We start from the raw sequence: 113,166 nt of genomic DNA, 5'->3' as shown, positions 1-113,166 counted from the left end.
CCGGTCATCGCAACTGGGCAAAACCATTTTTGATCACCGTTAATCTGATCCTTTTGGCAATGCTGCTGGCGGAAATCCATGACAATCGAGTAGGGATTACTGTTTTCGCGCTGTACGACGCTTTTGTTGCCATGCTGATTGGCTGAGCTTGCGCTGCGGTTTGGAGGTCTGTGAGTCTGCTATCCCATGCAACGTCGTTGCCCGCCATTGCCTTCGAGGCTGCGGACATTGCGTTCTCATAGACAGTATGGAGTTCGAATTGCGCTCGTTCAAAGAATGGTTTTCGCAAGAGCCTGAGCGAAGAACGAGCTGTCGCGATAACTGAGATAAGTGACGGGTTCTTCGCCATAGAAAGCCGTGTATCGGTCGACTGGCTTCATCTGGTACGGAAACAGCAATCACGCGTTCGGATCCCAGCGTGAGATAGGGATGTTGAGGTATTTCTGTGTTGAGGCGACACATGTCGCGCAGACGTGATCATGGCCCATGTCTTTCGACATGGGCCATTGCAATGATTAAAGGCGACGCAGGGCCTTGGTCAGGCCATCGACGATTTCCTGGCCGGCCTCATCGGCCGTCAGCTGGCCATAAGCGAATTGCTCGATGACGTCCTTGAACAGTTCCTGAACCGTCGGATGCTCGATCAGCGGAGACATGGTCGGGCCAGAGGCCGCCGCAACGATTTTCGCACCTTCGAGGCGTTCCGGCGTCAACTTGCCCGCGGCTTCGAGCGTGGACTTTGCGATAGCCGAAGCCGGGAGACCGCGGCTGTCGCCAAGGATCATGATGGCTTCCTTGTCGTTCAACAGGCAGTTGACCACTTGGGCTGCTGCTTTCGGATCCTTCGAATGCTTGGAGATCGAGAAGACCATTGACGGCTTCTTGTAGACGCCATCCGATTTCGCTCCCGCGATTTGCAGCGGAGCGGCCGGTATCAGCTTTCCAACCGTCAGCGGATCATCGTATTTCGAATAGGTCGAATCCCAGAAATAGGTGCCGCCGATCCTGCCCGTGACCCAAGCCGGATCGTCGAAGATCTCGATATTGCCGACACCTGCAGCATCCTTGGCGGAGCGCACGATACCATTATCCACCATCCACTGATAATGCTTGAGCGCACCGGCAATGTCTTCTGCGGTCCAGGCCAGCTCATTGGTGCCTGGCTTGACGAATTCATGGCCGGAAATCTGAGCGGCAAAGGCTTCGACCATCAGCATCAGGATGACGCGGGTGGTATCGAACGGATAAAGGCCCTGCGGGTTCAACTTCTTGGCGGCCGCCGCAAGATCATCCCAGCTTTTCGGCGTCTCAAGGCCGGCCTTCTTGTAGATCTCGTCATTGAAGTAGAAGGTGGCGCCGGTAACGGAAACCGGTACCCCGTTGAGCTTGCCGTTGATCATGGCAGGCGCCAGCTGGCTGTCATTCCACTGCGTCAGGTCAAGCTCGCCGGCAAATTGCTTGAGATCGGCAAAACCATCGCCGTTCTTGGAGAACTGGAAGAGCCAAGGCCAGTCGACCTGGATGATATCGGCCTCGGTGCTGCCGGCCATCTGCGTCGTCAGCTTTTCGAGATAACCTTCGAAGCCGGCAAACTCGGCCTTGACCTTGTGCCCGGTCTTCGTCGTGCAATATTCCAGCGCCTTCTGCGTGGCGACATGGCGGCCATCGCCACCCCACCAGGACATGCGCAGATCGGCCGCCGAGGCGAAGCTGGTGGCAACAACGGATGCTGCCAAAGTAACAGATAGAACCTTCAGTATCGATTTTTTACTCATGATGCGTTTCCTCCTGAAACCCTGCATCGGTGACAAATCGCCGGCTGCGCCCTCAGGCTAAGCTGACGTTCAGACCGCTCGCGCGATCGAAGATGAAGACCCGTTCCTCTTCCGGGCGAATACGAATGGCGCCGTCCGCGGCTGCCTTGCGGAATTCCTCGACGGGCAGAACCACGGTAAAGCGCTGGCCTCCGATGGCGATATGCACGTCGACCTCGTGGCCGAGGAAATCCGCCTTGATGACCTTTGCCAGCAACGAAGCCTCACCCGGTTGGGCCAGGCGGAAATGCTGTGGCCGCACACCGAAGGTGACATCGCCGTCGACACCCGATTGCAGGCGCGCTGCGAGTTCCTTGCCGAACTGGATCGACTGGTCTCCGAAGGTCACGACCGGCCCGCTCTCGCCTCGGCTCAGGCTGGCATTGACAAGGTTCATTTCCGGCATGCCGATAAAGCCTGCGACAAACGCGTTTGCCGGGCGGGCGTAAAGCGTTTCGGGATTGTCCACCTGCATGATGTGGCCATCCTTCATGACGCAGATACGGTCGCCCATGGTCATGGCCTCGACCTGGTCGTGAGTGACGTAGACCACGGTCGACGACTGCCCTTGTTCCTTCAGCCTGCGATGCAGATCGGTGATGCGTACGCGCATCGAGGCACGCAGCTTTGCATCGAGGTTGGAAAGCGGCTCGTCGAACAGGAAAACTTCCGGTTTTTTGATCAGCGCACGACCCAGCGCCACGCGCTGCGCCTGGCCGCCGGAGAGCTGCTTGGGCAGGCGGTCGAGCAGCGGCTCGATTTCCAGCACTTCGGCAACTTCCGCCACGCGCTTTGCAATCTCTTCCTTGCTTTCACCAGCCAGCTTGAGCCCGAAGGAAAGGTTCTTGCGCACCTTCATATGCGGATAGAGCGCGTAGTTCTGGAACACCATAGCGATGCCACGGTCGCCCGGAGGCAGGTTGTTGACGACCTTTTCGCCGATCGCGATGTGGCCGCCGGAAACCGTTTCCAGGCCTGCGATCATGCGCAGCGTCGTCGACTTGGCACAGCCGGAAGGACCGACCAGAACCATGAACTCCCCGTCCTTGACTTCGAGATTGATGCCGTGGAGCGCCTTGATGGTGCCGCTATAAACTTTTTCGAGATTGCGGATAGTAAGCTGAGCCATTGAATTAACCCTTCACGCCACCGGCAGAGATGCCTTCGACGAAGTATTTCTGGGACAGGAAGAACACCACCAGCGACGGCAGAAGCGTCAGCACCGACATGGCGAGAATGCGGTTCCACTCGAACGATTCAGCGGTATCGATCGACAGTTTGAGAGCGAGTGAAACAGGAAATTTTTCAACCGATGAGATGTAGATCAACGGACCGAGAAAATCGTCCATGCTCCACATGAACTGGAACAGCCCCACCGAAATCATGGCTGGCACCAGCATCGGCACGACCACATAGATCAGCGTCTGGAAGCTGTTGGCGCCATCGACACGCGCCGCTTCTTCCATGTCACGCGGAATGGAGCGCAGGAACTGCAGCAGCAGGAAGACGAAGAAGGCATCTCCGGCGAAAGCCGACGGCACCCAGAGCGGCAGGTAGCTGTCGAGCCAGCCGAGTTCGTTGAAAAGCATATATTGCGGGATGCGCGTAACAACGTTGGGCAGAAGCAGCGTGCCGATCACGGCGGCGAACAGGATCTTCTTGCCGGGGAAGTCGAACCGGGCAAAACCGTAGGCGACCACGGTGCAGGAAATCACCGTGCAGATCGTCTTCGGCGCGATGATCAGGAATGTGTTCCAGAAGAAGCGGCCGAACGTGTAGGGCGTAGAGGTCTGCCAACCTTCGATATAACCGTCCATTACCGGGTTGGCCGGCATGAAGCCGACGCCGCCAAAAATCTCCTCATTGGTCATGAAACTCGCGCCAATCAGCCAGAACAGCGGATAAAGCATGATGAGGCCGACGACCGTCAGGATGGTATAGCGGATAACGAGCGTAATATTCTGCCGGCGCTTTTGCGCAGCGAGATACTGTTCGGCCTCTTCCAGAATCTTTTCGTCGGAGTGAATGATACTGTCACTCATGGTCAGCTCCTCTTGTCGCCGGCGTAATAGACCCAGTATTTCGACGACCAGAATGCGATCAGCGTCAGCACCATGATGACTGCGAACAGCACCCAGGCGATGGCGGAGGCATAGCCCATGTCGAATTTCTTGAAGGCCATTTCATAGATGTACAGCGGCAGCAGATAGGTGGATTTCAGCGGCCCACCGCCGGTGATGACATAAGGTCCGTTGAACTCCTGGAAGGCCTGAACCATCTGCATGATCAGATTGAAGAAGATCACGGGCGTCAGAAGCGGCAGGGTGACTGCGAAGAAAGCTCTCCACGGTTTTGCGCCATCGATGGCCGCAGCCTCGTAAAGCGACTTGTCGATCGACTGAAGCGCAGCCAGGAAGATCACCATGGCCGAACCGAACTGCCACAAGCGCAGGATCGTGATGGTGAACAGCGCCGTGCCGGGATTGCCAAACCAGTTGATGGCGTTGAAACCCAACCCGGTCAGAAGCATGTTGATCATGCCGACATCGGCAAACATGTAGCGCCACAGAACCGCGACAGCAATCGAGCCACCAAGAATGGACGGCACGTAATAGGCGGTGCGGAAAAGTCCGATGCCCTTGAGCTTGGAGTTGAGGATACTGGCGATAAAAAGCGCGAAGGCCAGTTTCAGCGGCACGGTAAGAGCCACAAACAGCATCGTCACGTTGAACGAGCGGGTAAATGTACGGTCGCTCGTCAGGATGTCGATGTAGTTCTGCAGGCCGACAAAATCTATATCATGCATCAGCCGGTAATCGGTAAACGACAGATAGAGAGAGCCGAGAAACGGTATGGCCGTGAAGACCAGAAGGCCGATCAGGTACGGAAGAACATACCAGAAGCCGAGAAGACGACTATCGCCACTCATGCAGAGAGCCTCCTGAGACTTTCCGGCAGGCGCGCGGCAGTGGCGGCAACCATGGCTCGGAACAGTTTTGCGGCGCGATCCTGACCCAAAGGCGTGATCAGCGGATCGGAAAGGAACAGTCCTTCGAGCGTCGCGGTATCGCCGGCAAGCACGGCCTTGAGTACGGCATTCTGGCGATCCGCATGCGGCTTTACCAAAGCCTCGACTGCTGCAGGAAGACGGCCGGCATGGATTGGCCGCACCCCATGGCCGGAAAACAGCACATTGGTCTCGACCACCGTGCCCGGTGCAAGCCCTTCCACCTGTCCGGTATTGGGCATGTTGGCATTGACGACCAGCGTCTCGCCGCGGGTCAGCGCTCGGATCTGCCCGACCAGGGCCTCTTCCGATACGGCTCGCAGCGGCGGCACCTCGTTGGCGATTTCCGCAGCGCGAGCCTCTTCCCGGCGTTTCACCTGGTCGCGGCGACGCCAGTCGATAGGCGTCAGGCCAAAGCCCCATTCGGATGCGCGGCCAAGATACCAGCTTGCCGGCAGGAATTCGGCAAGATGCCGGTCGCCCGCCGCAGCAGCGATGCCGAAGCGTGCGGCCAGATCGAACTTGACCTTGTTGACGTCCTCGAAATAGCGCTGGAATTCGTCACTCGGATCGAGCGGCTTGGCGCGCCAGCCCTTCTCGCGATTTTCCGCGGCGAAACTCAGGTAGTCCGGCAACCAATCCCGGCCGCCGACGAAGGCGCGATCGACCCAGGTGAAGTGGTTGATGCCCAGAACATTGACCTGCACATCGCGGAAACCGTAGCGGATCGTACCTTCCGCCCGGTTGGCAAGCCAAGCGATGATGTGGCGCAGCTTGGTGACTTCGTGGCATTCGCCCCATGCCCTGATATCGGGGAAAGCGGCGTAAAGCGCGCCCGTCAGGACCGACATCGGGTTGGTCAGGTTGCACACATAGGCCTTGGGCGCATATTTTCGGATCGCTTCGGCGATTTCGGCCATGGCCGGGATCGCACGCATGGCACGCACCAATCCGCCAGGCCCGACAGTATCACCAACCGCCTGAATAATGCCCTCGGCTTCCGGCAACTCGAGATCCTTTGCCATGTCGTCGAACGACCCCGGCAGGATCGATACGACGACAAAATCGACACCGGTCAAAGCCGACGCGATTGTCTCGCTTGCGGTATAACGAATGGAAAGCCCGTGGGCTTCCGAGAGACGATTGCCGATCGCTGCGTTACGCTGCGCGGCTTCCAGGTTGAGGTCGAACAGACGAATCTCGCCGGCCACTGTGCGGTCGTGAACGAGATCGGCCATTAGGACCTGAGCCCAATTCAGTGAGCCGCCGCCGATATAGGCTAACGTAATTTCGGAAACTGATTGCGACTGCATGCTTTCCTCCTCCTAAAAAGGACAGCGTTCATCGGCCCGGCGACAAGCGCCGGGCGTATCACAAGGTCATGAAATGCCCGGAAACCCCGGGTTGGTTGTTAGATATAGGAACGCAAATATTCCGACAGGCATAGGATCGCCATTGCCTGCCCATACGGCATCGCCGTCAGTTTGATCTGGCGGTAGTAATCGAGATCCGATCCCATTGCCGTGCCGAAGGACGTGTTCTGCAATTCGCCAGCCGCATCGATATGGCCGATCACACCCTTCACCGCACGCTCCGCCACGGGCAGATATTCCGGGCCGAGGTAGCGCTTGCGCACGGCCTTCATCAGTCCGTAACCGAAGCCGGCCGCAGCCGAGGATTCCACATAGCTTTGCGGATCGTTGATCAATGTGTGCCAGAGACCGGACGGCGACTGATGTTCCGCCAGCGCTTCAGCCTGACGCTTCAGCGTCGAGATCAGGTGACGCCGGAACGCGTCGCCTTCCGGCAGGTCGAGTAGATCGAGAAATTCCGGGATGGCGATAGTGATCCACGAGTTACCGCGCGCCCACAGTGCCTCGGCAAAGTTGTGCTTGTCCTCGAAGGTCCAGCCGTGGAACCACAGGCCGGTCTTGCGATCGGCCAAATACTGGGTGTGAATGAGGAACTGGTATTTAGCCTCTTCGACATATTCCGGCTTGTTCAGCAGCAGGCCGATCTTGGCGAGCGGCATAACGCTCATCATCAGCGTGTCGTCCCACATCTGCTGATGATTGACGTTGTTATAAACGATGTGCTGGATGCCGCCTTCGCTTGTGCGCGGCATTTCATGCATCACCCACTCCGCCCAAGTTTCCAGGTAGGGTCTCCAGGCCGGGTTCGGATTGAGTTCGTAGAGGCATGCAAGCGTCAGGAACGGGCAGACGGTATTGACGTTCTTCGTCGGGGTGCCTTCGGCCAGACGCGCATCGAACCATGAGGTGATGATATCGAGCGCCTTCTGGTCGCCGGTCTGCTGCCAGTAATTGAACAGACCATAAAGCCCGATGCCGTGGGTCCATTCCCAACCAGCCCAGCCCTTTGTGTCGATCACCCGACCATCTTCAAGACGCAGCAGAAATTCGCCCGTCTTGTCTTCTATGGCGACGAGATTATCCGCGAGGCGCTGGATCAAGCCCACGACCTCTTGTCTCGGCGCCACAAAATTCTTCTGCTGCAGAAGCGCATGCATAGTCAACGATACTTCCCTCCAGTGCCGCCGGACCTCCGTGCCCGGACACGAAATCGGAACGCGATTTCATTCTGAAATTGAAGGAAGCATACAAAAAAATGAAATGCAATGGGCGCTCAGGATTTATCGATATAAACCTCTCAAACCGCAAGAACTAAGGTTTTTAAGGGGTTTTTCGCCGATGCGGTAGAGGTTGACAATGCGATACAATATTTTCAAAATGTAATTCTATTTTTTTGGAGTGATCGATGTCTGACGCCTCGCGCAACAAATCTGACAATGTAGCTGCGGTTTTGAAGGTATTTTCGGTGCTTGAAACGTTGGCTGAAGAAGGGCGCTCCAGCCTAGGTGATATCGCTCAAAGAGCCATGACCTCCAAGGCCACCACACACCGATTGCTGCAGACAATTGTTGATCTCGGGTATGCCGAACAGGAGGAGGAGACCGAAAAATACCGGCTGACGTTGAAATTGTTTGGACTGGGCGCGCGCACACTACGTGGCCAGACACACCTGCTGCAGGCAGCAGATCGTGCTATGGGCATGCTCTCTCGTGAGACTGGCGAGTCCATAAATCTTGGCGTGATGGACGAGCGAGAACAGCGCGTCGCTTATATCCACAAATACGACAGTGCCTATAGCCTGTCGATGAACTCTCCGCTCGGTAAGCGTAATCCTTTACACAGCACCTCTCTCGGAAAGGCGTTGCTTGCCTATCGCGATGAAACGGAAATCACCGAGCGTTTGTCTAAAATGACATTCGAGAAACTGGCGCCAAAAACGATTACTGATGTCCAGACACTACGGGAACAACTGATCCGTATCCGCGAAGACGGTTATTCGGAGGAACTGGAGGAGAGTGAGGTAGGAGTACGATGCATGGCTGTACCCATTCGCGATCATCTGGGGAAGTCAATCGCAGCAATCAGCATCTCATTTCCGCTATTCCGCTTCGACCCGGCGCGCAAATCCACATATGTTCGGATATTATTGGAGGCCGGACAGATGGCTTCGAAAAGCCTTGGCTTTAGCGGCTGAATAGCTTCAGGTCGCCATGGGCAAATATCCTCGAATCCACCCGCTGGCGAAGCTAATCCAAGTGCATCATGCATGTTATGTAGGGCAGGGGACTCGGCCTCCTCCTGCAAATGGGCCATGAACGCTTCAGCCGGCGTCCTGTAGCCTAGGCATTTTCTGCGTTGAGAATGCGTGCGCACTGGTTCAGCATTGCGTGAGACATCTGGCTGAGATCTGTGTCCGACGGCAAGAAGCGGCGGATGCGCTTGCGTTTCTTACCGCGCCATGATGATCTCCGCGCATAGACGAATGAGACTCAAGCCTTCCGATAAAAGCCGGCCGGCAATCTGCTCGGAGACCACCGAGCTTCCAGTTGATTGGTGACTTCGCACGAAGATCTGGATGGCGTCGAAGCTTGCGCATTAGTGCATCGGTGATCGTACCAAAGTAGCCGGTGTACTCAGGAAGTTCGTTGTCATGGAAAGTGTTGCGAGGGATTTCGCAATAGATAGTTGAACAATGTCCCAGCGGTGAGGCCATCTTGTTGACCGAGGCTTTCTGCTCAACAAACCAGGGAAGAAAACGAAGCCATTGCAATTACCGGCATGTCGCACTTGGAAATAGAATGTACTGATCCATACAGAAAGATCGCATAATATGAATTATGGAACTGTATTGGCGTAATGCTCCCTTGGAACGTTTGAAACTGGTTGCGAAAAACTCTTCAGACAAATCAGTGCAGGATCTGGCTGAGGAAGAGTTTGGTGCGCTCGTGCTGCGGATTGTCGAAGAACTCGGCCGGCGAGTTCTGCTCGACGATCTGGCCCTGGTCCATGAAGATCACGCGGTTTGCGACCTGGCGGGCAAAGCCCATTTCATGGGTCACGCACAGCATGGTCATGCCTTCTTCGGCAAGCGAGACCATGGTGTCGAGCACTTCCTTGACCATTTCAGGATCGAGCGCCGAGGTCGGCTCGTCGAACAGCATGATCTTCGGCTTCATGCAGAGCGAGCGGGCGATCGCCACGCGCTGCTGCTGCCCGCCGGAGAGCTGGCCCGGGTATTTGTTGGCCTGTTCCGGAATCTTGACGCGCTTCAGATAGTGCATCGCGATCTCTTCGGCTTCCTTCTTCGGCATCTTGCGAACCCAGATCGGTGCCAGCGTGCAGTTTTCAAGGATGGTCAGGTGCGGAAAGAGGTTGAAGTGCTGGAATACCATGCCGACTTCGCGGCGCACCTCGTCGATTTTCTTCAGATCGTTGGTAAGCTCGATATTATCGACGAGGATATTGCCCGACTGATGTTCTTCCAAACGGTTGATGCAACGGATCATCGTCGACTTGCCGGAGCCGGAAGGTCCTGCGATGACGATGCGCTCGCCCTTCATCACCTTCAGATTGATGTCGCGCAGCACGTGGAAATCACCATACCACTTGTTCATGCCGATGATTTCGACGGCAACCTCGGTCGAGGAAACGGTCAGTTTTTTCAGTGCTGCGCTCATGTCATATCCAAATGATGTTGTGTCCTGGCTGGAGCTCAGGCTTCGACCACGAGACCCTTTGCCTTCAGGACCGGCTCGAGATTGCTGACTTCGACCACCGACTTGCCTGCCTTGTAGGCTGCAATGTAACCGGCCTCTGCATCTTCACGCGCTTGGGAAAGCTTTGCTGCTTCGGCGACTTCGCTGCGGCGAACAACGACCAGACCATCGGCATCACCGACGATCACATCGCCCGGATTGATGATTTCGCTGCCGACGATGATGCTGTCATTGGTCGTGCCGATTGTCTCCTTGACGGTACCCTTGATGCAGGTGCTGAGCGAAAAGACCGGGAAACCGAGTTCGCGAAGCTGCAAAGTGTCGCGCACACCGGTATCGGTCACGAGGCCGCCGATACCCTTGGCAAGGCAGGCGTTGGCGAGAACGTCGCCGAACGAACCGGCTTCTTCGTATTCACCTGCCGACACGACGATGATGTCGCCGGGTTTGGCATAGTTGATCGCCAGCTGCAGCATGATGTTGTCGCGCGGCGAGGACTTTACCGTGAAGGCCGGACCACAAAGCTTCATGCGGTAGTCGACCGGCTTCAGCCGCGACGACAAGGCACCCCGACGGCCCTGTGCTTCGTGAATGGTGGCGGGCGAAAATTTCGCCAGTGCATCAATGTCCGACTTGCTCGGGCGGGCGGGAATATCCTTGATATGTACCATGTTTTCCTCCTGTGATTTCAATGGTTTTTACGAACAGCCGAAAGGAAGTTGCGAACATCCTGATGGGCGTCGTTCGAGAAGAATTCGGTGGGTTCGGCGTCGAAGGTCAGCGTGCCGTTGCGCAGGAACCAGATGCGATCCGCCACTTCGCGGGCGAAACCCATTTCGTGGGTGACGCACATCATGGTGATGCCATCGGCCGACAGTTCCCTCAGCAATTTCAGCACCTCGCCGACCATTTCCGGGTCGAGCGCGCTGGTCGGCTCGTCGAGAACAAGCACCTCCGGCTTCAGGATCAGCGAGCGCGCAATCGCGACACGTTGGGATTGGCCACCGGAAATATCGGCGGGAAGAGAGTTCGCCTTTTCTGCAAGTCCTACCCGCTCAAGCATCTGCATAGCGGCCGGCCGTGCCTGGGCACGCGACTGTTTGCGGATGCGCAGGAGCGGCAGCATGACGTTTTCCACGACCGAGAGATGCGGAAAAAGATTGAACTGCTGGAAGACGAAACCGATGCCGCTACGCAGCACGTTGACATCGATATCCTTGGCATAGATGTCGCGCCCTGAAAGGGTGATCTGCCCCTTCTGGATCGGCTCAAGCCGGTTGACAGTGCGTATCAGTGTCGACTTGCCGGAGCCGGAAGGGCCGCAGAGAACGGTCATGGTTCCTTTGGCCACCGTCGCATTGACATCGCGCAGCACCTGCAAGGCACCGAACCACTTGGAAACGTTTTGGAACTCGATCATGCTACGGCCTCCACAACGACCTGCCCGGTTCTGCGGGACGAAATGCGGCGTTCCAGCCAGTTGGTCGCCTGGCTGAGAGCGAAGCAAAGGACGAAATAGACCGCAGCAAGAATGCCGAAGATCTGCAGCGGCTTGGTCACCTCGTTGGAATTGACCTGCAGCATGACATATGAGAGTTCCGAGACAGCGATGATCGAGCCGAGCGACGATTCCTTGATGATCGTCGTCAGCTGATTGACGATGCCCGGAATGACATTGAAGATCGCCTGAGGCAGGATGATCCTGAACATGGTCGGGATATAGCCGAGGCCGAGCGCTGCTGCTGCTTCCCGCTGTCCCTTCGGCAGCCCCGTGATACCAGCCGCGATGATCTCACCCAGATAGGCCGTCTGATAGATGACGATAGCGACGATTAGCGTGAAGGCAGCATCGATCGGAAAGCCGATGATCATCGGCACGGCGAAATAGGCCCAGAAGATCAGCATCAGCAGCGGAATGGCGCGAACGTTGTGAACGAAACCGTAGGCAATCGATTGGATGATGCCTGGTTTTCCGGTCCTGGCGAGCGCGATCAGAACGGCGCAGGGAAAGGTTACGATGAGGCTGACGAAGGAGATGATCAGCGTCATCGCCAGCCCGCCGAGCTTGCCGTGCGGATACTCGCCGATCAGCAGCAGAAGCCAGTATTCCTGAATAATTTCCAGCATTACTTCACCCTCAGCTCATATCGCTTGGAGAGGATCGACGAGAGCCACATGATCGCAAACGAGATGAGCATGTAGATCGCCGTGGCGATGCCGTAGGCCTCGAAGATGCGGAAAGACTGTTCCTCGATATAACGGGCCTGGTAGCTGAGTTCGGCAACACCGATTGCGGCTGCAAGGCTTGTGCCCTTGAAGAGAATGAGCGTTTGGCCGAGCAGAGCAGGCAGAGCCAGTCGCCACGCCTGCGGCAGGATCACCCAGCACATCGCGCCGAGATAGGTCAGGCCGATCGAGCGCGCTGCCTCCATCTGCGCCGGATGGATCGACCGCAGGCCGCTGCGGAAATCCTCCGACATATAGGCCGCCTTGTTCAGGGCCAGCGCCACGATGGCATAACCTATCTCCGCCCCGAGATCGTTCAGGTAATCGTTGACCGCATCCGGCAGGACGACGGCAAAACCGAAATACCAGACGAACAGCTGGATCAGCATCGGCACGTTACGATGATATTCAACGAAAGCCGCGACAAGGAACTGTGTCGGCTTGAACTCGACCGCGCGAATGACGGTGAGAACAACTGCCAGCACGAGACCGATGATCCAAGAGAAAACGAAAACCACCATCGTGGCCTGGAGACCCTCCAGGATGAGTTCGAGATACTCACCCTGCAGGACCTTACCAAAGTCGAATTGGTAACCCATGAAAGTTGACCTGTATGCAGTATGCGGAGGAGATCAGTTGGTGAACCAGGTTTCCTGGGGTTTACCGAACTCGAACTTGCGCGTGGCCTTCAGATCGGAATCCTTGCCCAGCCACTTGTCATAAAGCTTCTGGCCTTCGCCATTGGTCTCCAGCTCGGCAAGGAATGCGTTCGCCTGCTTTACGAGCTCCGGAGATCCCTTGCGGAAGCCGAAACCGGACGGCATGGAGAGAAGCGGTTCGTCAAGGAAGCGCAGCCCCTTGATCTCGGAGCCGGCATTTCGCTGCACGGCTTTGCCTTCGGAATAACGGTAGACGGTCGCCTTCACCTTGCCCTGCTGCAGGGCCAGGAAGGATGCTGCACTCGTCTCGAATGAGAGGATGCGAGCATCTGGAAGACGTTTTTCCGTCAGCGGGATCAGGACAGAGCCCTTCACCAGTCCGATACGCTGGCCGGAGAGGTCGGCAACGGTCTTGATATCAGATTGATCGAGCACGACGAAATTGAAGTCCTCGGCAATATAGGCGCCGCTGAAATCCACCTGCTCGGCGCGTTCCTTGCTGTAGCTCAGAAGCGAGGACAGGATGTCGACGCGGCCCTGGGTCAGTTCAGCCATGCGGGTCTGTGGTGAGACGGCGGTCATCTTGGCGCTGACGCCGAGATATTTGGCGAACATGCCGCAAATCTCGATCTCGTAACCGTTAGGTTCACGGGTCTTGGGGTCCTGGAAACCGAGCGGCGGCGAGTTTGTCAAAACACCGCAGTTCAGAACTCCAGCCTTCTTGATGTCATCCAGCTGCTCGGCGGCGGCGACATTCGAAAACAACGCAGCGCCGATCGCGGCCAGCGTCATAAGACGAGCAAATTTCATAGTGTCCTCCGTTAACAGCGCTTCCTCTCGCTGCATGGAAAACCTAGGCCAAGCTCGATATTCGAACAAATATATATTGCAGATACGTGCTATATCTTTACGGTATAGAAAGTGGAGGATACATGGTTCTCGATCTTTTGAAGATGCGCTATTTTGCCAAGATCGCGGAAGTGGGTTCCTTCACCAGGGCATCACGGGAACTGGGTGTCGCTCAACCACCGCTGAGTCTGCACATGCGCTCGCTGGAGGACTATCTGGGCGTCCAGCTTCTCAACCGTACATCCCGCGGAGTGATACTTACCGATGCGGGACAGACGCTGTTCTCTCATGCCCAGTCGATCCTGCGCGCCGTCGAACAGGCTGAGGCGGAAACCAGGCAACAGGATCTGACGCCGAGGGGAGATGTCTCGCTTGGCATGCTGAGCTCGCTCTCGCCGATTCTCTCCGTTCCCGTGTTGGAGATCTGCGAGAAGATGTTTCCCCAGATCCGCCTGACGATCAGCGAGGGCGACAGCCAGACGTTGAGAGCTACGATCGACACGCATCTGCATGATCTTGCCATCAATCTCGTTGATGTCGCCAAGGCAAGTTCCCTGCCCCTTTTCGACGAACGGCTTTATGCGGTGGGAAGGATCGGCAGCTTTGATGACATAACCGGGCAGATGTCGGTCGAGGACGCACTTTCTCTGCCACTGATAATGCCGACCCGCCGTCACGGCATTCGTGTCCTGCTTGAACGGCAGGCTCTGATGCTCGGCCGAGACCTCAACATTGTGCGCGAGATCGAGGGCCTGGCTAGTACCAGGGCTGCCATTCGCGCGGGCCTGGGCTTTGCCATCCTCGGAAGGGGGGCCGTGTATACGGATATGCAGCAGGGAAACCTTGCCGCAATTCCCCTCTCCGCCCCCGTGCTCTCGCGCCGCCTCATACTCGACATGCCGGTCAACCACCCCCCGACCCGCGCGATGATCGAGGTACGGAACATTCTGACATCCGTGATAAAGACGCTGGGCCAGGAAGGACATTGGACATGCTTGCCTTGACGCGTGCCCGGAAGCACCCTTTCAGCCGGATCATCCCGTAACAGGAGAAAAGATGTCGATCGAGCAGGAACCCCGGCCAACCGAAGCCGGCAATGGTCCACCGACAATGGCGGATGTCGGGCGAGTTGCCGGCGTATCCGCGATGACGGTATCGCGTGCCCTCAAGGGCAATTCCTATATCGCCAGGGGAACGTTCGAGCGCATCATGGCAGCAGTTGACCAGCTTGGCTACGTTTTAGACCAGTCGGCCGGTACCCTGTCTTCACGCCGCAGCGGCTTCATCGCCGCCATCGTCCCTTCGATCGACAATTCGAACTTCGCCGACACCGCACGCGGAATTACTGATGCGCTTGCGCAGACGAGCATGCAGCTGCTCCTCGGCTACACGAATTATTCGGTCGAGCGCGAGGAAGAGCTGATCGAATCCATGCTGCGGCGTCGGCCGGAAGGTATCATCCTGACGGGCGGAGAGCATACGTCGCGTGCACGGTCGATGCTTGCAAATGCCGGCATTCCGGTGATCGAGACCTGGGATGTGCCGGAAAACCCGATTAATGCCGTCGTCGGTTTCTCCAACGCCGATGCGATGGAAGCACTTGTCGACACTCTCGTACCCCAAGGCTATTCGCGTTTCGGCTTCATCATTGGGACGGAAGCTTCCGATGCACGCGGGCGGCAGCGTCATATAGGGTTTGACCGCGCCCTGCTGCGGCATGGCATGAGCAGCCACCGGGTGGTGTCGGTGGAGTCCACGCCAATGCGCATGGCGCATGGCGCAGAAGCTATCCGCCAATTGCTTCGGAATTTTCCGGACACCGATATTGCTATCTGCGTCGGCGATCTTCCCGCTTTCGGCGCAATGATGGAATGTCGCAGAATGGGGCTTTCTGTGCCGGGAGACATCGCCATTGCCGGCTTTGGGGACTACGAGATCGCTTCAGTATCTGAACCCGGAATAACTACCGTCAATGTCGACAGCTACGGGATAGGCGCGCGGGCAGCCGGGCAGATGATCGCCATGCTTGAAAAGCGCAGCACTGCCGCGACTATCAAGACGAGCTATCACGTGCTGCTTCGCGGCAGCACGTGATAGGTTTCATTCGGCTCAGAAGCTGAGCTGGACCTTCATCGAACGGCTGCGATCACCCGCGACCTCGAATGCCTTAACCGCGTCAGCGACCGGGTAGATCTCTGACAGGAGTGGTGAGAAATCTACGCGCTTCTGGTTGATGAGATCGACCGCCTGGCCGAATTCCTCGTGAAAGCGGAACGTGCCCTTCACTTCGATTTCTTTGGCGACGATTGTGTTCTGCGGCATCGAGATATCGCCACCGAGGCCGAGCTGGACGAGGATACCGCGCGGTTTCAGCACTTCTAGGCCCGAGCGGATGGCGCGTTCATTGCCGGAGGCTTCAAAATGCACATCGAAATAACCCTTGTTGGCCGTGTAGGCGTTGAGGGCATCGGGTTGCGACGCGGTGTTGATGGTACGGTCGGCGCCAACGACCTTTGCCTTTTCCAGCACGGCATCCATGATGTCGGTCGCCACCACTTCGCGTGCGCCATGCAGGCGAGCGGCGATGATCGACAAGACGCCGATCGGGCCGCAACCGGTGACCAGAACCCGCTTGCCCTGAAGCGAGCCGGCGCGAGAAACCGCATGCAGCGTCACGGCAAAGGGCTCTGCGAAGGCGGCCTCGTTGATGGAAATGCCTTCGTTCACCTTGTGGCACTGCCAGGCTTCGGCCACTAGACGCTGACGGAACGCCCCTTGGATATGCGGCATGGGCATCGCGCTGCCGTAAAAGCGCATGTTGAGGCAATGGTTCTGCTGACCCTTGAGGCAGTAGTCGCAAGCATTGCACGGACGGCTTGGCGAGACGGCGACACGATCCCCGACTGCAAGATGGGAAACGCCGCTTCCGAGTGCAACAACGCGTCCGGCGACCTCGTGACCAAGGATCATCGGCTCACGGACACGCACCGTGCCGAAACCACCATGGTGGTAATAATGCAGGTCGGAGCCGCAGATACCACCGGCTTCGATGGCGATATCCACCTGTCCAGCACCGGCGGCCTCGACTTCACGATCCTCGACCCGGAGGTCCTTGGCGGAATGGATGACGACAGCTTTCATGACACGACCTCAGATGACCGGAGTGGGAAGAGGCTGGCCGGCAAAATGAGCCGCCAGATTGTCTCGCACAAGCTTGCCCATTGCCTTGCGCGTCTCGATCGTGCCTGACGCATGATGCGGCTGCAGCAGCACATTTTCGAGCTTGAGGAAGCGCGGGTCGAGATTGGGTTCGCCATCGAATACATCGAGCGCCGCAGAACCGAGCCTGCCATTTTCAAGTGCGTCCAGAAGCGCCGCCTCGTCGATATTGGATGCGCGAGAGATATTGATCAGCATGCCTTCCGGGCCAAGAGCCTCAATCACCGGCTTCGACACGATATGCCGCGTGGCTGCGGAAGCCGCCAGCGTCACGAACAGGAAATCCGAATGTTCGGCAAGTGCTACCGGGTCGGCAATGAACGTCATGCCTTCGGCATAGGACTTTTGGGAGACGTCGCTATAGGCAATATCCATGTCGAAACCGCGAAGGCGCTTGGCGACCTCGAAACCGATGCGGCCAAGGCCGAGAACACCGGCCTTGCGGCCCCATACCTTGCGCTTGAGCGGGTAAAGCCCCTTGGCGGCCCAGCTTCCGTCCCTCACCCATTGTTCGGCGCCGATCATGCCGCGCGACTGGCAGAGCATCATTGCAACGCCGAGATCGGCAACATCGTTGGTTAGCACATCGGGCGTGTTGGTGACGCGGATGCCGCGTTCGCGGCAGGCGTCCAGATTGACCGCGTCATATCCCACCCCATAGACCGAAACGATCTTCAGGTTGGGCAACCTGCCGATCAGCTCCGCCGAGGCGCCAAGTTCACCGCGTGTGGCAATTGCCGTTACCTGGCTGGCTTCGTTTGCGATGAACGCGTCGCGGTCGCTGGCTTCGTAGAGTTTCTTCACATCGTAGCTCTTTTCGAGCTCAACCATATCCCATTCCGGATAGGGGCCGATGACGAGGATTTGCGGCTTCATTTCTCACTCCCGAGTTTGGTTTTCAATTGCATATGTTATCGATAACATCTATGTCAACGTCAAAGAAGCTTATGAACCGGGAGGAATTTCTGATGTCGTTTCCGCTGTTCGATCTGACGGGTAAAACCGCGCTGATCACCGGCTCCAGCCAGGGTATCGGCCTGGCTCTCGCGCGCGGCCTTGCAGAGCACGGCGCTACAGTCATTCTCAACGGCCGCGATGAGGCGAAACTGGCTGACGCACAAAAACAGCTGAGCGCGGACGGCTTTGCCGTCCACGCCGTTGCCTTCGATGCGACGGACCAAGCCTCGGTTGCGGCAGGCATCGACAGGATCGAAGCAGAGATCGGTGCGATCGACATCCTCATCAACAATGCCGGCATGCAGTATCGTTCGCCGCTGGAAGACTTTCCGGCCGACAAATGGCAGCAGCTTCTGACCACCAATATTTCCAGCGTGTTTTATGTCGGTCAGGCCGTTGCTCGTCACATGATCACACGCGGTCACGGCAAGATCATCAACATCGCCTCGGTGCAGAGCGAACTCGCCCGTCCGGGCATTGCGCCCTACACGGCAACCAAGGGCGCGGTTAAAAACCTCACCAAGGGCATGTCCACCGACTGGGCCAGGCACGGCTTGCAGGTCAACGCCATTGCACCCGGCTATTTCAAGACGCCGCTCAACCAGGCGCTGGTCGACAATCCGGAATTTTCCGCATGGCTGGAAAAGCGCACGCCGGCTGCCCGCTGGGGCAATGTCGACGAACTGGTCGGCGCGGCCGTTTTTCTGTCCGGCAAGGGCTCCTCTTTCGTGAATGGACACACGCTTTATGTCGACGGCGGCATCACCATCAGCCTTTGAGGCACAGGCTCTCCAGCGCCCCATCATCGTGATGGGTGTTGCCGGCTGCGGCAAGAGTTCGCTCGGCACCCGCCTGGCGGAAGCGCTCTCCCTCCCCTATCGGGAAGGTGACGATCTTCACCCCCAGGCGAACATCGTCAAGATGTCGGCGGGTACGCCGCTCAACGATGATGATCGCTGGCCCTGGCTCGATCGCATCGGTGAGATCCTCACCGATCACGCGACAAGCGGCATCGTTCTGACGTGCTCGTCACTGAAGAAAGCCTATCGCGACCGTTTGCGCACGGCGGCAGGCGGAAAGCTTGCCTTCGTGTTTCTGGATGGTAGCAGAGCCCTGCTGACCCGGCGCATGGGCAGCCGCGAAGGCCACTTCATGCCAACCAGCCTTCTGGAAAGCCAGCTCGCAACGCTGGAAAGGCCTGATGAGGAAGCTGGTGTCGTCGTTGTCAATATCGACAACACGCCGGAGAGGATCACCGATCTGGCGATCGAGGGGCTCAAGGGACTTGCCTAGCAAATAGAAAAAAGGGCGATCACGAGGCCGCCCTTTTGAGTTTCTGCAGTCACTGCGGATCTTGATCGTATGGAAGGGAAGCTGTCGCAAGCGACGCTTCCCTTCTGTTTTTCAGATGTCGACAATCAGGCCTTTGGCCTTCAGAACCGGCTCGAGCTTGCTGACTTCGATCACGGAGGCGCCGGCCTTGTAGGCTTCGATGAAGCCGGCTTCGGCATCTTCGCGCGCTTGGGATAGTTTTGCTGCTTCGGCAACCTCGCTGCGGCGAACGACAACCAGACCATCGGCATCACCGACAATCACGTCGCCCGGATTGATGATCTCGCCGCCGACGATGATGCTGTCATTGGTCGTGCCGATCGTCTCTTTGACGGTACCCTTGATGCAGGTGCTGAGCGAAAAGACCGGAAAACCGAGTTCGCGAAGCTGCAGCGTGTCACGAACTCCGGTATCGGTCACGAGACCGCCGATACCCTTGGCAAGGCAGGCATTGGCGAGAACGTCGCCGAACGAACCAGCTTCTTCGTATTCACCCGCCGAAACGACGATGATGTCGCCGGGTTTGGCGTAGTTGATCGCCAGCTGCAGCATGATGTTGTCGCGCGGAGAGGACTTTACCGTGAAGGCCGGGCCGCAAAGCTTCATGCGGTAGTCGACCGGCTTCAGCCGCGACGACAAGGCACCCCGACGGCCCTGTGCTTCGTGAATGGTGGCGGGCGAAAATTTCGCGATCGCAGCCAAATCCTCCTTGGAGGGACGCTCGGGAATGTCTTTGATATGTACCATTGCAGGCCCTCCTCGTGGCCATAGATAAACCGTACGGCGGCAAGGCTGCCGCCGTCGGCAATTGTCGGATTTTGGTTTTGGATCAGAAGGCGCTATGCGCCCTTCAGATTACGGGATCGGGTCGAACTTCAGCTCGGAAAGCGGAACAACCTTGTCGGTGCGGGTCATCTTGTATTCGGTGCCCTGACCGAGCCACTTGTCCCAGATCTTGTTGATCTCGCCATCGGCATCCAGCTTGCGCAGGATTTCGTTGACCTTGGCGGTAAGCGTCGGCTGGTCCTTCTGCATGCCGATACCGATCGGCTGGTACAGCATCGGCTCCTCAATCATGCGCATTTCCTTGCCGCGGGTCTTCGACTCGTTGACGAACTTGGTCGTCGTCATCGTGTTGGCGACCATGCCACGGGCCTTACCCTGCTGCACCGCGAGATAGGCCGATGCGGTATCCTGGAAGGTCAGCGGCTCGGACTTGTTGAGCTTGATCGACATTTCCGAGGTCGAACCCTTGGCCGAGGCGATACGCTGGCCGACATAATCAGCCTTGGCCTTGCCTTCGTCCGTCGTCGGCACGATCAGCATTTCCTTGGCGAGATAGTAGGGATCGCTGAACTGAATCTGTTCGGCGCGGCTCTGCGTGTATGCGAGGTTTGCGACAGTGATGTCGACGCGGCCGAGCTTGACTTCCGGCACGCGGGCTTCGACCGAAACCGGCTTCACTTCCGCTGTTACACCAAGTTCCTTTGCGATAGCGTTGCAGAGATCGACGTCGAAACCGGCCATCTCACGGGTCTTGGGGTCCGGCGCCGAGAATGGCGGCACGTCGGCAAACGTCGCGCAGCGCAGCTTCTTGGCCGACAGGATGTCGGCAAGCTGATCCGCCTTGGCCGGCGCGACCGCAGCCGTGCTGGTGGCAAGTGCTGCAAGAATTGCGAATTTCCAGTTCATTTGCTGTTCTCCATTTTTATTTTATGTGGAAGGCAGTCAGTGCCGCAGATCAGCGAGGAAGCGCTGGGCACGCGGATGTCGTGGATTCTTGAAAAAATCTTCGGGAGGAGCGGTTTCGAGGATTTCGCCGGCGTCGATGAACCAGATGCGGTCAGCGACATCGCGAGCAAAACCCATTTCATGGGTCACGCAGAGCATGGTCATGCCTTCGGCGGCCAAGCTTTTCATGACGCTCAGCACTTCTCCGACCATTTCCGGGTCGAGCGCGCTGGTCGGTTCGTCGAACAGCATGACCGGCGGTTCCATGGCAAGCGCACGGGCAATCGCCACGCGCTGCTGCTGGCCACCGGAAAGCTGACCGGGATAGGAGTTGGCCTTGTCGGCGAGACCAACGCGGTCAAGCAGTTTGAGAGCCTTGTCATGGGCAGCGGCAGGCGACACGCCTTTCACCCGGATCGGCGACATCGACACGTTTTCGACGACCGAAAGGTGCGGAAAGAGGTTAAAACTCTGGAAGACGAAGCCGATACGGCTGCGCAGCTTGTTGAGTTCGCTGGCCCCCATCGGCGCGTGGATATCCTGCCCCTCGAAGCTGATGCCGCCGCTGTTGATTTCTTCCAGCCGGTTGACGGTGCGGATCAGCGTCGACTTGCCGGAGCCGGACGGGCCGCAGATCACCACCACTTCGCCCCGCGCCACTTCGGCGTTGATATTTTTCAGGACCTGATAGTCGCCGTAGCTCTTGCAGACATCGGCGATACGGATCGCCTGGGCGGCTTGGGGTTCGGACACTAAGGTGCTCATAGCTGCTCCGTAATGGTTTTGAGGGGCGCGGCCTCGGCCGGAAGGCGGGCATTGCGCGGCCCGGCACGTCGGCGGGCGATCCGCCGCTCGACGCTGTTGGCGACATAGGTCAGGCTCCAGCACAGGATGTAGTAGACCAATGCGAGAATGAGGAAGACCTGGAAGGGCTGGGTGAGAAGCTGGTTGTTCACCTGGCTTGCAGCAAATGTCAGGTCCGGCACATTGATGACGTAACCGAGCGTCGTATCCTTGATCGTCGAAACGAAGGTGGAGATCATGCTCGGGATCATGTTGTAGAGCGCCTGCGGCAGGATGACGAAACGCATGGCGCCCATGTAGCCGTGGCCGAGAGCCCGTGCCGCATCCATCTGGCCCTGCCCCAGCGACACGATGCCGGCACGGACGACTTCACTCAGGAACGCGCCCTGATAGATGACCAGCGTCACCAGCATGATCAGGAAGCTCGGCACATCGGCGCCGGTCCAGAGCGGGATGACGAAATAGCACCACAGGATGAGCATCAAGAGAGGCACGCCGCGAGTGACGTAGACCAGCGCGGTCATAGGCCAGCGCAGGAACCACCATTTCGACAGGCGTGCGAGCGCCATCAGGATGCTCACCGGGAAGGCAAACGCGATGGCCAAAGCCGAGAGGATGAGCGTGTTGGCGAGACCGCCGAGCGGACCGTTCGGGTATTGGCCGATCAGAAGAAGCAGCCAGTAATCCTGAATGATGGTGATGAAATCCTGGATCATGCGCGTGCCCTCCGCGCCGGATCAGCTCGCATCGCGATATAGGCTCCAATGCCCATGATGATGAGTGAGAAGAACAGGTAGGTCACCGTGCCGATCATGTAGATTTCGAACGTGCGGAAACTGATGTTTTCGATTTCCTTGACGGCATGGGTCAGTTCAGGCGCGCCGATGACGATGGCAAGACTGCTGTTCTTGAACAGCGAGACACTGTGGTTGATCAAAGGCGGCAAGGCATTGCGGACGCCCTGTGGCATGATCACGAAGCGCATGGCCGAAGCATAACCATGACCCAAAGCCTGCGCAGCTTCCATCTGTCCCGGGCTGACCGAACGCAGGCCCGAACGAAGATCTTCGCTGAAATAGGCTGCCTGACACAGGCCGAGACCGATGACTGCAAAAATTGCTTCGGCATTGTTGTTTGCCAGCCAGTCCGACAGGCCCTGCGGCATCAGCGTGAAGATGCCGAAATACCAGAGCATCAACTGCACCAGCGTCGGCACGTTGCGATGGTAAGATACATAGGCGGCGACGATCGGTTCGCCGATGCGCAGCGGCGAGACGCGCAGCGCGAGCAGAAGGATGGCCAGCGTCATCGCCAGCACCCATGAACCGATATAGATGATGAAGGTCATCTCGATGCCATGCAGGAGCATCGAGATGTATTCCGGGTTGGTCAGGATTGCCGAAAGATCGAACCCGTTCACCGCTTGGTTCCTTCGGAACTGGCGGCAGGGGTCTGTGGCTTGGCCGTCTGCAGACCGCCCATGACCTGCAGCGTCGGGGTGATTTCCATATGACCGATATTGACCGCGACAGGTGCGGCAATCGCGAAGGCGATCGCGTCGGCGATATCGGAGGCCTGCGGCAGTTCGAAACCGTCGATGAAACGCTCGCGGATCGAAGGATCGTTGCCGTGAACATGATTGAAGATATCGGTAGCAACACGGCCGGGGCAGATTTCGGTTACCCGAACACGCTTGCCGAATGTGTCGATGCGCAACTGGTTCGACAACATTGCGACGCCGGCCTTGACGGCATGGTAGGTGGAGTTTCCGCCAAAATTGTAGTTGCCGGCAATCGAGGAGATATTGATGACGTGACCACGATCCCGCTCGGCCATGCCCGGCACGACCATGCGGCAGAGATGCAGAACCGCACGCAGGTTGACGTCGATCAGCAGATCGATATCGCCGTCTTCCGCTTCCAGAAATTTCTTCGGGCGGTCGACGCCGGCATTGTTGATAAGGACGTCGAAGGCAATACGACCAGTCAGCTCTGCCAGCGCTTCCCGATTGGTGACGTCAACCGCGTGGGCGATGCAGCCGGTACGTTCGGAAAGCGCGCGCAATGGCTCGGCGCTACGGGCGACCGCGTGCACTTCCAGTCCTTCGCGGGACAGTCTTTCGACGACGGCGGCACCAATTCCCGACGAGGCACCAGTCACCAGAGCAGTCTTGTAATCGGCAAACGGCATTGAATTCCCCTTTGTTGAGATGAGACTAGCGAAGCTTTTTTCACTTGCCTAAGACCGATTAGTTTTGGGCTAATAAGGAAGCGTTATGGAGGCCTGCGCCTGTTGCTTGAGGCGTGATTTGCGCGTTACAAATCAATCAGCTAGGTTTTCTCTTCACTTGTTAAAAAGCTGCTCGCCGATCTGTGGCAGGCTTTCGGGCAGGTGTTATCAACACAGGCAGCATCGACCAAAATGGATATCCGGCGCCTCAAATCCTTTATCGTCATCGTCGACAGTGGCAGCATCACCCGTGCCGCGGACATCCTGCATCTTGCCCAGCCGGCGCTGAGCCAGCAGCTTGCCGCGCTTGAGGACCACTTCGGCCAGAAGCTTCTGATCCGCAGCCAGCAGGGCGTAACGATGACCGATGCGGGTCAGGCGGTCTATCGCCACGCCCAGATAATTCTCCGGCAGATGGAGCAGGCGCAGTCCGATGTCGCAACCGCCGGCCGGTCACTGGCGGGGCGCGTCTCTGTCGGTCTTGTCCCTTTCAGCAGCGCAGCGACACTTTCCGTCGAGCTTCTGGCGGAAACGAGAAAGCGCCACCCTGGCATTCTCTTGCATCTCACCGAGAGCGTTGGTCAGACCTATAGCCAGATGATCATGAACGGTCGTTTGGAAATGGCGCTTATCCACGGAGTCGGACCAATCAAAGGCGTGCGTTTCGAACCGTTGCTGAAAGAAGAGTTCTTTCTCGTCGCACATCAGGATTTCGCTATCGAAGCGAGTGACACGCCGGTTCCCGTGACTGCGCTTGACGGCCTGCCATTCCTGATGCCACCGGCCTATAACTTCGTGCGCCGGGCAGTCGACACCGCGTTTTCGCGCAGCAAGGTCGAGTTCAAAGTGGTCGCGGAGGTCGAGATTGTTCGAACACTCAGCCGATCTGTCGACCGTGGGCTCGGGGCAACAATCATGCCAAAGGCGATTGCCGACCGCTTGATTGCCGAATCCAATGAAAAGCTGATTTGTCGCCTCGTGTCGCCACGCATCGAGGAGACATTGTCGCTCTGCGTGTCGGACCAGACACCGCTCTCGGAGCCGGCGGTGGCGGTCAAGGACATTCTGATCGAACTGACGGCCAGGCTGAAGACCTGACCGTCAAAGTCAGGCCGATTACTTCATGTTTTTGCAATACTCGGCAATGCGGTTGCAGCCCTCTTCCAGCATCTCCATGCTCGTCGCGTAGGAAATGCGGAAATATGGACTCATGCCGTAGGCTGCACCCTGCACGGTCGCGACATGGTGCTCCTCGACAAGACCCATGACAAAGTCGACATCGGTCTCGATCTTGCGGCCGCCCTTGGTGGTCTTGCCGATCAGCTCGGACATGTTCGGGAAGATATAGAATGCACCTTCGGGCTTATGGGCACGCAGACCCTCGATTTCGGCCAGACGGCCGAGCACGTAATCCCGACGTGTCTTGTAGATCGACGAGCGTTCCTTCAGCAGATCCTGCGGACCGTCGAGTGCTGCAACGGCCGCTGCCTGTGTCAGCGTCGAGGTGCCACCGCTGTTCTGGCCGTTGACATTGCTGATCGCGGCAATGAGATCCTTCGGGCCGCCACAGTACCCCAGACGCCAGCCGGTCATGGCATAAGCCTTGGACACGCCGTTCATGGTCAGCACGCGATCATAGAGACGCGGCTCGACTTCGGCGATCGTGCAGAACTCGAAATCGTCGTAGACGAGATGTTCGTAGATATCGTCGGTCAGTATCCAGACATGCGGGTGGCGCAGCATGACCTCGGCGATTGCCGCCATCTCGGCGCGCGAGCAGGCAGCACCAGTCGGGTTGTTCGGGAAGTTCAGGAAAAGCCACTTGGTGCGCGGTGTGATCGCCGCTTCCAGATCCTCGGCACGCAGCTTGAAACCAGCATTTTCCGGGCACGGCACCGAGACGGGGACACCACCGGCAAATTTCACGATATCTGCATAGCTGACCCAGGATGGCGCCGGGATAACGACTTCATCGCCTGGATTGCAGGTGGCCAATACGGCGTTGAAGATAACCTGCTTGCCGCCGCCCGACACGACGATCTGGTTCGGCTCATAGGTCAGGTTGTTCTCGCGCTTGAACTTGCGGATGATCGCCGCCTTCATGGCCGGCGTGCCGTCCATGGTCGGATATTTCGTATCGCCCGCGAGTGCTGCGGCGTAAGCGGCTTCAATGGCATGCGGTGGGGTCGGAAAATCCGGTTCGCCGGAAGATAGGCTGACGACCTTGATCCCCTGGGCGGCAAGTTCACGCGCGCGCTGCGTCATGGCAGCAGAGGCGGAGATGGAAACATTCTTCAAACGGTCGGCTGTGGCGGGCATGGTCTGGTCTTCCAGTTTTGAATTCTAGGTGAAAAGAGAAAACAGGCGGCGGCTTTCAGCCGGCAACTTCTGATGCTGGAGCAAGTGTGCCGCCGGCGGCCTCGATTTCGCTGCGGACGATCCGCGCCAATTCGAGCGAACCCGGCGTATCGCTATGAACGAGAATGGATCTCGCTGGCATGTCGAGGGTCGTGCCGTCGATTGTGGTGACCGTGCGGTCGACGAGGAACTGACGCACGCGAGCGCGCACGGCCAGCTCATCCTTAACCAGAGCCCCGGGCAGTCCGCGTGCAACAAGGCGGCCCTGCGCGTCATAGGCACGGTCGGCCAGAAACAGCAGCAGGGTTTTGAGCGAAGCTCGGTTGGCGGCGGCCTCGATTTCACTGCCCGGCATGGCAAGGATAATCAGCCCGGGATCGACGGCGCGGATCGCATCCATCATCAGATCGGCCAGCTTCGGGTCACGGTTGACCATGTTGCCCATGGCGGCGTGAAAGCTGAAATGCGCAACGCGCTGGCTTTCGCTGGCTGCAATAGCCTTAAGCGCCCCCAGTTGGTAGAGCATCTGCTGGCGCAGTTCATCGGCTGAATAGGGGATTTCGCGGCGTCCGAAACCGGCGCGATCCGGCAGGCCGGGATGCGCGCCGATGCCGACGCCATTGACCTTGGCGAGGCGTACCATGCGGGCCATTGTATTGGGATCGCCGCCATGAAAACCGCAGGCAATGTTGGCCGATGACACGACCTTCATCATCGCCTCGTCGTCGCACAGGCTGTAGGGACCAAAGCCCTCGCCCATATCGGAATTCAGATCGATCTTCATCTCTTCCTCCCTCACTTCATGGCCTGCAATGCATCGCAAACCATGCGCGACGTGCTGCGGACATCATCGATGAAAGCCGCCACTGCCTTTTCGACGGACGCCGCCTGAGCGTGTGTTGCACGGACAAAACGCAGACGGCTGCCGATACGCGCCTGCCCGAGCCGCCAGAGATCGGCCTCGATTACGCCGGCGATCTTGGGATAACCGCCAGCCGTATTGGCATCGGCCATCTGGATGATCGGTTCACCGCTTGGTGGAACCTGAACGACACCGGACACGACGCCGTGCGAGCGCATTTCAACCGGCGTCGTCGGCTTGATCGGCTCACCCATCAAGCGATATCCGGTACGGTCGCTTTGTGTGGAAATCTTCCACGTCTGCATCCAGAAACGCTCGGCATCCGCGCCAAACAGAGCATGTTCTCCGGCCGGGATGGCGCGCACAAGAAGGACCCCATCCTCATTGGCAGGATAGACATAGGCAAGCGCATAGGCGGGGTCGATAACCGCAAGGCCAGTTGCGGGAAAGTTTAGCGCCGTGGAAACCTCACCCAGTTTAAGAACATCGCCAGTGCTCAGAAAACGTCCGTCACTGCCGCCGAAAGCGCCACGCAGCGATGTGCTGCGCGATCCCATGACCGCAGCGACATCAATCCCGCCGGCAATGCAGATATAGGCGCGTGTTCCAACCCGTGGCTGCCCGAGCTCCAGTACCTGCCCGGCTTCGATCGGCAGAGCGCACCACGGCTGAACCATGCGACCGTCAAGCGATGCGCCACAATCGGCGCCCGTTACGACAAAAGACGTCTGCTTCGCAAAACGCAGTTTGAACGGATAGGTCTGAATTTCGAGAACTGCCGCGCCTGTTTCGTTGCCGAGCAGGCTGTTGCCAACCTTGAGAGCCAGCGGATCCATGGCGCCGCTGGTAGTCACGCCGATATTGCGGAAGCCGGTACGGCCAAGGTCTTGTACCGTGTTGAACGGTCCGGTCTGGATGATCTCTATCATAGCTCAATGCTCGCTGGCACGAAACGTACCGTATCACCCGGCGCCATCACGGCAGGTGTGGCCGACATCGGGTCGAACATCTGCAATTCGGCAAACCCGATCGAATTCCAGCCATTGGGGCCGGTCAGGACGGCGACACCCGTTTGCATGCCGCCAATGGTGACGCAGCCCCGCGCCATATTGAGCGATGGCACGGTCTTGCGCGGCATGTAGATGCGCGGATCAAGCCCGTGAAGGTAACCAAAACCGGGCGCACTACCGAGTGCAAACACCCTGTAGGTGCCTTCGTAGTGAATGCGAATAACCTCGCGGTCGGAAAGGCCCGACCTGTCGCAGAGAGCGGCAAGATCTGTCGCGTGCTCGCCGCCGTATGTTACGGTGATCTCGATTGTCCTTCCCGCCAGATCGATGCTTTCGGCCTGTTCCCAGGCGTCCAACAGGCGCAACGCCAGAAGTTCCGGATCTTCGGGCGTCATCTTCAGAACGACGAGAAGGTTCGTCATGCCAGGTACGATCTCGAGCGTCTCGCTCCACAGTTCGACGGCGCGGGACAGGGCCCAGATCCGCCGCTGCGAGGCAAGGTCGAATTCACCGGTCGCTTCGAGAAGAAATGCGCGAGAACCGATCGGGGAAACGCGGACGCCATTGCGACCGAGCGCAAGCGCTTCGACAGGCTGGGTGATCTTGACGACTGAGGCGCTCATGCTTCTGTCTCGACTTCTGCAATCGGATCGCCAAAACCGACGATCGTTCCGGGTTCAACTAAGTGGCGACCCAAGCGTCTCGACGGTCCAGCGGAGACCGGCAGCAGGATAGGGCCAACCCGCAGGAAGCCGATCGCGTCGCGCGCGGTCGATGCCGCCGGCGTGCCGGTACGTGACAGGTCCGACAACCAGAACTCACCGGCCATAGGCGCCTTCACGATAGCGACAGCATCTACTGCATCGGTTTTGCCGGAACGCACCTGGCGCGCAGGCCCCTTGGCCGAACTCGAAAGGCGGATCAGCAGGCTCTGGCCCGGTCGGGTGATTTCAATTCCATCGACGCCAGCGGCTTCAAGGGCTGCGGTCAACCGTTCGATGATTGCGGGGTCGCTGAAATCCGGCTTTGTCATGCTGCCCCCCGCGTCTTCAACCATTTTTCCAGATAATGGATATCCGTTTCACCCTTGGCGAAGGCTGCATCTTCAAACAGTTCGCGCAACAGCGGCAGATTGGTGGCGATGCCCTCCAGCTTGAAGGATGCCAGTGCGGACCGCGTGCGCTGCATGGCATCGGCCCGGTCTTGGCCATGCACGATCAGCTTGGCGATCAGCGAGTCGTAATAGGGCGAGACCTTGTAACCGGCCTCGACATGGGTATCGACACGAACGCCCTCGCCCTGTGGCAGTTCAAGAGCCGTGATAACACCTGCTGAGGGCATGAAAGTCTTCGGGTCTTCGGCATTTATGCGGCATTCGATAGCGTGACCGGCGCAGGTCACGTCAACCTGCGTCATCGACAATGTCTCACCCTGCGCCACACGCAATTGCTGCTGGACGATATCGACGCCGCTGGTTTCCTCGGTCACCGGATGTTCGACCTGCAGGCGGGTATTCATCTCGATGAAATAGAAAGCGCCGTCCTCATAGAGGAATTCGAACGTTCCGACACCGCGATAGCCGATTTGCTGACAAGCCTGGACACAGGCTTCGCCGACAGTGCCGATCAGTGTTTCGGAAATACCCGGAGCCGGCGCCTCCTCGACCACCTTCTGGTGACGGCGCTGCATGGAGCAATCACGATGGCCAAGCCAGACCGCATTTCCATGCGTATCGCACAGGACCTGAATTTCGATATGGCGCGGATGCTGGAGGAATTTCTCCATGTAGAGCGCCGGCGTTCCAAAGGCCTTACGTGCTTCTTCGCGGGTCAGGGCTACTGCTTCCTGCAGTTCTGCCTCGTTGAGCACAACGCGCATGCCGCGTCCGCCACCGCCGCCGGCAGCCTTGACGATCACGGGATAACCAATCCCGGCCGCAATTGCCCGGATCGCTTCAGGTTCCGATGGAAGTTCTGTATCTGGACCCGGCACACAAGGCACGCCAGCCGCCATCATGGCGCTCTTGGCGGCAATCTTGTCTCCCATCGTGGCAATGGCGCTGGCATCCGGGCCGATGAAGGTCATTCCCGCCTTCTCTACTGCCGCTGAGAAGCTGGTGTTTTCCGAAAGAAATCCATAACCTGGATGAACGGCGCCGGCACCGGTGAGGCGCGCCGCCAGCAGGATGGCGCTCTGGTTCAGGTAGCTTTTGGACGCGCTCGATGGGCCGATGCAGATCGATTGATCCGCGCTTTTCACATAGGCGGAATCCCGATCCGCTTCCGAGTAGACTACGACGGTCTTCAGGCCCATTTCGCGGCAGGCGCGAACCACGCGCAAGGCAACTTCACCACGATTGGCAATCAGAACCTTGTCGAAACGCTGTTGTGACGGCATCACGCGATCTCCGCCAGCATATCACCGACCTCGACCTCCGAGCCATTCACATCCGTCAGGCGCGTGATCTTGCCGGCGTGCGGTGCAGTTATCTTGTTGAACACTTTCATTGCTTCGATGATGAAAAGTGTCTGCCCCTCGATAACATCATCCCCGACGGACACGAACGGAGGATCTCCTGGTGCCGGGGAGACATGCAGCACGCCGAAGACCGGTGCGGTGACCATGCCTGCCTTTTCGTTGACTTCAACCGCAGCGCCTTCGAGCTCTCCTGTATCGGCGGTCCCGCTTGAGCTCTCGGCTTCCGTGACCGGCCTATCTCGGCCTCCATCTCGGAATATCCGGACTGTCGTGCCTTTTTCCGTGACCTCCAGTTCGGTGACGTTGGACCGCCCCACAAACGCGATGAGTTTTTCTATCTTTGAAAGGTCCATTCCCCGGTCCACAATTGGGCTGCATCGATGCCGCCGCAAAGATCGAGACACAGCGGATCACAGCCGATGTCGTAACATAGGCAAAGGTCTAATGGGGTCAGACGAACTTTCAATGGAGCAACGATGATACGGGAATGGCTCCTGCTCTTGATGTGGACCAGACCGTTGCCGCTAGTTTTCAACGAATAGTTTCTCGTCTCCAATGACCAAGAAGAAAAGCAGAGCGATCGTCATCATGCGCACCGCTTAGGTCGTCGTCGACTTGAAGATGTGAATCTCGCCATGTGCTCGGCTCACACTTCGCCATAACGTCCGTGTCCAGCAAATTCTTTTCTTGAACGCTGAGGCTATCAATAGTCGATACGGGCACGTTCCGATGAACGCCAATCTTTCGGTGCCTTGCCCGTGCATCGAGCGAAAAAGCGAGAAAAATAAGCGGCATCTTGGAAACCCAGCCGATACGATATTTGCTGTATAGAGGTCATAGAGAAGATGAGCTGCCTCTTCGCTTCCTCGATAATCTTGCGCTCGATCAGTTCATGTGCCGAACATCCATGCCAGGCATGAACGAGGCGATTGAGATGTGTCGGCGAAACCCCGATTTTCCCGGCATAGAACGACAACGCCCGATGGGTGCGGAAATGCTGGTCGATCAGGTTCATCAGGGCATCCACTCGGGTGTCTCCGGACCAGCCCGCCCAGGTTTGTTGATCGGAGCCGATGCGGAACAACAGGTGCAACAGCACGGAGACATAGGCTCTCAGGATTTCATTGCGTCCGCGATTTCGACCTTCAAACTCGACCGTTATCCGCCCCAAGATACGCAGGGCCTCTTCCGCATCCGGCAGCTGAGGTTCAGGAGCAATTCTTTGGGGGTGAGCCAGCCACTGGCCAAACACGCTTCGCTCACCGGGTCCATGGTCGAGATGTGACGAAAGGATCGTGATAACCGAGCCGACGACGGTTTTTGAAAATCGGAACCCATGACTGGTTCCCGGCGGAATGGTTATGACCGTTCCGGGCTTCAAACTAAGGGTCTCTTCGTTGAAGAGGACGTCACCGCCTCCGGCGGCGATATGCAAGATCTGAAAGTAAGCGGTGTGCCGGTGAGGCTGGATTTCCCAGTCGTGCTGGCTGCTTCTGGCATGGATCGTTTCATGATGCAGCCAGAAGCCCGGATCTCCGGTGTCCGTTTCACCATAAAGGGCATAGGTGGGAACCCGTGGCATCGCGACCGCTCCTTCCGATGTTCGAAAAGTACAATTAAAAGAACAGAGCGTCTCTTTCGCCGCAACTCCCAATCATGGAATTTGCATTTATCAATTTCGTTGGGAGGCGTGATTGAGGCATCAACTCGTCATTATAGGCGCAGGTCCGTCAGGCCTGTTGCTAGGCCAGCTTCTGACCGAAGCAGGGATCGACAACCTCATCCTCGACCGGGTGAGCAAGGACTATATTCTCGGGCGCGTTCGAGCCGGGGTCCTTGAGGAAGGCACTGTTCATCTTCTGAATCAGGCAGGCGCCGGCGAACGCATGGCCGCCGAAGGGCTGCCGCATGATGGTTTCGATCTTGCTTTCGACGGCCGCGATCACCGGATAGATCTCAACGGACTAACCGGCGGAAAGCGGGTGATGGTTTACGGCCAGACAGAAGTCACGCGCGACCTGATGGATGCGCGTGAACGAAGTGGTGCACATGCCGTCTATGAAGCTGACGACGTGCAGCCGCATGATTTTTCCGGAACCGACCCTTATGTAACTTATCGAAAAGACGGCATAACACATCGTATCGATTGCGATTTCATCGCTGGCTGCGACGGCTTCCATGGCGCGAGCCGCAAGTCGGTTCCCGCGACCGCATTAAACCTCTTCGAGAAAGTCTATCCGTTCGGATGGCTCGGCATCCTCGCGGATGTCGCACCGGTCAGCCACGAGCTTATATATGCAAATCACCCGCGCGGCTTCGCATTGTGTTCGATGCGCTCAGCAAGCCGCAGCCGCTATTACATACAATGCCCTCTCGATCAGAAAGCGGAAGATTGGAGCGACGACCGGTTTTGGGATGAACTGCGGCGCAGGTTACCGCCGTCCCATGCGGAAGCTCTTGTAACCGCTCCGTCGTTTGAAAAATCGATCGCTCCGCTGCGCTCCTTCGTGGCCGAACCCATGCGTTTTGGCCGTCTGTTCCTGGTCGGCGATGCCGCTCACATCGTTCCGCCCACAGGCGCCAAGGGCTTGAACCTTGCCGCAAGCGACGTGCACTACCTCTTTAATGCCTTGCGCGAATATTATCTGGAAGGGTCCGAGGTAGGACTGAATTCCTATTCGAAAAAAGCTCTTGCACGGGTATGGAAAGCTGTACGCTTTTCGTGGTGGATGACGACCATGCTCCACCGCTTTCCGGAGACAAGTGAATTTGATCAGAAGATTCAGGAAGCGGAGCTCGACTATCTGACGCATTCCCGGGCCGCGTCCACCGCTCTGGCGGAAAACTACGTGGGATTACCGTTTTAGCGTGGACGACAGCAACGGGTAGCATTGCAAATCAAGGGGCACGATGTTGGAGGCGGGCCCTCTTTAACTGGGAGGAATGAACATGAAAAAGGCTGCAATTGCCGCATTCGCGGTCATGGCTTTGTGCGGAACTGCTTCTGCCGACGTCATCAAGGTTGGCGTCGTTGGCCCCTTCTCCGGCCCCTTTGCTCTTCAGGGCAAAAACTTCAAGGCGGGAATAGACGCCTATATCGCGCTTCACGGTAGCAAGATTGGCGATGATACGGTCGAGATTGTCTATCGCGACATTCCGACAGCGGACCCCGCCCAATCCAAGGCCCTTGGCCAGGAGCTGATCGTAAAGGAAAAGGTCCAGTATCTTGCGGGCTTCTACTTTACCCCGGATGCGATGGCGGTGACGCCTATTCTCAAGCAGGGCAACGTGCCCATGGTCATCATGAACGCCGCGACATCGGCCATCATGAAAACCAGCCCTCTGGTCGTCAGAACCTCGTTCACGACCTGGCAGACCTCCACACCGATCGCAAAGGTTGCTTCCGATGCCGGCGTGAAGAAGATCATTTCGGTCGTCAGTGACTATGGACCGGGTGTCGACGCCGAAAATGCGTTCAAAAAGGCATTCGAAGCAGCCGGTGGCCAGATTGTGGAAGCAATACGAATGCCGCTTTCTACAAACGATTTCAGCCCGATCATGCAGCGTATCAAGGATTCGGGCGCCGAAGGTGTGTTCGCCTTCCTGCCTTCCGGCCCGACCACGCTCGGCTTCGTCAAGGCATTCAACGACAACGGCCTGAAAGCGGGCGGCACCAAGTTCTATGCGCCGGGCGACCTGACCCAGGAATCGGATTTGCCGGCGCTGGGCGATGCCGCATTGGGAATACAGACGACGTTCCATTACGCCGTTTCTCACGATTCCCCCGAAAACAAGGCTTTCGTCGAGGCTGCCACCAAGGCGATCGGCAACGCAGCGGAACTTTCCTTTCCTTCCGTCGGCGCCTTTGATGGCATGCATGTCATCTACAAGATGATCGAGGCGACGGGCGGCGAGCAGGATGCCCAGAAGGCCGTCGATGCCGTCAAGGGACTGGCCTGGACAAGCCCTCGCGGCCCCGTCTCCATCGATCCGGAAAGCCGTCACATCACGCAGAACATCTATCTGCGGGAAGTGGCAAAAGGTTCGGATGGCAAATACTTCAACAAGGAGGTTCAGACCTTCGAGAAGCAGGGCGATCCGGGTCTGGCCGCCGCGAAATAAGCGGCCGACGGTTTGACAGATCGGCAGGCCAGATTTGGCCTGCCACTCATGAACAGGATTTCTGATGCAGACAGTCTTCAGCATAGCTGTCGACGCACTTGCCTATGGCATGGTGCTGTTCGTCATATCGATCGGCCTCTCGGTGACCATGGGCCTGATGCGTGTCGTGAACCTCGCCCATGGCGGCTTTGCCATGATCGGCGGTTACATAGCGTCCTATGTCGCGCGTGATCTGGCCCTCGGATACGGACTTGCATTGATCGCGGCGGTCGTTTTCACGATCCTGATCGCCATTCCGATCGAACGTCTTCTCTATCGCCGCATCTACGGTCAGCCGGAACTGACGCAGGTGCTGATGACGATCGGGATAACCTTCTGCATCATCGGCATCGCCAACTTCGTCATGGGACCGACGCTGAAGACCATCCCGCTTGCACCTGCGCTACAGGGTTCGGCCGACCTTGGCTTCCGCACCATCCCCGTCCATCGTCTCTTTGCGATTGCCTGCGGCCTCGCCGTGGCGCTCGGCCTCTGGTATGCGATCGAGAAGACGAATTTCGGCATCAAGCTCCGCGCATCTGTCGACAACGCCGCAATGGCTGCGGCGCTGGGTGTGCGAACGGAAATCGTCTACGCGGTGAGCTTCGCGGCGGCGGTGGGTCTTGCGGCATTCGGCGGAGTGGTCGGATCGGAATTCCTGCCGGTGGAGCCCTATTATGCGCTCCGTTACATGGTCACCTTCCTGGTCGTGGTGTCTGTCGGCGGCGCCGGCTCCATCCCCGGAGCATTGGCAGCCTGTCTTCTTCTTGGAGCAATCGATACGACCGGCAGATATCTCATGCCGGAATTCGGCGAATTTTTCTTCTATCTTGCCGTCATTGCGATCATCTGCGTCTTTCCGCGTGGCCTGGCGGGGCGTGCGAAATGACAGAGAAAACCAACTCCACTTTGACCGCCAGCGCTGAAACGACCAGAAACCGCCTGCGAGCCGGCTTTATCAGCCGAGACCTCTACGGCGTTGCGGCCATCGTCATCGTCGCAGCAGCTGGTTACGTCCTCTTTCCCGATAACCTCGCATTGCTCACGCGTATCATCGCGATTGCCCTTCTCGTATTGTCGCTCGATCTCGTGACGGGTTATTGCGGTGTCGCAACCCTCGGCCAGGCGGCACTGTTTGGATCGGGCGCCTATGCGGCAGGCATACTTTCCGCACATTATGGGATAAATGATCCGCTACTGATGACGCTGGGCGGGATAATCGCAGGCGCGGTCGCCGGGCTTGTCTGTGGCATCGTGATGTTGCGGGCGCACGGCCTCCCGCAGCTCGTGCTGTCGATCGCGCTTGTCTATCTGTTTCATGAATTCGCCAACAAGGCGTCTTCCTGGACCGGCGGAAGCGACGGACTTTCCGGCATCGTGCTCGACCCGCTCTTTGGCCTCTACGAGTTCGATCTCTTCGGCCATACGGCCTATTTTTTCGGTGTGATCCTGCTTCTGATCGTATTCGCTTTGCTGCGCATCGTCGTCCGCTCGCCCTTCGGCATGCTCTGCCGTGGCATCAAGGAGGATCCGGTGCGGATAAGGGCAATCGGCGCCTCTCCGCATAAAGCCCTGATAAAAATGTACATCATTTCAGGCGCGGTGGCCGGAACAGGCGGTGCGCTCAGTGCCATCTCAACCCAGGTCGTCGCACTCGACGCCCTGTCGTTCACACAATCGGCAGAGGCGCTCGTCATGCTTGTCCTCGGCGGAACCGGTTCGCTGTTCGGCGCTCTTGTTGGAACCTTGGTCTTCATGCTGTTTGAGGATTTCGTATCGGCCGCCAATCCGTTTCACTGGCTGACGATGGTCGGTGCGCTTCTCATCGTCGTCGTCCTTTTCGCTCCCAAGGGTATTTTCGGAACGGTGCAGGATCTCCTTTCTGCAAGAAGAAACAGGACCGGGGAGACGCGGCCATGAGTGCGGTATTTGAAGTCATCAACCTGAAAAAGGCGTTCGGCGGGCTCGTTGTCACAAACGACGTCTCGCTCTCCATGATGGCAGGGGACCGAGTGGCGCTTATCGGCCCGAACGGAGCCGGCAAGACAACCTTCGTCAATCTCGTCACCGGCGCCCTGAAACCGAGTTCCGGTGAAGTGCGGCTTCGAAACGAGCCGGTCACCCGGATCGGACCAACCGGCCGGGTTCAGCGTGGTCTCGTTCGCTCGTTCCAGGTAACCCGGCTTTTCCAGTGCATGACACCGGCCGAACATCTTGGGCTCGCGGTTCTCCAAAGGACAGGCAAATCAGCGCAACTGCATGGTAACTTTCTCACCCGTCCGGCGGTGATGGAGGAAGTCGATGACCTGCTTGAAAGGCTGGGGCTTTATGCGCTGGCGCATAGAAAGGTCCGCGAGATCGCCTACGGGCAGCAACGGCTTCTTGAACTAGCCATAGCGCTCGCCTTGAAGCCCAGCGTCCTGCTGCTCGACGAACCAGCCGCAGGCGTTCCGCAGAGCGACACCGGACGCATCGAGGACGCGCTCGCAAACCTCCCTGCCGATCTCGCCGTATTGATGATCGAACACGACATGGACCTGGTGTTCCGATTTGCCAAACGGGTGATCGTGCTTGCCACCGGGACCATCATATTCGACGGCCTTCCCGCCGACGTGACAAAGGATGCCCGCGTCCGCGAGGCCTATCTCGGGAGCTACGCCAATGCCGGCCTCAATGCTTAAAGTCGAAAACCTTTCCGCAGGCTACGGCCCGACGCGTATCCTGGAATCGATCTCGTTTTCTGTGGCCGCCGGTCATCGGCTTGCCGTTCTCGGCCGCAACGGAATGGGCAAGACGACGCTCTTCGCAACGCTTGCGGGCCAGACCCGCCGTTATGATGGCCGGATAACGATGGGAGACATCGATCTCAGTTCGACATCCAGTGCCGCGCGGGCTCACGCAGGCCTCGGTTATGTGCCGCAGACGCGAGACATATTCCCGAGCCTCAGCGTCGAGGAAAACCTGACTGTCGGCTTGAAGAAACGGAAGACGGACGCGATCGAGGAAGCCTATGCGCTGTTTCCCCGACTGAAGGAGCGTCGCAGGAACCTTGGGAGCCAGCTGTCCGGCGGTGAGCAACAGATGCTGACCACAGCACGCACGATCCTCGGCCGCCCCACGGTACTGCTACTGGATGAGCCACTTGAAGGCCTGGCTCCCGTAATCTGCGAGGAACTCATGGCGGTATTTTCCGAACTTGCGGCGTCCGGAGACATGACGATCCTGCTCGTCGAGCAGCGGATTCAAAGCGCTCTCGACTTTGCCGACGAGGTCATCGTGCTCGAGCGCGGCCGTATCGCCTGGAACGGCACTCCCTCCGCGCTTTCGCAGGATCACGAGGCGGTGGAACGTTTGCTCGGCGTGGGCGGCCTGCATTAACCGGCCTCCCTGTCTTGCCGATTTTTGGACGAAGGCGCGGTCAGGCGCGCCCGAGAGCGAGCGCAATACCCTGCCCCACGCCGATGCACATGGTTGCGAGCGCGTGGCTCCCCTTGCCCGACGAAAGTTCTAGAGCCGCCGTGCCGACGATCCTGGCGCCCGACATGCCCAGCGGATGCCCGAGCGCGATCGCCCCACCATTCGGATTGACGCGCGGATCGTCATCGGCAATGCCGAGTTCTCGCAAGGTCGCGAGACCTTGAGAGGCAAACGCCTCGTTCAGTTCTATGACATCGAACTGATCCTGCGTCAGGCCGAGCAATGCCATCAGCTTTTTGGAAGCAGGCGCCGGGCCGATGCCCATGACACGCGGAGGAACACCCGCTGTCGCTCCGGCCAGAACCCGCGCAATCGGGGTCAGCCCGTATTTTCTGACAGCCGCTTCCGAAGCGATAATCAGCGCTGCGGCACCATCGTTGACGCCGGAGGCATTGCCGGCCGTCACTGTTCCGCCCTCCTTCTTGAAGGGGGTAGCAAGTTTGGCGAGCGCTTCGATCGTGGTTGCGCGCGGATGCTCGTCTTTCGAGATGACAAGCGCCTCACCCTTGCGCTGGGGGATGGTCACTGGCGTGATTTCGCGTGCCAGCCGGCCGTTTTCCTGGGCGGCAGCGGCCTTGTTCTGACTGCGCAAAGCAAACGCATCCTGATCTTCGCGAGAGATCCGATATTCTTCCGCAACATTTTCGCCGGTCTCCGGCATGGAATCGACACCATACAGCTTCTTCATCAGCGGATTGACGAAGCGCCAGCCGATTGTCGTGTCGTAGATCTCGGCGTTACGCGAAAACGCGGCGTCAGCCTTGGGCATGACGAACGGCGCCCGGCTCATGCTTTCGACGCCACCCGCAATCATCAATTCCGCTTCACCCGACTTGATGGCGCGCGCCGCGGTGATGACGGCATCTATTCCCGAGCCGCACAGGCGGTTGATGGTCGTACCCGTGACGGACACGGGAAGCCCCGCCAGAAGCAGAGACATCCGCGCGACATTGCGATTGTCCTCGCCTGCCTGGTTGGCGCATCCATAGATCACATCACCAACCGCCTCCCAGTCGATGCCGGCATTTCGCTCGACGAGCGCCTTGAGCGGTATGGCGCCGAGGTCGTCAGCCCTCACGGAGGAAAGCGAGCCACCGAAACGACCAATCGGGGTGCGGATGTAGTCGCAGATAAAAGCCTCGGCCATTGCTATTCTCCTCAGACTTCGGGAACGATGAGATCGGCGACCGAACCCTCGATATGCAACGGAGCACCGGTCATGGACTGCAGTTCTTCGACGCTCAATGCGGCAAGTTTTTCGCGCAGCACGAAGCGTCGCTCAACGATGTCGATGACGGCGTGACTGGTGTAAACGCGGGTGACACAGGCCACGCCGGTCAGCGGAAACGTGCATTTTTCCACGAGCTTGGGTTCGCCGTTCTTTGTCACATGCTCGGTGATGACGAAAACCTGTTTGGCGCCATGCACGAGATCCATGGCGCCACCGACTGCCGGAACGCCCTTCGAGCCGACACGCCAGTTTGCCAGATCCCCGCTTTGCGCAACCTGCAATGCCCCAAGGATCGCGACATCGAGATGGCCGCCGCGGACCATGGCGAAACTGTCCGCATGATGGAAGAACGAAGCGCCCGGCTTCAGCGTCACGGCCTTTTTGCCAGCATTGATGAGGTCCCAGTCCTCTTCGCCAGGCTTTGGTGCCTCGCCGAAATCGAGGATGCCGTTTTCCGTATGAAAGATCGCCTCCCGGCCGGGCGGCTGGTAGCGGGCGACCATTTCGGGAAAGCCGATACCGAGATTGACATAGGCTCCGTCGACGATGTCCTGCGCCGCCCGCCAGGCGATCTGGGCGTTGGTCAGCTTGATCTCTTCTTGAGCGATGCTGGTCATGCGTAGGTCACTCCGGCTCGAATGAGTTCCTCTTCCTGGCGAGGCTGCGAAACCTCGACGACGCGATCGACGAAAATTCCCGGCGTGACCACATGTTCGGGGTCGATTTCGCCCGCCTCGACGATCCTCGAAACCTGAACGATCGTGCTGGCCGCCGCCATGCACATCAGCGGATTGAAGTTACGAGCCGCCTTGTTGTAGGTGAGATTGCCATGACGGTCGCCGAGATGGGCCTTGATGATGGCGAAGTCAGCCTTCAGCCATCGCTCCTGGACGTAATGCCGACCGTCGAATTCGCTGATCGGCTTGCCTTCCGCGAGCTCGGTGCCGTAAGCGGTCGGGGTGTAGAATGCCGGTATGCCTGCGCCCCCGGCACGGATCCGTTCCGCGAGCGTGCCTTGCGGCACAAGTTCGAGTTCAATTTCTCCGGCCAGATATTTGTCGGTAAAGGCGCGCGGATCCGATGATTTCGGGAACGAGCAGATCATCTTTCGGACCATGCCCGCGTCGATCATTGCCGCAATTCCGATACGGCCATTGCCGGCATTGTTGTTGATGACAGTGAGGTCCTTCGGACCCCTGGAGATCAGCGCATGGATGAGTTCGATCGGAGCGCCGGAGCCACCGAAACCGCCGATCATCACCGTCGCTCCATCGCCTATTTCGGACACAGCCGCCGCCAGGCTCTGGCTTGTCTTGTTCATCCGCCACCTCCCTTGATGATGGGCCTCGTCCTCTGTCGAAGCTTTTCGGAAACCTACCTCTCGACTTTCTCGACCTCAACGGATTTGTGCGATATGATGCATTTGTTGCATTATCGCACAAATCCGGAGTGATAATCTTGAATGTGAAGCAGAGTGACATGATGGGCGGGTTGGCGAAGGGGCTTCGCGTGATCGAAGCTTTTACCGCTGAAACGCCTCGATTGAGCATTTCGGAAGCTGCAGAAATCTCCGGCCTGGATCGGGCAACCACCCGACGTTGCCTGCTGACGCTCGCCGAACACGGATATTGTGCATATGACGGCAAGTTCTTCACGGTCACTCCGCGTGTCCTGCGTCTCGGCACCGGCTGCCTGGCATCCATGCCGCTGCCGCGCATCGTCCAGCCATGGCTCGACCAGTTATCCGAACATATCGGCCAGAGCACGTCGGTTGCCATCCTGGATGGCGCGGAGATCGTCTATGTCGCGCGCGCGGCTCAGCGGAAGGTGATGTCGATTGCGCTCATGCCGGGGTCGCGCCTTCCGGCTTACTGTACATCTCTCGGGCGCGTCATGCTTGCAGCACTTCCTGAAACTCAGGCTCTCGAACTTCTGAACTCCCATCCGCTTCAGCCAAGAACCGCCCACACGCTCCACGATATCGACGCTCTCATGACAGAACTCGCGCGGGTTCGAACGCAAGGCTATTCCGCAGTCGACCAGGAGGTAGAGCAGGGATTGAGATCCGTCGCGGTGCCGGTGAAAAACGCGCGCGGCATCGTGGTCGCAGCATTGAACACGGGGCTGGCCGCCTCGAGTGAACCCATGGCTTCGGTGATAGAAACCTACCTCCCGTCGCTTCAGCAGGTAAGCCGCGAGCTTCGCGGCGTGCTCTCGTAGCGCCTCGGGAAATTGAGGAGCTAACGGGAGCCTGCGGCTTCTCGTATGGTTTGTATCAGAAGCGACATCGCGATCGAGGGGATTGCGTCAGTTCGCATGGTCAGCCCCACAGGCCCCTGGGTGTCGCTTGTATCGATCGGCAATGCCTGCATCAGCCCCGTCCCGATATCGCGGGACACAACCCCGGACGATATGATCCAAACGGCATCACTCGACAGCAAGAACGCCCGGCCGAAGCTATCGGAAACAGTCTCGATCTGGTTCGGCAGGCTTGAAATACCGTTAGCGATGAGTAGGCGGTCAACGAAAGGCCGGATGATCGACGAAGTGGTCGGCATCAAGATCGGATAGTCGCCGAGTTCGGAAAACGGCGAATGCCCCGACGTCAGGATCGGATGGCCGGTACGAACGGCAAACACGACCTGTTCGGAATAGAGATGCTCGAAGATAAATCCCGCCATTCTGTCCGCCCCCGCCAGACGGCCCACGACAAGATCGAGATCGCCAAAGCGCAGTTGTTCCAGCAGCACCGAGTTTTCGCCGGTGACGATCTTGATGCGGCTCCCGGTCTTTTCCTTCAGAAAAAGATCCACGGCTCGCGGCATGATGTGGCTGGAAACCGTCGGCAGCGCACCGATCCGTATCAGCGGCGCCTCTCCGGCCCGTTCGTGCGAAACTGAATCGACGCCCTGTCGAAGAGCCGCAATCGCCGCACCAGCATGTTTCAGGAAGACTTCGCCATAGCGCGATAGCCGGATGCCCCTTCCCTCGCGCTCCACAAGGGCGACACCAAGCGCCTCTTCGAGCTCCCGAATGGTCTTGGTAACCGCCGGCTGGCTGACATTCAGAAAGCCTGCTGCCTTGACGACGCTCTTGTGACGAGCAACCTCGATAAAGGCTTGGAGATGACGAAACTTAACGCTTGGCTCGCTCATCGGATACATAACCATTCGGATATAGAAAACACCTAAAAAGTCATTTTACCTAACCGCGCCAATATACCAAGATAGTTCAGGGAGAGATTTTCAATGCAGTTTGCGCGCGTCAACGACGTCACGATCCATTATCAGGTTATCGGTGGCCCCGCTGATAGGCCGGTCATAGTGTTCGCCAATTCGCTCGGCACGGATTTTCGCATCTGGCGGGATGTCATCGTGCGCCTTGCCGGCGAATTCCCGATCATCCTCTACGACAAGCGTGGCCATGGCCTGTCCGATATCGGCAAGACCCCTTATTCGATCGAGGATCACGCAGCCGATCTTGCTGCCCTTCTGGATCTGCTCAACGTGCGCGACGCCGTGATCTGCGGCCTTTCCGTCGGGGGGCTTATCGCGCAGGCGATCTGCCAGACACGACCCGATCTGGTGAAGGCGCTGATCCTCTGCGATACCGCCAGCAAGATCGGTTCTGCCGACATGTGGAACGCGCGTATCGCGGCCGTTGAAGAGCACGGCATCCCAAGCATCGTCAATGCTGTCATGGAAAAATGGTTCACCCCGGCTTTCCGCAACCCGGACAACATCGCCTTTCGCGGCTATTGCAACATGCTGGCACGCCAACCTAACGAAGGTTATGCGGCAACCTGCGCTTCAATTCGTGATGCCGACTATACCGAGGCGGCTGCACACATTGCCGTGCCGACGCTCTGCATCGTCGGCGACCAGGATGGCTCGACGCCGCCAGATCTCGTCAGGAAGACGGCAGAACTCATCCCCGGTGCACGTTTTGAGGTCATCAAGGATGCAGGCCACATTCCCTGTGTCGAACAGCCAGAAGCCTTGAGCGATCTGATCCGAAACTTCATCAACACCACCAATACCGCAGGGGAGGCTCAATGACAGAGGTTGAGACAGACCGGCACCGCTTGGGCATGGAGACACGACGCTCCGTGCTGGGAGATGCTCATGTCGATCGAGCGATCGCCAACTCCACCGAATTCGACGAGCCGTTCCAGGCGCTGATCACGGAATCCGCCTGGGGACATGTCTGGTCACGTCCCAACTTCACCAAACGGGAACGATCGATCATCACGATCGCGCTTCTGGCAGCACTCGGCCAGGACGAAGAAGTTGCCATGCATGTGCGGGCGACAGCCAATACCGGCGCGTCGCGAGAAGATGTTCGTGAGGCCCTGCTGCATGTCGCCATCTATGCAGGCGTGCCTGCCGCAAACCATGCCATAAAGATCGCCAAGCGCGTCTACGAACAAATGGACGCCGAATAGACATCGGGGGAGGAGACCTTAGGGATGTCCGCTAATTCGAACAAACAGCCGGAGACCGGTGGATTTTTCGCGCGTGACCGTGCCTGGCACGCGCCGGCCCTGACACCGGAATACAAGACCTCGATCCTGCGCTCGCCGCAGCGCGCCTTGCTGTCTCTCGACGGCACGATCTCGGAAATCACCGGCCCGGTTTTCGGCCATTCGATGATCGGCGAGTTGGACAATGACCTGATCCACAACTATGCCCGGCCCGGAGAAAGTGCCATCGGCGAGCGGATCATTGTTCATGGTCGCGTGCTGGACGAGCGAGGCCAACCTGTTCGCGGTGCCTTGCTGGAATTCTGGCAGGCCAATGCCGGCGGCCGTTACCGCCACAAGAAAGAGACCTATCTTGCCGCGATCGACCCCAATTTCGGCGGTTGCGGCCGTGCGATCACCGACGACGACGGGCGTTATGCGTTTCGTACCGTCAAGCCCGGCCCCTATCCATGGCCGAACGGTGTCAACGACTGGCGTCCGGCCCATATCCATTTCTCGGTCTTCGGACATGGCTTCGCCCAGCGCCTGATTACCCAGATGTATTTCGAGGGCGATCCGATGATCTGGAAATGTCCGATCGTCACCACGATCCCGGATCGCAGTGCAATCGAACAGCTGATCGCACCGCTGGACTGGGACCAGACCATCCCGATGGATGCGCGCGCTTATAAATTCGATATCGTGCTGCGTGGACGCCGCTCGACCCTTTTTGAAAACCGGCTGGAGGGCAACTGATGGTGCAGGAGCTTCACAGGTTGAAGGAAACGCCGTCGCAGACCGCCGGTCCCTATGTCCATATCGGACTGACGCCGAATTACTGCGACATTCGCGGCGTCTATGACGGCGATCTCGGAACCGCGATGGTCAACGATCAGACGCTGGGCGAACGCATTACCGTGCGTGGCCGCATCCTCGACGGCGCCGATACGCTTGTGCGGGATGCGATTGCCGAGATCTGGCAGGCAGACAGCGCCGGCCTCTATAACAGCCCGTCGGAAATGCGGGGCACCGCCGATCCGAACTTCACCGGCTGGGGTCGCTGTCCGACGAATGCCGAGGACGGTTATTTCCAGTTCGAGACGATCAAACCCGGCAAGGTCCCGTTCAAGGACGGGCGCCCCATGGCGCCGCATATCACCCTCTGGATCGTCGCCCGCGGCATCAATATCGGTCTGCATACACGCATCTACTTTTCCGACGAAGCGGAAGCGAATGCCGTCGATCCGCTGCTGTTGCGCATCGAACATCGCCAGCGGGTCGAGACGATGGTCGCGCAGAAGGACGGCAGCACCTATACGCTCGACATCCACCTGCAGGGACCGAAAGAAACCGTGTTCCTCGATATCTGATGCTGCGCTCAACCGGCGGCCTACCCGGCATGGAGACATGATGGCCTTTTCTCCCTTCGAACATCCCTTCCTGTCGGGTCTCTTCGGCGATGAGGAAATCGCTCGCCACCTCTCAGCCGATGCGGACATCAAGGCCATGCTTCGCTTCGAAGCAACATTGGCACGGGCTCAGGCGGGGCTGGGGCTTATCCCGACAGGCGCGGCAGACCAGATTGCGGCCGCATGCGGTACATTCGAACCTGATATGGCGCGGCTGAAGTTGGCTGTCGGGACGGATTCCGTCGTCATACCCGAACTGGTCAAACAGCTCAGGCAGGCGGTCGGCCATGATGCGGCCAGTCATGTCCATTTCGGAGCGACCAGCCAGGATGCGATCGACACGAGCCTGATGCTTCGGATGAAGGCGATCCACGCGATCTTCACTGAGCGGATAAGGCGGATACTTGCCCTTCTGGATGGTCTCGATCAGCGCTTCGGATCAAACCCGCTAGTGGGCTTTACCCGCATGCAGGCCGCCATCCCGATCCGCGTTTCTGATCGGCTGCAAAGCTGGCGTGACCCGCTCACACGGCAGCTCACGACGCTGACCGGCCTTGAATTTCCGGTTCAACTCGGCGGCGCGGCCGGTTCTCTCGACAAGCTGGGACCACATGGGGCTGAGGTGCGCGCCGCGCTTGCCAAACAACTGGGCCTGGCGGACATGCGGCAATGGCAGAGCCAGCGAGACGGAATTGCGAATATCGGCCATCACCTCTCATTGATGACGGGCGCGCTCGGCAAGATTGGACAGGATCTCGCGCTAATGGCGCAGTCGGGCCTCGAAATTTCCATGAGCGGCGGCGGAAAATCTTCCGCCATGGCGCACAAGCAAAATCCGGTGGGGGCAGAAACACTGGTGGCGCTTGCTCGCTTCAACGCCGTCCAGCTTTCGGGATTGCATCAGTCGATGGTGCATGAGCAGGAGCGTTCAGGAGCGGCCTGGACACTCGAATGGCTGATCCTGCCGCAGATGGTCATGGCGACCGCCGCTGCACTGCGTCTGGCCGGCGAGACGCTTGCGCACATCGAACGAATGGGAACGCCGGCTCCCGGCTTGACGGCAAGTGCAGCGCAGCGGGCATCATAGATCCGAAGGGTTGACCGGTCGCCTCTCCCTGCCCGATCGCACAATCGCCAGGATCGTCGCCAAGGTCATCATTCCATCACGGGCAGAGACCAGAGGTTTCGCGTCACCGGTTACCACTTTCATGAAATGGGCAAGCTGATTGACATAAGCCCGGCTGCCATCCAGCGTGACGTGCCGCTTTACCAGCGGATCCTGCCAATGCCCCTCTTCCGTCTCATGTTTCCAAAGATCCATGGACGGCAATGCCAATGCAGCTTTGGTGCCGGAGAAGAAATAGGCGTTTTCCGGCTGGTGCGGAAAATACAGCGCCTGTCCGGCGGCAGTATCCCAATTGTAGGGTGAGACGGCCGCATCGCTCATCAGGACCGTGCCGACCGCGCCGGATGAAAAGCGCAGGCTGACGCTGGCGCTATCCTCCACCTCGAAGCCGCGCACCGAATTGGAGGTGAAGGCCATGACTTCTGCGATGTCGCCACAGATAAACCGAAGGCAATCGATGTCGTGAATGAGGTTGATGAGCAATGGCCCGCCACCGGCTTGCCGACGCCAGGCAGCGTCGAAATAGGGCTCCGGCTTGTCGGCCAGCCACATGGCATTAACCCCGACCAGGCGACCGAGATGCCCCTCTTCGATCAGCTGCTTTGCCTTGGCGATGTCGGGGCTATGACGGCGCTGGTGTCCCACGAGAACGGGAATATCGGCTCGTTCTGCCGCCGCTACGAGATCCCTTGCAGCTTCGAGCGTATCCGCCACGGGCTTTTCCACCAGACACGGGATGCCGCGTTCAATACAGGCGATCACAGCTTGCGCATGAAGAGCATTCGGTAGAGCGATGATCACACCATCGGGCCGCATCTCGTCCAGCATGGTCCGATAATCGAGATAGTGTCTGGCCCCGAACTCGCTCGCGACCAGTTTCGCGGCGGGCGCCGGATCTGCGATAGCGACAAGATCGGCACCGGGCGTTGCCGCAATGAGCGCGGCATGTTCACGCCCGATCAGGCCACCTCCCATAATCGCGAATCTGAGAACCTCAGCCGGCATCCCCGCCTCCTTCACAATCTTGCGACGGCGCGAAGTTCTGCCGCCGTCGTCGTGGGAAGATCGAAGAATTCGAGATAGGCCGGGATCTGCTCGAACAGCATGTCCGTTCCGACCTGATACTCGCAGCCGCGAGCGCGCGCAGCAGCCAGGAACGGTGTTATCTCACGGCTCAGCACCACCTCGCCGACAAAGGCTGAAGGTGCGATCCGGGTGACATCGAAAGGCAGCGGATCATTGTCATTCATACCGAGCGGCGTGGCGTTGATGACGATATCGTAGCCGTCCGGATCGGTCTTCCCGGCCTCCACGCGCAACCCCGGATAATGACGGCGCAACCGGTCCACGAGACCCTGCATCATGGGGACGGAGGCATCGGAAAGCGCCAGTTCCGCCAACCCCGCCTTGGCGAGCGACGCGGCGATCGCCGAGCCGACGCCTCCGGCACCGGCCATGATCGCTCTTTTGCCCTCGATCTCCCGTCCTCTGCGCAGCATCCCCCGAACGAAACCCTCACCATCGAACATGTCGCCGACAAGGCCGCCATCCGATCCGATTTTCACTGCGTTGCAGGCCCCGGCCACCTGCGCATTGGTGGAAATTTCGTCCAGCAATCCCATGGTGGTGATCTTGTGCGGCATGGTGATCAATGCGCCATGGATGTTGGAAAGTCGGAAGACCAGTTTCAGAAATGTCTTGTAGTCATCGGGCCGGCATCCCATCGGCACCACGACCGCATCGATACCGTTTTTCTCGAAATAGGGATTGTAGATCAACGGCGCCTTGAAGGAATGCGTCGGGAACCCGAGATGTGCGATGAGTTTTGTGTTGCCGCTTATCATCGGCCTTACCTTCCGGCTATCAGCCTGTATCGCATCAATGCCGCCCGAGGATTTCACCAAGGAATTTTCGGGTGCGTTCATGTTTCGGATTAGAGAAGAATTCGGCCGGAGGCGCTTCCTCGACGATCGCGCCGCTTGCCATGAAGATGACGCGATCGGCCACCTGGCGGGCGAAACCCATTTCATGGGTCACGCAGATCATCGTCATTCCCTCTTCGGCCAATGCGATCATCGTATCGAGCACTTCCTTGACCATTTCCGGGTCGAGTGCGGATGTCGGTTCGTCGAACAGCATCGCCTTGGGCCGCATGCAGAGAGCACGCGCAATGGCGACGCGCTGCTGCTGTCCGCCGGATAACTGGGCTGGGTATTTTTCCGCCTGCTCCGAGATCTTGACCCTTTCCAGCAACGTGCGGGCACGATCCTCGGCTTGCGCCTTGTCGAGACCGAGTGATCTCATCGGAGCCAGCATGCAGTTCTGCAACACGGTCAGGTGCGGGAAGAGATTAAACTGTTGGAACACCATGCCGACCTCGCGGCGAACCGCATCGATCGTCTTCGATCCATGCCCGAGCATGATGCCGCCGACATGGATGTCACCCTTCTGATAGGCCTCCAAGTGGTTGATACAGCGGATAAGCGTGGACTTGCCGCTTCCCGAAGGGCCGCAAAGCACGATCTTTTCGCCCTTAGCAACAGACATGTTGATATTGTCGAGAGCCTTGAAGGCGCCGTACCATTTTTCCACGCCCGACAGCGAGATCATCGGCTCGGTGGTCGTCGCGCTATTAATTGTCTGGTTCATTCATGAAACTCCGGATTTCTCGACGGGCACGGCCTAGCGGCTGGCGGTCAGGAATTTGCGTTCGAGATGGGCGCCGTAGATGGTCAGCGGGCAGCACATCAGGAAGTAGAGGGCTCCGACCACGCCGAAGACGGTCAATGGCTGGAAGATCTGGTTTGAGATGATGTTTCCGGCGCGCGTGAGTTCGGTGAAACCGACGATCGAGGCGAGCGATGTGCCCTTAATGAGCTGCACCAGGAAGCCGATCGTGGCCGGAAGCGAGATCCGTATCGCCTGGGGAAGGACAACATCCTTCATTCGCGAAACGTAACCCAAGCTCAGCGCCTTGGCAGCCTCCGTCTGCCCACGCGGGACAGCTTCGATCGACCCTCGCCAGATTTCTCCCAGAAAGGCACTTGCATGCAGGGTCAGACCGACCGAGACCGCAGCCCATGCATCCATCTGGATACCGATCAGGGCAAGTCCGTAATAGACGACAAACAGCTGCATCAGGAGCGGCGTCCCCTGGAAGACCGCGATATAGCCGGCCGTCAGGCGCTCGACGATGAAGATGCCGGATGTGCGCGCCAAAGCGACCATCAGCCCTGCAACACTGCCACATATGAAGGCGACCACGGACAGCGCGACCGTCCATTTGAGGCCTGCCAGAAGGAAAAGGAATTCTTCGCGTCCCATTCGATTTCCTCCTTATCTGACCGGGTAGCTGAAATAGCGGGAGGAGAAGAGCGCGAAGATGCGCATCATCACCCAGGAGATGACGAGGTAGAACGCCGTCACGGTGAAATAGACCTCGAAGCTGCGGAAACTGTCGGATTCGATCCGCTGCGATACCGAGGTGAGTTCGTAGGCCGAGATCGCAGACGCGATGCTAGTCGTCAGCGTCAACAGGATGAACTGGCTCGTCAGCGAGGGGTAGATCGCGCGGAGCGCCGGCTTGAGGATGATCAGGCGGAAAACCTGAGCCTTGTGCAGCCCGAGCGCCAGCCCTGCCTCCATTTGCCCCTTCGAGATGGATTGCACGCCACCACGAATGATCTCGATGGCATAGGCACCGCCATTGATGCCGAGCGCGATGATCGCAGTCGGCGTCGGATCGAGCCGGATACCAGCCAGCGGCAGTGCGAAATAGATGAAGAAGATCTGCACCAGAAACGGCGTGTTGCGGATCAGTTCGACGAAGCCGATCACGAGCCAGCGCAAAGGCTTGAGTGGCGACTGGCGCAAAATGACTCCGCCGATGCCGATCACGATCGCCAGAAGCATGCCACAGATGGCCAGCGTGAATGTTCCGAGACAGGCCCATAGAAGGTTTGGCAGGCCGTCGATGACCGGAGTGAAATCAAGGGTGTAGTTCATGATATCTCCTGCGGCGCGTTCTCAGGACGGCTCGACCATGCCAGCCATGGCTTCGATCGCCAGTTCATAACCGCGGGCTCCGAAGCCGATCATGATGCCGGTTGCGGTGCGTGAAATCAGGGAGTTGTGATAGATGCTCTCGCGGGCATGCACGTTGGATATGTGCAGCTCTATCTTCGGGCCGTCGAAAGTCTTCAGTGCGTCGAGCAAGGCGATGGACGTGAAAGTGTATCCGGCCGGATTGATGATGATGCCACAAGCATCCTTCCTCGCCTGATGGACGGATTCCACCAGTTCGCCCTCGAAATTCGTCTGGCGAAAATCAATCGAGAAACCCAGAGACGCGGCTTTCACCTCGCATCGCTCCCGAATATCGCCAAGAGTTGTCGTGCCGTATATGGACGGCTCCCGCTCACCCAGAAGATTGAGGTTGGGTCCGTTAAGGACAAAGATCGTCTTGTTCATGGAAAAAACTCCGGGCAGCGTCGGCGCAAGGATTTTCCATGCGCCGACGCTGGCACCTCATTCAGGTGCCACCACGCGAAATTCAGAGTTACGAAGAGCCGAAGCTCAGTTCGCGGTGAACGAAATACCTTCGAGGCTCTTCGGGAATTCCGGCACCGGAACCTTCATCCACTTGTCGTAGATCTTCTTCAGTTCGCCATTGGCCTTGATCTTGTCGATGAACTCGTTCACCGCAACATTGATCTCTTTCTCGCCCAGACGCGTGCAGGCGCCGTTGTAGAGCTTCTGGAATTCGAGCTTGTTTTCGAATTTGCCCGGAACAGCCTTCTCGACGCGATCAAGATAGAAGATGTTGCCGCCGAGCGCGTCGACCTGGCCGGAAGCCAATGCCTGAACGCTTGCTGCGTCCCCGTCATACCGGCGAATGGTCGCGGTAGACGGGGCATTTTTGGTGACCTGAGTATCCTGGGCCGCACCCTTGGCGACGCTGATCGTCAGGCCGGCCATATCCTCATTCGTCTTGATCGACTTGTCCTTCGGCCCGATCAGGACGATGGCATTCGCATTGTAAGGCTGGCTGAACTGCACGGCCTTGGCGCGATCCGGCAACATCGCCATCGTCGCGAACAGAATGTCGACGCGGCCTGATGTGAGTGCGGGAATGCGGTTGTTGACTTCGAGCGGAACGAATTCCACGTCGACACCGAGTTCCTTGGCGAACAGGGCGCCCATTTCGGCATCAAAGCCGTCCTGCTTGCCTGCACTCGTGACAAACCCCCAAGGTGGGTTGTCGCCCTGGATGCCCACGACCAGCTTGCCCTTGGCCTTGATTTCGGCCGGCGTGATAGCTGCAGCCGGCTGCGAAAGCGATGCTGCGGCGACAATTGCCGCGGCGCCCAACAAGGCGCGGCGTCGATTCAATTTGAATCCAAACATTAGGTGCTCCTCCTCTGATGGCCCGAAAGGCCTGCCAGCTCTCCTCCAGCTGGTAACACGCCAAAATTGACATAAGCCCATTTTCAAATCAACAGAGTTTTTCTATAATCTCCGATAAAATACATTTCGACATTTGTGTGGAAAATTGCATTACGATTTGTTGCGGTGCGAAAAGTGGATTGTTTCAGGAGGAGGAAACAATGAAAACATCGATTGCCACGGTGTCGATCAGCGGAGAGTTTCCCGAAAAACTGGCGGCCATTGCCGCAGCCGGGTTCGACGGGGTGGAGATCTTCGAAAATGATTTCCTGGCCTTCGATGGCAGTCCGGCCGATGTCGGACGCATGGTTCGCGACCACGGACTGGAAATCACGCTTTTCCAACCGTTTCGGGATTTCGAAGGCATGCCGGAACCGTTGCGCAGCCGGACCTTCGATCGCGCGGAGCGCAAATTCGATATCATGCAGCAACTCGGCACCGACCTCGTTCTCGTCTGCTCCAACGTTTCGCCTGCATCGCTTGGCGGTATCGATCGGGCTGCAGCAGATTTCCACGAATTGGGCGAGCGGGCGGCGAAGCGCGGGCTTCGCGTAGGTTACGAGGCTCTGGCATGGGGGCGGCATATCAACGACCACCGCGACGCCTGGGAAATCGTGCGGCGCGCCGATCATCCCAATATCGGTCTCATACTCGACAGCTTTCACACCCTGTCACGAAAGATCGATGTCGGATCGATCCGCTCCATACCGAAGGACAAGATCTTCATCGTGCAGATGGCGGACGCGCCGCTGATCGAGATGGACCTGCTCTACTGGTCACGCCATTTCCGCAACATGCCGGGCGAAGGCGACCTGCCGGTAAGGGAGTTCACCGAAGCCATCGCTGCAACGGGCTATGACGGTTATCTGTCGTTGGAAATCTTCAACGACCAGTTCCGCGGCGGCTCTCCAAAGACGATTGCAGCCGATGGTCACCGTTCGCTGGTCTATCTTGGCGATCAGGTTCGTCGAAATCCGGAGGCTGCAACACTGACCGTTGCGGAAATGCCGGATCGCGCTAGCGTGAAGGGCATAGGGTTCGTCGAGTTCTCAGCCGATGAACAAGACGGTGAGAACCTTGCCGCCATTCTCAAGACGCTCGGTTTTCGCAAGGCTGCCATTCACCGCTCGAAGAAAGTCACGATTTTCGAACAGGGCAAGATCCGCCTTCTGCTCAATACCGACGAAAAGGGCTTCGCAAATGCCTCCTTCGCGGTACACGGCACGTCTGCCTATGCGGTCGCACTAATTGTCGATGATGCCGGCGCGGCCTATGCGCGCGCAATCGCGCTCGGCGCCGAACCGTTCGAGCAGGTGGTCAGCCATGGCGAAGTGCAAATCCCGGCGATCCGCGGTGTGGGCGGTGGGTTGATCTATTTCCTCGACGAGAAAAGCAACCTCGGCCGGTTCGCGGAAATCGACTTCACTCCGGTTTCCGAAGACACGGATATCGCCGCAGCGCATCTTGCCCATATCGATCACGTCGCCCAGACTGTCGCTTACGATGAGATGCTGACCTGGCTGTTGTTCTACACTTCCATATTCGAAGCCAATAAGACGCCCATGGTCGACATCATCGACCCTTCAGGAGTGGTGCGCAGCCAGGTGGTCGAAAATACGTCAGGCAGCCTGCGTCTGACACTGAATGGAGCGGAGAACCGCCGCACATTGGCTGGCCATTTCATCGCGGAACGGTTCGGCTCGGGCATACAGCACATCGCTTTTCATACCGAGGACATCTTCGCGACAGTTGCCGCCTTGCGCAAAAACGGCTTCGAGCCCCTGCCCATATCTCCGAATTATTACGGCGATATCGAAGCTCGGTTCGGCCTGGATCCGGCCCTTACGGAGCGATTGAAGGCCGACAATATTCTCTACGACAGAGACGACCACGGCGAATACTTCCAGATTTACAGCACGACGTTCGGCGAGGGCTTCTTTTTCGAGATCGTGCAACGCAGCGGCTATCGCGGATATGGCGCGGCCAACGCCATCTTCCGGATTGCTGCATTGAAGAAGGCTCTCAGGCCTGAAGGCTTGCCGAGGCTTTGATCGATGGTGGATCAGCCTCTTGGGTGTGAGCTAGTGGGTTTAAACGAGCAGACAAAATATGTATGAGGATTGAGAAAATCTCCGAGATGCGCACATGCTTTCCGATCTAGCTACAGAAACCGTTGCAGAAAACAGCTACAAGCGAATTCGAGCCGATATCATTTTCGGGCGTCTCGCTCCCGGTCAGAAGCTCAAGCTCGAAAAGCTCAAGGAAACCTATGACACCAGTGTCAGTACGCTGAGGGAGATCCTCAACCGTCTGGCCTCCGAAGGACTTGTCGTGGCGGAAGGCCAGCGCGGCTTTCATGTGGCTCCGATGTCATCGACCGATTTGAAAGAGATCGCCGCTCTGCGCCTGCTTTTGGAGACACATGCGCTGGAGCAATCCTTCGAGAGGGGTGACGTCGACTGGGAAGCACGGCTCGTATCCGCGCATTACAAACTTGCCCGTATGGAAAGCATCATGGCGAGCGGCGATACCAGTCAGACGGAAGACTGGAAGCGTTATGACTGGGAGTTTCACCAGGCTCTGATTTCCGCTTGTGGGTCGAGATTGCTGATGGAAACCCATGCCGCCATTTTCGACAAATATCTCCGCTACCAGATGGTTGCCCTCTCCTATCGCGGCAAGATCGCTGCAGACGAACACAAGCGTCTTCTGGATGCCGCCCTCGAGCGAGACCAGAAGACGGCGAAAAAGATCCTCGGCCTTCACATTCAGGGCGGCGTGGAACATGCGTTGGCGAGAAAGTCGACGCTTCAGGATTGATCATGCGCGAAGAACGATCAGGTGAGCACGAACGGATGAACGACCTCAGCGAAAGCGTCAGCGATGCGGTCTTTCGCCGGTTGCGGCAGGACATCATACTCGGAAACTTGCCGCCCGGCTCCAAGATCAAACTCGAAAAGGCTCGCGAGCGATATTCGATCAGCATTTCGTCACTACGGGAGATACTTTGCAGATTGTCGGCAGAGAATCTCGTGCTTGCAGAAGGGCAGCGTGGATTTGAGGTCAGTCCCGTATCCAGGCAAGAACTGACGGAGCTGGCCGACCTTCGTATCGTGCTGGAATGCCATGCTATCGGCCTTTCATTCGCCACCGGAGATCTTGAGTGGGAAGGCTCGATCGTGGCCGCGCATCATCGACTGGCTGCGGTGGAGCGCAGGCTTCTTGCTGGAGATATTGCCCGCACGATCGACTGGGTCAGATGCGACTGGGAGTTTCACCGGGCGATCGTTGCGGCAAGCAAGTCGACAACACTCCTGCAAAACCTTTCCTCGGTCTTCGATCGTTTCCTTCGATATCATATGCTCGCCGGCAGTTTTCGAGGCAATGCGGTCGTCGACGATCACAAGCTGCTATTTGAACGGGCGCTTGCGAGAGATGCGGATGGCGCAAGGCAGATCATCACGAGCCATGTGCAAAAGGGCGTTGAGCATATTCTGAAAGAACCGGGATTTCTTTTGAACATTTGACTGCTCTTTGAGCCTCCTGCCATGCCGTAAGTTTTGTCAACCGACTTACAGGAATTGCTCATAAAACAGGCAGGACACATATCCCTTCCAGCGCAAGGCACTCAATCTGTCGAGATCCGCGCGCTGGAATGCATGGCATGCGGATTGCTTCTCCCTGTCAAAATCAAAAAGGGGATGTCCTTGGCGCCGTATTGGCCTTTCATTCGCACTAATCAGGCTGCCTGCGGAGTGACCAGAGCCATTTTTCCCGGTCGGCGCATTTCAACGCCGTGGTCGGCACTGATCGCCACCGGAAGCTTCGCGGCCTATTCGCCCGGCGCCGCTAACTGAAGGTGGCAATGGCAAAATCCGATCTGACAATTCTAGTTATAGATGAAAACGCCATCCGCGCTTCGATCATCGAGGAAGGCCTGAACGAGGCCGGCCACAGCAATGTCACGATCATTCATGAGGTCAATGGCGTTGCCCGCATCATCGAGACGCAACAGCCGGACGTCATCATCATCGACATTGAGAACCCCAACCGGGATATGATGGAACATCTCTTCCAGCTGACCCGCACGGTCAGTCGCCCGATCGCAATGTTCGTGGATCGCTCCGACACGGCCTTGATCGAGTCCGCCATGGAGGCAGGCGTTTCCGCTTATGTTGTCGACGGACTCAAGAAGGAACGCGTCAAATCCATTCTCGACATGGCCGTCAGCCGCTTCAACGCCTTCAGCCGACTGCAGCGGGAACTGGCCGAGGCTCGATCCGCGCTTGAGGAGCGTAAGGTGGTGGAGCGAGCTAAAGGCATACTCATGAAAATGCGCGGGCTTTCGGAGGAGGAGGCCTTTGCATTGTTGCGTCAGACAGCAATGAACGAAAAAAAGAAAATGGCTGAAATTGCGCAAAGCCTAGTGACTGCCGCAGGTCTTCTGAGTTGATGGATATGGGCAGGAGGACGCAGAGCTAAGATGATGATGAAAACAGATCGGGCTGGAAATGATCTTGGTGCGCCCGCCACCATTGGCGCCCCGGAACAAAAGGTCCTGCGTGCTGGCTTCATCCCGCTGGTCGACGCATCCGTCCTGATTGCGGCCGCAGAGTTCGGCTTTGCAAGAAAAGAGGGGCTAGCACTCGAGATGGTGAAAGATGTCTCTTGGGCCAATATCCGGGATCGGCTCGCCTTTCGTCAATTTGACATCGCCCATATGCTGTCACCGATGCCGGTTGCCTCCATGCTTGGCCTCGGCTCAAACCCTTCCCCAACCATTACCCCGTTTTCGCTCGGTCGTGGCGGCAATGCAATCACGCTGTCGCTCCGCCTATTCGAACGGATGCTGGAGGTCGGGCACCTTGCCGAAACGGCGAGCGCGCTGGAAAACGCCCGCGCATTGGCTAGTCTGCTCAAGGTAATGCGCGAACAGGGTGAAGCCGTGCCGCGCCTCGGGGTCACCTACCCATTCTCCTCGCATAATTACGAGTTCCGCTACTGGCTTGCCGCAGGCGGCATTGATCCCGATCGGGATGTGAAGCTCGTCGTCGTGCCGCCGCCGATGACATCCGATGCCCTCGCGGCCGGTGCCATCGACGGTTTCTGCGTCGGCGCGCCCTGGAACATGGTTGCATCAGAGCGCGGCGTTGGACGGATCGTCGCCGCCAAACAGGACATCTGGCCTTCTGCGCCTGAAAAGGTGCTTGCCATGCGGCCGGAATGGGCCGCCAGCCATTCGGACACCGTCTCGCGTCTAATTGTTGCGCTCGACGCGGCAGCGCGCTGGTGCGACGCGCCGGAAAACCACGACGGACTTTCAGAGGCACTCGCCGATTCCCGTTACATTGCAGCGCCCATTGGCATCATCCGTCAGGTCCTTGCCGGCGAGTTCAGTCTGGACGCGAAGGGAAACCGGCGGCTAATCCCTGACTATTTCACCTTCAACCGGCGTTTTGCCAACTATCCCAAACCGGGGCATGCGCTCTGGATTTACAGCCAGATGATCCGTTGGGGCCAGACGACCTATAATGAGGAAGGGTTGCTTGCCGCTGCAAGCGCATACAGACCAGACCTGTATAAGGCCGCTCTCGGTTCCGCACCCACGGGCCGGGATATAACGGTCGAAGGCAATCTGGAAGGGGATCGGTTCATGGACGGGCATGTATTCGATCCTGCTGCCATACCCGACTATATCGCAACGCTCGGAACGGGTACCGCCTCTTAGGGCTGAAGACGCATCATTTAAATGCGATGATGCGTGTCGTGTACTGCTCATCCTTTGCGCGCATATTTGGCAGCATCAGCACAAAATATTCGCAGAGCATCTGTGACCTTACGGCTCGGCGCAAATCAAACCCGAAGAATATCCAAGTAATTTCATCGCGATAAGCTGACGCTGTCAATCTGGCACACCATTTGCTTTTATAGATTTGCTCGGGTCAACGGTGATCTGGGCTAATGAACGCGCGAAAGCGTTCTCAAACGACATCGACGTCGCAAGGTTTTTGCTGCCCGGGATTTCCAATCCTTGAGGCGCGATCTCCGAGCGGCGTTTTTTTATGCCTTTTTTCCAGAAAACCAGCAGAGGGAACCTGCCTATGACCCGATTTGTGAAGACCGGCATCACCCGCCGCACCATTCTGAAGACCTCAGCCACCGCCGCTCTCGTCAGCGCAGTTAAGGCAGCCTTCCCGTCCGGCGCCTTTGCCGCAGCGCCAGGGCCGGAGGTTAAGGGTATCAAGCTGGGCTACATAGCGCTCACGGACGCCGCGGCGCTGATCGTGGCAAAGGAAAAGGGCCTTTTCGACAAACACGGGCTGCCGGAGGTCGAGGTTACTAAACAGGCCTCTTGGGGAGCGACCCGCGACAATCTCGTGCTCGGCGGCGCAGCCAACGGTATTGACGGCGCGCATATCCTGTCGCCGCTCCCTTACCTCATGCATACCGGCAAGGTGACCCAGAACAACAAGCCAGTGCCGATGGCGATCCTCGCCCGCCTCAATCTCGACAGCCAGGGCATTTCGGTGGCCGCGGACTATGCGGGAACCGGCGTCGAACTCGATGCCTCGAAGCTCAAGGAAGCATTCGCGAAGAAGAAGGCGGCCGGCAACGAGGTGAAGGTGGCCATGACCTTCCCAGGCGGCACACACGATCTCTGGGTCCGTTACTGGCTTGCAGCCGGCGGCATCGATCCGAACAAGGACGTATCCACGATCGTCGTTCCGCCGCCGCAGATGGTCGCCAACATGAAGGTCGGCAACATGGACGCATTCTGTGTGGGAGAGCCATGGAACGAGCAGTTGGTCAATCAGGGTATCGGCTTTACGGCCTGTACCACCGGCGAACTCTGGAAGCATCATCCGGAAAAGGCGCTCGGTCTGCGCGCTGACTGGGTCGAGAAGAATCCGAATGCGGCGAAGGCCCTGCTCATGGCCGTCATGGAGGCCCAGCAATGGGCAGACAAGATGGAAAATAAGGAGGAGATGGCAGACATTCTGGGCCGCCGCCAGTGGTTCAACGTGCCACCGAAGGATGTGGTAGGCCGCCTGAAAGGCGACATCAACTATGGCAACGGCCGGAATATCAAGGGCACCGACTTCTACATGAAGTTCTGGCGCGATCAGGCGTCCTTCCCTTTCAAGAGCCATGATGCCTGGTTTGTCACGGAAAACATCCGCTGGGGCACGTTTGCGCCCGGCACCGACGTGAAGAAGCTGGTCGATCAGGTCAATCGCGAAGACCTGTGGCGCGACGCAGCCAAGGAACTGGGCGTTGCCGCAAGCGATATTCCAGCCTCCGCCTCGCGCGGCAAAGAGACCTTCTTCGACGGCAAGATCTTCGATCCGGACAACCCGGCGGCCTATCTCGACAGCCTGACGATCAAGACCGTTTCCTGAACGACCCGTACGTCGCTCCGGCGCACAGAGACGCGCGCCGGCCCCTTCTCCCTCACGTCTTTCCATGGAGTGCGTAATGTCAGCCCTGGCAAAACCGGAAACGCCAACCGCAAGCATCGAGACGACCACTGCCCCGATCAATGGCGCCAAGCTGCAGGCAAATGTCGTCCACTTCACCGGCAGAACCATGCCTAAGTTCGATCCGGCCAAACTTGGCGGCGCCTTGCTTCGCAACGTCATCCCCCCGCTGGTCGTGATTTTTTTCATTCTTGTGGCATGGGAAGCGCTCTGTTCGTCGCCTAATGCCGCCCTGCCCTCGCCGAGCCGGGTATGGGCCGAAAGCTATGATCTGATCGCCTATCCGTTCTTCAATTACGGCTCGCAGGATATCGGTCTCGGCTGGCGGGTTCTCGTCTCGCTCCAGCGTGTCGCCTATGGATTCGGCTTGGCAGCAGTGGTCGGCATTGTCGTCGGCGCCGTCATCGGCCAGTCGGTCTGGGCGATGCGCGGCCTCGACCCCATCTTCCAGGTCCTGCGCACAGTGCCGCCGCTCGCATGGCTGCCGCTTTCGCTTGCCGCCTTTCAAAACGCCAACCCCTCGGCCATTTTCGTGATCTTCATCACCTCCATATGGCCGATCATCATCAACACGGCTGTCGGCGTGCGCAATATCCCTCAGGATTATCGCAACGTCGCCAAGGTACTGCGCCTCAACCAGCTGGAATTCTTCTTCAAGATCATGCTGCCATCGGCCGCCCCTTATATCTTCACCGGGCTTCGCATCGGTGTCGGCCTGTCCTGGCTTGCAATCGTGGCGGCAGAAATGCTGACCGGCGGTGTCGGAATCGGCTTCTTCATCTGGGATGCGTGGAACTCGTCGCGCCTGCCCGACATCATCGTCGCCCTCGCCTATATCGGCGTCGTCGGCTTCGTCCTCGACAAACTGGTAGCCGCGATCGGCAAGCTCGTCACCCGCGGCGCCTCGGCTAATTGAGGGGATTTTCATGAACGCTTATCTCAAGCTCGACCACATCGACAAATATTTCGATCGCGGCACCTCGCGGGCCGAGGTGCTGAAAGACATCAATCTCACCATCGACAAGGGCGAATTCGTCTCGATAATCGGTCACTCGGGCTGCGGGAAATCCACCCTGCTCAACCTGATCGCCGGTCTGACACCGGTTTCGAATGGCGCTGTGCTCCTGGAGAACAGAGAGGTCAACGCGCCCGGACCGGAACGTGCCGTGGTATTCCAGAACCATTCGCTGCTGCCCTGGCTGACCGTCTACGAGAATGTCAATCTCGCCGTCTCCAAGGTCTTCAGAGCGACCAAGACCAAGAGCGAAAAGCACGACTGGGTCATGGCCAATCTCGACCTCGTGCAGATGGCGCATGCCAAGGACAAGCGCCCGTCAGAGATTTCGGGCGGTATGAAACAGCGCGTCGGCATTGCCCGTGCGCTTGCCATGGAACCGAAGATCCTGCTGCTCGACGAACCTTTCGGCGCGCTGGACGCCCTCACCCGCGCCCATCTTCAGGACGCGGTCATGGAAATCCACACACGCCTCGGCAACACGATGGTGATGATCACCCATGACGTCGACGAGGCTGTGCTCCTGTCGGATCGCATTGTGATGATGACCAACGGGCCGGCCGCCCGCATCGGCGAGGTGCTCGATGTCGACATACCGAGGCCGCGCAACCGCATCGAGCTTGCGGGTGACCGCACCTACCTCAAGTGCCGTGAGGCCGTGCTGAAATTCCTCTACGAACGTCACCGCTTCGTTGAAGCTGCGGAGTAACCCCATGTCAGAAACCGCAATTGAGAAACTCGTCATCATCGGCAATGGCATGGCGCCTGGCCGCATGCTGGAACATCTCTTCGAACACGCCCCCGGCCGCTATTCGGTAACGATCTTCAACGCCGAACCCCGCGTCAATTACGACCGCATCATGCTCTCGCCTGTCCTATCTGGCGAAAAGACTTACGAGCAGATCGTCATTCATGGCGACGGCTGGTACATTGACCATGGCATTACGCTCTACAAGGGCCACAAGGTCGTCGCTATCGATCGCGATGCGAAGACAGTGACCTCCGATCACGGTGTGACGGAGAGCTACGACAAGCTGGTGATCGCCACCGGCTCGGTACCCTTCATCATTCCCGTTCCTGGCAAGGATCTGCCGGGCGTCGTCTCGTATCGCGATCTCGACGATGTCGATGCCATGCTGCTTGCTGCACAGTCACGCGCCAAGGCCGTCGTCATCGGTGGCGGGCTTCTCGGCCTCGAAGCGGCAGCCGGCCTTGCGCTGCGCGGCATGGACGTGACCGTGCTGCATGTCATGCCGACGCTGATGGAGCGCCAGCTCGATCCGGCTGCCGGCTACCTGCTGCAAAAGGCCGTCGAGGAACGCGGCATCAAGGTCATCTGCAAGGCCAATACGAAGGCGATCATCGGTGCCGGAAAGGTCGAGGGCGTGGAGCTGGATAACGGCGCCGTGATTACGGCCAATCTCGTCGTCATGGCGGTCGGCATCCGTCCGAACATCAATCTCGCCAAGGATGCCGGCCTTGCCGTCAATCGCGGCATCGTCGTCGATACCGGCATGCGGACATCCGATGGCGACATTTATTCGCTGGGCGAATGTGCCGAGGTCGGTGGCATGGTCTATGGCCTCGTCGCGCCGCTATACGAGATGGCGCGCGTTGCAGCCTCCCACCTTGCCGACGACCCGACGCCTGCCTTCGTTCATTCCGACACGCCGACCAAGCTCAAGGTGACCGGTATTGAACTCTACTCGCTCGGCGATTTCGCCGATGGCGACGATCGCCAGGAGATCGTCCTTCGCGATGCGACGGCCGGCATCTACAAGCGCCTCGTCCTTAAAGACAACCGGATCATTGGCACTGTCTTATACGGCGAAACCGCCGATGGTGCCTGGTTCAACGACCTGAAAAAGAAGGCCGTCGACATTTCCGAGATGCGCGACACCCTGATCTTTGGCCAGGCCTATCAGGGAGGAGCCCCGCTGGACCCTATGGCGGCCGTTGCAGCCTTGCCGGATGATGCAGAAATCTGCGGCTGCAACGGCGTATGCAAGGGCAAGATCACATCGACGATCACGGCCAAGGGGCTGACGACGTTGGACGAGGTGCGCGCCCATACCAAGGCGTCGGCTTCCTGCGGCACCTGCACTGGCCTTGTCGAGCAACTGATGACGCTGACGCTCGGCGACGCCTACAATCCGAAAGCGGTCCAGCCCATCTGTGCCTGCACCGATCTCGGCCATGACGAAGTGCGACGTCTCATCAAGGCCAAGGGGCTGAAATCCATTCCCGCCGTGATGCAGGAACTGGAGTGGAAAACCTCCTGCGGCTGCGCCAAGTGCCGGCCGGCGCTCAACTACTACCTCGTCTGCGACTGGCCGGATGAATATGCCGACGATTATCAGTCGCGTTTCATCAACGAGCGCGTCCACGCCAACATCCAGAAGGATGGCACCTATTCCGTCGTGCCGCGCATGTGGGGCGGCGTCACCAATTCGCAGGAATTGCGGGCGATTGCCGACGTTGTCGACAAGTTCGAGATACCGATGGTCAAGGTGACTGGCGGCCAGCGCATCGATCTTCTCGGCATAGAGAAACACGACCTGCCGGCCGTCTGGGCCGATCTGGGCAAAGCCGGCTTCATCTCGGGCCAAGCCTATGCCAAGGGCCTTCGTACCGTCAAAACCTGCGTCGGCTCCGACTGGTGTCGGTTCGGCACGCAGGATTCGACCGGGCTGGGCATCCGCATCGAGAAATTCATGTGGGGCTCCTGGACGCCGGCCAAGCTGAAGATGGCGGTTTCCGGCTGTCCGCGAAATTGCGCCGAGGCGACCTGCAAGGATATCGGGGTCATCTGCGTCGACAGCGGCTTCGAGATCCATTTCGCCGGTGCGGCGGGTCTCGACATCAAGGGCACCGAAGTTCTGGGCCTCGTGAAGAGCGAAGACGAGGCGCTCGAACATATCGTGGCGCTGACCCAGATGTACCGGGAGCAGGCCCGCTATCTCGAACGGATCTACAAATGGGCCAAGCGCATCGGGCTTGACGAGATCCGCAGCCAGATCCTCGAGGATCACGACAGACGGCGCGGCTACTACGACCGTTTCGTCTTTTCCCAGACATTCGCCCAGGTCGACCCCTGGTCGGAGCGCGTATCAGGCAAGGACAAGCACGAGTTCCGGCCGATGGCATCGATCGGCTTCGGCCAGGCTGCGGAGTGAACACATGGACATGAACTGGCATCCGATCGGCGACATCACCGAAATCCCGCTACTTGGCGCGCGCTGCGTCAAAACTCCGTCCATGACCATTGCCGTGTTTCGCACCGACGAACACGAGGTCCATGCGATCGAAAACCGCTGCCCTCACAAGGGAGGCCCGCTCTCCGAAGGCATCGTGCATGGCACGTCCGTCACCTGCCCGCTGCACAACTGGGTCATCTCGCTTGAAACCGGCAAGGCGCTTGGTGCCGATGACGGCGAGGTGCGGACCTTCCCTGTCCGCAACGAGAACGGCCGGCTCTTCATCGCGCTGGAGGGCGCGATGATGGTCGCGGCGGAGTAGACCGCCATGGCACCCATCGCGTCGACGACATTGTCGCCCACCGGACCGAAGGAAACGAAAACCACCTGCCCCTATTGCGGTGTCGGTTGTGGCGTGATCGCCACCGTGTCTGACAATGGCGCGGTGACCATCAAGGGCGACCCGGAACATCCGGCCAATCTTGGCCGGCTCTGTTCCAAAGGGTCGGCGCTGGCCGCGACGATCGATCTCGACGGGCGGGTGCTTTTTCCGCAGATCGCCGGGCAAAAATCCGGATGGGACGAGGCACTCGATCTCGTTGCGCAGACATTCTCGGCGGTGATTGCCGAGCATGGACCGGATGCGGTGGCTTTCTATGTATCCGGCCAATTGCTGACCGAGGATTACTATGTCGCCAACAAGCTGATGAAGGGTTTTATCGGCTCGGCCAATATCGATACGAATTCCCGGCTCTGCATGTCGTCATCGGTGGCCGGCCACCGCCGGGCATTCGGCTCTGACACGGTGCCGGGCAGCTATGAGGATATCGAGCTTGCCGATCTTGTCGTCCTGACGGGTTCCAATCTCGCATGGTGCCACCCGGTCATCTATCAGCGTCTAGCAGCCACCAAGGCGGCCCGACCGCAGATGAAGGTGGTGGTCATCGATCCACGCCGCACCATGACATGCGACATCGCCGACCTTCATCTGGCGATCCGCCCGGATGGCGATATCGCGCTGTTCATGGGGCTGCTGGCCCATCTCGCCGCCAGCAATTCGATAGACCATGCCTATGTGTCGGCTCATACGGCGGGTTATGAGGAAGCCTTGCAGGCTGCCGCGCAGCTTGCGCTCCCCGATATCGCGACACGCACGGGCCTCAGTGAGTCGGAGTTGGTTACCTTCTACCGCCTGTTCGAGACGACGCGTAAGGTCGTCACCTGCTATAGCCAAGGGGTCAACCAGTCGTCCTCGGGTACCGACAAGGTGAATGCCATCCTCAACTGCCATCTGGCGACCGGCCGCATCGGCCGGCCGGGCATGGGACCGTTTTCGCTGACAGGTCAGCCCAATGCCATGGGTGGGCGCGAGGTCGGCGGGCTTGCGAACATGTTGGCAGCGCATATGGCGATCGAAAGCGTCGAGGATCGCGACAGGGTGCAGCGCTTTTGGCGATCCCCCATGATCGCAGCAAGACCTGGCCTCAAGGCCGTCGACATGTTTCGCGCTGTGGCGGACGGCAGGATCAAGGCGCTGTGGATCATGGCAACGAACCCAGTTGTCTCCATGCCCGATGCGGATGCGGTAGAGGCAGCGATCAAAACCTGCCCGTTCGTCGTCGTATCAGATGTGCTGCAAGACACGGATACCACGCGTCATGCGCACGTGCTTCTGCCATCTCTGGGTTGGGGAGAAAAGGACGGCACCGTTACGAATTCGGAACGCCGAATCTCACGTCAACGTGGTTTCCTAGATCGTCCGGGCGAGGCCAAGGCCGACTGGTGGCAAATGGCGGAAGTTGCTCGGCGGATGAGATATTCCGGTTTCGACTATCACAACCCATCCGAGATTTTTGCCGAGCATGCGGCCTTGTCAGCCTTCGAGAACGAGGGACGGCGAGACTTCGATATAGGTACCTGCCGAAATATCGACGAGCGGACCTATCAGGCTCTCCGGCCCTTCCAGTGGCCCGCCAGTTTGACAGAGGATTACAAAGAAGACAGCAAAAGGTTTTTCGCCAAGGGCGACTTTTATCATCCGGATCGCAAGGCCCGTTTTGTGGCGATAAAAGCTCCTGCCGTCACGGATCACACCTGCTCGGCCTACCCCCTGACACTCAATACCGGCCGCGTTCGCGACCACTGGCATACGATGACACGCACGGGTAAAAGCGACAGGCTGTCGGCCCACATCGCCGAACCCTTTGCGGAAATTCACCCGAGCGACGCAGCCGCACTCGGCATTCAAGACGCCGCGCTGGTCGAGCTTGCCAGCCCGCACGGCAAGGTCATTCTGCGCGCACTGATTACGCCGCGGCAGGCCCGCGGCAATATTTTCGTACCCATGCATTGGAATGACCAGTTTGCCTCGCAAGCCCGGATCGATGCCCTCGTGCCGCCTGTGACGGACCCTGTCTCCGGCCAGCCAGCCTCAAAGAATGTGCCTGTCGCAGCCAGTGGCCTCGACGGAATGCTTTACGGTTTTGCCGTGACCAGCGCCATGCCCGACTTCGGAGGCGCATTGTATTGGGCGCGTGCCAGAGCACTGGGCGGCTGGCGCAGCGAAATCGCGTTCACGGAACCGGTCGAGGATTGGGCAGAATGGTGTCGTCTCGCCTTCGACATCCCTGCTGGTATCGAACCTCTTGGTTATATCGACAGGCAGGACGGGGACGTCCGTCTCGCCTTTTTCGACGGCGAGAGGCTGCTTGCAGCCTTCTTCCTGTCCCGCGGGCCGGTGGGTGTTGCCCGAGATTGGGCTGTCGCTCAGCTGACGGCATCGCACACGGACGTGCGGCGAAGATTTGCGGTGATCGCCGGTCGGCCCGGAGCAGATCAGCCTGATCCGGGTGCCACCATCTGCACCTGCCTTTCGGTCGGGATCAACCAAATCATCGCTGCCATTCGCGGCGGCGCCTCAAGCGTTGAGGCAGTAGGCCATATGACCAATGCCGGGACCAATTGCGGTTCATGCCGCGCCGAAATCAGGGGGATCATCGATGGTTGTCTTGCAACAGCAGCGGAATGAGAAAGAGACCGAACGCGGCGCCCGTATGACGCTGCTTGCCAAGCTGCCGGTCTTCTGGGCCCTGGAGGGCAAACGGGTGATCGTCGCAGGGGGAAGCGAGGCCGCGGCATGGAAGGCCGAGCTTCTCGCCGCTTGCGGAGCAGACGTGCATGTCTATGCCGAACAGCTCTCGGACACATTCGAGACCCTGATTGCCAGAGGCTCCCACCATCCGCTGGGCAGTTTCGCGCACCACGACCATGCCTGGCATGCAGCCGCCTTCGAGGATGCAGCACTTGCGATTGGCGACTGTGACGAAGAGTACGAAGCCCGAGCATTTTTCGAGGCAGCACGGCGGGCAGGCGTACCGGTCAACGTGATCGACAAGCCGGCGTTTTGCCAGTTCCAGTTCGGTTCGATAGTCAACCGCTCGCCCGTCGTCGTATCGATCTCGACGGATGGTGCTGCCCCCATTCTCGCGCAGGCCATTCGCCGGAGGATAGAAACGATGCTCCCGGCGTCCCTGAAGGCTTGGGCCGAGATGGCGCAGAGATTGAGGGAGCGGGTCAACGAGCGGCTACAACCCGGCGTACAACGTCGCCTCTTCTGGGAGCGTTTCGTCGACCGTGCCTTCAGGAACGAGCCCTCGCCGCAAGCCGAAAATCAGTTTATCTGTGATGCCGACCGGCTGGCAGTCGATCTGCCGCCTGGCAAAGGCCATGTCACCCTCGTCGGCGCCGGTCCGGGCGATGCGGCGCTCCTGACATTGAAAGCTGTCCGAGCGCTTCAAGCGGCGGATGTCATACTCTTCGACGACCTGGTTTCCGACGAAGTGCTCGAACTGTCACGCCGCGAGGCAAAGCGCATGCTTGTCGGCAAGCGCGGCGGTCGGGAAAGCTGCCGTCAGGAAGACATCAACGATATGATGCTGGCACTTGCGAATGCCGGCAAACGGGTGGTGCGCCTCAAATCCGGAGATCCAATGATCTTTGGACGGGCCGGCGAGGAGATCGCCTGCCTGCAACAGGCCGGCATTTCCGTCGATGTCGTGCCGGGCATCACGGCTGCCAGCGCCATGGCATCGCAGCTCGGCATATCGCTGACCCATCGCGACTGCGCGCAATCCGTTCGTTTTGTCACCGGGCATTCCCGCAGGGGTGCGCTGCCTGAAAACCTGGACTGGACGAGCCTCACGAATCCGCACACCACGACGATCTATTATATGGCGGGCCGCACGGCCGGCGAACTCTCGGACAGGCTGATCGCTGCGGGGCTTTCCCGGGATACACCCGCAACTATCATGCAATCCATCACACGGAAGGACGAGAAGCGATGGTTTGGCAGCTTGAGCTGTCTCCCGGCAGCAATGGAACATTTCGGATATGACCAGCCTGTGCTTGTAGGGATCGGCACCGTATTTCAGGATGCCTTGCACGCTTGGGGGCGCCAGGGAAGTTTGATAGGTTCGGCAAAATCTCTTCCATAGGCTGCAAGACGCCGCGCGATAATCTCTAGTGCAGTGCTCGCAGAGCATTCAGGATGACCACAAGGTCGATGCCTTCCTGTATTAATGCGCCCTCGACAGGAGACAGGTATCCGAACGCGGCCGCGATCATGGCCGAAACGGATAGACCAAGCCCTGCAATTGCGCTCTCCATTGCGATGTTTTTGCTACGGTGAGCAATTGTCATTGCCGCTGCAAGTGCCTTGAGTTCGTCAACCATGAGGACGATGCTCGCCACCTGGGAGGAAGACGCGCTGCCTCTGGCTCCCATGGCCACCCCCACATCTGCGGCAGCGAGTGCCGGGGCATCGTTGACGCCATCACCTACCATCATGACCGGGCCGCGATGCCGCTCGTCCTGAATGATCCGCACCTTGGCTTCGGGCGACAGATCACCGAGTGCGAGGTCAACTCCCACCGCCCTGCCCATGCTTTGCGCAATTGCAGTTCGGTCGCCGGATGCCAGGATGATCCTGTCTATCCCTGAGTCTCGCAAATTCTCCATGACAGTGGTTGCATCTGGCCGCATCTGATCCGCGAATGTCAGGACGCCGGCAAATCGGCCGTCCAGGCCAACGCCCACAGTCATAGAATTCGGGAGATCGTCGGATGTGCCGATCTCGGTCACACTATCACGCTCCGAGGCGGCACAGCGTTCACGAACAAACGCGATGCTACCAACGATAACTTTCCGGCCGGCGACCAAACCCTCCAGCCCAGAGCCGGGTGTCTCGTCGACATTGGTCGGAGGTATGAGAGTCAGGCTCCGTTCGGCCGCTTCGCGGATCAGCGCTGTCGCGGTAACATGGGCCGAAGCCTGATCTAGGCTCGCCGCATATGTGAGCAGATCCTGGTCCGTGTAGCGTGCCAGCACTCTTGTTTCCACCAGTTTAGCCTGTCCAGACGTTATGGTGCCGGTCTTGTCCAGCACCGCCGTGCGAATGTTTGCCAACGTCTCCAGCGCCTCGCTTCCCTTAATCAGCACACCGATCCGGGAAGCACGCGACATGCCAGCGATCAACGCGATCGGGACTGCGAGGATAAGGGGACACGGTGTTGCAACCACAAGCACGGCAACGACCCGCATGGTATCCTCGGCATACCACCACGTCGCCGAGGCCATTGCGAGCGTCAGCAATAGGAAGCCGACCGCATATTTATCGGCCATGCGCGACAGAGGAGCCTTGCTGTCCTGTGCCGACTTTACCAGGCGCAGAATATTGGCATAAGCGCTCTCGGATGCCTGCCGGCTTACACTCAGATCGAAGACTGGCCCGACACAGCTCGAACCACTAAACACTTCCTCACCCCTGCCAAAAGTCCTGGGCAAGGATTCGCCCGTAAGGGTGGACAGATCAAGAATGGCATATCCACTTGCGACGCGACCGTCGACCGGTAGCACCTCGCCCTCTCGGATCAGCAGTCTGTCCGCCGGCCGGACCGTCCCGAGCGCCACCTCTTCCAGTGCGTTATCTCGATATCGCATGGCGGTCCGCGCTACCCGTCCTAACAATGCGCTCATTTCGCGTCCGGCCCTTTGGCGAGCAAGGTCTTCCAACCACTGCCCGCCAGCATACATTAGGGCAACGACGTTTGCCGCCAGATGCTCGCCAAAGACAAGAGCAGCGGACATTGAGATCAGGGCCACGATATCAAGGCCGAAATCGCCGCCGCGCAGCGCCTGAACCACTTGAATCGCAAGCACGGCGATGACCACGCAACTCGCCGATGACCATGCGATTTGCGCAACATCATAAAGCCGATAATAATGAGCCAGTAGCCCGGTGATCAGGCCCACAGCCGCTACCGTCACCAGGATAGCGACGCGGTATCTTTCTAATTCAACATTGGACAGTGCTCTCATTCGATTCGACCTCCGTCGCGCAGAACAGCCGTGGCCAACACTTACCGATCGTCCTGCAAGACACGCCGCAATTTGCGCAACAGGATGGCCCTTGAGCGATCGTCGGCCGCGGCGCGAACCTGCTCGTTAATGTCCTGCAAGAGCGCCTGATAGTCGTTATTCCAGTCTCTGTGCCCGATAGTCAGGGGATCGATTCTCGGCGATGGCATGGACAGCGAGATATCGGTTGGGCCACCCTCATTAAGGGTGAATGCGCTATCGATGAACGGCACGAATATCGGGGTTGCGGGTGTGCAGTCCGCTGCGCGTTGCCTCATCGCAGTCAACGCGGCTTCCTCTCCATGCACGAGGAAAATCCCGTGCAAGATTGGCAGGCGTTTTCGCAACCAGCGCTCCAGTTCGGGACCGTCGGCATGACCACTATAGGCATCGATCTGGCGGATATGCGCTCTGACGGTGATCTCCTCGCCCTGGATCTTTACGGGCGTCGTTCCATCTGCGAGTAGCCTACCAAGTGTGCCTGCCGCCTGATAGCCGACAAGCAGCACGGTTGCCTCTTCCCTCCATAGCCAATTCTTCAAGCGATGCCGGATACGGCCAGCTTCGCACATACCGCTTGCGGCGATAACAATGTGAAAACCGCGGACCCGATCGAGAGCCTTTGACTGCTCGACGCTTTCGGTAAAGTGGACGTTCTTCGCATGCATGGCGCGATCAAGGGCGACACCTAGATTGAAGTCATGCCTATGCTTCTGGAAAATCTCGCTCGCCCGTGTCGCAAGTGGAGAATCGATGTAAATCGGGACAGTCTTGATCTCCGATTGCTGCATCAACAGGGTCAGATCAGTCATCAATTCCTGAGTCCGCTCCACCGCGAAGGAAGGAATGATCAGTGCGCCATTCTCATGGCGCGAGGCGGCACGAACCTCCCGACCAAGGAGCTGACGCCGACCTTCAATCGTGGCATCAACGCGATCCTTGTCCCCATAGGTGCTTTCGCAGACCACATAGTCCCAATGTTTAGGCGCGACTGGCCCAGCCTGAAAAAGCTTATTGTCCGGTCCGACATCGCCAGAAAAGAGAATGCGGACAGGATGGTCCGAACCGATTTCCATTTCGATCGACACCGATCCGAGTAGATGGCCGGCATTCCAGAAGCGAAAGCGAACGCCCGGCGCAACGGACTGCCAACGCTCGCATTCGACCGTTTGAAAGCGTTTGAGCGTCTGATATGCGTCATCCGCAGTATAGATTGGCTCAACCTCCTCGTCGCCTCGCTGACGATAGCGCCTGTTCCGCTGATCGACTTCGACTTCCTGGATGTGGCCAGCATCGGGAAGCATGACACTACAGAGATCGACCGTGGCTGGCGTTGCATAGATAGGGCCGGCAAAGCCGCGCTTGGTAAGTTTCGGCAGCAAGCCTGAGTGATCGATGTGAGCATGGGTGAGAATGACCGCATCAACGGAAGAAATATCGAAGGGAAATTCCCGATAATTAAGTTGCTTTTCCGTTTTGGAACCTTGGAAAAGCCCGCAATCGACCAACACAAATGTATCTGAGGTCTCGATCGCAAAACACGACCCCGTAACGCCTCTCGTTGCCCCGAAAAAGCGAAGAACCGGATCGCGCAGATCCTTTAGTGCAGCTTTTGCTGATGTCATGTGCAAAGCTCCCTCACCATGAGGCGATCCGCATTTAGCGCGCCATCAAAACCGGGACCGCAGGATGTTGAAGCATCGTTTGCGTCGTGCCGCCCAGAATACGCTCGGCAAGCCGCGAATGACCGTAGGCCCCCATGACGATGAGATCAGCATCAAGGCTTTCGGCATGCCGCTGCAGGACTATGGCCGGATCATCATTCCCCTGGAGGTGATCGATCACCACCTCAACTCCATGACGCGTCAGAAAAGTCGCAAGGTCGGCGCTATTCGCATCTTCGACCTCGACGACCGCAACGTGAACACGACTGGCCTTCTGAAGGAGATGTATCGATGACCGCACCGCGATCCAAGCTTCGCGCCGGCCGTTCCAACCGAGGACGATCCGCTTTGGTCGAAGGGTTGCGGCCTTCCGATTTGGAAGGAGCAAGAGAGGGGATGAGGAATGAAACAAGACACCATCGATCACCCTCCTGGCGAGATGGAGGTCACTTGCCATATCTTCGCCAATGACCGTGATGTCAGCGACATTGGCATGACTGGCAACATTGCTTGAGACCTCCCCTGCAGAACAAAAAATAGGGGTTACCGTGCCGCGGAGCCCGCCATCACTAAGCATAGATGTCAGCTCATTCGCCCGCATCTGTAAACGTCGATGCTCCTCCCAGATCAAGGCAAGCGGGCTATCGCCTCCGTATCCAGGGCCTCCGATCAGAGGATACGGGAGACAGGATACGAGAATAGCCTGAAGTTCCCCCCCGGCGTCACAGGTCATCCTTACAGCCGCGGCCAGATCCTTGTCGCCGTGATCCATGCCAACAATGCTCAATACGCATGTCTTCGACATCCCAAGCCCTCCCGTGCGTTGTTTTGTCTTTGCCGCAGACATTGTAGGACTAAATTAGAATTGCAGAATGATGCAGATCATGTCGCCGGAGCCCCATTTATGCATCAGTTCTGATCCGAGCACTTGACGCTGTTCCTCGCTTCGTTTTGCAGCGGAGGCGGTTAGTTGCGCCCTATTGGTTGCCCGTCAATATCGGATTTCTGACGGACTGAGAGATGAAACCTTGACGGCAATTTCTCTGACCTATCCAGCAAAGCACTCAAGATCGAGTTGGTTTAAGATGGTCGCCGTTCAGTGCGGGGAATACATCAGACAAGGCGCTTTCCCTCCCGGTCGAGAACCTGTTCGCCGTCCTCCTTGGCGAACGGCCCTTTGAATGCATCAGCCGGCAGGATGTCGAGCACGACCTCAGAAGGGCGGGCAAGCCTGGTGCCGAGCTGCGTGACGACGAAGGGCCGGTTGATCAGGCTCGGCGTCGCAAGCATCGCATCAAGCAACTGGTCGTCGGTCAGCTCCGGATTGTCGAGACACAGCACCGCATATGGCGTGTCCTTTTCGCGGATCGATTCACGGACGGTCAGCCCGGCATCCGTGATTATCTTCGAGAGCTGCTCGCGTGACGGTGGGGTCCGCAGATATTCAATGACGGTGGGTTGGATCCCTGCGGCCCGGATCAGCGCGAGCGTGTTTCGAGACGTCCCGCAGGCCGGATTGTGATAGATAGTAGCGTTCATGGTCAGGCCCTTTCAGTGATAGTGTTACGGGAGACGGCGAGAGATGCCTCATACCTACCCTTCGAGCGGGATCACGCCACGGAGAAGGGTTTGATCGCCCAGTTGATGATCATCAGCCAGATCAAGATCGCAATCGGGATGTTGACTTTGGCGATCTCGGCGGTGCCGACGATCTGAAACACGCCGGGTATCAGGTAGCCGAGGGCAACGCCTACTGCGACACAGAAAAACACCCAGATGGTCAGGTATCTTTCGAAGATGGACATCAGGCAGACTTTCTTAGCAGTGAAATCGAAACGTCTAGCGCGCCGTTCCTCACTCTCGTCAGCTTCCCGCCGACGGAGAGCGCTTTAAGGATGGCTCCGGCAGGAATGAAGCGTGCAGAATTACTCGTGCAAAAAAGCTGCATGTCACGGGTTTTATCAGCCATGGTCGTGGTCCGTGTTAAGTTCGAGGCCTGTTAAGCTTCATGATCATCGCCGACGATGGGCAAATGGAGGAAAGCTGGCGGGTCGCGAGTACCGCAGCCGGCACCTCCGTTCGCGACACCTCTACAAACCCGATAATAGAAAAGAATGACGCGGCGCTCGCCGGGCGAGGAAGACATCACTGCTGCAATCAATACCTCTCAGAGCGGCCTCGACGATCGCCCTTCCCCAGCCATGACCCTGATGTGCCGGAAGCACGACAACAGACCGCAGCAGGTAATCCCGGCACAACGCTCGAGGCCGGCATATCCGACCGCCTGTCCTTCGTCCGAAGCGGCTTCGAAGAAGGCACGGCCGTAGTCCTCAATGTCGTCGGTCGGGAGATCAGCAGCGTGGAGCGCTTCACGGAGATGGGCGTCATTACGATTGTCTTGGCCCCTCCGTGCTCCGATGAGATTTACCATATCCAGAAACGCCTTCGCCCCGGCAAATTCGAAGTGTTGAACTATTCTAAATTAGAATTACATTGCAACTTGGAAGTGCCAATTGATCCGCCATCCCGTCTTGGTCCGGATAACAAGCATCACGTTAAAGTGTCAGGAGTTACTGGTGTTTATAGCCGATGCAAACTCTGCCGAATCTCTCCCAATAATTCGTTGTGATACTGGACGTCGAACAATGGTTCTCGTTGCTGAACCAGGATTGTTGATGGAATGTCTTGCCGAGACACTACGTCGCCGATTTCCAGAAATGCAGGTGACGACCTACGCAAATCTGGCTTATTTTCCGGTCGACGTTGGTACAGACGCACGCCTCATTCTCTTCCACCGTCAGGACATGATCCGACTGGGCGAATTAATTCGTCACCTCAAGCAAATAGACCACAGTCTATCCATCGGTATCGTCATAAACGATCACGAGGAAGGCGATCGCAATCTACAGAATCTGGCTGCCGCCCAGCAGATTGATGGTGTACTTCCACTGAATTTGCGCCTGGATGTTTTTCTTGCGGCCATCGATTTGCTGATAAAAGGCGGAGAACATTTTCCTTCCGCTTTGCTGCAGCACCTGAGTGTTAATGGAGCGGGTTATGGAAGCCCCTCAAAATTTCGTATCGAACCACCCCATCATCCGGGCCACGCCAATTACGAGCCGTTTATGCTGACCACACGCGAAGTGGAAATTCTCGACCTGGTGTGCAAGGGAACGCAGAACAAGATCATAGCCGGCCTGCTGAAACTATCGGAAAACACGGTCAAGGTGCATATCCGAAACATCTATAAAAAGATGCATGTACGTAACCGCACCGAAGCGGCTTCACGATATTTCGATTACGACGGCCGAACCTCCATCGTGCCACCACTACGCTGATCCGCGTGATATATTAACGCAGAAAGCAGTGCGCTTTGCGCCCAAAGCCACTCGGCGTGCAGATATAAGGTGCGCTCCCCAGATAAGAAGATGCTCCCTTCAAATCTCCATCTTCCGGCGCCTCGTCCTTCAGTGCAATAAGGACTGGCTTTGCGGAAGAGAAGGCGTAGCTCCTGGTTTTAAATGAGCTTGCCGCGGCCGCGTCGACGACCGGGGCTTTCGTGGCCCCAGCTTCATCGCTCGCCATCCCGCCATCCACGACCGAGCAGGATGCCTGGACCGCACCCAATACGGCAAAAAACAATGAACGAATTGGGATGCTGTTCCTGCTCACGATGGGGCTCCGTAGTGTTCGCCTGCAATCATCAGCTAGGCTAATCCGTTTACATTAGCAAATCATGGATGCATGGAATGCCTGGCGGAAAGCCTAACCCATACGGGTTAATCAGTCTCAGCAGTTAACCTTACTTCCCTCCTAAATTCGTGTAATCATGAAGTTTTTTGTTTGACGCGACCAAAATTTAGGCAGCTAATTCGGTTAAGAGAACGTTAAAGTTTTCCAGCGCGTTCTTCAAACGAACCACTCAGCTTGCATCCAAGCGAACCCGCTTGCTCCTTTCAACTCTGGAATATCGACCGGCAGGCAGCGTCTGCCGGAGGAGGTAGGTTTATGCGTAAAATCGGGATTACGGCTCCAGGTCTCGCAGACATTGCAACAAGGCCTTTGCCACGATACGTACTCGTGACGGGCGGCGCGGGCTTTCTGGGGTCGCACCTGTGTGAAAGACTTCTCCAGGATGGCCACCGCGTCATATGTTCCGACAACTTTTCGACCGGACGCCGTAGTAACGTCAGCCACCTGATGTCCAACCCGGATTTCAGTGTCATCGAACAGGATGTCCGCGATGCCTATGATGCCGATGTCTCTCTGATATTCAATTTCGCCTCCCCTGCCTCGCCACCGGACTATCAACGTGATCCCGTCGGCACGTTATTGACCGGCGTGCTCGGAGCGCTTCATGGCCTCGAACTGGCCCGGCTGCACGGTGCAACCATCGTACAATCGTCTACATCTGAGGTTTACGGCGATCCATTACAGCATCCACAGCAGGAAACCTATTGCGGCAACGTCAACCAGATCGGCCCGCGCGGCTGCTACGACGAAGGCAAACGCTGCGCCGAAACACTGCTGTTCGACTACCACCGCAAATACCGGACCGACGTTAAGGTTGGCCGAATATTCAACACCTATGGTCCGCGCATGCGCCTCGACGACGGCCGGGTCGTTTCGAATTTCATCGTCCAGGCCCTGACCAACCAGGATATCACGATCTATGGAGACGGCATGCAGACACGCTCGCTCTGCTATGTCGACGACCTGATCGAGGCCTTCATTCGTTTCTCCAATGCCGGCCCCGACGTCATAGGGCCGATCAATCTCGGCAATCCGGTCGAAATACCTGTCATTGAGCTAGCCAAGCTCGTGCTGGAACTAACGAATTCGCGCTCGCGGATCATCTACATGCCCGCGGTGATCGATGACCCCAAGCAACGCCGCCCCGATATTGGCCTTGCGCGCGAAAAACTCGGCTGGGAACCTCGCGTGCCGCTTCGTGAGGGCCTTTCCCGCACGATCGGCTATTTTGACGGCGTCCTTCGCTCAGCGAAACCTGCCCAGCCGGTCGAGGTCGCGTGACATGACCGATACCGTCGTCGTGACCGGAGGAGCAGGTTTCATCGGCAGCCATGTCTGCAAGGCGCTTGCGGAAGCTGGTTTCCAGGTAATTGCCCTCGACAATCTCTCGACCGGTCACGCCGACGCAGTTCGCTGGGGGCCGCTGGTCCAACTCGATATCGCAGATTTCGAAAAACTTCGGCAAAACCTTGAGCGTTCCCATGCGCGCTGTGTGATCCACTGTGCCGCCGATGCCTATGTCGGCGAATCCGTCAACGATCCGCGCAAATATTACAGCAACAACGTTATCGGCGGTCTTTCACTGCTGAATGCATGCCTGGCGGCCGGCGTCGGCCACATGGTCTTCTCCAGCAGTTGTGCGACTTATGGGGTACCGCATCAGCTTCCGATCCGCGAAAATAGCGAGCAGAAGCCGATCAACCCCTATGGTCGTACCAAGCTCGTTTTCGAGCATGCGCTCGAGGATTACGGCAACGCTTACGGACTTAGCTACGTGGCGCTGCGTTACTTCAATGCCGCCGGAGCAGATCCTGCAGGAGATGTTTCCGAACGACACGAGCCCGAGACACACCTGATTCCCCGCGCACTGCAGGCCGCCGCAGGACGGCTGAACCTGCTCGAAGTATTCGGCACTGACTACGACACCCCCGACGGTACCTGTGTCAGGGATTATGTCCACGTGTCCGATCTCGCTGATGCCCATGTCTCCGCCGTCCGCCATCTTCTCGGCGGAGGCGATACGCTTCGCGTCAATCTCGGCTCGGGGCGTGGGACGTCAATCCGGGAGATCCTGCAGTCCATATCCCACCTCACGGGGCGGTCCGTTCCTGTTGCCTTCAATCCCAGGCGTGCGGGGGATCCGCCGATCCTGTTTGCCGATACGGCCATGGCGCATTCAACGCTGGGCTTTGTGCCCTGGCGCTCCGACCTTGCCACAATCATCCGCACAGCCGGCCCGACATTTGGTCTGGAGATTGTCCGATGATGAGAAAGATCGACATCCCGGCTCGGCATCAGAACATCGTCGATCAGTCGATGCTCGAACCCGTCTTCTGCGGGCGGCAAAGGCTCTTCTATGGAATTGGTGGGTTCATATGGCTTGCTGCGGTCATCTATTTCTGGCGCTGGTGGCTGCAGCCGGAACATGTCGGCAGCTGGCCGCTGTATATATTGATGAGCGTCATTCTCGCTTGGATCACACTCATCCCATTCTATTTCATCGCAATCTTCTTCGGCGCACGACGCATGAAGGCCTCCGTCCCGCCCCCGAATGGACGGATTGCCATGGTGGTCACCAAGGCCCCGTCAGAGCCCTTCAGCGTCGTGCGCCGGACCCTGCTTGCCATGCTTGACCAGGTCGAGATGGACTATGATGTCTGGCTGGCCGACGAGGATCCATCCGAAGAGACGCGAGAATTCTGCAGTGAGCGCGGCGTGTTCATTTCCACACGCAAGGGCGTGGAAGCCTATCATAGGTCCGAATGGCCGCGCCGCACGCGCTGCAAGGAGGGCAACCTTGCCTATTTCTACGATCAGTACGGTTATGACCGATATGACTTCGTTGCACAGTTCGATGCGGATCACGTGCCGGAACTCACTTATCTGAGGGAGGTGATGAAGCCGTTTTCCGATCCGGCAGTCGGTTATGTATCTGCACCGAGCATATGTGATGCCAATGCGAAAGAAAGTTGGGCAGCGCGCGGCCGGCTTTACGTGGAAGCGAGCCTGCACGGCGCCTTGCAGGTCGGATATAATAATGGATGGGCGCCGCTATGCATCGGCTCCCACTATGCCGTGCGTACGAAGGCACTGAAACAGATCGGCGGACTGGGTCCGGAACTTGCCGAAGATCATTCCACCACTTTGATGATGAATGCCGGCGGATGGCGTGGTGTTCACGCCGTCGATGCGATCGCTCACGGCGACGGCCCTGCCACCTTCGCAGACCTTGCCGTCCAGGAGTTTCAGTGGTCACGCAGCCTGACGAGCCTGCTGCTGCAATATTCGCCGCATCTGATCGGCAGGCTGCCTTCAAGGCTGAGGTTTCAGTTCGTCTTCTCGCAACTGTGGTATCCGCTGTTTTCTGTTTTCATGGCGGTCATGTTTGCCATGCCGCTTCTTTCGCTGGCGACCGGCCGTGCATTCGCGGAGGTAAGCTATGCGCAGTTTCTGCAGCATTTCATGCCCCTCACGATCGTACTCGTCGGGCTGGCATTCTTCTGGCGCTCGACGGGGCTTTATCGTCCATGCGGTGCCAAACTGTTCGGCTGGGAGGGCATGCTCTTCCTTATGGTCCGCTGGCCATGGTCGCTGGCCGGTACCCTGATGGCAGTTCGTGACAGCCTCAGCAGCCGCTTTGTCGACTTCCGCATTACTCCCAAGGGCGAGCAGTCGCGAATGCTGCCGACAAGGGTCATTCTTCCCTATCTCGGCTTGGCCGCCTGCAGCGCGGCGGTCATGGTCGGCGCACCGGAGGCGAACGAGACCCGTGGTTTCTATATCTTCGCGGCGATCAACACGCTTGCCTATGCGACGGTCGCGACATTGATCGCGTTCAGGCATGGCTGGGAAAACGGCATGCTTACAGTGGCGCGGGCCAAGGGCATCACGATGGCATCCCTTTGCGCTGTCGCTGCCGTTTTCGTCAGCGGCGGGCAACTGAGCCAACACGCCTTAGGCTCCGTCGAGGCACTTTCCTACGGCCAGAACATCGTCAGCTTCAGCGAAACACGCTTCACCGTGGCAGGCGCCGGTCATCGCAGCCGGACCAAGATCACGACGTTCCGTTTCCACTGGAACGGCTTTGGTGCGCAACAGGATATCTAGACCGGTTTCTCACCCGGATGTTTGCGTTGAGAACAAGGAGGAGACAATGAAACAGAAACATCTATGGCTGGCTGGCGTCTTCCTCGTCACCGTCCTGGGCCCTTTGCCGGCCCTGGCCGAGAAGGCGTCTACACCGCCGCCGACCGCGCCCGTTCCGGCCTCGGAACTGAAGGCGATATACGGCGACAGGACTTGGCTTTGGAGCGCGGGCGGAGGACGGTTCGATACCGGTGACAACCGCTTCTCCGCCTATACACGTGAAGGCGGCAAGCCATCGGTGGGCCAGGGACGCTGGGTCGTTGATGACAATGGAAAGCTCTGCATTCTGGCAAAATGGTATGCAAGCAACGGCAACGCACGCGCTGCTACCTGTTTCGGCCATGTCAGGATCGGCGATACCATCTTCCAGCGGCGCCATCCCTTCGGTCACTGGTATGTCTTCCGTCATGCGCCGGAGCGTAAGGGCGATGAAGCTGCCAAGCTTGTCAGCGCCGACACGGTCGCATCGCATATTCGCCAGTGGCAGGCATCAACATCTGGAAATTGAAGGAAAGGAGGCCCGTTATGAAATCGATCGACAGACGACAATTCGTCGGAGCAGGCATAGCGACCATTGCAGTGGCTGGCGCCTGTCATTTTGCCCTCGCACAGGGGGAAAACCTGTTATCGGCGACCGCCGGTAGCCGTATCCGGGACAAACGTCCTACAGTGCATACGCCGGGACTGAGGTTCGGCGCCTATGATCCGCACGGAGATTTTACCGAACAGGCGAATGTAACGACCGAGGCGCTGTTCATGCCCTGGGAGGATGTAGACCTTTCGTCATTACCCGCAGCGGACGCTTATGCCCTGCAACGCAGGCGTAACCTGCTGATCACCGTGGAGCCATGGTCATGGGACGAGAATTTCCGTCTCACTTCCGGCGAGCTCCAGACACGTATCCTCAATGGCACCTACGATCGGAACATGCGCGAAATCGCGCACCTGATCGGGCAAATGAAGAGCCCGGCCATCGTTCGCTGGGCGCAGGAAATGGAAGACTATGAAAGTCGCTTCTCATGGGCAGGCTGGAGGCCTGACGCCTATATAACCGCCTACCGCAGAATGATGGATATAGTCAGGAAGGAAGCGCCGAAGGCGCAGTTGATGTGGTCGCCCAAAGGAGTTCCCGGCTTGCGGGACTATTATCCGGGAAGCAATTACGTCGATTATGTCGGCCTGTCGGTTTTCGGGCTCGAGGCATTCGACAGGATTGCCCACGGCAATCCGCGCAGCTTCAGCGACAATCTCCTTCAGGGATACGGCCTTGTCGAAGAATTCTCCAAACCCGTCTGGGTGGCCGAACTGGGCTATGAAGGCGGCGACAACTATCTGACGGCCTGGATGGACGAGGTCACACAAGATCGCGAGGAATTTCCGCTTCTTGAAGAGGTTGTCTATTTCAATGACCGCGAGGTTCATCCTTGGCCCTATAACCTAGGCAGACCAGATTGGAGGGTCGTACGAACCGGTAGCTTAGGGTAGCGGTTAGGCACTGCGATGAAAACCGATTGTGCGTGCGTAACTTGTGCCTCCGCTTGGCTGAAATCCACTTTGCTGCCAGGAATAGGTGCTAAAGCGGCACTGTCGAATCATAAGGTGCCGTAAGCCATGCAAAAGGTACTGGGAGGTGGATTCCGATGGTGCATACCAAGCATTCAATGCAATAGACGTGGTAGGGACAGGTTGCAGTTTGAACAGTCCGGCTGCCTTAATCGACAATATTCGACTATGGACTTTGCTTCACTATTCGATGATTGGCGTTTACCGCGCCCTGTTTTGGGAATGAGCAACAGGACGAACTGTTCAGTGGGCGGTCAACTTCCCGATTTCGGCTGAAAGCTGATCTTGGGTGTACGGCTTTCCAAGGCGCGCAAAATCGAGCCCCACGCCCGGCGGCAACTCCGCATAGCCGGAGGCGATCAGGATTGGCAGGCTCGGCAGCACGGCCCTCGCCGCCATTGCAAGCTCACCGCCGTTCATTCCTGGCATAGAGAAATCGGTGATCATCAGGTCGAAGCCGTTGCCATCACCTAGACACTCGAGCGCCTCGCGGCCGGAATGCGCCTCGACGACATCATGTCCCAGATCGGTTAGCATGTCTGCCGAGCTCATGGCGATGAGCGCGTCATCATCGACAAGCAGGATCCGCAAGGGCCTTGCTGTGGCTGCGGCCTCCTCAACAGCCAGCTCGGCGACATCTGGCCGGATTTCGTCGTCATTCGAGACGGGGATCCACAATTCGGCGGTGGTACCTAAGCCCACTTCGCTGGTCAGCTTCAGATCGCCTTTGAGCTGCAGTGCCAGCCCATGGATCATCGAAAGGCCAAGACCTGTGCCCTTGCCAAGTTCCTTGGTCGAAAAGAACGGCTCGACGGATTTTTTCAAAGTTGCGGCGTCCATGCCCACACCCTGGTCGGTGACCGACACAACGACATAGCGGCCAGCTGAAAGTGTCTCCTGGGGAGTGACCTGTTCCACTTGCCTGAGCTCGATGCGCAGGGAGCCGCCTCCCGGCATGGCGTCTCGGGCATTGACGGCAAGATTGAGCAAAGCGAGTTCGACCTGGTTCGCATCCGCGGATACGGACGGCAGGTGGTCCGGAACAATAATTTGGATCAGAATGGTGGCGCCCACCGAGCGCTTGAGCAAATCCTCCAGGCCAAACACAAGCCCACGCAGATCTACCGGACCGATCTGGAGATCTTGCCGGCGGGCAAAGGCCAGCAGTCTCTGGGTAAGCGATGCGCCGCGCCTGGCGCCCTGCATGGCTCCGTCGATCAGCCGTTCTGCCTTGGCATCTCCGGCATCATGCTTTCGCAAGAGCTCAAGATTACCGAGCACCGCCATCAGCAGATTGTTGAAGTCGTGCGCAACACCGCCGGTCAGTTGGCCAATCGCCTCCATCTTCTGCGCCTGGCGCAATTGCTCCTCTGCGTGCTGGCGCTGCGATACCTCTGCCATGACGATAGCGTGGGCGTCTTCGAGCTCCTTCGTTCGTTCAAGAACCCTTTCCTCCAGGACTTCGTTCAGACGACGCTGCTGCTCTTCCTGGCGAATGCGGTCTGTAATGTCTGCCGATACGCCGACTAGTTTGATGGCTTGGCCGCCACGGTCCCGATAGAGCTGAGCGCGAATCTCTGCCCAGTGTTGCGAGCCATCCGGCCAGATCGTGCGGTAATCGATCGAATAGTCACGGCCCGTTGCGATCGTCAGATCAACCGACACCTTCATTCGCTCGATGTCGTCGGGATGGATGCTGGCAATCAGGTCCTCGTAAGTGAAACCCTCCTCTGAACCACGACCAAAAACGCTCCGACATGTCGGCGACGTCGTCAGGACCATAGTGGCGAGGTCAAGCTCCCAGGCACCGAGGTGGCCAGCTTCCAGCGCCGTCTGCAGGCGCCTTTCACCTTCGTCGAGCGCCTCGATCCTGAGGCGCGCCTCGAATTGGCGACGTCGTCCCCGCAATGCTGATCGGGCGACACTGACGAATGTTGTGGCGTGAAACGGCCGCTCGATGAAGCTGACATTGCCGAGCACTTCCGACAGGCGAGATGCAGCCGGATTGCGCTCCGGCCCACCGCCGCGGTTTGTCAGGATAATGAAAGGAAGATCGGACCAGCTTGGCTGCCCCTCGATCCAGGCAGAAAGCGGGCGCAAGTCGCTTGATCGCAACGCTTCTTCCGTGACGACGGCAAACGACACATCGTCACCAAGCGCTTCGACAAAACCGACAAGGTCTGGGATGACGCGACTTTCGATACCTGCCGCTGCAAGGAGCGAAGCCGCGATCTGAGCGTCGCGGCCGCGCGGTGCATGGATCAAGCCAATGGCGTTGCGATTAGGAATTGTTGCGGTCCTCGCCAGAGAGCGCCATCAGAGGGCCGCGGTCGCCGACAAAGGTCGGCACGCCGCGTAGCACGCCCTGAAAGCCGGAAAGCGCCTCACCTACGGTAAGGCCAGCATTGCTGATCGTGAATTCGCGTATCGTGTCCTCGTGTCTGCCAGTACGTTTCTTGATCACAGAGATAGCGCGCCTGACCTTACCCATGGCTTCGAAATAGCGGAGCAAGATGACCGTGTCGGCAAGGTAGGTCACATCAACCGGCGACTTCATGTCCCCGACAAGACCGTGCTGTGCCACGGTGAGGAATGTGTTGGCGCCCTGTCGGTTAAGATACTGCAACAGCTCGTGCATGTGCAGGATCAGAGCATTTTCGCCGGGCATGGATGCCTGATATCCGTTGATACTGTCGATGACGACGGTCTTGGCGTCGAAACTCGCAACCCGATCACGGACGCGCTGTGCGAATTCACCGGGCGAAAGCTCTGCGGCATCAAGCTGTTCGATGTGAAGGAGGCCTTCATCTCGCATCTGTTCGAGATCGAGGCCCACAGCCTTGGTCCGTGCGAACAGCAGGCCAAGCTCCTCATCGAAGAGAAACACCGCCGCTTTTTCTCCGCGCTCGACTGCGGCCTCGACAAACTGCAGAGCAAAGAAGCTCTTGCCCGTGCCGGCCGGACCTATCAGCAGCGTGCTTGAACCTCGCTCGATACCACCGCCAAGCAGGTCGTCGAATTCGGCAATACCACTCTTCAATGTCGTGCGCTCGAAGTAGATCCTGTGCTCGACGGCCCTCAACCGAGGGAAGACGGCTACACCGCCTGTCCTGATAATGAAGTCATGATAGCCACCGCGAAAGGCTTGGCCCCGATATTTGACGACCCTCAGCCGTCGGCGTTCGGCCCCATAATCCGGGGCAAGCTGCTCCAGATGAACAACACCATGAACGACGCTGTGGACAGTCTTGTCCAGCTGATCGGATGTCATGTCGTCTAGCAGCAGAACCGTTGCCTCGGAACGCGCGAAGTAATGTTTGAGCGCCAGAATCTGCCGCCGATAGCGAAGCGAGCTTTGCGCAAGGAGGCGGATTTCGGACAGGCTGTCGATGACGACACGATGCGGCTTCACGCGCTCGAATGCCTCGAAGATCAGCTTGGTTGTTTCGCCAAGTTCCAGATCAGACGAATATAGCAAGCTCTGCTGCTGATCCTCGTCGAGGAGGCTTTCGGGTGGAACCAGCTCGAAAATTTCGATCGTGTCGCCAAAGTCGATGCCATGCGAGAGTGCACTATCCCTAAGCTCGTCCTCCGTCTCGGAAAGACTGATATAGAGACACCGCTCCTTGAGTGAGGCGCCCTCAAGCAGAAACTGCAACGCGATAGTCGTCTTTCCGGTACCAGGAGATCCTTCAAGCAGGAATACATGACGACGGGTCAGACCTCCGTCAAGAATATCATCCAGACCTTCAACGCCTGTCCGTGCTTTTTCCGTCTTAAGGTCTGTCATGTGCTCTCCTTGAGACCATGTGAATTAGCGTGCTACTCCAACCAGACAAGACAGTGCGCTTTAAACCTTTACCTGTCGGGCGCGCTGGAGCTGACGTGCGATCGCAACACGTAAACGAGTGATAATCAGTGTTTGTTTCATGGGCTGGTCAACTGTGACGTTGCGCTCAATAAGGCGATCCGCAGATCAAGCCGACGAACGTTTACCATCAACAACTGCTGTTACATATCGATGATTGACGCAGCTACGCGATCACGCCCGCCAGCTTTTGCCATGCATAGCGCTTGATCGGCGGACTGGAACAGGGCCGACTGAGCAAGCTCACCTTGCACTGTCGTTACACCGATGTTGATGGTGACATGTCCATGCTCATCTCCGGCATGAATGATGTGCAAGAACGCAACCGATTGCCGGATAATCTCCGCACGGTTCAGTGCTCCAGCTGCATCGGTGTTTGGGAGGAGGACGGCAAATTCCTCACACCGTAGCCAGCGCAGCTATCGGCAGGCCGTCGTATCAAAGTTGAGAACACGGCCGTAATCGCCTTGAGGCATCGATCTCCCTCGACCTGGCCGTAGATATCGTTTAACGCCTTAAAATGATCGACTTCGATCAACATGTGAAAAGAAGCATTGCGATAAGGCATCCGATCACAAGCCGTGCCCTCCCGAAGTGAAACCACCGAAGAGGCGCGCGGTTATCCAGTAAACGGATACAACCTTATGTACTTGGTGGAACAATAAAAATCGCGAGCATGATGGCTTTGGAAAGAAGGACCCTCCCCATGATCCGGCTCTCGTTGGAAGTAGGCATAAGATCGCCAGACTGCTTCTTCTCGTCGAACTGGCGTAAGCCAGTTCTCAACTCTCATGTGCCGCCCAATCGAGCCGCGCACTTAGGTCTTGATGCGATATGAACCGCCGGACAGCGCTAGCGCGGGTCGATCAGCTTGCCGGCAGATATCCTGGCCAATCCTGCACGCTATGAAGCACTCGAAGAATTCGAACTGTCGTCTCGGTAATAGGCTGCTAGGCGGACATGTCATCGCGGGTAAGAACGGCGCCGACTGGCAGAAGTGAACCTAGCTGTCCCTGCAGATCCATCAATAACCGCCGGTCAGGAAAACGGCCTCGCCAGTCATGAAACTGCAGGCCTGCGATGAAAGGAAGATTGCCGCGCCGACCATTTCTTCAGACTGACCGGCACGTCCCATCCAGTTCAGCGTGCGGGCATATTCAGCCCAGCCTTCCGGATCTTCGTCGCGTCGGTGGGCATTTCGATCGGTATCGATCAGGCCCGGAGCAAGCGTGTTGAGCAGGACATTGTCCTTGGCGTAATCACGCGCCTGGCTCTGGATGAGGTTGTGTTGCGCGGCCTTCGTTGCTGCATATGCGGTGACGATCCCTTTTGGACGAAGCTGGTTGATCGAACCGATGGACACTACCCTTCCCCATTTGCGGGCAGCCATGAGTGGTAATGCCGTCTGCAACATGTCCACGGTCGAACCGAAGTTCACCGCCACTTGAAAAGCAAGATCTTCCAGCTTCAGATCCGGCAAAGTTGCATTGATCTGAGCACTGGCGTTGATGACCAGGATATCAACAGGAGCGATGGCTTCGGCCTGCTCGATCAGATCGCGGCCGGCACCAGGCGCGGAGAGGTCGCTCGCCAGTTCTTGTGCCGTGCCGCCGTTTTCTACAATGCGTTGGTGCACGACAGCCGCTCCGCTAGTTTTCGTGCCATGCAGAATGACATGTGCTCCTGCAGCCGCCAGCCCTTCCGCGATGGCCGCGCCAATGCCGCGGCTGGAACCGGTTACGAGCGCCGTGCGCCCCTTAAGACCAAAGAGGGTTTCAAGATTCATTACTTCCCCCAAACAATGAGATGTGTGCACCGGCAACACCGGGACGGCAGGAAAACAAACCGCCGGATAGTGGCGCATCGGCCAGTGTCGAGGCCGGCAGGCGTGTGCGTGCGCTGGTGATGAACAGCGTGGAAAGGTCCGGTCCGCCAAATGCGATGCTCGAAGGCCGCGGCACGGGCATGTCGATTACCTGATCCAGCTTGCCATTGGGCAAGTAGCGTCGCACACACCAGCCATCCCAGATTGCGCACCAGACGCCGCCTTCAGCATCGACGGCAAGACCATCGGGCCGACCATCAGAGACCGGAATGCGGGCAAATTCCCGACGCGCCGAGAGCGTGCCGGTCGCGGGATTGAAATCGTAGGCGTGGATCAGACCCGGCACCGTATCGACGAAATAAAAAGTGCCGCCATCCGGGCTCCAGCCAAGGCCATTGGAAACGATGATGCCGCCTTCCTTGCGTTCAAACGCACCGGTTTCATCGACGCGATAGAGCGCACCGGTCTGCTTGGAGGCATCGATACGCATCGAACCGACCCAGATCGCTCCATCCGGCCCACATTTTGCGTCGTTCAGCCGGTTGTCGGCAATGTCGGCCTCCGGGCTGACAAAAGGCGCAAGGCGGCCGGAGGCAAAATCAAGCCATTCCAGTCCGTCCTGAGATGCAACCAGCAGGCGTCCCTTGGAGACCGGAATGACAGCACTGACAAGCCTGCCCGTTTCACAGGTGTCGTTGCGACCTGTTGCAGGATCAAAACGGTGAACGGCGGGGTGAAGGATATCAACCCAGTAGAGCGCATTCTCGGCTGCGTGCCAGACCGGACTTTCGCCCAGCTGTGCTCCCCAGGGCAGAATGCAGCTCAGTTCGGCCGTCGGCTTGCCGGTCGCGGAGCGTGGCCGGGGCCGCGAGCTGATGGCAACGGCGCCTGCAGCACCGGTTATGCGACGGGCAGCAGCGATCAGTTCGCGCCCCACCGGGTGAATATTGGATGCCTCGAGGCGCGATGAAGGGCCAAGCGCCACCAGCACACCGATCGGCGTGTTGTCGCGTCCCATCACGGGAGCCGCGACTGAATTCACACTCAGCAGATGTTCCTCATAGGAAATCGAATAACCGCGTGCCCTCGTCAGGGTCAGATCTGCCTGCAAACCCTCAAGAGTGGTGATCGTCTGCGGCGTCTGGCGGTCCAGCGTCAGGCGTTCCGTAAGCGACCGTCCCACCGCGGGGTCCTGAAATGCGAGAAGAGCCTTGCCCGGAGCGGTACAATGCAACGGCACGCGGCGGCCAACTTCAACCCGAACTGACAGTCCATTGGGCGAGCGTTCGGCCAGATATTGCGCCATGACGCCATCCAGCCGGCACAATGCGACTGTCTCGCCGAGCTCGGCCGCCAGCCGTTCAAGCTCCGGCGTGGCGGCGGAGACCAGATCAAAACTCTCCCAGACCTTGTGGGACATTTCGAGAAACCGCTGGCCAAGGACATAGGTGCCGCGGGCTTCGTCCTGGCGCACCAATCCATAGGCGATCAGGGTACGCAGGATACGGGCAAATGTGGGTTTTGGCAGGCCGGACGCGCGCAGGAGTTCGGCAAAACGCAAAGGCTCGGGCGCATCGGCAACCATGTCCAGAAGGGTCAGGCCTTTCGCCAGTGCTGCTGTACCACCCGGTGTCTCAGGTTTCATTGCCTCTTCTCCCCGGCGAGGCGTCGCTGCCTTGCGGCGGCGGCCTCTTCCAGCATCCGGTCGATCGTCCATTCCGCCTCAAACCCCAACGTGTTTCTGATCCGCTCGTTCGAGGTGTGGTAATAAACGCCGTCGCCGGGAAAATCGACTGCAACGACAGGCAAATCGGTGAGCTCAGCCATGCGCGGCAAAAGTTCGGAGAAGTCTGCCGGCTCAGTTCCGCCCAGGTTGAAAGTACCGTAGGCCGCATCGGGATGATCAAGGGCAAGAAGGATGCCGCTCACCATGTCGCGGGTATCGGTTATATGCATGCGAAACGGCCGGCCGTTCTGGTTGCGTGCCAATACATGGGCAGGTGTGCCGATATCCTTCGACCTGAGAAGATCGGCCACTGCCGTGTTCCCCAAACTCTCCTGCTGGCGAATCCGAGGGCGCAGAAAGAATCGTGGACCGGAGAAGAAACTTTCTTCGTCCAGCAATTCGGAAGCGTCCTGCGTGTGGGAGAAGCGCAGAATTACTGTTTCCATCGAGCGGGCACGCTGGTGAAAGCGGACCATTTCTTCGCCAAGCAATTTGGTCAGCCCATAGGGTGAAGTGGGGCTGAGCGGATGATCTTCGGTTACCGGCAGGAATTCCGGGCGGTTTTCCGGATAAACCTCGCCTGAAGAGGCAAACACGAAACGGCGGATGCCAGCAGCCGAGGCGGCATCCAGCAGGCGGCGCGTACCTTCGACATTCACAGCAAACATGAGATCACGGTCCGTCGGAGCCCAGGACATGAAGGCGCCGAGATGCAGGATATCGGTGACGCCGTGAGTAGCCTCCGCCAGTCTGGCCGCATCCTCTAGCGAGCCAATAATCTCGTCTCCACCTGTTCCCGATGGACGCAAATCGAAACCCCGCACCATCCGGCCCTTGGCGCGCAAGACGGCAACAACGGCGCGACCGACACGCCCAGACGATCCGGTAACAAGGATCATAGCCGTTCACCCGTCTTTTGATCGAAAAGGTAGAGTTGATCAGGATCAAAGCCAAGCCTGATCTCCTCGTCTCGCGGCAGACTGCCCGTATGCGACACGCGTGCGATCAACCCCTTGGACTTGCCCTCGTCACCATCAGCAATCCGGGCACCCTCGGCATCGAAATAGACGTACTTTTCGGATCCCAGGCTTTCGACCAGTGTCGGCTTTACACCAAAGGTGACGGGGGCATCGCCTAGAACGAGATGTTCCGGTCTAAGCCCCACCACTACCGGCCCCTGGCCGTTGGTGGCTCGCGGAAGTGAAATCTGCCGGCCAAAAGCGGTGAGCTTGCCGTCGCGCAGTTCCGAATTCAGGAAGTTCATGCCCGGCGAGCCTATGAAGCCGGCAACAAACAGATTGGCGGGGTTATTGAACAACTCGTCAGGTGCAGCAATCTGCTGGATGATACCGCCCTGCATGATGACAACGCGGTCAGCCATTGTCATCGCTTCGACCTGATCATGCGTCACATAGACGGTGGTGACGCCGATACGCTTGTGCAGAGCGCCGATTTCAGCGCGCATGTTGACACGCAGCTTTGCATCGAGATTGGAAAGCGGCTCGTCCATAAGAAATGCCTGCGGCTGGCGCACGATAGCGCGTCCCAATGCTACGCGCTGACGCTGACCGCCTGACAAGTCCTTGGGTTTACGGTCGAGATAAGGGGTTACTTCCAGAATCCGCGCCGCATCATCGACACGCCGGTCGATCTCGGTCTTGTCGGTACCGCGCATTTTAAGGCCGAAACCAATGTTCTGGCGAACCGTCAGATGCGGATAAAGCGCATAGTTCTGAAACACCATGGCGATGTCGCGATCGCCGGGCGCCAGATCTGTTACTTCGCGGTCGCCGATGAAGATCTGACCTTCGGTGGCAGGCTCCAGACCTGCCAGGATTTTCAACATGGTCGACTTGCCGCAGCCGGAGGGACCGACCAGTACAACAAACTCCCCATTTTCGATTTCCAGCGAAAAGGGTCTGAGCACGTTCAGCGCGCCATAAGACTTGCTGACATTGCGAATTGAAATATTGGCCATGCTTATTTCTCCGCGCCAGCGGTAAGGCCGCCGACCAAATAACGTTCAAGGAACAGGTAGATTGCGATGATCGGCAGGGCGATGAACACCGATGCGGCGGCGATGTCGTTCCAGTAGGTGACATATTCGCCCTGCATCGTGGTGATGCCGAGATTGGCCGTCCAGTTGTCGGGCGAATTGACCAGGAATGTCCGCGCATAGGCGTAATCGGCCCAGCTGAGCACGAAGGCATAAAGTGCTGTGGCAGCCAGACCCGGGGTTGCGATCGGCAGGACGACACGCACCATGGCGCCGATCGGCGAGCAGCCATCGACCATGGCGGCCTGTTCAAGCTCTTTCGGGATCGTGTCAAAATACCCTTTCAGCATCCATGTCGCGAAGGGAATGATCATGGTTGAATGTGCGAGCACCAGCGTCCACAGGCTTCCGATCAGGCCGAAACTTGAAAAGATCGAGAACAATGGGATTACCAAGAGGGTAGCGGGCAGCATCTTGGCGGTGAGGACGAAAAGCCCCATCGTTGCACCACCGCGCATCGAATAACGCGACAACGCATAACCGGCACTGACCGAAACCAGCATGGAAAGCGCCACGGAACCGACAGCCGCCAGCATCGAATTCCACAGCCAGAGCAGGATCGGCTTTGCGGCCCAGACGCGGGCGAATACATCCCATTGCGGATTATCCGGCCAGAAAGTTGGCGGCAGACGATAGAGCTCGTCAGTCGTGGACAAGGCCGTGACCAGCAGCCAGTAGACCGGGAAGAGGATCATCACCAGCGTGAAGATCACTGTAGCATAGAGGGCGAGGCTTTGTGCCAGTGTGCGTCTCATCAAGGCCTCCTCAATAGATAGATTTCGAACGTCGACCGAGCATCAGCAGGCTGGCGATGATGCAGATAACCAACGTCAGCACACCGACAGCGGCTGCACGGCCAAAATTGTGATATTGGAAGGCCTGATCATAGGTCATGATCGACAGTGTCTGCGTCGACCGCAGAGGGCCGCCGCCGGTCAGCACCTTGATGATGGAGAAGTCCCGGAATACCCAGAGCAGCGTAAGAACCAGCGTGACGCCCAGAACCGGCATCAGAAGCGGCATGGTAATCCAGCGAAACCGCTGAAAGCTGCTTGCACCATCCACCTTGGCGGCGGCGTAATAATCGGATGGGATCGACTGCAGGCCCGCAAGGCACATGATCGAGACGAAAGGAAACCCCTTCCACACCATGGTGATCGCAACGGCCCAGAAAGCCGCTGTCGAACTGCTGACCCAAGGGATCATCTGGTCGGCGAAGCCAAGCTTTATCGCCAGCCAGCCGAACAGACCAAACGACGTGTCGAACATCCAGGCAAAGATGACGACCGCGATGATTTCCGGCACAGCCCAGGGCAGCGCCATGCCGAGCCGGGCAACGGTGCGGCCTTCGAAACGGTTGTTGACGAGAAGCGCCGTGCTCAAGCCGACCCCAACACTACCAGCAGTCACGACGATCACGAGCTTGAGCGTCACCCAGCAGGCCAGCCAGAACTCCTGTGAGGAGAACAGCCAGACATAGTTGCTTACCGAGAACGGTCGGCTGGCGCCGCCAAGCCTCGGGATCTTGACCTGCTGAAAGGACAGGTCGATCGCCAGGATCAGCGGCCAGACGATGATGGCGGCGACCATCAGCACCGCCGGAGCGATCAGGATATAGCCGAGAAGATGCTGCCGGCTGGGACGGGCAAGGTCAAAGAACTTGCGCCGCCCCGCCTGAACGGTGTCGGTCATGGATGGTCTCCTCCGAATGCTTTGAGTTGCCCATGGCCCGCAAGGCGGGTCATGGGCTGACAGCGGGTCAGCCCTTGATGGTTTCGGCCTTGGCCTGCATGGTCTTGGCTACCGCCGCCGGATCGAGATCCTGGATAATCATCCGCTGGCTCTCCTCCATGATCATCTTGCTGAACTCGTTGTAATAAAGCTCCAGGCCGGTCGGCACGCGGTCGATCCCCTTCTCGGATGCAGCCTTCATTGTCGCGAGCAGCACCGGGAAATGGGGAATGGTCTTCTCCACGCCGGAGACATCGGCCTTCGGGCTTGGCGGCGTGTTTCCGCCCATCGTCGCATAGCTGCGCTGGAATTCCGGCGTCATCGTCAGCTTGATGAAATCCCAGACAAGCTGCTTCTGGTCGTCGGGAATATCGGACGGCATGGCCAGCACATTCGACGATCCACCAAGCGGTGGCGTCAGCGGCGGCGCGACATAGACTATATCGCTCTTGGCCGAGCCCTTTTCAGTTGTGCCGTAAAGCCACGGTCCGTCCAGGCGCATGGCCATCTTGCCATCGGCAAATAGCTTGCGCACGTCGCTGGCGCTCATGTCGACCGGGCTGACTCCGCTCTTCATGACTGTCTTCCAGCGCGTCAGGCCCTCGACCATTTCAGGCGTATCGATGGTGATATTGCCTTCCTTATCGGTCCAATAGGCGCCCGCGTCGATGATGTAGTTCAGCATCTCGGTCAGATACTGCCCCGGACCACCCTTGGTCTCATGGCCCGTGCCGAACTGGTCGATGATGCCGTCGCCGTTGAGATCCTTGGTGGTGGCCTTTGCCGCTGCCAGGAATTCGTCATAGGTCTTCGGCACGGCAATACCGGCTTCACCCAGGATCTTTTTGTTATAGGCCATAACGAAACCGAAGTAGTTCGTCATGATGCAGACGGTTTCGCCGTTCCATTCGCACGTCTTCTGGCCGGCCCAGCCAGTCATGTCGATGCCGTCTTTCTTCAGCCAAGGGTCGAGTGGCTCCAGCCAGCCGCTGTCTGCGAACATCTGGAATTCGAACGAGGCGAGATGAACGATCTGCGGCGGCTGGTTGGCGGCAAACAGCGTCGTCATCGTATCCGCGTATGAGCTGCGCTCCGCCTTGGTGAACTCGATCTTCACGCCGGGGTGCTGTTTCTCGAACTCTGCAATCGCCGAATGCCACCATTCACCGGTTCCGGCATCGTCGGTCTGCCAGGAAATGAATTTCAATACCGTATCGGCCATTGCCGGAGCAAAGCCACCCATCGTCATCACGGCTGCAGTCGCGGCGCCGAGCGCCAGTCTTTTCACTCTCTTGTTCATGGCTTCCTCCTCCAAAGAACCAATTCAGATACGTTCAAGCAGACCGAGCGCCGCCTCCGACGGCTTCACCCCGAGCCCTGTCCCGGATGGCAGATGATAGAGACCTTCGCGGCAATCAATGTCGCCGGAAAGAAGGCGACGGTTCGGCTCAAAGATCGAATGCTGGAATTCGTGCCCCTTGAGCGTTGGCAGTGTCGATGATGCCTGCAGACTCGCGGCTAGAAATATACCGGCACCGACCGTGGCATGTGGGATCACGTCGATATCGTGTTCGGCGGCAAGCCCACCGATGCGGATGAAATTGGTAATGCCCTTATGGCCCATTTCCGGCTGCACGATAGCAATGCGGCAACGCTCGATACGGGCGCGCATGTCCCAATGGGTACGCCATTCTTCGCCGACAGCGATAGGGATATCGGTGCCCTTTGAGACTTGTTCGAGCCCGGCGATATCTTCTGTCCAGACCGGTGCCTCGGCAAACCAGGGATCGAACGGCGCCATCTCGGCAATCAGTTCAAGCGCCCGTTCCGGCGTCTGGTTCCAATGCATATCTGCAGCAATCTTCGCCTCGGGTCCGAGAACCTTTCGCAGGTTTTCCATCTCTGCCGCCGGGCCGTCATCTGCCACAGGCGTTGCGAATTTGAAGGCATTGAACCCCTGATCCTGCCAGTATCTTGCCAGTTCTCCGCGAGCCTGGAGAGTCTTCTCCGGCAGACCGGAGACATAGGCCGGAAAGCTGTCGACGCCCCCGCCGAGCAGATCGCGAACGGATTTTCCCGCTTCCTGGCCGGCAATATCCCAGAGGGCGATATCGAGGGCCGCCAGCGCATCAACGTAGAAGCCGCCGGTATAACCGCGCACCCGCATCATGTCGTAGAGATCGTCGTAGATAGAGGATGGATCCGACGCGTCGCGACCGATAACGAAGCCGGCAAGAAGATCGTTGATCAGAGCGGCAACCGCCCCGGGTGCGACGATGCCATAGGTTTCACCCCAGCCAACCGTTCCAGCTTGCGTGGTCATACGGACGAGAACACTGCGGTCGAAGGTGGGATAGACCGTGCGGTTACCCTTGCGGACTATATAGCCGTTTGGATTAACCACCTCTCCTTCCCGCAATGCGCCGAGATACGGAACTTTACGTGACTGGGTGAGGGTAAAAACCTCGATGGTTGCGACGGGGCTGTTCATGCAGCCTCCGAAGCCAGAAGGCCGAGTTCAACCAGGTTTGCATCAATGTCAGCAATGGCCGCCGCATCGAGGTCCGGCGTAGGCGCACGGACGCTAACGCCATCGATGATGCCACGACGGGCCAAAACATGTTTGGTCAGCCGCATGCGATAGACCGCCTGCAGAACAAGTAGCGGCAGGGTGCGCACATAAATCCGTCGGGCCTCATCGCGTCTGCCGGCGCCCAGCGCCCGGTCAATCGCCACATGTTCGCCGGCAATCTCCAAGGCCGGCATAGCCGCAGTCGCGCCGCGCGCATATTCGTCGAGAATATAACGCGCCCCACCGCCACCGATGACGCCCTTCAGGCTTTCCGGCGCATGGGCGATGATGTGGCTGATGGCAGGCCCTGCCGGCAGCGTCTCTTCTTTCACATAGGAAACACGTGGCAAGGCACGGATGATCTCGACGATCGCCTGCGGCGACAGATCTGAACCGCGAGGGGCCGGCGCATTCTGGAGGATGATCTCCACCTCGGGCAGCGCCTCGACCACTTTGCCAAGAAAATCGATAAGAGCCGCTGCATCGGTGCCTACCGATTTCGGCGGCTGCACCATCAGATGGCGAATGCCGAGGCCTGCTGCGATCCGGCCATGCTCCACCACGTCGCGCCAATCTGCAGCACTTGCGCCGGCAACCACGGGTACCCGGCCCGCCACGCTGGCAACGACGATCTTCAAAAGCCTGGCACGCTCTTCTGCCGTGAGATTTTCCACCTCGCTGGCGAAACCTGGGAACACGACACCATCCACACCCTGATCGAGAGCGAACTGCACCAGTCGCGACATTCCCGCCTCATCAACACCGCCATTCGCCAAAAAAGGCGTCGGCAAGACAGGCAAGATGCCCTTCAGACCAGTTGCCATTTCTTCGCCTCCCAATGAAGTATCACAATGTGAAACAATGAATTCACTAATTGACACTACATATGCTTGCGCCCTATGACAAGCCCCCAGATGAAATGAGCGGAGGAGGCTCACGATGGCAGCAGAAACAGCGGCAATCATCGTCGACTGGGGAACCACGTCCTTGCGGGCAACGCTGGTCGACCAAAGCGGCAATGGGAAGGAGATCATCGAGACGCCACAAGGCATATCGAGCCTCAACAAGGGCGACCACGAAGAGGTGTTGATGACGGCGCTTGCGCCATGGTTGTCCACCCACGGAGCCTTGCCCATTGCCGCGCTCGGCATGATCACCAGCCGCAACGGCTGGATCGAAGTTCCCTATGTCGCCTGCCCTGCAGGTCCGGCTGAGCTTGCTGCAGGCAGCTTGCGTAAATCCTTGCCGAACGGATCTGATCTGGTGTTTCTGCCGGGCCTGACGGATCCTTCACGCAGGCCCTTCCCCGACGTCATGCGCGGTGAGGAAATCCAGGTCGCCGGCCACGGGCTGGCTGATGACGCAACAATCATAATCCCTGGAACCCACAGCAAATGGGCCAAGGTGAAAACCGGCCGTATAGACAGCTTTCAAACCTTTGTGACCGGAGAAATCTTTGCGCTGCTCCTGAACAATTCCTTCATCGCCCGCGGCGCAACGCAGCCACCGGTCGATGATCCGGAAGCCTATCGCCGGGGCCTTGAAGAAGCGAAGAGCTCCGCGGCAATGCTCTCACTGCTGTTTTCTGCACGGACCGGCGGACTGGCGGGAAGGCTTACGACGGATCAGTTGAGGTCCTATGTCCACGGCCTACTGATCGGCCAGGAATTCAGACAGGCGCGCGAGGATGGCTGGTATTCGGAAGGTGACGAGGCCACCATTGTCGGAAATGACGGCTTGAACGACCTCTACAAGATTGCCGCGACTGTATTCGACCTCAAGATCAACCTGGGTGCCGACGACGTCATGATCCGTGGCGCGCTCGATGTAATGCGTCGCTCGCTTTTATAGACCGGAAGCAACTCGCCAGCGAGATTCTTTCAAGCATATGTCCGAGGATAGATATGTACGATTTTCCAGCCAGTATCGGCACAGCCCGTCACGAAAACGATATCATTACGGTCCTGGCACGACTTGAGCGTGTCGGCCTTCCCGCAAATCCCATCGCCTTTTATGGCTCGTCCTCATTCCGCATCTGGAGTTCCATTACCGAAGATCTAGCCTCGCTGGACGTCGTCAATCTGGGTTTCGGAGGAGGTACATTTCTTTCAGGCATCCACTACATGGATCAGCTTTTGACACCGCTGAGGCCAAGCGGGATAGCGCTCTATTTTGGTGAAAATGATATTGCCAGTGATGGCCTCACTGCGCATACGACGCTTGCCCATCTGAAGGATCTGAGAGAGCGGATTTCGCGCGTCATGCCACAGTCGGAGGTTTTTGTGCTATCGATCAAGCATAGCCCGGCACGCTGGATCTACCGGCACGAGTTCAATCTGTTCAACCGGCTGGCAAGCGACTGGTGCGACGGCCGGGATGACACCTCGTGGATTGAGGTCGGTACCGGCCTGATCGGCGAGAACGGCTTGCCGATGTTCCGATACTATCTGCCCGATCTGGTCCACATGAATGCGGCGGGTTATGCGGTTTGGTCAGCATCGCTTAAGAAAGTCTTGCGGCTCTTAAGCCCGTCCGCCCCTGAAAGAAGACCGCTCGTCTGAAACGGCGTAGGCACGGACCTACGACCCGACGCTCTGTTCATGTTAACGCCGGGCCGTTGCCCAAAACGACACCGTAGCCGGAACGATTCAGCGCCTATCCTGTTGATGGACAAAGCTGTATCGGAGATATCGGAAGATGGCATTGCCACGCGCCAACTGGAAGGGTCACATCAGGTTCGGCGAAGTCACCTGCCCTGTGGCCCTATTCACAGCCACCTCATCCTCGGAACGGATCAGCTTCAACATCCTCAACCGCAAGACCGGCAATCGTGTCCGGCGCGAGTTCGTCGACAGCGTGTCCGGCGACGTCGTCGAACACGACGCGCAGGTGAAGGGTTACGAGACCAGCAATGGACGCTATGTCGTGCTGGAGCCGGACGAGATCGCCTCGGCGGTTCCCGACAGCGATAAGACCTTGGCAATCACGGCGTTCATTCCTTGCGATGAGATCGATGACGTCTATTTCGATAAGCCCTATTATCTGGCGCCACAGGAAACAGGCGAAGATGCCTTTGCTCTGCTGCGCGACGGAATGAAGGAGGCCCAGGTCGCGGCCGTTGCCAGCACCGTGCTGTTCCGCCGGCTTCGAACGTTGCTGATCCGCCCCCATGGCGATGGTCTGATCGGCACCACATTGAATTTCGATTACGAGGTGCGACCGGCAGACGTGGCCTTCGATGATATGGCTAACATCAAGATCGACAAGGAAATGCTCGATCTGGCCTCGCATATCATAGGCACGAAGAAGGGCGCCTACGACCCGTCGAAGTTTGACGACCGTTATGAGGAGGCTCTTGCCGAATTGGTGAAGGCGAAGGTCGAAGGCAAGCCGTTCAAGAAAATTGCGGCGCCGAAGGCATCGAAGCCGAGCGATCTCCTCCAGGCATTGAGGGACAGTGCCGGCGCGGCCCAGAAAAAGTCGACCAACCGGAAATCCGCCAACTCAAACACCACGCGGAAGACGGCGGCAAACAGCGGTAAGTCCAAGTCCGCCGGATCGTCTCGTCGCAAAGCCGGATAGGGAGCCAAACCACGATGCCACTGCGTCCCTACTGGAAAGGCTACCTCAAACTGTCGCTCGTTACCTGCTCGGTCGAAATGACCCCTGCGACCTCCGATAGCGAGAAGATCAAGTTCCATACGCTGAACCGTAAGACAAACAATCGGGTTCTGAGCCAATACGTCGACTCGGTCACCGGAAAGACAGTTCGCGAGCAGGATGAGGTGAAGGGCTACCAGCGGGCGGAAGACGATTATGTCATACTGGAAGACGACGATCTCGAGCATGTCGCGCTGGAAAGCACGAAGACGATCGACATCTCCACCTTTACGCCCCGCGAAGAGATCGACTGGATCTGGCTCGACAAGCCCTATTATCTGACGCCAAACGACAAAGTGAGCGTAGAAGCGTTCGCCGTCATCCGTGCTGCCATGGATAGCCAGAAAATGGTTGGAATTTCCCGGCTCGTCCTCGGGCGCCGCGAGCGGGCCGTGATGCTTGAGCCACGAGGCAAAGGCATCGTCCTGTGGACGCTTCGCTATGGCGATGAGGTGCGCGAGACAAAAGACTATTTCGATGGCTTGAGCAAAGCAAAGCCGGAAAAGGAAGCGCTGCCGCTCGTCCGCAAGCTGATAAAGAAGCAGACCCGACACTGGGACGCAGCGATGGTCTCGGACCCCGTCCAGGATAACCTTCTCGACATCATAAAATCGAAAAAGAAACGCCGAAAGCCAACGGCCACAAAAACCTCCGAGCCTGAGGAAGTTGAAAAGCCGAGTAATGTCATTAACATCATGGACGCTCTTCGCAAGTCAGTCGAAGCAGACAATCGCCGGTCCAAGACGAAGTAACTGATCAGGTTTTCCCGTCGAGCCGTTTCATCGCCTGTGCAAGCAAGCGCTTGGATTGATCATAGTCCTTCCAGGGCTCGGTTTTGTTAAGGAGAGCAGGCACGGTTCGGATGGTGAACCGTTTGGGGTCGAGGTCCGACTTCACTTGGGCCCAGGTTAGAGGCATCGACACAGTTGCCCCCGACCGGGCTCGTGGTGACAGTGGCGCGACAGCCGTCGCCATTCGATCGTTGCGAAGATAGTCGAGAAAGATCCGGCCTGCCCTTAGCTTCTTTGCCATCTTCGTCAGATAGAGATCCGGCTGATCATCAGCCATTTGCTGACAAACTCGATAGGCGAAATCCTTTGCTTCCTCCCAACGGACAGATTTGCTTCTGCCGGCGTCAAGCGGGGTGACAACATGGAGCCCCTTACCGCCGGTGGTCTTGCAAAAGCTGACGAGACCGAGATCATCCAACCGATCACGCAATTCACGGGCGGTGTCGACGACCGTGGCGAAAGCCACATCCGGGCCCGGATCAAGATCGAAGACCAGACGGCCGGGAACATCCGGCTTGCCCGGATGACAGTTCCATGGATGGAGTTCGACAGCCGCCACCTGCGCCAGCGCTGCAAGGCCTTCTACGCGATCGACTTGCAGGTAGGGCTTCTTGTCGCCGGAAACTTTGACGAGTTCCAGCAGGCTGGATGTGCCGGGCATGGCGTGGCGCTGGAAGAACTGCTCTTTACCGATCCCGTCAGGCGCCCGGACGACGGAACAGGGCCGGCCGCGCAGATGGTCGATCATCCATGCGCCGACGGCCTCATAAAAGAGCGCCAAGTCCTGTTTGGTGACTGGAGGGTCTTCTTCCGGCCACAGCGGCTTGTCAGGGTTCGAGATTAGTACGCCCATCACCTCCGCCTTCGCGCCTTTCCGGGCGGCCGTCTTCGTAGAGGTCGTGTGATTGAGCTCGGCCGTCGGCGCGGCCCGCTTTTGAGGTGCAGGCTCTTCGGCCGTGACCTCGCTCGGCGGCTTGTCTTCCCGCAGCCCCTTGAAGGCGGCCTGCCTCACCTGACCGTCGGCCGTCCATCCGGCAAACTCGATTTCGGCAACCTGGTCCGGCGTCACCCAATGGACACCTTCCTCTTTCCTGGGCGCACCGATACCGGTGAACGGGGAGCGTCCGATTTTCAGTGGCTCAAAGGTGTCGAGCAACATTCTCGCCCGGCCATTACCGAAGCCGGTTCCAACCCGCCCGACATAGACGAAGTGCTTGCCGCGATAGACGCCCGCCAGCAGGGAGCGGAACTGGCTGCCGTTCGTGGCATAGCCACCAATCACCACCTCATGCCCTGCCCGGCATTTAGACTTGACCCAACTATCGCTCCTGCCCGATCGATAAGGCGCGTCGAGCTCCTTCGACACGATGCCTTCGAGTGAAAGCCGGCAAGCCGAACGGAGCACCGCATCTCCTCCCGTCTCGAAATGCTCGACAAAGCGGATGCGCGGTCCAGCCTTCGCATCGGCAAGCAAGATTTCGAGCTGGGCCTTGCGCTCATCCAGCCGCATACCGCGCAGATCCTCGTTGCCGGCAAAAAGCAAATCGAATGCGAAATAGACGAGATCCTCGGTTTTGCCCTCCGACAAGGCGGCCTGCAGGCCCGCGAAGTCCGGGGCGCCGCTGCCATCCAGAGCGCAAATCTCGCCGTCGATGATAGCATCAGGCAGTACCTTCGCGTCCGCAGCGATCGCATTGAAACGCTTCGTCCAGTCCAAGCCCTTGCGCGTCTTCAGTTGAGCCTTGCCTGCCTCAATGCGCATCTGGATTCGATAGCCATCGAACTTGATTTCATGCAGCCATCCGGAAACCGAGGGAGGTCGATTCTGGGTTTTGCAGAGCTGCGGCGGGATGAATGCGGGCATGGAAGTTTTGCTTGAGCGCCTGCTTCGTTTCGATGCAGAGGGTTTCCTGGCGCTCCTCTCCTCTGCGGCCAAACCAATACTGCTATCCCAGACGGCGTCGGCGTCGATAGCCGCCTCGCTCAGCATGAATGACTTCGGTTTGCGCCCCTTACCCGACGAGATGCCTGCCATGTCGCGGCCGGAGGCGACCGATGTTTTTTCTCGATTGAGAATCGCTCCACCATTCCTGCTGGCGGCATGATCGTCGCGATGCTTGATCAGCAGCCAGTTGATACGCTTGCCGTCATCGCGATCCTTCTTCATGCGGACCAGCACGAAGCTGCCTTTTAGGCGATCGCCGTGGAGAACAAACTTGAGATCGCCTTTCTTCAGGGCGGCCTCGGGCGACATGTTGTCTTCCGGCTCCCAGTAACCGCGATCCCACAGCATGACGGTGCCGCCGCCATACTCGCCCTTCGGGATCGTGCCTTCAAAGTCACCGTAGTCGAGGGGATGATCCTCCACCTCGACGGCCAGCCGCTTGTCGGCGGGGTCGAGAGATGGCCCGCGGGTCACCGCCCAGGATTTGAAGACCCCATCAAGTTCCAGGCGCAGATCATAATGCAGTCGGCTGGCATCGTGCTTCTGGATGACAAACCGAAGGCGGTTCGACGATCGAACCTCGACGTCTCCGGACGGTTCTCTAGTTTTCTTGAAATCGCGTTTAGCTTGATAGGCAGAAACCTTGCTGGCCATCAGGCGTCACCGCCAATGCCACTATTCTCGACCGGCTGCATATCCGATCTCGTGATAAACCGATCGACGAGCGCCCTCACCGTCTCTTCTTGTCCCAAGTCGTCGATCAACGGGACCGGATCGGATGCAATCGCTTCCATAACCTCAGGTCCGGCTCCCGCTTGGTACGCATCGAGAAGAGCCTCACGCGTCTCCCTCTCGGATTTTAGCTTGAGATAGAGTGCGTGAATTATCTGATCTCGGACATGGAGATCAGCTCCGCTGCGTTCGTTTTTCTTCGGCGACGCTCTCATGCCTGAACAAGACGCGGGCTGACAACGGGTTCCCAGTCGATCGAAAAAATCTGACGAGCAATCATGCAATATCGAAGCCGGAAGCTGCGGTATCGTCCGTTCGCATGGCATTGATACGGCATCTCGAAAGCGGTCAGCGTCTCCAACGATCCAGCCAAGGCCGGGGTTGGAATGATCCGCTAGGGGACTAAGTGGTTCAGTGCCCCCCGCTGTGAGCCAATTTTCGAAGGAGTACCGTGATGAAGTCCAAAGTCGCCGACGTAATGACCGAGATTTTGCACACCGCCGGCGTAAAGCGGATCTATGGCGTTGTCGGCGATAGCCTGAATGGACTGACGGAATCCTTGCGCAAGCGAGGAGATATCGAGTGGGTTCATACTCGCCACGAGGAGACTGCGGCCTTTGCCGCCGGCGCAGAAGCTCATATCACAGGCGAACTCGCCGTCTGTGCAGGGAGTTGCGGTCCGGGCAACCTGCATCTGATCAACGGGTTGTTTGACTGCCACCGGTCGGGTGTCCCGGTTCTCGCAATTGCAGCGCAGATCCCGTCCGAGGAAATTGGCAGAGGTTATTTTCAGGAAACGCATCCGGATCAGCTTTTTCGGGAATGCAGCCATTATTGCGAGCTCGTCAGCCAACCCGAGCAGTTGCCGGGCGTCATGGAGGCCGCCATTCGGGCTGCAATTGGCAAACGCGGTGTTGCGGTCATCGTTATCCCCGGAGATATCGCCCTTGCCGATTTTTCCGCAAAAATCTCGTCTCCGGCGGCCCTTAAGTTGGCCATGCCGCACGTGGTCCCGGATGATGAGCAGGTCGACAGCTTGATCACGTTGCTGGGCGAAAGTTCAAAAATCACTCTCCTATGCGGCCGTGGCTGCCAAGGCGCGCATGACGAAGTCGTTGCCATGGCTTCGCGTCTCAAGGCACCGATCGTCCATGCACTTGGTGGCAAGGAGCATGTCGAATGGGAAAACCCGTATGATGTGGGCATGACCGGTCTGATCGGGTTTTCGTCCGGTTACAGGGCGATGCTCGAATGCGACACCCTGATTATGCTCGGGACCGATTTTCCATACAGGCAGTTTTATCCGACTGATGCAAAGGTTGTGCAAATTGACGTCCGGCCCGAGAACCTTGGCAGGCGAACACCGCTAGACCTGGCGATCGTCGCTGATGTCAAGTCGATGCTCGACGCAATACTTCCGAAGCTTAAAGAGCGGACAGACACCAAACACCTCGATCGCTGCCTGGCAGCCTACGAGAAGGCGCGCGAAGGGCTGGACGACCTCGCGACCGGCAAAGCGGGAGGGACAATTCACCCGCAACATGTTGCGAGACTGCTCAGTGAACAGGCATCGGCCGACGCGATCTTCACCTTCGACGTCGGAACGCCCACGGTCTGGGCTGCCCGCTATCTCAAGATGAACGGCAAACGGCGCCTGATCGGATCGCTCGTTCACGGCTCTATGGCCAACGCGTTGCCCCAGGCGATTGGAGCGCAGGCTGCCGATAAGGACAGGCAAGTTATCAGCATGTCCGGCGACGGCGGCTTCACCATGCTGATGGGCGACTTTCTGACGTTGAAACAGGAAAATCTTCCCGTGAAGGTCATCGTCTTCAACAATTCGTCTCTAGGTTTCGTCGCCATGGAGATGAAGGCGGCCGGCTATATCGAGACCGGAACGAACCTTGAAAACCCGGACTTTGCAGCTGTCGCCCGCGCGGCCGGCATCCATGCTGTGCGTGTGGAAGATCCCGCCGAGTTGGAACGCGGTATTGAAGCTATTCTACGCCATCCAGGCCCGGCACTTCTCGATGTAGTCACAAATCCGCAAGAGCTATCCATTCCCCCGAAGATCAAGGCCGCGCAGGTGATGGGCATGAGCCTTTGGGCAGCCAAGGCTGTGATGAGTGGTCGTGGAGACGAGCTGATAGATGTTGCAAGGTCCAACTTCTTCTCTCGCTAAATATGCGCGGAACGCATCACACCTCACGACGTTTGCCGTTTGTTAGAGAAGGAGGCTTCAATGCATAAAATCATCATTCCACTGTTGGCGGCATTGGCTTTGACCGCATGCTCTTCGACAGAACGGGGTGCCGGTATAGGTGCCGCGAGTGGTGCCGTCATCGGGGGTGTCGCCACTGGCAACGTCAGAGGCGCGGCCGTCGGCGCCGCAATTGGTGGCGTATCCGGCGCGCTGATCGGCAACGTCGCAGATCAGCCGGGGCGCTGCTACTATCGCGATCGAAATGGCAACAGGTACGTGGATCGCTGCTGATCCTTTGATGAGAGGTAGGACAGGCTTCTACCTCTCATCTACCGTTACGCTTCCAATTCGACTAAATGCCTGTCGCATTACCTGATGCTGAAATAAGCTGAGAGGGCCGAAATATCATCCTTCGCCAGCTTCTTGGCGAACCCGGTCATCAGACGTTGATATGCGGAGCCACCGCGTCTGCCAGATTGAAATAACGTCAATTGTTTTTGAAGATAGGCGGCTCGACTACCGTTGGTACGCGTTCGCATGTCGGAGAATTGCTCAGCAAACGAAGGTTGGTTCGGCACATTGGGTCCGGGGATGGAAGGACGGTCAGGGGACGTATCGATAGAAAACAGCGTATTTGTTCCCTCCATCTTGGAGAGGCCGGTGCAAGGCCCGATCCGATGGGAAATATTCTCACTTGATTGGCAGCCCTAGCCTTGGTGCGGGCAGAATGATCGGGAACCAAAGCCATATCGGGCCATTATCAAGCTCGTCACAGCCGGAGCGATTTTATGAGAATAACTGAGTGGATTGAGGACTCGATTTTCCTTCTCCCCGTCATCGCCACTCCGGCTGACGAAGAACTGGATTTTGCGATGCTGGCAGGGGTTCTGAGAGCTGAAGCTCAATATGCAGGATTTTCTGTGGAAGCGCTGGAAACTGCCTGTAGCGGCGATATCTCATGGCGCATGCGCATGTTGTCAATGTGGATGGAAGATAAGGAAGAACATGAGCACAGGCGGTAAAGCCCGTTCAAGGATGTATGTGTTTGTCAGTATAATCTTCATTGTCGGGCTCTTACTGGCTGGTTACTACGTATTTGGCAAAACTCCTGGAGAGACTGAAACCGCCCCTGCATCAGAGGTGCTGAATCCAAAGTCGTGACATTCATCGCGTGTTCGGCAACTACCGCACCAATCAGATGAACGGCTAACTAAGTCTGGAACGTTCACCGCTTTCCATGGTTAAGACAGCCGCGACGGAGGTTTCATGCAGAAATATTTCTTCCATATCAGGCAGGATGGCGTGCTCACCGAGGATCCGGACGGCTCGGAATTCAAGACGTTAGATGAAGCCCACGATTACGCCGTTAGTTCGGCCCGAGAGATTCTTGCAAACAACGTCAAAAATGGGAAGATCATTGACGGTGACTGTCTTGAGGTCGTCAGATCAGATGGCTCGGTAGCGCTGACCGTCCCGCTCAAGTCCGCGCTTAAATTCGATTAGGCAACATGCCGAAAAATTCGACGCGGTGCGCTGCTACCGCATCGCGGCACATGGCAACCGTTCCAGGCTACAGGAGGGGAAACAGATCCCAATCGACGTCCTGGTGGCCGAGAACCGTGGCGGATATCAGGTCTGCCGCAATCTTTGCAAACGTAATGCCATTTCCTCCAAATCCCATCGATACAAAGACCCGGCGCATCCCTGGCGCAGTCCCAATCATCGGAAGCCCGTCAGGTGTGACGCCGAACGCAGCCGACCAGGAAAAATCAGGTTTGCCGAGCGAAATCCCGGTCAGGTCAGCCAGCTTTTCGACAAGGACCGCTGTCTTATGTTTGATCTTTATCGGGTCGAGATAGGCAGCTTCACCTTTCTCGTCCTCCCCACCGACGATGACGCGTCCATCGGATGTCGAACGAAAGTAGAGGTACGGATCCGAAGCCTCCCAGACGAGGTAATTATCCAGCCAGTCAGGTCGTTTCAGCCTTGGCTTGCTAGCCAAAGCCCATGTCGACATGAGCTTGTGGCGTGGATTTCTCAGGCATTCGAGAAACTCGTATCCGCTGCAGAATATGACATGGGCCGCTTCAATCATCTTCCCCTGATCTGTCGCAACGATGACGTTATCGCCGACCTCGCGGACATCGGTGACCTCCAGTCCCTCCACGACTTCCACGCCCTGCTGCTTGGCTGCGCGAAGAATGCCCGTTGTCATCTGCACAGGATTTGACGATGCGGAGATCGCGCTATTGATCGCTCCACTTCGGTTAATACCATAACGCTCCAAAAGCGCCGCCCGATCGAGATATTCGGCCAGAATTCCTACCTCTTCTCGAGCCTGCGCCTCTTTTTTCAACGCTCGCGCGCCAAGCTCTTGCCCGGAGAGAAAAAGCGTGTGCCTCGCCTGGAATTCGCAGTTGATGCCGAGATCCCGAATGAGGCTCTTCAACTCCTCGACCGCACCTGCCGACCTGCGCCAGACCCGTGAAGCCTTGTCGTGACCGATCGTTCGAGCGAGACGATGAAGCGAGACATCGATCTCGTGCTGGATCATGGCAGTGCTTGCGGCGCTGCTGCCACGAACCGGATGGCGGCGGTCGATCGTCAGGATGCGCAACCCCTTGCCGCTGAGTGAATGGGCCATGAGGGCGCCGCCAATTCCCGCACCCACCACTATGACATCGAAGCGATCGGATGACGGGACCTTTCTCGTGACGATAGATGTACGCGGTTTGGCGAGCCACAGGGGTTGTGCGTGGCGGAGCGGCTGCTGATGTGTGAGTGAATCGGCGGCGTCGAGCTTGCCGGTCCCCGATTTCGATCGGATCTGCGATGATACCATTATTGGCGAACTTTCGGATTACGACCGTAAATGGCTCCACCATGACGTTCTCGGTGCCTCGATGCCTTCAGCTGCGTCTGCTGGCTGATACGATTTAGTCCGGGTGAACCAAACAGCTCATCTTCGTCCATCCTAAAGTTCAAATGCGTTCCTCCCATCTTTTGAATTGAAGATAGGAGCAGCGTGTTCCGCTGGAAGAGCGATGAACGTACACAGTGGTCTGTCCCCGACATTTAATGGAACACCAGATAGCCGAGAGTGTTCTCGTCTCAATTGGAGGAACGGCAATGCCCCAGTTGAAAGACATACATCCAGAGCTCACCGGAAGTTCAACAAGCAGCACGACATTCGGTCGATCCATGGAAAGTAAAAGCCAGATTGCAGACGCCGCACCGTCGAAGTTCGTTGGGGAGGCCCTCAACATTTATCGGCTTGAACCGATAGCTCCAGCAGATGATCCCGCGTGGGCAAACAAGCCGGGACACGGTGTCGTGGTCGTCGCGGCACGGACAGCTGGAGATGCGCGAATAGTCGCCGCGGAACGAGAGCTGGATTTCATGGAAATCGACGCGGCTCCAGCCGACGATGTATCAACCCGAACTGCGAGCGCGTTCAGGGATGAAAAGCTCTACACCGTCGTCGAGATAGAACACGGGCGCTGCGACTTGGTTCGCGGCGTAGTCGAGGGCGATATCAGGATGGACGTTATCAAGCCGCTTTGCATGTAGTGCAGCGGTCTTCGATGGCGGATACGGCGTTAGGGCAATAGGCGAAAGCCTAAGGGAAAACTTTGTGCCCTACGCCGGTGTGGCGGCGGCTCTCCTCGGCAGAAAGTCCCGAAGACCGTACAAAGCGACATAACGAGGAACCGGGAAGTTTCAGGAGCGTTCAGGCGGTACCAACAACAAGTCGTTTATCGGAGGTTATTATGGGGCGCGGTATTCTTCTTTGGCTTCTCGGCGTGCCGTTGCCGATCGTCATCCTTCTGGTTCTGTTTATGCGCTAGGAGGATGACATGCCTCTCTATCAATCCGGTGTATCAGATGTCGGAGTTGAATCCTCTGCCTCGGCTCTCAGTTGGGGGCCGGTTATAGGTGGCGCGGTTGCTGCAGCGGCTACTGCGCTCATTCTGCTTCTGGTGGGGGCCGGCGTTGGTCTGACGATGGTATCGCCTTGGGCGGGCGAAAGCGCTTCATTCACCACAGTGAGTATCACAGCAGCAATCTGGTTTGTTGTGGTCCAGTGGCTCGCTTCCGCCCTCGGTGGCTATCTGACGGGACGATTGCGCACGAAATGGGCCGGCGTGCATACCGACGAGGTGTTTTTTCGTGACACCGCGCATGGCTTCCTAAGCTGGGCGCTTGCAACAGTCATCGTTGCCGGATTGGCGGGATCTGCCTTCACAAGCCTTGTAGGCGGCGGAATTCAGGCTTTGGCATCTGCCAGCTCAAGCGCGACGATCGTCGGCGCTACATCCGCCAGCAGCTCTGACAAAGCAGGTGCCAACGTGGCGGCCGGATATTTCACGGATGCCTTGCTTCGTCGGCAGGATCTACGCAATCGCACCCAGACTGACGATGCGGCCGCGACAGCGGAGGTTTCCCGTATCCTCCTCAATTCAGCGACGGCTGGTTCAATGCCGGACGAGGACAAGACCTACTTGTCGGCAGTCGTGGCGTCTCGCACTGGGCTCACGCCCGAGGAAGCGACAGCGCGCGTCGATGCTGTGCTGCAGCGGATCGATCAGGCGAAAATTGAAGCGCAGGAAGCGGCAGACAAGGCTCGTAAGTCAGCCTCCACAACAGCGATGCTTGGCGCACTATCGCTCTTGGTTGGTGCCTTCATCGCTTCTGCGGCCGCTGCACTTGGGGGACGACAGCGAGACGACGAAGAAGCGGCACTTATTGCTAAGTTCTGACAAGTTCTCCGCGTCGGCGATGACAATATAGCCGACGCGGGTTCGCCAATCTTCATCACGTCGCCCTGGCTGCATTCGGGAAAAAGCTTCGATGCCTTTAGCCCCCCCGGAGAACGATCCAAGGGATGTCGAGACTCTCGTTCCCTCCTTGAATGGCGAGAGCTATTGGCCCGGAGGTGCGCATTAAACAGCGGCTTGAAATTCCATCACAACAGCGTGAAACCTTTTATCTCAAGCGCCGTTAAGGGGCTCATGAGTGATCGCAAAATCGACCCCGCAACTGAAAAACTCGCAACATCACAGGGTGCTGAAATCCCTCCACAGGAGGATGAAGAGCACTCAGAGACCGAGCCGGTACCTGAGGCCATTGAACCCGATCAGGCAATGTCACCCGAGGAAGCCGAGCAGGCTCGCAAATCCTATCTTTTAAAGCGCTTCTGGATCAGTGCGCGCGGCTATTGGAGCCGTCGTGGTGACCGTCTGGCATGGCCAGTTTCCATTGGTCTCCTCGCGTTGATTGGTTTGAACGTCGGTTTCCAATATGGGATCAATGTGTGGAACCGGGAAATCTTCGACGCGATCGAGCAACGCAATGCCTCATCGGTCTATTATCTGGGAGCTCTGTTTCCGCCGCTGGTGCTAGGCAGCGTAGCCCTGGTTACCATTCAGGTATTCGTCAGGATGCTGATCCAGAGACGTTGGCGTTCTTGGCTAACAAAGGCATTGATCGCGCGCTGGCTTGCCAATGGTCGATATTACCAACTGAACCTGATCGGTGGTGACCATCAGAACCCGGAAGCACGAATTTCTGAAGACATGAGGATCGCAACCGAGTCTCCTGTGGATTTTGTATCAGGTGTCATCTCCGCCTTTCTCTCTGCCTCGACCTTCATCGTTGTACTCTGGACGATCGGCGGCGCCTTAACACTGCCGGTCGGCGGATCGTCTATTACGATCCCGGGGTTTCTGGTTGTCGCCGCGGTGATCTACGCCTTCGTAACGTCAGGCTCGATCGCTTACATCGCCCGCAACTTTGTGCAGGTCTCCGAGGTCAAGAATCAGGTCGAGGCCGAGTTTCGCTATACACTCACGCGGGTCAGGGAGAATGGCGAAAGCATTGCTCTGCTCGGAGGTGAAGAAGAGGAGCGAAACGACCTCGATAGAACGTTTCAGAAAGTGCGTGAGCAATGGCGCCAGCTTGCTCATCAATATATGCGCACCACGCTCGTCTCGCACGGATCGATGCTGATTGCCCCTGTGGTGCCGGTCTTGCTATGCGCTCCCAAATTTCTCGATGGAAGCATGTCACTTGGTGAAGTCATGCAGGCAGCATCGGCGTTTACAATCGTCCAGACGGCCTTTGGTTGGCTGGTCGATAACTATCCCCGTCTTGCAGATTGGAACGCCTGTGCTCGCCGGGTCGCGTCGCTGATGATGTCGCTCGATGGCCTCGAACGCGCCGAAACCAGCGACAGCCTTGGCCGCATCGCTAGAGGCGAAGCTGTTGACAATACCATGCTCAGTCTTCGCGATCTGTCCGTGTCCCTCGGTGACGGTAGAGCCGTCGTGAAGGAAACCCAGGTAGAGATCGAACCGGGCGAACGTGTGCTGGTGGCTGGGGAGTCCGGCTCTGGCAAAAGCACATTGGTGCGCGCAATCGCAGGGCTATGGCCTTGGGGCGAAGGAAGCGTCAATTTCCGTGCCAACGCCCGATTGTTCATGCTTCCGCAAAAGCCCTATATTCCCACGGGATCACTTCGCCGGGCGGTCGCCTATCCGCAAGAAGCCGATAGCTGGAACGCCGAGGAAATCGGTTCAGCGCTGGAGAAGGTTGGCCTGGGACATCTCAAGGACAAGATCGCCGATGAAGCCCCTTGGGACCACACCTTGTCCGGCGGTGAGAAACAACGGCTGGCGTTTGCCCGACTGCTGTTGAATGCCCCCGACATTGTCGTACTGGATGAGGCAACGTCGGCGCTGGATGACAAAAGCCAGGACAAGATCATGGAGACGGTCATTAATGAATTGCCGGATGTTACGATACTGAGTGTTGGTCACCGAACAGAACTTGAGGCATTTCACAGCCGAAAGATTACTCTCGAGAAACGGGATGGCGGGGCAAGGCTTGTCAGCGACGTGGACCTGATTCCAAAGAAAGGGAAGCGCATGTCAATCTCTCGGATGTGGGGAAAGAGACAGGATCGACACTGACTGCAGTCCAGCCAGAGGTTAACCGGATAACGACGGCCCCCTCGCTGCGTTCTCGGCTTCACGATGCGGTAATTCTTCGATAGTTGTGACTATGTCTGCGAAACATACTGGGATTGGTGCCACCCATTTTACAGAATCGTTTACATCAACGAGGGAAGCCGTGAAGCGATCGAAGGCTAGTCTGTAAGTTTTGGCAACATCGGCCGAACCTGCCACGCAGCGACAGTCTTGCTCAAGGGCCGTAACCTCGGTTCGTGAAACCTCGAAAACAATGATTGCTCGTTCTTTAAGCTCTTGCACGTGCTGCTGGAGCTCATCCAGTTGCTGACGTCGCAAGCCGGTATCATCTCCCGCGACCAGCAAAATCCATTCCGGTTTGCGTTTGGCCTCAAATAGAGCAGACATAGGGCGCCTCTTCACAGCGAGATTTGCAGCCAGTACGGCTACACCGCAGATACCGTAAAACCGATAGCAAAAAAGAAGGTTCCTCCGAAGGCGGGTGTGCAAGTGCTCATTTACGTGAACCTGTAACCTGCGCGCACACCCCTGAACGCCGTCGTCCGCCGCGCGGAGTTTTCAAGATTTTTGATCAAGCAGGCCGCGGCGTTCACTGTTCCATTGCGAGCGACCAAATCGAAGGGGTCGAACCAACAAGTGTAGCGGGACAGGCTGATTGATTAATGCGATGTCCGTCTCAGCCATGCCAGACGTTTTGACGCCGCAGATATGTGGGGAGTCGAACATCATGTCTGGTCCAAACGCACGATGGAAAGAGCCTGTTGAGACCCGGCGCGACACGGGCTCCCGGCCCGGCCTTCACGGAACGAACGCAGTGGCGGCGAGTTTGAGTGGCACATACTCGACTTCTGGAGAGCCATATGCCGGCGCGCAGCTTGGAAGAACTATCAAGGCAGCTGCAGAAAATCGACTTCTGCATGCTCCAAACGAAGGACGAAACTGGCGCGTTCAGCGTTCGCCCGATGAGCAACAATGGTGACGTCGATTACGACGGCGAGTCCTACTTCTTCTCATATGAGCAGACCCGCAAGGTCAGCGACATCGAGCGAGACGCACGCGTCGGCCTGACGTTTACTGCACCACCCAGCTTACTCGGTAAGCCGGGCATATTCCTGGCGATAGACGGTACCGCAAGCCTGATCCGAGACAAGGTTCAGTTTAAGGCTCACTGGGTCAAAGACTTTGAGCGGTGGTTTCCGGAAGGGATCGATACCGCGGGCATCGTGCTGATCAAGGTGTCGGCCATCGAGATACAATACTGGGACGGCGAGGAGAACGGTCGTATCCCCCTCGCAAAGCACGAATCTCGCTGAGTTTTGGGTAATGGACTGGCAGGACCAAAGCTGGCGGCGGACTGATTTTTCGGCAAAATCCGACTGGTAGGGAGCTCGAGGTCAGAGCGACGGCTTTCGATGAGCCGTAATTGCCAAGCCGACAAGTGTAACGGGTTCAGACGACGCGACGGTGGATCGGAAACTGCCGGGCCCAAAGAGGGACCTGAATTACGATCAGGAAGGCCGTGACGAGCGAAGACATCAAACTGAGTTAAGCAGCTTTGTGTCGTCCCTTGTACAGCCGAAATCAACTGCACCGTCGCTGTTCACGCAGATCGCCGTACCGCATTCGCATCTTCGGCAAGAACTAGGCTCACCGGCGGCGAGCCGCTATCGTCTCCTTGGATGATCGCCGACACATAAGCGAGTGCGTTCTTCATCCCGTTCATCGTGTAAGGTTTCTCGATTGCGCCAAGAGCACCAGCGAAGTCATCGGGAATTTTCTTGATGTTGCCACTGACGAACACGTAGGGAATACCTGCAGCAGCAAGCTCTCGCCCGACATCGATGCCCGTTGGCCCATCCATGAGATGGATGTCCACAAATGCAAAATCCGGTTTCGAACTGCC

Annotated in this window: 111 protein-coding genes and 3 pseudogenes (2 of these 114 running past the window's edge); 51 read left to right on the top strand and 63 right to left on the bottom strand. The window is 58.1% G+C overall.

All coding sequences use genetic code 11. The features are described 5' to 3' along the window. Positions 1-146, top strand: the final stretch of a protein-coding gene (locus tag HNQ72_RS16855) for a hypothetical protein (protein ID WP_183993428.1). Its footprint begins 298 nt before the window's first position; only the last 146 of its 444 coding nucleotides appear in the window; the start codon falls outside the window, past its left edge; its stop codon occupies positions 144-146. A gap of 369 nt (positions 147-515) precedes the next feature. Here the strand turns inward: HNQ72_RS16855 and HNQ72_RS16850 are convergent, their stop codons facing one another. From HNQ72_RS16850 to bglB, 6 genes are all read right to left on the bottom strand, one after another. After that, on the bottom strand, positions 516-1,775 hold the full coding sequence (locus tag HNQ72_RS16850; protein WP_183993426.1) for an ABC transporter substrate-binding protein: 1,260 nt from the start codon (positions 1,773-1,775) through the stop codon (positions 516-518). A 52-nt stretch (positions 1,776-1,827) separates the two neighbouring features. Beyond that, a complete protein-coding gene (locus HNQ72_RS16845) occupies positions 1,828-2,943 on the bottom strand; it encodes an ABC transporter ATP-binding protein (protein ID WP_183993424.1) in 1,116 nt (371 codons plus the stop codon). 4 nt (positions 2,944-2,947) lie between these two features. Next, the gene (locus tag HNQ72_RS16840; RefSeq protein WP_183993422.1) at positions 2,948-3,856 is read right to left on the bottom strand and encodes a carbohydrate ABC transporter permease; all 909 of its coding nucleotides are present in this window, start codon (positions 3,854-3,856) and stop codon (positions 2,948-2,950) included. Between the two features lie 2 nt (positions 3,857-3,858). Continuing rightward, entirely contained in the window at positions 3,859-4,743 is an 885-nt protein-coding gene (locus HNQ72_RS16835) for a carbohydrate ABC transporter permease (RefSeq protein ID WP_183993421.1), read from the bottom strand. Continuing rightward, positions 4,740-6,134 carry a family 4 glycosyl hydrolase gene (locus tag HNQ72_RS16830; RefSeq protein ID WP_183993419.1) on the bottom strand — a complete coding sequence of 465 codons (1,395 nt, stop codon included), beginning with the start codon at positions 6,132-6,134 and terminating at the stop codon, positions 4,740-4,742. The genes HNQ72_RS16835 and HNQ72_RS16830 overlap by 4 nt, the downstream gene beginning before the upstream one ends. A 98-nt stretch (positions 6,135-6,232) precedes the next feature. Continuing rightward, entirely contained in the window at positions 6,233-7,351 is a 1,119-nt protein-coding gene (bglB, locus tag HNQ72_RS16825) for a beta-galactosidase BglB (protein ID WP_183993722.1), read from the bottom strand. Between the two features lie 248 nt (positions 7,352-7,599). Between bglB and kdgR the strand changes: the two genes are divergently transcribed. Next, on the top strand, positions 7,600-8,388 hold the full coding sequence (gene kdgR, locus HNQ72_RS16820; RefSeq protein WP_183993417.1) for a DNA-binding transcriptional regulator KdgR: 789 nt from the start codon (positions 7,600-7,602) through the stop codon (positions 8,386-8,388). 266 nt (positions 8,389-8,654) lie between these two features. Here kdgR and HNQ72_RS30550 read toward each other — a convergent pair. The 7 genes and pseudogenes from HNQ72_RS30550 to HNQ72_RS16790 all read right to left on the bottom strand — a co-directional run. Continuing rightward, positions 8,655-8,964: pseudogene (locus HNQ72_RS30550) on the bottom strand (IS30 family transposase); the annotation flags it as partial. A 136-nt stretch (positions 8,965-9,100) separates the two neighbouring features. Next, positions 9,101-9,871 (bottom strand): amino acid ABC transporter ATP-binding protein, encoded by a 771-nt coding sequence (locus tag HNQ72_RS16815; protein WP_183686440.1) that lies wholly within the window; start codon positions 9,869-9,871, stop codon positions 9,101-9,103. 35 nt (positions 9,872-9,906) lie between these two features. Then, the gene (locus tag HNQ72_RS16810) at positions 9,907-10,581 is read right to left on the bottom strand and encodes a 4-carboxy-4-hydroxy-2-oxoadipate aldolase/oxaloacetate decarboxylase (RefSeq protein WP_183993416.1); all 675 of its coding nucleotides are present in this window, start codon (positions 10,579-10,581) and stop codon (positions 9,907-9,909) included. 17 nt (positions 10,582-10,598) lie between these two features. Next, positions 10,599-11,330 (bottom strand): amino acid ABC transporter ATP-binding protein, encoded by a 732-nt coding sequence (locus HNQ72_RS16805; RefSeq protein ID WP_183993414.1) that lies wholly within the window; start codon positions 11,328-11,330, stop codon positions 10,599-10,601. Then, the gene (locus HNQ72_RS16800; RefSeq protein ID WP_183993412.1) at positions 11,327-12,037 is read right to left on the bottom strand and encodes an amino acid ABC transporter permease; all 711 of its coding nucleotides are present in this window, start codon (positions 12,035-12,037) and stop codon (positions 11,327-11,329) included. The genes HNQ72_RS16805 and HNQ72_RS16800 overlap by 4 nt, the downstream gene beginning before the upstream one ends. After that, on the bottom strand, positions 12,037-12,735 hold the full coding sequence (locus HNQ72_RS16795; protein WP_183993410.1) for an amino acid ABC transporter permease: 699 nt from the start codon (positions 12,733-12,735) through the stop codon (positions 12,037-12,039). Before HNQ72_RS16795 ends, HNQ72_RS16800 begins: the two co-directional genes overlap by 1 nt. A 33-nt stretch (positions 12,736-12,768) precedes the next feature. Continuing rightward, positions 12,769-13,605 carry a transporter substrate-binding domain-containing protein gene (locus tag HNQ72_RS16790; protein ID WP_183993408.1) on the bottom strand — a complete coding sequence of 279 codons (837 nt, stop codon included), beginning with the start codon at positions 13,603-13,605 and terminating at the stop codon, positions 12,769-12,771. A gap of 122 nt (positions 13,606-13,727) precedes the next feature. On the opposite strand from HNQ72_RS16790, the gene HNQ72_RS16785 reads away from it, so the two are divergent. Further along, entirely contained in the window at positions 13,728-14,648 is a 921-nt protein-coding gene (locus HNQ72_RS16785) for a LysR family transcriptional regulator (protein WP_183993406.1), read from the top strand. Positions 14,649-14,700: 52 nt separating this feature from the next. Then, positions 14,701-15,738, top strand: coding sequence for a LacI family DNA-binding transcriptional regulator (locus tag HNQ72_RS16780; RefSeq protein ID WP_183993404.1), 1,038 nt, complete (start codon positions 14,701-14,703; stop codon positions 15,736-15,738). Positions 15,739-15,753: 15 nt separating this feature from the next. On the opposite strand, the gene HNQ72_RS16775 is transcribed toward HNQ72_RS16780, so the two are convergent. Both HNQ72_RS16775 and HNQ72_RS16770 read right to left on the bottom strand, forming a co-directional pair. After that, positions 15,754-16,785: an L-idonate 5-dehydrogenase gene (locus HNQ72_RS16775; RefSeq protein ID WP_183993402.1), complete on the bottom strand. Its 1,032-nt coding sequence runs from the start codon at positions 16,783-16,785 to the stop codon at positions 15,754-15,756. Between the two features lie 9 nt (positions 16,786-16,794). Next, a complete protein-coding gene (locus HNQ72_RS16770) occupies positions 16,795-17,739 on the bottom strand; it encodes a 2-hydroxyacid dehydrogenase (protein ID WP_183993400.1) in 945 nt (314 codons plus the stop codon). A gap of 92 nt (positions 17,740-17,831) precedes the next feature. Between HNQ72_RS16770 and HNQ72_RS16765 the strand changes: the two genes are divergently transcribed. Together HNQ72_RS16765 and HNQ72_RS16760 are read left to right on the top strand one after the other, a co-directional pair. After that, entirely contained in the window at positions 17,832-18,599 is a 768-nt protein-coding gene (locus HNQ72_RS16765; RefSeq protein WP_183993398.1) for an SDR family oxidoreductase, read from the top strand. Beyond that, positions 18,568-19,113 carry a gluconokinase gene (locus HNQ72_RS16760; protein ID WP_183993396.1) on the top strand — a complete coding sequence of 182 codons (546 nt, stop codon included), beginning with the start codon at positions 18,568-18,570 and terminating at the stop codon, positions 19,111-19,113. The genes HNQ72_RS16765 and HNQ72_RS16760 overlap by 32 nt, the downstream gene beginning before the upstream one ends. Positions 19,114-19,224: 111 nt before the next feature. Here HNQ72_RS16760 and HNQ72_RS16755 read toward each other — a convergent pair whose 3' ends face one another. The 6 genes from HNQ72_RS16755 to HNQ72_RS16730 form a co-directional block, all read right to left on the bottom strand. After that, positions 19,225-19,899 carry a 4-carboxy-4-hydroxy-2-oxoadipate aldolase/oxaloacetate decarboxylase gene (locus HNQ72_RS16755; RefSeq protein ID WP_148144133.1) on the bottom strand — a complete coding sequence of 225 codons (675 nt, stop codon included), beginning with the start codon at positions 19,897-19,899 and terminating at the stop codon, positions 19,225-19,227. A 108-nt stretch (positions 19,900-20,007) separates the two neighbouring features. Next, positions 20,008-20,844, bottom strand: a complete 837-nt coding sequence (locus tag HNQ72_RS16750; protein ID WP_183993394.1) for an ABC transporter substrate-binding protein — start codon at positions 20,842-20,844, stop codon at positions 20,008-20,010. Positions 20,845-20,880: 36 nt separating this feature from the next. Next, positions 20,881-21,648, bottom strand: a complete 768-nt coding sequence (locus tag HNQ72_RS16745) for an amino acid ABC transporter ATP-binding protein (RefSeq protein WP_183993391.1) — start codon at positions 21,646-21,648, stop codon at positions 20,881-20,883. Beyond that, complete coding sequence (locus HNQ72_RS16740; RefSeq protein WP_183993389.1) at positions 21,645-22,403, bottom strand: amino acid ABC transporter permease; 759 nt, start codon at positions 22,401-22,403, stop codon at positions 21,645-21,647. Before HNQ72_RS16740 ends, HNQ72_RS16745 begins: the two co-directional genes overlap by 4 nt. Beyond that, entirely contained in the window at positions 22,400-23,107 is a 708-nt protein-coding gene (locus HNQ72_RS16735; protein WP_183993388.1) for an amino acid ABC transporter permease, read from the bottom strand. The genes HNQ72_RS16740 and HNQ72_RS16735 overlap by 4 nt, the downstream gene beginning before the upstream one ends. Next, complete coding sequence (locus HNQ72_RS16730) at positions 23,104-23,877, bottom strand: SDR family oxidoreductase (protein WP_183993386.1); 774 nt, start codon at positions 23,875-23,877, stop codon at positions 23,104-23,106. The genes HNQ72_RS16735 and HNQ72_RS16730 overlap by 4 nt, the downstream gene beginning before the upstream one ends. Before the next feature lie 231 nt (positions 23,878-24,108). Between HNQ72_RS16730 and nac the strand changes: the two genes are divergently transcribed. Further along, entirely contained in the window at positions 24,109-25,014 is a 906-nt protein-coding gene (nac, locus tag HNQ72_RS16725; protein WP_183993384.1) for a nitrogen assimilation transcriptional regulator NAC, read from the top strand. Positions 25,015-25,032: 18 nt separating this feature from the next. On the opposite strand, the gene HNQ72_RS16720 is transcribed toward nac, so the two are convergent. From HNQ72_RS16720 to HNQ72_RS16685, 8 genes are all read right to left on the bottom strand, one after another. Beyond that, on the bottom strand, positions 25,033-26,235 hold the full coding sequence (locus tag HNQ72_RS16720) for a pyridoxal phosphate-dependent aminotransferase (protein WP_183993383.1): 1,203 nt from the start codon (positions 26,233-26,235) through the stop codon (positions 25,033-25,035). 55 nt (positions 26,236-26,290) lie between these two features. Then, entirely contained in the window at positions 26,291-27,058 is a 768-nt protein-coding gene (locus HNQ72_RS16715; protein WP_183993382.1) for a LamB/YcsF family protein, read from the bottom strand. Between the two features lie 11 nt (positions 27,059-27,069). Beyond that, positions 27,070-28,065 carry a 5-oxoprolinase subunit C family protein gene (locus HNQ72_RS16710; protein WP_183993381.1) on the bottom strand — a complete coding sequence of 332 codons (996 nt, stop codon included), beginning with the start codon at positions 28,063-28,065 and terminating at the stop codon, positions 27,070-27,072. After that, complete coding sequence (pxpB, locus tag HNQ72_RS16705; RefSeq protein ID WP_183993380.1) at positions 28,062-28,769, bottom strand: 5-oxoprolinase subunit PxpB; 708 nt, start codon at positions 28,767-28,769, stop codon at positions 28,062-28,064. The genes HNQ72_RS16710 and pxpB overlap by 4 nt, the downstream gene beginning before the upstream one ends. Continuing rightward, on the bottom strand, positions 28,766-29,179 hold the full coding sequence (locus HNQ72_RS16700) for an acetyl-CoA carboxylase (RefSeq protein WP_183993379.1): 414 nt from the start codon (positions 29,177-29,179) through the stop codon (positions 28,766-28,768). The genes pxpB and HNQ72_RS16700 overlap by 4 nt, the downstream gene beginning before the upstream one ends. Further along, entirely contained in the window at positions 29,176-30,543 is a 1,368-nt protein-coding gene (gene accC / locus HNQ72_RS16695) for an acetyl-CoA carboxylase biotin carboxylase subunit (protein ID WP_183993378.1), read from the bottom strand. The genes HNQ72_RS16700 and accC overlap by 4 nt, the downstream gene beginning before the upstream one ends. Next, on the bottom strand, positions 30,543-30,977 hold the full coding sequence (locus HNQ72_RS16690) for an acetyl-CoA carboxylase biotin carboxyl carrier protein (protein ID WP_183993377.1): 435 nt from the start codon (positions 30,975-30,977) through the stop codon (positions 30,543-30,545). The genes accC and HNQ72_RS16690 overlap by 1 nt, the downstream gene beginning before the upstream one ends. A gap of 350 nt (positions 30,978-31,327) precedes the next feature. Further along, positions 31,328-32,206, bottom strand: coding sequence for a helix-turn-helix domain-containing protein (locus HNQ72_RS16685; protein ID WP_183993376.1), 879 nt, complete (start codon positions 32,204-32,206; stop codon positions 31,328-31,330). 112 nt (positions 32,207-32,318) lie between these two features. Between HNQ72_RS16685 and pobA the strand changes: the two genes are divergently transcribed. The 6 genes from pobA to HNQ72_RS16655 all read left to right on the top strand — a co-directional run bounded on the left by pobA (position 32,319) and on the right by HNQ72_RS16655 (position 38,163). Continuing rightward, positions 32,319-33,491 (top strand): 4-hydroxybenzoate 3-monooxygenase, encoded by a 1,173-nt coding sequence (gene pobA / locus HNQ72_RS16680; RefSeq protein WP_183993375.1) that lies wholly within the window; start codon positions 32,319-32,321, stop codon positions 33,489-33,491. An 82-nt stretch (positions 33,492-33,573) separates the two neighbouring features. Beyond that, positions 33,574-34,746: an ABC transporter substrate-binding protein gene (locus HNQ72_RS16675; RefSeq protein WP_183993374.1), complete on the top strand. Its 1,173-nt coding sequence runs from the start codon at positions 33,574-33,576 to the stop codon at positions 34,744-34,746. A gap of 64 nt (positions 34,747-34,810) precedes the next feature. Beyond that, entirely contained in the window at positions 34,811-35,674 is an 864-nt protein-coding gene (locus HNQ72_RS16670; RefSeq protein ID WP_183993373.1) for a branched-chain amino acid ABC transporter permease, read from the top strand. Continuing rightward, positions 35,671-36,705 (top strand): branched-chain amino acid ABC transporter permease, encoded by a 1,035-nt coding sequence (locus HNQ72_RS16665; RefSeq protein ID WP_183993372.1) that lies wholly within the window; start codon positions 35,671-35,673, stop codon positions 36,703-36,705. The genes HNQ72_RS16670 and HNQ72_RS16665 overlap by 4 nt, the downstream gene beginning before the upstream one ends. Then, positions 36,702-37,466 (top strand): ABC transporter ATP-binding protein, encoded by a 765-nt coding sequence (locus HNQ72_RS16660; protein ID WP_183993371.1) that lies wholly within the window; start codon positions 36,702-36,704, stop codon positions 37,464-37,466. The genes HNQ72_RS16665 and HNQ72_RS16660 overlap by 4 nt, the downstream gene beginning before the upstream one ends. Further along, positions 37,447-38,163, top strand: a complete 717-nt coding sequence (locus tag HNQ72_RS16655) for an ABC transporter ATP-binding protein (protein ID WP_183993370.1) — start codon at positions 37,447-37,449, stop codon at positions 38,161-38,163. Before HNQ72_RS16660 ends, HNQ72_RS16655 begins: the two co-directional genes overlap by 20 nt. Positions 38,164-38,203: 40 nt before the next feature. On the opposite strand, the gene pcaF is transcribed toward HNQ72_RS16655, so the two are convergent. The 3 genes from pcaF to HNQ72_RS16640 are packed head-to-tail and all read right to left on the bottom strand — an operon-like array spanning position 38,204 to position 40,814. Then, positions 38,204-39,409 (bottom strand): 3-oxoadipyl-CoA thiolase, encoded by a 1,206-nt coding sequence (gene pcaF, locus HNQ72_RS16650; protein ID WP_183993369.1) that lies wholly within the window; start codon positions 39,407-39,409, stop codon positions 38,204-38,206. Positions 39,410-39,420: 11 nt separating this feature from the next. After that, positions 39,421-40,110: a CoA transferase subunit B gene (locus HNQ72_RS16645; RefSeq protein ID WP_183993368.1), complete on the bottom strand. Its 690-nt coding sequence runs from the start codon at positions 40,108-40,110 to the stop codon at positions 39,421-39,423. Next, complete coding sequence (locus tag HNQ72_RS16640) at positions 40,107-40,814, bottom strand: 3-oxoacid CoA-transferase subunit A (RefSeq protein WP_183993367.1); 708 nt, start codon at positions 40,812-40,814, stop codon at positions 40,107-40,109. Before HNQ72_RS16640 ends, HNQ72_RS16645 begins: the two co-directional genes overlap by 4 nt. A 137-nt stretch (positions 40,815-40,951) precedes the next feature. Here HNQ72_RS16640 and HNQ72_RS16635 point away from each other — a divergent pair, with 137 nt between their 5' ends. Then, positions 40,952-41,713, top strand: a complete 762-nt coding sequence (locus tag HNQ72_RS16635; protein ID WP_183993366.1) for an IclR family transcriptional regulator domain-containing protein — start codon at positions 40,952-40,954, stop codon at positions 41,711-41,713. Between the two features lie 20 nt (positions 41,714-41,733). Here the strand turns inward: HNQ72_RS16635 and pcaQ are convergent, their stop codons facing one another. Next, positions 41,734-42,648, bottom strand: a complete 915-nt coding sequence (gene pcaQ, locus HNQ72_RS16630; protein ID WP_183993365.1) for a pca operon transcription factor PcaQ — start codon at positions 42,646-42,648, stop codon at positions 41,734-41,736. Positions 42,649-42,741: 93 nt separating this feature from the next. On the opposite strand from pcaQ, the gene pcaD reads away from it, so the two are divergent. Genes pcaD through HNQ72_RS16605 form a run of 5 tightly spaced genes read left to right on the top strand, consistent with a single transcriptional unit; the run spans position 42,742 to position 46,451 of the window. Next, positions 42,742-43,551 (top strand): 3-oxoadipate enol-lactonase, encoded by an 810-nt coding sequence (gene pcaD / locus HNQ72_RS16625; protein WP_183993364.1) that lies wholly within the window; start codon positions 42,742-42,744, stop codon positions 43,549-43,551. Then, positions 43,548-43,937: a 4-carboxymuconolactone decarboxylase gene (gene pcaC, locus HNQ72_RS16620; RefSeq protein ID WP_183993363.1), complete on the top strand. Its 390-nt coding sequence runs from the start codon at positions 43,548-43,550 to the stop codon at positions 43,935-43,937. The genes pcaD and pcaC overlap by 4 nt, the downstream gene beginning before the upstream one ends. A 24-nt stretch (positions 43,938-43,961) precedes the next feature. Next, on the top strand, positions 43,962-44,711 hold the full coding sequence (gene pcaH / locus HNQ72_RS16615) for a protocatechuate 3,4-dioxygenase subunit beta (RefSeq protein ID WP_183993362.1): 750 nt from the start codon (positions 43,962-43,964) through the stop codon (positions 44,709-44,711). Between the two features lie 2 nt (positions 44,712-44,713). Then, on the top strand, positions 44,714-45,325 hold the full coding sequence (gene pcaG, locus HNQ72_RS16610) for a protocatechuate 3,4-dioxygenase subunit alpha (protein ID WP_183993720.1): 612 nt from the start codon (positions 44,714-44,716) through the stop codon (positions 45,323-45,325). Between the two features lie 40 nt (positions 45,326-45,365). Next, a complete protein-coding gene (locus HNQ72_RS16605; RefSeq protein WP_183993361.1) occupies positions 45,366-46,451 on the top strand; it encodes a 3-carboxy-cis,cis-muconate cycloisomerase in 1,086 nt (361 codons plus the stop codon). Here the strand turns inward: HNQ72_RS16605 and HNQ72_RS16600 are convergent. The 7 genes from HNQ72_RS16600 to HNQ72_RS16570 all read right to left on the bottom strand — a co-directional run bounded on the left by HNQ72_RS16600 (position 46,446) and on the right by HNQ72_RS16570 (position 51,896). Then, positions 46,446-47,495, bottom strand: coding sequence for a Gfo/Idh/MocA family protein (locus HNQ72_RS16600; protein WP_183993360.1), 1,050 nt, complete (start codon positions 47,493-47,495; stop codon positions 46,446-46,448). The two genes, HNQ72_RS16605 and HNQ72_RS16600, sit on opposite strands and share 6 nt — an antisense overlap. 11 nt (positions 47,496-47,506) lie before the next feature. Further along, complete coding sequence (locus HNQ72_RS16595) at positions 47,507-48,334, bottom strand: shikimate dehydrogenase family protein (RefSeq protein ID WP_183993359.1); 828 nt, start codon at positions 48,332-48,334, stop codon at positions 47,507-47,509. A gap of 34 nt (positions 48,335-48,368) precedes the next feature. Continuing rightward, a complete protein-coding gene (locus HNQ72_RS16590) occupies positions 48,369-49,100 on the bottom strand; it encodes an amino acid ABC transporter ATP-binding protein (protein ID WP_183686822.1) in 732 nt (243 codons plus the stop codon). 72 nt (positions 49,101-49,172) lie between these two features. Beyond that, positions 49,173-49,814: an amino acid ABC transporter permease gene (locus HNQ72_RS16585; protein WP_183993358.1), complete on the bottom strand. Its 642-nt coding sequence runs from the start codon at positions 49,812-49,814 to the stop codon at positions 49,173-49,175. Between the two features lie 12 nt (positions 49,815-49,826). Beyond that, positions 49,827-50,495: an amino acid ABC transporter permease gene (locus HNQ72_RS16580; protein WP_183993357.1), complete on the bottom strand. Its 669-nt coding sequence runs from the start codon at positions 50,493-50,495 to the stop codon at positions 49,827-49,829. 21 nt (positions 50,496-50,516) lie between these two features. Next, a complete protein-coding gene (aroQ, locus tag HNQ72_RS16575; RefSeq protein ID WP_183993356.1) occupies positions 50,517-50,960 on the bottom strand; it encodes a type II 3-dehydroquinate dehydratase in 444 nt (147 codons plus the stop codon). 105 nt (positions 50,961-51,065) lie between these two features. Next, on the bottom strand, positions 51,066-51,896 hold the full coding sequence (locus HNQ72_RS16570; protein WP_183993355.1) for a transporter substrate-binding domain-containing protein: 831 nt from the start codon (positions 51,894-51,896) through the stop codon (positions 51,066-51,068). A 200-nt stretch (positions 51,897-52,096) separates the two neighbouring features. On the opposite strand from HNQ72_RS16570, the gene HNQ72_RS16565 reads away from it, so the two are divergent. The 12 genes from HNQ72_RS16565 (at position 52,097) to cysG (ending at position 68,118) form a co-directional block, all read left to right on the top strand. Further along, the gene (locus HNQ72_RS16565) at positions 52,097-53,986 is read left to right on the top strand and encodes a bifunctional sugar phosphate isomerase/epimerase/4-hydroxyphenylpyruvate dioxygenase family protein (RefSeq protein ID WP_183993354.1); all 1,890 of its coding nucleotides are present in this window, start codon (positions 52,097-52,099) and stop codon (positions 53,984-53,986) included. A gap of 94 nt (positions 53,987-54,080) precedes the next feature. After that, positions 54,081-54,755, top strand: coding sequence for a GntR family transcriptional regulator (locus HNQ72_RS16560; RefSeq protein WP_183993353.1), 675 nt, complete (start codon positions 54,081-54,083; stop codon positions 54,753-54,755). 2 nt (positions 54,756-54,757) lie between these two features. Continuing rightward, positions 54,758-55,462 (top strand): GntR family transcriptional regulator, encoded by a 705-nt coding sequence (locus tag HNQ72_RS16555; RefSeq protein WP_183993352.1) that lies wholly within the window; start codon positions 54,758-54,760, stop codon positions 55,460-55,462. 338 nt (positions 55,463-55,800) lie between these two features. Then, on the top strand, positions 55,801-56,388 hold the full coding sequence (locus HNQ72_RS16550; protein ID WP_183993351.1) for an ANTAR domain-containing response regulator: 588 nt from the start codon (positions 55,801-55,803) through the stop codon (positions 56,386-56,388). 30 nt (positions 56,389-56,418) lie between these two features. After that, on the top strand, positions 56,419-57,663 hold the full coding sequence (locus tag HNQ72_RS16545) for a CmpA/NrtA family ABC transporter substrate-binding protein (RefSeq protein WP_183993350.1): 1,245 nt from the start codon (positions 56,419-56,421) through the stop codon (positions 57,661-57,663). A 373-nt stretch (positions 57,664-58,036) separates the two neighbouring features. Further along, the gene (locus HNQ72_RS16540; protein WP_183993349.1) at positions 58,037-59,335 is read left to right on the top strand and encodes a CmpA/NrtA family ABC transporter substrate-binding protein; all 1,299 of its coding nucleotides are present in this window, start codon (positions 58,037-58,039) and stop codon (positions 59,333-59,335) included. A gap of 76 nt (positions 59,336-59,411) precedes the next feature. Further along, positions 59,412-60,329 (top strand): nitrate ABC transporter permease, encoded by a 918-nt coding sequence (ntrB, locus tag HNQ72_RS16535; RefSeq protein ID WP_183993348.1) that lies wholly within the window; start codon positions 59,412-59,414, stop codon positions 60,327-60,329. Between the two features lie 10 nt (positions 60,330-60,339). Next, on the top strand, positions 60,340-61,137 hold the full coding sequence (locus tag HNQ72_RS16530) for an ABC transporter ATP-binding protein (protein ID WP_183993347.1): 798 nt from the start codon (positions 60,340-60,342) through the stop codon (positions 61,135-61,137). 4 nt (positions 61,138-61,141) lie between these two features. Then, positions 61,142-63,604 carry a nitrite reductase large subunit NirB gene (gene nirB / locus HNQ72_RS16525; protein WP_183993346.1) on the top strand — a complete coding sequence of 821 codons (2,463 nt, stop codon included), beginning with the start codon at positions 61,142-61,144 and terminating at the stop codon, positions 63,602-63,604. Between the two features lie 4 nt (positions 63,605-63,608). Beyond that, positions 63,609-63,947, top strand: coding sequence for a nitrite reductase small subunit NirD (gene nirD, locus HNQ72_RS16520; RefSeq protein WP_183993345.1), 339 nt, complete (start codon positions 63,609-63,611; stop codon positions 63,945-63,947). A gap of 6 nt (positions 63,948-63,953) precedes the next feature. After that, complete coding sequence (locus tag HNQ72_RS16515) at positions 63,954-66,653, top strand: nitrate reductase (protein WP_183993344.1); 2,700 nt, start codon at positions 63,954-63,956, stop codon at positions 66,651-66,653. After that, complete coding sequence (gene cysG, locus HNQ72_RS16510) at positions 66,625-68,118, top strand: siroheme synthase CysG (RefSeq protein ID WP_183993343.1); 1,494 nt, start codon at positions 66,625-66,627, stop codon at positions 68,116-68,118. The genes HNQ72_RS16515 and cysG overlap by 29 nt, the downstream gene beginning before the upstream one ends. 25 nt (positions 68,119-68,143) lie before the next feature. Here the strand turns inward: cysG and HNQ72_RS16505 are convergent, their stop codons facing one another. The 5 genes and pseudogenes from HNQ72_RS16505 to HNQ72_RS16485 all read right to left on the bottom strand — a co-directional run. Then, positions 68,144-70,000, bottom strand: a complete 1,857-nt coding sequence (locus tag HNQ72_RS16505) for a heavy metal translocating P-type ATPase (protein WP_183993342.1) — start codon at positions 69,998-70,000, stop codon at positions 68,144-68,146. A 41-nt stretch (positions 70,001-70,041) separates the two neighbouring features. Beyond that, the gene (locus HNQ72_RS16500) at positions 70,042-71,664 is read right to left on the bottom strand and encodes an MBL fold metallo-hydrolase (RefSeq protein ID WP_183993341.1); all 1,623 of its coding nucleotides are present in this window, start codon (positions 71,662-71,664) and stop codon (positions 70,042-70,044) included. A gap of 34 nt (positions 71,665-71,698) precedes the next feature. After that, a complete protein-coding gene (locus tag HNQ72_RS31280; protein ID WP_425503154.1) occupies positions 71,699-71,884 on the bottom strand; it encodes a universal stress protein in 186 nt (61 codons plus the stop codon). 932 nt (positions 71,885-72,816) lie between these two features. Then, complete coding sequence (arsC, locus tag HNQ72_RS16490; protein WP_183993339.1) at positions 72,817-73,242, bottom strand: arsenate reductase (glutaredoxin); 426 nt, start codon at positions 73,240-73,242, stop codon at positions 72,817-72,819. 74 nt (positions 73,243-73,316) lie between these two features. Next, positions 73,317-73,508: pseudogene (locus tag HNQ72_RS16485) on the bottom strand (arsenical-resistance protein); the annotation flags it as partial. A 203-nt stretch (positions 73,509-73,711) separates the two neighbouring features. Between HNQ72_RS16485 and HNQ72_RS16480 the strand changes: the two are divergent. From HNQ72_RS16480 to HNQ72_RS31270, 3 genes and pseudogenes are all read left to right on the top strand, one after another. Then, complete coding sequence (locus HNQ72_RS16480; protein WP_183993338.1) at positions 73,712-74,332, top strand: hypothetical protein; 621 nt, start codon at positions 73,712-73,714, stop codon at positions 74,330-74,332. Positions 74,333-74,624: 292 nt separating this feature from the next. Then, a pseudogene (locus HNQ72_RS31275) lies at positions 74,625-74,742 on the top strand (DNA-binding response regulator); the annotation flags it as partial. 86 nt (positions 74,743-74,828) lie between these two features. Next, a complete protein-coding gene (locus HNQ72_RS31270; protein ID WP_313605914.1) occupies positions 74,829-75,041 on the top strand; it encodes a response regulator transcription factor in 213 nt (70 codons plus the stop codon). A 13-nt stretch (positions 75,042-75,054) separates the two neighbouring features. Here the strand turns inward: HNQ72_RS31270 and HNQ72_RS16470 are convergent, their stop codons facing one another. Then, a complete protein-coding gene (locus HNQ72_RS16470; RefSeq protein ID WP_183993336.1) occupies positions 75,055-75,375 on the bottom strand; it encodes a hypothetical protein in 321 nt (106 codons plus the stop codon). 336 nt (positions 75,376-75,711) lie between these two features. On the opposite strand from HNQ72_RS16470, the gene HNQ72_RS16465 reads away from it, so the two are divergent. The 5 genes from HNQ72_RS16465 to HNQ72_RS16445 are packed head-to-tail and all read left to right on the top strand — an operon-like array spanning position 75,712 to position 81,087. Then, the gene (locus HNQ72_RS16465) at positions 75,712-76,737 is read left to right on the top strand and encodes a UDP-glucuronic acid decarboxylase family protein (protein ID WP_183993335.1); all 1,026 of its coding nucleotides are present in this window, start codon (positions 75,712-75,714) and stop codon (positions 76,735-76,737) included. 1 nt (position 76,738) lies between these two features. Further along, positions 76,739-77,722 (top strand): UDP-glucose 4-epimerase GalE, encoded by a 984-nt coding sequence (galE, locus tag HNQ72_RS16460; protein WP_183993334.1) that lies wholly within the window; start codon positions 76,739-76,741, stop codon positions 77,720-77,722. Then, positions 77,719-79,563, top strand: a complete 1,845-nt coding sequence (locus tag HNQ72_RS16455; RefSeq protein ID WP_183993333.1) for a glycosyltransferase — start codon at positions 77,719-77,721, stop codon at positions 79,561-79,563. The genes galE and HNQ72_RS16455 overlap by 4 nt, the downstream gene beginning before the upstream one ends. Positions 79,564-79,609: 46 nt before the next feature. After that, positions 79,610-80,110: a DUF995 domain-containing protein gene (locus HNQ72_RS16450; protein WP_183993332.1), complete on the top strand. Its 501-nt coding sequence runs from the start codon at positions 79,610-79,612 to the stop codon at positions 80,108-80,110. Positions 80,111-80,127: 17 nt separating this feature from the next. After that, positions 80,128-81,087: a glycoside hydrolase family 26 protein gene (locus HNQ72_RS16445; protein WP_244654494.1), complete on the top strand. Its 960-nt coding sequence runs from the start codon at positions 80,128-80,130 to the stop codon at positions 81,085-81,087. A 321-nt stretch (positions 81,088-81,408) separates the two neighbouring features. Here HNQ72_RS16445 and HNQ72_RS16440 read toward each other — a convergent pair whose 3' ends face one another. From HNQ72_RS16440 to HNQ72_RS16380, 13 genes are all read right to left on the bottom strand, one after another. Beyond that, positions 81,409-83,472 (bottom strand): ATP-binding protein, encoded by a 2,064-nt coding sequence (locus tag HNQ72_RS16440; protein ID WP_373289478.1) that lies wholly within the window; start codon positions 83,470-83,472, stop codon positions 81,409-81,411. After that, positions 83,447-84,955, bottom strand: a complete 1,509-nt coding sequence (locus tag HNQ72_RS16435; RefSeq protein ID WP_183993331.1) for an ATPase domain-containing protein — start codon at positions 84,953-84,955, stop codon at positions 83,447-83,449. Before HNQ72_RS16435 ends, HNQ72_RS16440 begins: the two co-directional genes overlap by 26 nt. A gap of 221 nt (positions 84,956-85,176) precedes the next feature. Continuing rightward, positions 85,177-85,452: a diguanylate cyclase gene (locus HNQ72_RS31265; protein ID WP_183993714.1), complete on the bottom strand. Its 276-nt coding sequence runs from the start codon at positions 85,450-85,452 to the stop codon at positions 85,177-85,179. Continuing rightward, positions 85,386-85,574: a diguanylate cyclase domain-containing protein gene (locus HNQ72_RS31260; protein ID WP_425503153.1), complete on the bottom strand. Its 189-nt coding sequence runs from the start codon at positions 85,572-85,574 to the stop codon at positions 85,386-85,388. Before HNQ72_RS31260 ends, HNQ72_RS31265 begins: the two co-directional genes overlap by 67 nt. Before the next feature lie 483 nt (positions 85,575-86,057). Next, positions 86,058-86,819 (bottom strand): SDR family NAD(P)-dependent oxidoreductase, encoded by a 762-nt coding sequence (locus HNQ72_RS16420; protein WP_183993712.1) that lies wholly within the window; start codon positions 86,817-86,819, stop codon positions 86,058-86,060. After that, entirely contained in the window at positions 86,809-88,503 is a 1,695-nt protein-coding gene (locus HNQ72_RS16415) for an SMP-30/gluconolactonase/LRE family protein (RefSeq protein ID WP_183993329.1), read from the bottom strand. The genes HNQ72_RS16420 and HNQ72_RS16415 overlap by 11 nt, the downstream gene beginning before the upstream one ends. Beyond that, complete coding sequence (locus HNQ72_RS16410; protein ID WP_183993328.1) at positions 88,500-89,483, bottom strand: NAD-dependent epimerase/dehydratase family protein; 984 nt, start codon at positions 89,481-89,483, stop codon at positions 88,500-88,502. The genes HNQ72_RS16415 and HNQ72_RS16410 overlap by 4 nt, the downstream gene beginning before the upstream one ends. Next, positions 89,480-90,562 (bottom strand): ABC transporter ATP-binding protein, encoded by a 1,083-nt coding sequence (locus tag HNQ72_RS16405; RefSeq protein WP_183993327.1) that lies wholly within the window; start codon positions 90,560-90,562, stop codon positions 89,480-89,482. The genes HNQ72_RS16410 and HNQ72_RS16405 overlap by 4 nt, the downstream gene beginning before the upstream one ends. A 2-nt stretch (positions 90,563-90,564) precedes the next feature. Beyond that, the gene (locus HNQ72_RS16400) at positions 90,565-91,395 is read right to left on the bottom strand and encodes a carbohydrate ABC transporter permease (RefSeq protein WP_148144203.1); all 831 of its coding nucleotides are present in this window, start codon (positions 91,393-91,395) and stop codon (positions 90,565-90,567) included. Between the two features lie 10 nt (positions 91,396-91,405). Further along, positions 91,406-92,332: a carbohydrate ABC transporter permease gene (locus HNQ72_RS16395; RefSeq protein ID WP_183993326.1), complete on the bottom strand. Its 927-nt coding sequence runs from the start codon at positions 92,330-92,332 to the stop codon at positions 91,406-91,408. Between the two features lie 67 nt (positions 92,333-92,399). Further along, complete coding sequence (locus HNQ72_RS16390) at positions 92,400-93,671, bottom strand: ABC transporter substrate-binding protein (protein ID WP_183993325.1); 1,272 nt, start codon at positions 93,669-93,671, stop codon at positions 92,400-92,402. A gap of 24 nt (positions 93,672-93,695) precedes the next feature. Further along, positions 93,696-94,862, bottom strand: coding sequence for a mandelate racemase/muconate lactonizing enzyme family protein (locus HNQ72_RS16385; protein WP_183993324.1), 1,167 nt, complete (start codon positions 94,860-94,862; stop codon positions 93,696-93,698). After that, the gene (locus tag HNQ72_RS16380; RefSeq protein WP_183993323.1) at positions 94,859-95,767 is read right to left on the bottom strand and encodes a dihydrodipicolinate synthase family protein; all 909 of its coding nucleotides are present in this window, start codon (positions 95,765-95,767) and stop codon (positions 94,859-94,861) included. Before HNQ72_RS16380 ends, HNQ72_RS16385 begins: the two co-directional genes overlap by 4 nt. 115 nt (positions 95,768-95,882) lie before the next feature. Here HNQ72_RS16380 and HNQ72_RS16375 point away from each other — a divergent pair, with 115 nt between their 5' ends. The 4 genes from HNQ72_RS16375 to ku (HNQ72_RS16360) all read left to right on the top strand — a co-directional run bounded on the left by HNQ72_RS16375 (position 95,883) and on the right by ku (HNQ72_RS16360) (position 99,355). After that, positions 95,883-96,794 carry a 2-dehydro-3-deoxygalactonokinase gene (locus HNQ72_RS16375; RefSeq protein ID WP_183993322.1) on the top strand — a complete coding sequence of 304 codons (912 nt, stop codon included), beginning with the start codon at positions 95,883-95,885 and terminating at the stop codon, positions 96,792-96,794. Positions 96,795-96,847: 53 nt separating this feature from the next. Continuing rightward, positions 96,848-97,504 (top strand): GDSL-type esterase/lipase family protein, encoded by a 657-nt coding sequence (locus HNQ72_RS16370; protein ID WP_183993321.1) that lies wholly within the window; start codon positions 96,848-96,850, stop codon positions 97,502-97,504. Between the two features lie 136 nt (positions 97,505-97,640). Further along, a complete protein-coding gene (ku, locus tag HNQ72_RS16365) occupies positions 97,641-98,525 on the top strand; it encodes a non-homologous end joining protein Ku (RefSeq protein WP_183993320.1) in 885 nt (294 codons plus the stop codon). 14 nt (positions 98,526-98,539) lie between these two features. Then, positions 98,540-99,355, top strand: a complete 816-nt coding sequence (ku, locus tag HNQ72_RS16360; RefSeq protein WP_183993319.1) for a non-homologous end joining protein Ku — start codon at positions 98,540-98,542, stop codon at positions 99,353-99,355. A gap of 4 nt (positions 99,356-99,359) precedes the next feature. On the opposite strand, the gene ligD is transcribed toward ku (HNQ72_RS16360), so the two are convergent. Then, positions 99,360-101,993, bottom strand: coding sequence for a DNA ligase D (gene ligD, locus HNQ72_RS16355; RefSeq protein WP_183993318.1), 2,634 nt, complete (start codon positions 101,991-101,993; stop codon positions 99,360-99,362). A 532-nt stretch (positions 101,994-102,525) separates the two neighbouring features. Here ligD and poxB point away from each other — a divergent pair. The 4 genes from poxB to HNQ72_RS16335 all read left to right on the top strand — a co-directional run bounded on the left by poxB (position 102,526) and on the right by HNQ72_RS16335 (position 105,777). Further along, complete coding sequence (poxB, locus tag HNQ72_RS16350) at positions 102,526-104,253, top strand: ubiquinone-dependent pyruvate dehydrogenase (RefSeq protein ID WP_183993317.1); 1,728 nt, start codon at positions 102,526-102,528, stop codon at positions 104,251-104,253. A 60-nt stretch (positions 104,254-104,313) separates the two neighbouring features. Then, positions 104,314-104,565 (top strand): YMGG-like glycine zipper-containing protein, encoded by a 252-nt coding sequence (locus HNQ72_RS16345; RefSeq protein ID WP_183993316.1) that lies wholly within the window; start codon positions 104,314-104,316, stop codon positions 104,563-104,565. A gap of 497 nt (positions 104,566-105,062) precedes the next feature. Further along, a complete protein-coding gene (locus tag HNQ72_RS16340; protein WP_183993315.1) occupies positions 105,063-105,296 on the top strand; it encodes a hypothetical protein in 234 nt (77 codons plus the stop codon). Between the two features lie 244 nt (positions 105,297-105,540). Further along, complete coding sequence (locus HNQ72_RS16335; RefSeq protein ID WP_183993314.1) at positions 105,541-105,777, top strand: DUF6894 family protein; 237 nt, start codon at positions 105,541-105,543, stop codon at positions 105,775-105,777. 67 nt (positions 105,778-105,844) lie between these two features. On the opposite strand, the gene HNQ72_RS16330 is transcribed toward HNQ72_RS16335, so the two are convergent. Then, positions 105,845-107,116 (bottom strand): NAD(P)/FAD-dependent oxidoreductase, encoded by a 1,272-nt coding sequence (locus tag HNQ72_RS16330; protein ID WP_183993313.1) that lies wholly within the window; start codon positions 107,114-107,116, stop codon positions 105,845-105,847. Positions 107,117-107,403: 287 nt separating this feature from the next. Here HNQ72_RS16330 and HNQ72_RS16325 point away from each other — a divergent pair, with 287 nt between their 5' ends. The 3 genes from HNQ72_RS16325 (at position 107,404) to HNQ72_RS16315 (ending at position 111,245) form a co-directional block, all read left to right on the top strand. Continuing rightward, positions 107,404-107,844 carry a hypothetical protein gene (locus HNQ72_RS16325; RefSeq protein WP_183993312.1) on the top strand — a complete coding sequence of 147 codons (441 nt, stop codon included), beginning with the start codon at positions 107,404-107,406 and terminating at the stop codon, positions 107,842-107,844. A 287-nt stretch (positions 107,845-108,131) separates the two neighbouring features. After that, entirely contained in the window at positions 108,132-109,034 is a 903-nt protein-coding gene (locus HNQ72_RS16320; RefSeq protein ID WP_183993311.1) for a hypothetical protein, read from the top strand. Between the two features lie 384 nt (positions 109,035-109,418). Continuing rightward, positions 109,419-111,245: an ABC transporter ATP-binding protein/permease gene (locus HNQ72_RS16315; protein WP_244654504.1), complete on the top strand. Its 1,827-nt coding sequence runs from the start codon at positions 109,419-109,421 to the stop codon at positions 111,243-111,245. 18 nt (positions 111,246-111,263) lie between these two features. Here the strand turns inward: HNQ72_RS16315 and HNQ72_RS16310 are convergent, their stop codons facing one another. Next, positions 111,264-111,650, bottom strand: coding sequence for a DUF4174 domain-containing protein (locus tag HNQ72_RS16310; RefSeq protein ID WP_183993309.1), 387 nt, complete (start codon positions 111,648-111,650; stop codon positions 111,264-111,266). Positions 111,651-112,123: 473 nt separating this feature from the next. Between HNQ72_RS16310 and HNQ72_RS16305 the strand changes: the two genes are divergently transcribed. Continuing rightward, entirely contained in the window at positions 112,124-112,576 is a 453-nt protein-coding gene (locus HNQ72_RS16305) for a pyridoxamine 5'-phosphate oxidase family protein (RefSeq protein WP_183993308.1), read from the top strand. A gap of 287 nt (positions 112,577-112,863) precedes the next feature. On the opposite strand, the gene HNQ72_RS16300 is transcribed toward HNQ72_RS16305, so the two are convergent. Beyond that, positions 112,864-113,166 carry the 3' portion of a response regulator gene (locus HNQ72_RS16300; RefSeq protein WP_183993307.1) on the bottom strand. 123 nt of this gene lie beyond the right edge of the window, so only the last 303 of its 426 coding nucleotides appear in the window; its start codon lies beyond the right edge, outside the window; the stop codon is at positions 112,864-112,866.

Origin of the sequence: Aliirhizobium wenxiniae, assembly GCF_014201355.1 — a bacterium.
In the GTDB taxonomy this organism is placed as follows: domain Bacteria; phylum Pseudomonadota; class Alphaproteobacteria; order Rhizobiales; family Rhizobiaceae; genus Neorhizobium; species Neorhizobium wenxiniae.
The sequence above is the reverse complement of the archived record's forward strand: the minus strand, read 5'-3'. Positions and strand labels throughout refer to the sequence as shown.

What these genes read in the sequence shown, in the direction of transcription:
- HNQ72_RS16755 (WP_148144133.1), bottom strand. Translation starts at nt 19,899, where the DNA reads ATGGTACATATCAAAGACATTCCCGAGCGTCCCTCCAAGGAGGATTTG.
- HNQ72_RS16540 (WP_183993349.1), top strand. Translation starts at nt 58,037, where the DNA reads ATGACCCGATTTGTGAAGACCGGCATCACCCGCCGCACCATTCTGAAG.
- HNQ72_RS16590 (WP_183686822.1), bottom strand. Translation starts at nt 49,100, where the DNA reads ATGATCTCGCTGTCGGGCGTGGAAAAATGGTACGGCGCCTTCAAGGCT.
- pxpB (WP_183993380.1), bottom strand. Translation starts at nt 28,769, where the DNA reads ATGAGCGCCTCAGTCGTCAAGATCACCCAGCCTGTCGAAGCGCTTGCG.
- arsC (WP_183993339.1), bottom strand. Translation starts at nt 73,242, where the DNA reads ATGAACGCTACTATCTATCACAATCCGGCCTGCGGGACGTCTCGAAAC.
- HNQ72_RS16505 (WP_183993342.1), bottom strand. Translation starts at nt 70,000, where the DNA reads ATGAGAGCACTGTCCAATGTTGAATTAGAAAGATACCGCGTCGCTATC.
- HNQ72_RS16790 (WP_183993408.1), bottom strand. Translation starts at nt 13,605, where the DNA reads ATGAAATTTGCTCGTCTTATGACGCTGGCCGCGATCGGCGCTGCGTTG.
- aroQ (WP_183993356.1), bottom strand. Translation starts at nt 50,960, where the DNA reads ATGAACAAGACGATCTTTGTCCTTAACGGACCCAACCTCAATCTTCTG.
- HNQ72_RS16310 (WP_183993309.1), bottom strand. Translation starts at nt 111,650, where the DNA reads ATGTCTGCTCTATTTGAGGCCAAACGCAAACCGGAATGGATTTTGCTG.
- HNQ72_RS31260 (WP_425503153.1), bottom strand. Translation starts at nt 85,574, where the DNA reads ATGTTGATCGAAGTCGATCATTTTAAGGCGTTAAACGATATCTACGGC.
- HNQ72_RS16555 (WP_183993352.1), top strand. Translation starts at nt 54,758, where the DNA reads ATGCGCGAAGAACGATCAGGTGAGCACGAACGGATGAACGACCTCAGC.
- ntrB (WP_183993348.1), top strand. Translation starts at nt 59,412, where the DNA reads ATGTCAGCCCTGGCAAAACCGGAAACGCCAACCGCAAGCATCGAGACG.
- HNQ72_RS16570 (WP_183993355.1), bottom strand. Translation starts at nt 51,896, where the DNA reads ATGTTTGGATTCAAATTGAATCGACGCCGCGCCTTGTTGGGCGCCGCG.
- HNQ72_RS16390 (WP_183993325.1), bottom strand. Translation starts at nt 93,671, where the DNA reads ATGAACAAGAGAGTGAAAAGACTGGCGCTCGGCGCCGCGACTGCAGCC.
- HNQ72_RS16645 (WP_183993368.1), bottom strand. Translation starts at nt 40,110, where the DNA reads ATGACCAGCATCGCTCAAGAAGAGATCAAGCTGACCAACGCCCAGATC.
- HNQ72_RS16670 (WP_183993373.1), top strand. Translation starts at nt 34,811, where the DNA reads ATGCAGACAGTCTTCAGCATAGCTGTCGACGCACTTGCCTATGGCATG.
- HNQ72_RS16370 (WP_183993321.1), top strand. Translation starts at nt 96,848, where the DNA reads ATGTACGATTTTCCAGCCAGTATCGGCACAGCCCGTCACGAAAACGAT.
- HNQ72_RS16500 (WP_183993341.1), bottom strand. Translation starts at nt 71,664, where the DNA reads ATGACATCAGCAAAAGCTGCACTAAAGGATCTGCGCGATCCGGTTCTT.
- HNQ72_RS16745 (WP_183993391.1), bottom strand. Translation starts at nt 21,648, where the DNA reads ATGAGCACCTTAGTGTCCGAACCCCAAGCCGCCCAGGCGATCCGTATC.
- HNQ72_RS16685 (WP_183993376.1), bottom strand. Translation starts at nt 32,206, where the DNA reads ATGCCACGGGTTCCCACCTATGCCCTTTATGGTGAAACGGACACCGGA.
- HNQ72_RS16585 (WP_183993358.1), bottom strand. Translation starts at nt 49,814, where the DNA reads ATGGGACGCGAAGAATTCCTTTTCCTTCTGGCAGGCCTCAAATGGACG.
- pcaH (WP_183993362.1), top strand. Translation starts at nt 43,962, where the DNA reads ATGTCCGCTAATTCGAACAAACAGCCGGAGACCGGTGGATTTTTCGCG.
- HNQ72_RS16445 (WP_244654494.1), top strand. Translation starts at nt 80,128, where the DNA reads ATGAAATCGATCGACAGACGACAATTCGTCGGAGCAGGCATAGCGACC.
- HNQ72_RS16415 (WP_183993329.1), bottom strand. Translation starts at nt 88,503, where the DNA reads ATGAAACCTGAGACACCGGGTGGTACAGCAGCACTGGCGAAAGGCCTG.
- HNQ72_RS16780 (WP_183993404.1), top strand. Translation starts at nt 14,701, where the DNA reads ATGTCGATCGAGCAGGAACCCCGGCCAACCGAAGCCGGCAATGGTCCA.
- HNQ72_RS16450 (WP_183993332.1), top strand. Translation starts at nt 79,610, where the DNA reads ATGAAACAGAAACATCTATGGCTGGCTGGCGTCTTCCTCGTCACCGTC.
- HNQ72_RS16455 (WP_183993333.1), top strand. Translation starts at nt 77,719, where the DNA reads ATGATGAGAAAGATCGACATCCCGGCTCGGCATCAGAACATCGTCGAT.
- HNQ72_RS16315 (WP_244654504.1), top strand. Translation starts at nt 109,419, where the DNA reads ATGTCACCCGAGGAAGCCGAGCAGGCTCGCAAATCCTATCTTTTAAAG.
- HNQ72_RS16690 (WP_183993377.1), bottom strand. Translation starts at nt 30,977, where the DNA reads ATGGACCTTTCAAAGATAGAAAAACTCATCGCGTTTGTGGGGCGGTCC.
- HNQ72_RS16730 (WP_183993386.1), bottom strand. Translation starts at nt 23,877, where the DNA reads ATGCCGTTTGCCGATTACAAGACTGCTCTGGTGACTGGTGCCTCGTCG.
- HNQ72_RS16750 (WP_183993394.1), bottom strand. Translation starts at nt 20,844, where the DNA reads ATGAACTGGAAATTCGCAATTCTTGCAGCACTTGCCACCAGCACGGCT.
- HNQ72_RS16775 (WP_183993402.1), bottom strand. Translation starts at nt 16,785, where the DNA reads ATGAAAGCTGTCGTCATCCATTCCGCCAAGGACCTCCGGGTCGAGGAT.
- HNQ72_RS16850 (WP_183993426.1), bottom strand. Translation starts at nt 1,775, where the DNA reads ATGAGTAAAAAATCGATACTGAAGGTTCTATCTGTTACTTTGGCAGCA.
- HNQ72_RS16765 (WP_183993398.1), top strand. Translation starts at nt 17,832, where the DNA reads ATGTCGTTTCCGCTGTTCGATCTGACGGGTAAAACCGCGCTGATCACC.
- nirB (WP_183993346.1), top strand. Translation starts at nt 61,142, where the DNA reads ATGTCAGAAACCGCAATTGAGAAACTCGTCATCATCGGCAATGGCATG.
- HNQ72_RS16530 (WP_183993347.1), top strand. Translation starts at nt 60,340, where the DNA reads ATGAACGCTTATCTCAAGCTCGACCACATCGACAAATATTTCGATCGC.
- HNQ72_RS16715 (WP_183993382.1), bottom strand. Translation starts at nt 27,058, where the DNA reads ATGAAGATCGATCTGAATTCCGATATGGGCGAGGGCTTTGGTCCCTAC.
- cysG (WP_183993343.1), top strand. Translation starts at nt 66,625, where the DNA reads ATGGTTGTCTTGCAACAGCAGCGGAATGAGAAAGAGACCGAACGCGGC.
- HNQ72_RS16840 (WP_183993422.1), bottom strand. Translation starts at nt 3,856, where the DNA reads ATGAGTGACAGTATCATTCACTCCGACGAAAAGATTCTGGAAGAGGCC.
- HNQ72_RS16785 (WP_183993406.1), top strand. Translation starts at nt 13,728, where the DNA reads ATGGTTCTCGATCTTTTGAAGATGCGCTATTTTGCCAAGATCGCGGAA.
- HNQ72_RS16655 (WP_183993370.1), top strand. Translation starts at nt 37,447, where the DNA reads ATGCCGGCCTCAATGCTTAAAGTCGAAAACCTTTCCGCAGGCTACGGC.
- HNQ72_RS16480 (WP_183993338.1), top strand. Translation starts at nt 73,712, where the DNA reads ATGATCATCGCCGACGATGGGCAAATGGAGGAAAGCTGGCGGGTCGCG.
- HNQ72_RS16640 (WP_183993367.1), bottom strand. Translation starts at nt 40,814, where the DNA reads ATGAACAAGACAAGCCAGAGCCTGGCGGCGGCTGTGTCCGAAATAGGC.
- HNQ72_RS16770 (WP_183993400.1), bottom strand. Translation starts at nt 17,739, where the DNA reads ATGAAGCCGCAAATCCTCGTCATCGGCCCCTATCCGGAATGGGATATG.
- HNQ72_RS16410 (WP_183993328.1), bottom strand. Translation starts at nt 89,483, where the DNA reads ATGATCCTTGTTACCGGATCGTCTGGGCGTGTCGGTCGCGCCGTTGTT.
- HNQ72_RS16395 (WP_183993326.1), bottom strand. Translation starts at nt 92,332, where the DNA reads ATGACCGACACCGTTCAGGCGGGGCGGCGCAAGTTCTTTGACCTTGCC.
- HNQ72_RS16305 (WP_183993308.1), top strand. Translation starts at nt 112,124, where the DNA reads ATGCCGGCGCGCAGCTTGGAAGAACTATCAAGGCAGCTGCAGAAAATC.
- HNQ72_RS16720 (WP_183993383.1), bottom strand. Translation starts at nt 26,235, where the DNA reads ATGCCCGCCACAGCCGACCGTTTGAAGAATGTTTCCATCTCCGCCTCT.
- HNQ72_RS16700 (WP_183993379.1), bottom strand. Translation starts at nt 29,179, where the DNA reads ATGACAAAGCCGGATTTCAGCGACCCCGCAATCATCGAACGGTTGACC.
- HNQ72_RS16845 (WP_183993424.1), bottom strand. Translation starts at nt 2,943, where the DNA reads ATGGCTCAGCTTACTATCCGCAATCTCGAAAAAGTTTATAGCGGCACC.
- HNQ72_RS16375 (WP_183993322.1), top strand. Translation starts at nt 95,883, where the DNA reads ATGGCAGCAGAAACAGCGGCAATCATCGTCGACTGGGGAACCACGTCC.
- ligD (WP_183993318.1), bottom strand. Translation starts at nt 101,993, where the DNA reads ATGGCCAGCAAGGTTTCTGCCTATCAAGCTAAACGCGATTTCAAGAAA.
- HNQ72_RS16515 (WP_183993344.1), top strand. Translation starts at nt 63,954, where the DNA reads ATGGCACCCATCGCGTCGACGACATTGTCGCCCACCGGACCGAAGGAA.
- pcaF (WP_183993369.1), bottom strand. Translation starts at nt 39,409, where the DNA reads ATGGCCGAGGCTTTTATCTGCGACTACATCCGCACCCCGATTGGTCGT.
- HNQ72_RS16330 (WP_183993313.1), bottom strand. Translation starts at nt 107,116, where the DNA reads ATGGTATCATCGCAGATCCGATCGAAATCGGGGACCGGCAAGCTCGAC.
- ku (WP_183993319.1), top strand. Translation starts at nt 98,540, where the DNA reads ATGCCACTGCGTCCCTACTGGAAAGGCTACCTCAAACTGTCGCTCGTT.
- pcaQ (WP_183993365.1), bottom strand. Translation starts at nt 42,648, where the DNA reads ATGAGCGAGCCAAGCGTTAAGTTTCGTCATCTCCAAGCCTTTATCGAG.
- HNQ72_RS31270 (WP_313605914.1), top strand. Translation starts at nt 74,829, where the DNA reads ATGCTGACCACACGCGAAGTGGAAATTCTCGACCTGGTGTGCAAGGGA.
- HNQ72_RS16675 (WP_183993374.1), top strand. Translation starts at nt 33,574, where the DNA reads ATGAAAAAGGCTGCAATTGCCGCATTCGCGGTCATGGCTTTGTGCGGA.
- poxB (WP_183993317.1), top strand. Translation starts at nt 102,526, where the DNA reads ATGAAGTCCAAAGTCGCCGACGTAATGACCGAGATTTTGCACACCGCC.
- HNQ72_RS16600 (WP_183993360.1), bottom strand. Translation starts at nt 47,495, where the DNA reads ATGCCGGCTGAGGTTCTCAGATTCGCGATTATGGGAGGTGGCCTGATC.
- HNQ72_RS16565 (WP_183993354.1), top strand. Translation starts at nt 52,097, where the DNA reads ATGAAAACATCGATTGCCACGGTGTCGATCAGCGGAGAGTTTCCCGAA.
- HNQ72_RS16595 (WP_183993359.1), bottom strand. Translation starts at nt 48,334, where the DNA reads ATGATAAGCGGCAACACAAAACTCATCGCACATCTCGGGTTCCCGACG.
- HNQ72_RS16660 (WP_183993371.1), top strand. Translation starts at nt 36,702, where the DNA reads ATGAGTGCGGTATTTGAAGTCATCAACCTGAAAAAGGCGTTCGGCGGG.
- accC (WP_183993378.1), bottom strand. Translation starts at nt 30,543, where the DNA reads ATGCCGTCACAACAGCGTTTCGACAAGGTTCTGATTGCCAATCGTGGT.
- HNQ72_RS16740 (WP_183993389.1), bottom strand. Translation starts at nt 22,403, where the DNA reads ATGATCCAGGATTTCATCACCATCATTCAGGATTACTGGCTGCTTCTT.
- HNQ72_RS16385 (WP_183993324.1), bottom strand. Translation starts at nt 94,862, where the DNA reads ATGAACAGCCCCGTCGCAACCATCGAGGTTTTTACCCTCACCCAGTCA.
- HNQ72_RS16800 (WP_183993412.1), bottom strand. Translation starts at nt 12,037, where the DNA reads ATGCTGGAAATTATTCAGGAATACTGGCTTCTGCTGCTGATCGGCGAG.
- bglB (WP_183993722.1), bottom strand. Translation starts at nt 7,351, where the DNA reads ATGCATGCGCTTCTGCAGCAGAAGAATTTTGTGGCGCCGAGACAAGAG.
- pcaD (WP_183993364.1), top strand. Translation starts at nt 42,742, where the DNA reads ATGCAGTTTGCGCGCGTCAACGACGTCACGATCCATTATCAGGTTATC.
- HNQ72_RS16335 (WP_183993314.1), top strand. Translation starts at nt 105,541, where the DNA reads ATGCAGAAATATTTCTTCCATATCAGGCAGGATGGCGTGCTCACCGAG.
- galE (WP_183993334.1), top strand. Translation starts at nt 76,739, where the DNA reads ATGACCGATACCGTCGTCGTGACCGGAGGAGCAGGTTTCATCGGCAGC.
- HNQ72_RS16805 (WP_183993414.1), bottom strand. Translation starts at nt 11,330, where the DNA reads ATGATCGAGTTCCAAAACGTTTCCAAGTGGTTCGGTGCCTTGCAGGTG.
- HNQ72_RS16810 (WP_183993416.1), bottom strand. Translation starts at nt 10,581, where the DNA reads ATGGTACATATCAAGGATATTCCCGCCCGCCCGAGCAAGTCGGACATT.
- nac (WP_183993384.1), top strand. Translation starts at nt 24,109, where the DNA reads ATGGATATCCGGCGCCTCAAATCCTTTATCGTCATCGTCGACAGTGGC.
- HNQ72_RS16465 (WP_183993335.1), top strand. Translation starts at nt 75,712, where the DNA reads ATGCGTAAAATCGGGATTACGGCTCCAGGTCTCGCAGACATTGCAACA.
- HNQ72_RS16420 (WP_183993712.1), bottom strand. Translation starts at nt 86,819, where the DNA reads ATGAATCTTGAAACCCTCTTTGGTCTTAAGGGGCGCACGGCGCTCGTA.
- HNQ72_RS16400 (WP_148144203.1), bottom strand. Translation starts at nt 91,395, where the DNA reads ATGAGACGCACACTGGCACAAAGCCTCGCCCTCTATGCTACAGTGATC.
- HNQ72_RS16560 (WP_183993353.1), top strand. Translation starts at nt 54,081, where the DNA reads ATGCTTTCCGATCTAGCTACAGAAACCGTTGCAGAAAACAGCTACAAG.
- HNQ72_RS16325 (WP_183993312.1), top strand. Translation starts at nt 107,404, where the DNA reads ATGCCCCAGTTGAAAGACATACATCCAGAGCTCACCGGAAGTTCAACA.
- HNQ72_RS16815 (WP_183686440.1), bottom strand. Translation starts at nt 9,871, where the DNA reads ATGAGCGCAGCACTGAAAAAACTGACCGTTTCCTCGACCGAGGTTGCC.
- HNQ72_RS16760 (WP_183993396.1), top strand. Translation starts at nt 18,568, where the DNA reads ATGTCGACGGCGGCATCACCATCAGCCTTTGAGGCACAGGCTCTCCAG.
- ku (WP_183993320.1), top strand. Translation starts at nt 97,641, where the DNA reads ATGGCATTGCCACGCGCCAACTGGAAGGGTCACATCAGGTTCGGCGAA.
- kdgR (WP_183993417.1), top strand. Translation starts at nt 7,600, where the DNA reads ATGTCTGACGCCTCGCGCAACAAATCTGACAATGTAGCTGCGGTTTTG.
- HNQ72_RS16550 (WP_183993351.1), top strand. Translation starts at nt 55,801, where the DNA reads ATGGCAAAATCCGATCTGACAATTCTAGTTATAGATGAAAACGCCATC.
- nirD (WP_183993345.1), top strand. Translation starts at nt 63,609, where the DNA reads ATGGACATGAACTGGCATCCGATCGGCGACATCACCGAAATCCCGCTA.
- HNQ72_RS16835 (WP_183993421.1), bottom strand. Translation starts at nt 4,743, where the DNA reads ATGAGTGGCGATAGTCGTCTTCTCGGCTTCTGGTATGTTCTTCCGTAC.
- HNQ72_RS16340 (WP_183993315.1), top strand. Translation starts at nt 105,063, where the DNA reads ATGAGAATAACTGAGTGGATTGAGGACTCGATTTTCCTTCTCCCCGTC.
- HNQ72_RS16320 (WP_183993311.1), top strand. Translation starts at nt 108,132, where the DNA reads ATGCCTCTCTATCAATCCGGTGTATCAGATGTCGGAGTTGAATCCTCT.
- HNQ72_RS16830 (WP_183993419.1), bottom strand. Translation starts at nt 6,134, where the DNA reads ATGCAGTCGCAATCAGTTTCCGAAATTACGTTAGCCTATATCGGCGGC.
- HNQ72_RS16795 (WP_183993410.1), bottom strand. Translation starts at nt 12,735, where the DNA reads ATGGGTTACCAATTCGACTTTGGTAAGGTCCTGCAGGGTGAGTATCTC.
- HNQ72_RS16605 (WP_183993361.1), top strand. Translation starts at nt 45,366, where the DNA reads ATGGCCTTTTCTCCCTTCGAACATCCCTTCCTGTCGGGTCTCTTCGGC.
- HNQ72_RS16665 (WP_183993372.1), top strand. Translation starts at nt 35,671, where the DNA reads ATGACAGAGAAAACCAACTCCACTTTGACCGCCAGCGCTGAAACGACC.
- HNQ72_RS16405 (WP_183993327.1), bottom strand. Translation starts at nt 90,562, where the DNA reads ATGGCCAATATTTCAATTCGCAATGTCAGCAAGTCTTATGGCGCGCTG.
- HNQ72_RS16545 (WP_183993350.1), top strand. Translation starts at nt 56,419, where the DNA reads ATGATGATGAAAACAGATCGGGCTGGAAATGATCTTGGTGCGCCCGCC.
- HNQ72_RS16345 (WP_183993316.1), top strand. Translation starts at nt 104,314, where the DNA reads ATGCATAAAATCATCATTCCACTGTTGGCGGCATTGGCTTTGACCGCA.
- HNQ72_RS16580 (WP_183993357.1), bottom strand. Translation starts at nt 50,495, where the DNA reads ATGAACTACACCCTTGATTTCACTCCGGTCATCGACGGCCTGCCAAAC.
- HNQ72_RS16435 (WP_183993331.1), bottom strand. Translation starts at nt 84,955, where the DNA reads ATGACAGACCTTAAGACGGAAAAAGCACGGACAGGCGTTGAAGGTCTG.
- pcaC (WP_183993363.1), top strand. Translation starts at nt 43,548, where the DNA reads ATGACAGAGGTTGAGACAGACCGGCACCGCTTGGGCATGGAGACACGA.
- HNQ72_RS16380 (WP_183993323.1), bottom strand. Translation starts at nt 95,767, where the DNA reads ATGGCAACTGGTCTGAAGGGCATCTTGCCTGTCTTGCCGACGCCTTTT.
- HNQ72_RS16710 (WP_183993381.1), bottom strand. Translation starts at nt 28,065, where the DNA reads ATGATAGAGATCATCCAGACCGGACCGTTCAACACGGTACAAGACCTT.